This window comes from Acidovorax sp. GW821-FHT10A04, assembly GCF_059415825.1.
In genome coordinates this window covers 1-112767 of sequence record NZ_JBWKNZ010000006.1, presented here as the reverse complement: position 1 = coordinate 112767, position 112767 = coordinate 1, and the positions used below count along the sequence as shown (strand labels likewise).

The following is a 112767-nucleotide window of genomic DNA, read 5'->3' as shown; positions in this document are numbered from 1 at the left end:
GGGTGTTCCGTTCCCGCACCAGGTGGATGTGCGCCATCAGGTTCGGGTAGAACATGCGCGAGCCCGGGGCCTGCGGGTCGCTGCCCAGGGCCTCGAGCTCGTCGCACAGTTCTCGGATGCGCGGGTTGCCTGCTGCCTCCGCGGTGGACAGCACGAGGCGGTTGTACGGGTCGGTGTAGAGGATGGACTCCGACAGCGGGCGCGTGCAGCGCACGGCATCGAGGCCCTGCACCGTGGCCAGCTGGCTCAGCAAGGGGCCGAGCACGGTTTCGCAGCGCTGCGCCAGTTGGAGAGCGGTCTTCGCCAGGCCCTGGGGTCCGCGCAGCACGAGCGCGGTGTTGCCATCGCCATCGTTCTCCACGAGCAGGTCCGGGTCGCCGCGCAGCCAGTGTGGCAGGCGCAGGAGGGCGGTGTAGGGCAGGGGGCTCTCGGGCGTGTCGTTGAAATACTCGGGCAGGCCATGATCGCGGATGCGCTCGGCCACCGCGTCCAGGCGCGATGCCACCGTCAGCGCCAGCGTGAGGGTGTTCTGCGGCGTCGACCTGACCACGACGAGCAGCCAGTGCTTGCCGCCAGGGAAATCACTGCAGTACAGGTGTCCTACGCGCTCAGGTGAGGGCGCATCGGTCATCTCGGGCTCGTTGACCGGGTCGTGCACAAAGCCCTTGGCCTGCATGAAGGGCTGCAGGGCGCGCAGCACGGCCGAGTACACGCCGTCCAGGGCGGGCAGCACCGGCCATGCCACCTGGTCGCGCAGTGCGCGCCAGTCCTGCAGGCGTCGGTTCAGCACCAGGGCCAGGCGGTCGTAGTTGTGCCAGTTGCCGCGCACGCTGCACGAATCGTCGAGGTCATGCCCGGTGCGGCTGAATTCGCCTGCAAACACGGCGTCGAAGTCGTCGTTGAACTGCGCCGTGTAGTAGTGCTCGGTGAAGGCCAGGCCCTCGCCGTTCACGTCCTGCGTGCCGAACTTGCCGTCGCAGGCATCGAACAGAAAGTCCGCGCAGGACATGCGCCGTGCGCGCAGGTCGTCCAGGTAGCCGTTGACACCCTCGCCGCCGAGTCCGCGCAGGGTGAGCCAGGCGAGGTACATCCCGATGCGCGTGCCCGCGGCCTCCTTGGGCAGATCGGTCTGGAAGTCGATGAAGTAGTAATCCGCGGAGTCGAAGATCATGGATGGCCGCTGGTGCAGGAATTTTCCTGCCGCAGTGTAGCGATGCCGCAGATGCCTCACGTGCCTGCCGGCAGGCCCAGTGCGTGGTACACGCGCGCCGCCGCATAGGCATCGTTGGCGGCGTACACCAGCTGCGACTCGGTGAGCTTCGGGTTGGCCCAGTTGGAGGTGGCGGCCTTCTTGGACTTGATGAAGCGCTGGTTGAACAGCACGGCCACCGCGCCCTTGACGCCCATGTCCTTGCGGTAGCCTTGCTGGCGGAACACGTGGTTGAGCTCCAGCACGCCCTCGGGCACCACGCCCAGCTTGGCCTGTATGCGTTTCTTGTCGTCGCCCAGGCCGAATCCCGCCTTGGTCACGCCGGGGCGGGCCAGCAACTGGGCCACCAGGTGGCGGCAGTCGCGGTCGTGCAGCTGGAACACCCAGGCCTTGTGGAGCGTTGACAGCTGCACCACGTGCGGGCCGTCGGAGACCTCGCCCTGCACGAAGGTGGGCTTGGACTCGGTGTCGAAGCCCCAGGCCGTGCTGGCGGCCAGCTCCTCGCCGGCCTGGTGGGCCTGTTCGGCGGTGGTCACCAGGGCAATGCGGTCGGGCCCCAGTCGTTCGAAGGGGGCCAGCAGTGCGATCTCTTCCTTGCCGGGTGTGGCGCGTGCGGTGTGTGGGGGGCTCATGGGCTATTGTAGAAATGATTCCAAATGCAAGTGCGATTGCAGGAGGCTTCCCTGCCTGCCATCATGTTCCGGTTCCCGGTGGCTGCGGGTTGGTGGCCCCGGGCCGCCACGGTACAAAACCTCTGTTCTGGTGATGTAGGTCACGCCTGACGCGCAATTGAGCGCTGCACGCCATCAAGCCGACGGCCTGCGTGGCTAAGATCTTTCTTGCCAGCCGGGATCGTCGCTGTCTGTTTTTTTCTTGAAGACTGTTTTTATTGTTTTTGCGCCCTGACCTTTCCGGCTGGCCTCGTATGTTCTCCCTGGAGGGGAGGGGGAAAGCCGGTCTGCGTACCTTGCGCACGGCGTGGTTTGCGCTGGGTTTTGCGATTGCCTGCGGCATGATGCAACTGATTCCGGCCTTCCAGTCGCCCGATGAGATCGTGCACCTGCTGCGGGCCGACATGGTGGCCCACGGCCAACCGCTGCTCACGGGCCAGGAGCCCGGCGTGCAGGGCCGCACGGGGGGCTGGGTGGACATCCATTTCTTCCAGTTCTCGCAGTGGATGCAGAAGATCGTGGGACCGCACCGGGACACGAGCCTGTCGCCGGCATGGCTCATGAGCGAAGCGACGCGGTTCGACTGGATGGACGATGAGGTCTTCGTCAACGCGGCGGCCACAGGCTATTACGCCCCCTTCATCTACCTGCCGCATGCGCTGGGGCTCAAGCTGTCGCGGGAGCTCGATCTTTCCATGGGCCACAGCTACCAGCTCACCCGCATGCTGGTCACCCTGCTGGTGTTCGGCCTGGTCTTCTGGGCCTGGCAGATCGGGCGGCCCTCCTTGCTGGTACAGGCCCTGGTGCTGATGCCCATGGCGCTGTTCCAGATCATCTCGCCCACCATCGACGGGCTGTGCTTTGCGCTGGCGCTGCTGGTGCTGTCCCTGTTTCTGCTGCAGTGGCAAGAGGGCAAGGCCACGCGCTGGCAGGCTTTCGCGTTCTATGGCGCCATCTTCCTGTTGGTCACCTCGCGCACCAACCTCATTCCCATCGTGCTGCTGCCCCTGGTGCTGCTGCTTCGGCACAGGTCCTGGCAGCGGCTGGCGGCAACGGCCACCCTGCTGGCAGCCAGCGCCGGGTGGACCCTGTACGGAATGATCCACACCCAGGACGGCCGCGTGGTGCGTGCGCTCTCCACGGGGCAGATCATCGGCGCCTACCTGCGCGAGCCGGTGGAGTTCCTGCGCCTGGTGGGGCGGACCATCGCCGATCCGTTCCAGGGCCATCTGATCGCCTCATCGTTCGTGGGCAACCTGGGCTGGGCCGACGCGCCGATTCCCCGCTTTGCCCTGGCCACCATCGGCTGCGGCCTGCTGCTGGCGGCCCTCCTGACCGTGGCGGCAACCCGGTACCAGAAGGCCGATCTCGCCATCCGTGCCACGCTGGTGCTTGCCGCCCTGGGCAGCGCGATGCTGGCCTTCTTTGCGCTCGCCGTGACCTGGAACCCCTATCCCGTACGCGTCATCGAGGGCCTGCAGGGGCGGTACTTCATCATCCCCGCCATGCTGCTGGCGGCCGCCCTGGGGCCCGTGCGCCTGGCGCCGGTAGAGTCTCCACCGCTCCCCATTCACCGGGCATTCGTCCTGCTGTATGCCATTTTCTGTCTGGGGGTGCTGGCCACCACGCTGCAGGGGCGCTATGGCATGGGCGCGGCGGTGTTCGATTTCTAGGCCCCTGGTGCGGCCGGCCGCTCAATAGCCCGGGCTGTCCAGGTCGGCATCGGCCAGTGCAATCCGGTCGCGCCCCTCGCGCTTGGCCTGGTAGAGCGCCTGGTCAGCCCGGTCCAGCAGGTCGCGCAGGCTGCGGTCGCTGCCCCTGAGCGTGCCCAGGCCCATGCTGGCGGTGATGCGGTAGCGGTGGCTGGCGCCTGCATCCATGCCTGCCAGCTCCAGCGTGCGCACGCAGTTGAGCAGCCGCACGGCCACCTCATGGCCCTGGGCCAGCGTGGTGCCCTGCAACAGCACGCCGAATTCCTCGCCCCCCAGGCGGCCCACCGCATCGCCGGGGCGCAGCCCTTCCATCACGGCGCGGGCAAAGGCCACCAGGGCGCGGTCGCCTTCCAGGTGGCCGAAGCGGTCGTTGATGGACTTGAAGTGGTCCACGTCCAGCATCAGCAGGGTGAGCGGCGTGCCATGCTCGCGCGCCGCGTGGTAGGCGGCTTCGGCCGTTTCCAGGAAGGCGCGGCGGTTGGCCATGCCGGTCAGCATGTCGGTGGTGGCCAGGCGGTGCAGTTCGCGCTCGAGGTTCTTGCGCTGCGTCACGTCGCGGTAGATGCCCTCCACCCCGGCAAACTGGCCCTGGTGGTCGTAGAGGGCGTGGCTGCTGATGGAGATGTCGATCACCACGCCGTCGCGCCGCACCATCTGCCCCGGAAAGTCGGCGACCTCGCCCTTTTCCTGGATGGCGGCCTTGAAGGCGTCGCGGTCCTTGCTCTGCGGGTAGTACGACTCGGCCGTGCGGCCCTCGATCTCGTGCGGCTCGTAGCCCAGCACGCGGCGCACCCCGGGCCCCACGTGCTGCACCACCCCCAGGGCGTCGGTGCGGTAGTACACATCCTGCATGTTGTCGAACAGGCGCCGGAAGTTGTGCTCGCTTTCGCGCAGCTGGTCCTGGATCTCGCTCTGGTGCGTCATGTCCATGCCGCACATCAGCAGGGCCGGTGCGCCCTGCCATTCAATGGCCACGCTGGCCACCAGCACCATGCGCAGCTGGCCCTTGTCGGTGCGCACGCGGAACTCGGAGGACTTGTTGGGCCGCCCCGCGTGGTCGGGCTGTTTCACGCGCTCGATGCGCTGGCTGGAGCGCGCCTTGTCCATGGGGTGCACGAAGTGGCCCAGGATGCGGCCCAGCAGGGCCTGCTCGCTGTCGGCCTCCAGCAGGGCCACGCCAGCCGCATTGGCCCGCAGAATGGCCCCGGCCGGCGTCACCACCAGTGCCGCTGCGGGCAGCAGTTGCAGTAGTTCCTCGTCGTGGTGCATGCGTGTTTGTAACAATACGTGTTGTTGCATTGTGGCACCGGGTTCCCAAAACGCCAGCAACTGTTTGCAATGGTCGATGGCGGGTGCGGGTTTCCCGCACGCCTCTCGGGGGCGCAGGAAACCCGAGGGTCGCCGAAGACGCCCATCGGCTGCGTAGGCCGACGCCGCGTTTGCGCACCGGGGCCGCCGGTGGGCCTGCAGGGACGGTTGCGTCAGGTAAAGCGCGCGAACGGGTCCACCAGGGACGCGATGGTCGGTGCCCCCGGTACCACGCCAGTGGCCGCGCTGCCGCGCCGCGCGGACTCGGGCTCCACGGTCACGGGCGATACCGCCAGCGGCTGCATCGGCCGGCCATAGACACGCCGCACCCGGTCTTCGAGCGTGGGGTGGGTGTCGAGCCGGCGCTCCAGCCGGCTGCCGCCTTCCACGTCCACCAGCAGCATGTGCTGCACCGAAGGCAGGGCCAGACCGGTGTGGCGGTGGTCCTGGGCGTAGCCGGCGGGGGTGTCGCGGTGCTGGCCCATCACCTTGCGCAGCACGCCGCCCAGGCCCTCCTTGCTGCGCGTCCACTGCACGGCGCGGGCATCGGCCAGGTACTCGCGCTGGCGCGAGACGGCGGCCTTGAGCATGCGCCCCGTGAGCCAGCCGGCAAAGCCTGCCAGCATGATGGCCGAGCCGAACCACCAGGCCAGGCCGCGCCGCTCGCGCAGCGTGTCGCCAAAGTTGTAGACCAGCTCCAGCCCGAACACCATGCCGGCCAGCTGCATCTTCAGGCGCGTGTCGCCCTCGTGCAGGTGGCTCAGCTCGTGGGCCACCATGCCCTGCAGCTCGTCGCGGTCGAGGTAGTCGAGCGCGCCCTGCGTGACGGCGACCACCGCATCCTTCTCGTCCCAGCCGGCGGCAAAGGCGTTGATGGCGTCGACGCGCGGCACCACCATCACCTGCGGGCGGCGCATGTTGGCGGCAATGCACAGCTCATCGACGATGTTGGCCAGCCGCTGCTCGGCGTGCGAGATCGAGGGCCGCAGCTCGCGCGCGCCGGCGCGCGTGGCCAGCCTGACGCCGCCGGCCCGCAGGTTGGATGTTTCCACCCACCAGCCGCCCAGGATGAGCATCAGCGACACGCCCACGTTGACGGCCAGAAAGCCCGCAGGGTAGGGCAGGTTGCCGGGCAGCACAGCCGCCATCAGCAGCCAGGCCACCACCAGCGCCCCGTGCACGGCGGCCACCAGCAGCGCCACGGCGATGGCAAAGCCCAGCAGCAGACGGCGCGTTTCGCTGCGCGCGTTCTCTTGTTGGTTCCAGAATTTCATGGGTCAGCCCTCGCGGTTGCGCGGACTGCTCAGAACTGGACTTTGGGCGTGCTGCGCTCCTCGGCGCTTTGTGTCGATTCGAGCATGGGCGAGCTCACGAAACCCAACAGGCGCGCCACGACCAGGTCGGGGAACTGCTGGGCCTTGTCGTTGAACTCCAGCACCTGGTCGTTGTAGGCCTGGCGCGCAAACCCCAGGCGGTTCTCGGTGCTGGTGAGTTCTTCGCTCAGCGATTGCATGGAAGCATCGGCCTTGAGGTCAGGGTAGGCCTCGGCCAGGGCCATCAGCCGGCCCAGGCTGCCGCCGAGCACACCCTCGGCCGTGGCCAGCGCACCCAGCGCGCTGGCACTGGCCGGCGTTGCACGGGCCGCGGTGGCTGCGGTCTGCGCGTTGCCGCGCGCCTTGACCACGGCCTCGAGCGTGGAGGCCTCGTGCGCCATGTAGCCGCGCGCCACCTCCACCAGGTTGGGGATCAGGTCGTAGCGCCGCTTGAGCTGCACGTCGATCTGTGCGAACGCGTTGGCAATGCGGTTGCGCAATTGCACGAGGCGGTTGTAGATCACGATGGCCCATACGAACACGACCACCAACACCGCCGACAAAATCCAGCCTCCAGTAGACATGGTGCACCTCCGTTGTTATGAATTTGATTGCGGTCCATCTTATAGAGCGCGTTTGTGGAACTGGTCGATAGCTGAAATCTGCAAGGGAATTGCGTCCGGCCCCTCGGTGTGCCACGATACAAGGTTGCCCTGTGCTGGTGTTTTCATGGCGCTTGGGCGGCAGGAGGTAGGCAAGAGGTACCATCGCCCATGCGTAAAACTTATCCATTGCACGTTGAAGGCAAGAACCCGGACCGGGTTCTGGAGGCCATCAAGCACGACATCCGCAAGTACATCAAGCGCGAACGGCGCCGCGACATCCCCGCAGGCGCGGACTTCTGGGACTTCGATTGCCAGTTCGGCACCACCAAGGAAGCGGCCACCGTGGTGCACCTGTCGGCCCTTACCGGGCTGATCAACGGCGTGGCGGCCGAGGGCGGCCAGCAGTTCTACGTCGAGATCCTGGCCAAGCCGGGCAAGCGCACCGCGCGGCCTGCGGGCGAGCACGACGATGCCAACGATGGCATGGGCGCTGAAGACGACGACAGCGAAGATTGAGACACCACGTGGCTTGGGGCTGAAAGCTTCGCCCCCCGAACCGGCAGCCGGCTTGCCCCTTGCGGGGCGACCGGCTTTTTTTACGCCCGCAGGCGGTTCATTCGGGCTTGGGCGGCTTCTTGCCCAGGGGGCGCGCGGCTTCGGCAGCTGCCTTGGCTTCGGCCTCGGCTGCGGCGGCGCGCAGCTTGTCCTTCTTGCTCGGGCGGCGGCCCTTGATGCCACCGGTGCCGGGCTCGCCAGGGGCTGCCGGGGCAGGCGCTGGTGCCACTTCGGTCGGCTCGAAGCCGGCAATGGTTTCCAGCGGCAGGTTCAGGCCCTGGCGCTTTTCGATCAGCTTGAAATGCGCCGTGGCCTCGGGCGTGACGAAGCTCACGGCCACGCCGCTCTCGCCCGCGCGGCCGGTGCGGCCGATGCGGTGCACATAGTCGTCGGCCGAGCGCGGCAGGTCGTAGTTGACCACCGCAGGCAGCTGCGCAATGTCGATGCCGCGCGCGGCCAGGTCGGTGGTCACCACCACCTGCCAGCGGTCGTCCTTGAACTCCTGCAGCACCTGCTTGCGCGAACCCTGGCTCAGGCCGCCGTGGAAGGGGCTGGCGAAGATGCCGGCCTTGTAGAGCTTTTCGGCCACGTGCTCGGCCGCGTACTGCGTGGCCACGAAGACCAGCACGCGCGTCCATCCGTGCTCCTTGAGCAGGTGGCGCAGCAGCTGGGTACGGCGCTTGTCGTCCACCGCGATGGCGCGCTGCGCGATGTCGGGCGTGTGGTCTGGCGTGGCGGCAATCTCCACGCGCACGGGCTGGCGCAGCAGGTCGTCGGCCAGGGCCTGCACCGCCTCTGGAAAGGTGGCCGAGAAGAACAGGTTCTGCCGCCTGGCCGGCAGCAGCGCCAGCACGCGCTGCAGTTCCTCGGCAAAGCCCAGGTCCAGCAGGCGGTCGGCCTCGTCCAGCACCAGGTGGGCCACCTGGCCCAGCTTGACGGCGTTGTGCTCCACCAGGTCGAGCAGGCGGCCCGGTGTGGCCACGATGACGTCGGCTCCGCCGCGCAGGCCCATCATCTGCGGGTTGATGGAGACACCGCCGAACACCACGGCCACCTTGGGGGGCTGCTGCAGGTGGCCGGCCAGGTCGCGCAGCACCTCGCCCACCTGGGCCGCCAGCTCGCGCGTGGGCACCAGCACCAGGGCGGTGACGTGGCGTGATGCCTGGCCGGTGGTGCCCAGCTGCACCGCCTGCAGCAGCGGCAGCCCGAAGGCCGCCGTCTTGCCCGAGCCGGTCTGCGCGATGCCCAGCAGGTCCTTGCCATCCAGGATGGCCGGGATCGCCTCGGTCTGGATGGGCGTGGGCGCCGTGAAGCCCAGGGCCTGGGCGGCATGGGCAAGGGCAGGGGAGAGACCGAGGGCGGCAAAGGGCATGGGCAAGGCAGCCTGTGCACGGGGCACGGCCGCAAATGAAAGGGGTGGTCGCAGCCCGCGCGGGCTGTCTGGATGCCCCGATTGTCCTGCATCGGGGTTGTGGCGCGTGAAAAGGGGCGATTTGCCATGCCGCCATGCGAACCCCGTGCGCAGATAATCGGGCGGCCCGCATACACGCTACATCCCCCTATGGCCATCCCCACCGATCCCTCCGCCATCACCCACGGCATCCAGCTCGCGGTGGCGCCCGTGTTCCTGCTCACCGCCGTCTCCGGCATGATCGGTGCCGTGGCCGGCCGGCTGGCGCGCATCATCGACCGCGCCCGCGTGGTGGAGGACCGCGCCCGCGCCAACAACGACCCCGAGTACACCGCGCGTGCTTACGCCGAGCTGGGCGACCTGCGCCTGCGCGGCCGCCTGGCCAATGGCTGCATTGCGTTGCTGACCTTCTGCGCCTTTCTCATCGGCATCACCATCATCCTGCTGTTCCTTGGTGAAACCCTGGACTACCAGGCCAACCGCCTGGCCATCGGCGGTTTCCTGGCCGGCGTGGCCTCGTTCCTGCTGGCGCTGGTGTGCTTTCTGGCCGAGACGGTGATGGCCACGCGCCTGCTCAACTTCCACATGCTGCAGAACGAGCTGGGTGCAAACCCGGCCGACAAGCCCAAAGAGCCGCAATAGACAGACAACAAGCACATGGCACCCGCTCCCAAGAAATCCCTGTCCGACCTTGCCAGCCTGGGCGGCCTGGTCTACTCCACCGACGCGGGCCGCATGTGCCCCGAATGCCGCCAGCCGGTTGCCCAGTGCGTGTGCAAGGAACTGGCCAAGAATGCCGTGCCCGCGGGCGACGGCATCGTGCGCGTATCGCGCGAGACCAAGGGCCGTGGCGGTAAGGCCGTCACCCTGGTCAAGGGCGTGCAGGTGGATGCCGCCGCGCTCGACCAGCTGGGCAAGCAGCTCAAGGCTGCCTGCGGCAGCGGCGGCACGGTGAAGGACGGAGTGATCGAAGTCCAGGGCGACCATGTGGACCGCGTGATGGCCGCGCTGCAAAAGCTCGGCCACAAGGTCAAGCGCGCGGGCGGCTGAGGGAGCAAGCGCGATGGACGCCGAAAAGCTGCAGAAGCTGGTCACGATGGAGATGCCCTACGGCAAGCACAAGGGCACGCTGCTGGCCGACCTGCCGGGCAACTACCTCAACTGGTTTGCGCGCGAAGGGTTCCCGAAGGGGGAGTTGGGACAGTTGCTGGCGCTGATGCATGAGATCGACCATAACGGCTTGTCGGATCTGCTGAGGCCGCTGAGGGGGCGATAAGGGCCGGGCTGGCGTAGCGCAGGAAAAGGCGTCCTTGAACGCTGGCATCCGTCGGAGGGAGAGCTATGGGATTCATGATTGGGGTGTTGGTCTTCGTCTTTATCTGTACCGTCGTGCACCTGATGTACAGGCCCGAGCGGACCGAAGTCGTGCCTGGTCCGAACTTGGAGAGTGCCGACGGATTTGTTGCCACCCAGCAGGTCGATGGGTGTGACGGTGTGACCGGTATCGCCATCGATGAGGCGCACAAAAAACTGCGGCTGATCAGCTACCACCGCGCTGGAGCTGCCGGTATTGACCAAGGCGGGGCTTTTGGTGCCGAAGAGGGACACGGCTTTGGCCCGGACCAGGATTGGGTCCATAGCGTCGATGTCGGTTATGGCGACATCCTGTCGGCAGAGGTGCTCGACGACTTTGCCCTTGCAGGGGATCGCATCGGTCTTGCCATCATGCGCGTGCAATTGCGCAACAGCTTGAAGAACACGTCCATTCCAACCCATAGCCTTGTTTTCCTGGAGTCCACCTTCCATGCGAACAGGGCTTTGTACGAGGCAGCCTTGCACAAGGCACGCCACTGGCTTGGTGTTCTGGAGGCTGCGGCCCACGAGGGCGGGCGTCCTGACGCGCCAAGCCCGGCGGATGGGGCATCCGCACCTTCGTCAGTACCTTCTGTTTCCGATGAACTCCGAAAGCTCGCCCAGTTGCGCAACGAGGGCGTGCTGACCGAACAGGAATTCCAGCAGCAAAAAGCCAGGCTGCTGGCCTAGGGACTCAGCTCGCCTGCTGCCACAGCACCGGAAACAGCGGGTGTTCCATGGCCGCTCCCGCCGGCAACGCATCCACCAGCCCCGGAAAATCTGGCGAGGTCTTCCAGCGCCGCGGCGCATGGGTGATGTCGTCGCCGATCATGCGCACCGAGAACACGCGGCGCCGGCGCCCGGGCTCCAGGCCGGCAGAGGCGTGCAGCGTGAGCATGTTGAAGGCAATCGCGTCGCCCGGCTCCACCGCCCAACCGCGGATGTCGTAGGCCGCGCGGTCGGCCTCGATGTCGGGCAGGTCGGCCAGGGCGCCTTCGGGGAACCACTTGGCTTCGTTGGACATGAAGGTGCGCGGCATGAGCCAGGGGCCGCGGTGCGAGCCGGCCACCAGCTCCAGCGTGGAGGCACGCGAGACCGGGTCGACGGGGATCCAGAAGCTCACGTTCTGGCTGCCCTCGATGTTGTAGTAGGGCTGGTCCTGGTGCCAGGGCGTGCGCTGGCGCGTGCCCGACTCCTTGGTGAGCATGTGGTCGTGGTACAGGCGGATGGTGCTGCTGCCCGTGAGCCTGGCCGCGATCTCGGCCAGGGCGGATTGCGAGATCACGTCCCAGTAGGCGGGTATCTCCTGCCAGTTGCAGAAGTCCTCGATGAAGAAGCCCGGGTCGTCGGCGCGGCTGGCCACCTTGGCGCGCGGGCTGGGGGCGGCCAGGTTGGCATCGATGCCCTCGCGCAGCCGCTCGACCTCGGCAGGCCGCAGCACGCCGCGCAGGCAGACCACGCCATCGCGGGCGAACTTCTCGGCCATGGCGCTGGCGGGGGACTGTGCGTCGAATTCGGTGGGGTGGTTGGTCAGCATGGTTTCGTCTCCTGGGGCTGTACGGCAGAATCAGTCTAAATTGACGCGATTCAATCAAATACGCCTGTTCGGACAAGCAATCGATGAAGCCAGACAAGATGAAGCACCCGAAGGCCGCCTGCAAGCCGTCTGCCGCACCGGCGGCCATGGCACCACCGATGCTGTTCAAGGTGGTGCACCTGCAGCCGGGCGGTGCCGACCCGGCCGACAGCCATGCCGCGGGGCAGTTCGTGCACGCACTGTCCGGCGTGATCGAGGTGGGCATGGGCGGGCAGGTGTTCCTGGCGCCGCCGCAGTACGGCGTGTGGATACCGCCGCACCTCGAGCATGTGTCGAGCAACCGGCACGAGGCCAGCTACGCCACCGTCTATGTGGCCGAGGGCCTGTGTGCCACGCTGCCGCGCCAGCCCTGCACCATGGTCATCAGCCCCTTGATACAGGCGGTGCTGGACACCTTGCGCGCGCGCCAGATCGCTGCACCGCGGAGTGCGCCCGAGCAGCGCCTGTTCGAGGTGCTGCTGGACGAACTGCGCGTGGCGCCCAGCCACGACAGCTACCTGCCCCTATCCCAGGACCCCCTGCTCGGCCGCGTGCTGGAAGCGCTGCTGGCATGCCCCTGGGATGGCCGCTCGCTGGCCGAATGGGCGGCCACGGTGCACACCACCGAGCGCACCCTGGCGCGGCGCTGCGAGCGCGACCTGCACATGCCCTTTGGCGAGTGGCGCCAGCGCCTGAAGGTGGTGCGCGGCATCGCGCTGCTGGAGGCCGGCCGCGCGGTCAAGGACGTGGCGCTGGAGCTGGGCTACAGCGCGCCCTCGGCCTTCATCACCATGTTCCACAAGCAGCTGGGCATGACGCCGCAGGCCTATTTGCGGCAAAAGACCTGTTGACGGAGAGCGCTCAGGTCTTTGCGGCGCGCGTCTTCGGCGCGATGAAGCCGGTGGACAGCCCCACGCCGCAGACGATGACGGCCGCGCAGACCAGCATCCACTGCGTGATGCGCTCGTCGAGAAACACCACCCCGTAGAAGGTGGCGAACACCGGCAGCAGGAAGGTGACGGTGAGCGCGCGCGCAGGGCCGGCGCGCTCGATCAGCCGGAAGAACAGGAAGTAGGCCACGCCCGTGCACAGCACGCCCAGCGCCGCGATGGCCAGCCAGGCGCGCATCGAGGGCATGTGCTGGGGCCAGTACATGATGGCCGGCACGGCCAGCAGCAGGGCCGCGCCGATCTGACTGCCGGTGGCCGTGGCCAGGGGCGGCACCCCGGTGAGGTAGCGGCGCGTTGCGCTGGCGGCAATGCCATAGCACAGGCAGGCCAGCAGGCAGGCGCCGATGGCCCACAGGGCCGCGTTGTGGTTGCCCGCGCCGTCGCCATCGCGCAGCCCGGCACTGCCGCTGGCCAGCATGACCACGCCGATGAAACCGATGGCCAGGCCCACCAGGCGCCAGCCGCTGGGCCGCTCGCGGAACCAGACCCACGCCACCAGGGCCCCAAACATCGGCGCCGTGGCGTTGAGCACCGCCGCCAGGCTGCTGTTGATGGTGAGCAGCGCAAAGCTGAACAGCGCGAACGGCAGGCCCGAATTGAAGACACCCAGGGCCATGCTGGCCTTCCAGTGCTGGACCAGCGCGGCCCCCTGTCCGCGGAACATCATGAGGGGAAACAGGAAGACGGCACCGATGCTGACGCGGGCCGCCGCCGTGGGCAGCGCCCCGAACTCGGCGGCGCCCATGCGCATGAACAGAAACGACGCCCCCCACAGTGCCGCCAGCAGCACCAGGTCGACGACCCAGGCTTTGGCGCCGTGGGTCGGTTGCGGGGACTGCGTGTCCGCAGGGGAAGAGATGGCTGTCTTGTTGTTCATGGATGTCACTTGTTGCCCGGGTCTCAGCCTCTCATTGGGCGCCAGATCGATCGTGCCATTGATGCTATTTGTTCACCAATGGGCCCCGTCTCGCTCATCAATCGCGCGGCCGGGAGGCGGGCGCATTGTGCGAGGAACGCCGGGCCTTTGGCAAGGGCCGCAGGTGCGCCACGGGCCATGCACGCCACGGCGAAAGCGTGAACTACTTCACACCCGTTTTTGGGGGGCCAGGGCTATGATTTCCCCGTCGATCCACCCGTGGTCGGCGCCTCCCTTGTGCAAGCAAGTTGCCCGCCTCGTGCGGGCTTTTTTTGCGGGGTGCGGCCGAGGCTGCTCACTCAGGGGTCTTGAACGACTCCCAGTACTCCATGATCTTGAGCACCTGGCGCAGCTGGCTGGTCGGCATGGTCTGTGTGCCCCAGGTGGCATGGCGCCCGGCCGTCTCGCCCATGATCCAGAAATGCCGCACGTTCAGGAAGGCGGCAATCGCCTCGAAGTCTGCCTCTCCCAGTGCGCGCACGCTGCGGTAGCCCGCCAGGTAGCGGCGCCAGCGCGTGAGCCCGGCCTCGTCGAGCGCGCCGCCCACCTTGCGCGGCAAGGTGTTCCACAAGTACACGCACAGCTCATAGGCCAGCAGCCCCGGGCCCGCATCGTCGAAGTCGAAGAACGAGGCCAGGCGCGTGCCGTCGGGGCCGTCGGTCATGAAGTTGTTGGCGCCGTGGCAGTCGCCATGGCAGGCCACGCGGGTCAGCGAGGGCAGCAGGGCGCTGATGCGCGCGTCCAGGCGCCCGGCCAGGGCCGTGTACGCGGCGCGCAGGCCATCGTCCATGGCCGGCGCTGCGCACAGCTGTTGCAGCGGGGCGCGCAGCAGGTCGGGCAGGTCGAGCTGGTACCGGCTGGGCGGGCCCGCGTAGCCCTGCGCCAGTTCATGCAGCAGGGCTAGGCCGCGGCCCGTGGCCTCGGTGTCCGGCACGGACTCGCCCGGCCACTCGCCCGAAAGGTGCTCGAACAGCACCAGCGGGCGCGGCCCCTCGGGCAGCGGCAGGGCGATGCTGGCCGCACCGTCGCGCGCGGCCAGCGGCGCTGCCACGGGGCCCCCTGCGGCCTTCAGGTGCCAGAGCATCGCCGTCTCATAGGCGGTATTGGGTGCACCGCGCGGACGGTCGGCGCACAGCCGTGCCACGGCCTGCCGGCCGTCGGCAAAGCGCAGTTCGTACACCTGGTTGAAGCCGCGCCGCATCAGCACGCAATGGGTCACCTCGCCCAGGGCGTAGTGCTCCATCACCTCGCGAGCGATGGCGCCCCCCGTGGGGGTGGACTGGGCGATGTCGATTGAGGCAGCGGTGGTCATGGGCAGGGCGTGCGGCGTGGAGGGCCGGCGATTCTGCCTGAAGTCAGGGCGCCATGTGGGCGCTCAGAACACACTGCCCGCCACCGTGAAGTCTGCCTCGCGCACCGCAATGTCGCGCAGCGCCGCCACCAGCGGCCGCAGGTCATCGCGCCGGTGGTGCAGCGCGTAGTCCAGCAGGCCCAGCGGCACGCGGCTGGGCAGCTGTTGCAGCACGCCGCGCCCGCACAGCGCCTGCGCCCAGCCCAGGGGCAACAGGCCGATGCCGCCGCTGTGCGCCAGCAGGCCGGCAATGGCGCCCCAGTGGTTGCAATGCAGGCGGCGCACAGGCTGGGCGCCGGCCTGGCGCAGCCAGTCGTCGATGAGCTGGGTCACGCCCGAGCCCTGGGGCAGGCTGACCAAGGCGTGGGCCTTCATGGCGTTGGCATCCATGGCCGCCAGCCCCGCAGCCACCGCAGGGCTGGCGCACCAAGTGAATGTGGCCTGGGCGATGGGCACCGAGGTGAGTGCGCTGCGGCTTGCGGGCCCGGCGATCACCGCCACGTCGAGCTCGCCCTTGTCCAGCCGCTCGGTCAGGGCGGCGCCCACGTCCACATGCACGCTGACTTCCAGGTCGGGGTGGGCGCTGGCGATGGCGGCGACCAGGCGCGGCAGCCAGGTCAGGGCGGTGAGTTCGCCCACGCCCAGGCGGCAGGGGCCGCGCAGGCCGGTGGTGGTGCCCATGGCCTGGTGCAGGCGGTCGGCCTGTTGCAGCAGTGCGCCCGCCAGGGGTACGAGGCGCGTGCCCGCCTCGGTCAGCGCGGCGCGGTGGCCGGCGCGGTCGAACAGCACCTGGCCCAGCGAGGCCTCCAGCTCGGCGATGCGCTTGGACAGGGACGATACCGACAGGTGCACGCGGTCGGCCGCCATGGCAAAGCTGCTGCAGGTGGCAGCCCAGTAGAAGGCTTCGAGTTGCTTGAGCGTCATGGCCTGGGTGTTTCTATTTGGCGAACAAGGTGATGTTAATAAATTCGCTTTCTTGATGGGTTGGGATGCTGGACACTGGCTTTCGGCTTTCACTTCCATGAAACTTCCGCAATGCCCTCTCCCTCCGCTCCAGCCATCAGTCCCTGGCAAGCCTTCGACGGCACGCGCCGCAGCGGGCGCACGCGCAACCTGCTGTCGCTGGGCGACTTCGAGGCCGCGGCCCGCCGCGTGCTGCCGCGCCCGATCTTTGGCTACATCGCCGGCGCGGCCGAGGACAACCGCGCCCTGGCCGACAACCGGCAGGCCTTCGACGAGCTGGCGCTGGTGCCGAGGGTGCTGCGCAACGTGGCCCAGCGCGACCAGGGCGTCACGCTGTTCGGCACGCGCTATGCCAGCCCCTTCGGTATTGCGCCCATGGGCATCACGGCGCTGTCGGCCTACCGGGGCGATCTGGTGCTGGCGCGGGCCGCGGCTGCGGCGGGCATACCCGCAGTGCAAAGCGGCAGCTCGCTGATCCGGCTTGAGGAGGTGATGGCGGCCGCGCCCGGCACCTGGTTCCAGGCCTACCTGCCGGGCGCGCCCGAGCGCATCGAGGCGCTGCTGCAGCGCGTGGCCGCAGCCGGTGTGCAGACCCTGGTGGTCACGGTGGACATCCCGGTGGCCGGCAACCGCGAGAACAACCTGCGTGCGGGCTTTTCCACCCCCCTGCGGCCCAGCCTGCGCCTGGCGTGGGACGGGCTGGTGCGTCCGCGCTGGCTGGCGGGCACCTTGCTGCGCACGCTGGTGCGCCATGGCATGCCGCACTTCGAGAACTCGTTTGCCGAGCGCGGCGCGCCCATCCTGTCCTCGCGCGTGCAGCGCGACTTCTCCGGGCGCGACCACCTCGACTGGGGCCACATCGCGCAGATCCGGCGCCAGTGGCGCGGGGCCATGGTGGTCAAGGGCATCCTCAGCCCGCACGATGCCGCGCTGGCGCGCCAGAACGGGGTGGACGGCATCGTCGTCAGCAACCACGGCGGCCGCCAGCTCGATGGCGCCGTGGCCCCGCTGCGCGTGCTGCCGGCCATTGCCGAGCAGGCTGGTAGCGCCATGGTGGTGATGCTGGACGGCGGCATCCGCCGCGGCACCGACGTGGCCAAGGCCCTGGCGCTGGGCGCGCAGGCCGTGTTCGCGGGCCGGCCCTTCAACTACGCCGCCGCCGTGGATGGCGAGGCCGGCGTGGCCGCAGCCATCGGCCTGCTGCGTGCGGAGGTGGACCGCAACCTGGCCCTGTTGGGTGTCTGCTCCTGCGCCGAGCTGGGCCCGCAGCACCTGGTGGACCGGCGCACGCCCTGGCCGCTGGCGCTGCAGCCTGCCGGATCGAATCACCCCCTCTGACCGCCGACGGCTGCACACTCGCCATGGCCACCGTGTCCACCACGGCGCCGGCCATGGCCGAGCGCCTGTGCCATAGTGGTGGGCACAACCCCACTCCGCAGAGCCATCCCATGCACCTGCAGCAATGCCTCGTCAAAGCCACCCTGCTGGCCAGCCGGGGGGGGCTGGACGAGGCCATCGACACCGTGCGGCAGGGGTTGGGGCCTGTCCCCCCAGGCGGGTCGCAGGACGGGGTGCGTGACCGGCTCCAGCGCCTGGAGCTCGAGGTGCTGCTGGCGGACCTGCTGGGCGCCAGCGGCCGCACCGAAGAGTCCGCCGCGGTCGCCAGGCAGGCCCGGGACCAACTGCTGGCCAGCGGCCTGGATGCGGACCTCACGCACCCGCTGCTGGAGCTGGCCAATGGCATTCTCGACGGCCGCTCCTCCGCATAGAACTTCCAGGCGCAGATCACTGGCCGCGCCGATGCGCGCCACGCAGCAGTGAAAAAAAGGCGGGCTCGCGCCAGCCAGCTTCCCTGGCGCGGCTGGATGCCCGTGATCCCCGAGCAAAGCGGGGTCTGCAAGAGGTCGCTCACGATCTTCCAGCGCTTCGCGCCGGGGATGTCCATTAGCCACGGGGACGAGAGGTTCGTGTCCGTGCAGCACCGTTTCCTGCGCCACGGCAAGTGGGTCGCCAAGGGCGCAGTGGTGTCCAGGGCCGCTGTGGTGCATTGAGGCCCTGGCGGCAGCGCCGGGGCCGGGGTGCGAGGGCCGGGCCATGTCCCAGGACACAGCGGCCTTTTGGCACGCGTGCTGTAATGGCTGCCTCGTATCCCTTGCCCAGGCCCCGTGTGGACGACAGCCCCGCCTCCATAGCCCGCGACATTGCCGCCGTCTCCCGCATCAGCGCCGTGCCGTCGCTGCTGCGCATCGTCTGCGACAACACCGGCATGCGCTTTGCCGCCGTGGCGCGGGTGACCGACGGCACCTGGACCGCCTGCGCGGTGGAAGACCAGATCAACTTCGGCCTGCTGCCCGGCGGCCAGCTCGACGTGCACACCACCCTGTGCAAGGAGTCGCGCGCCGCGCGCCAGCCCGTGGTGTTCGACCACGCCAGCACCGACCCGACCTACGCCACGCACCACACACCGCGGCTGTACAACATCGAGAGCTACATCTCCGTGCCCATCGTGCGGCCCAATGGGGATTACTTCGGCAACCTGTGCGCCATCGACCCCAGCCCCAACCAGCTGTCCAACCCCAAGACGGTGTCCATGTTCCAGAGCTTTGCCGAGCTGATCGGGCGCCAGCTCGATGTGGAGCAGCGCCAGGAGGCCACCGAGACCGCGCTGCTCGATGCGCAGGCCACGGCCGAGCTGCGCGACCAGTTCATCGCCGTGCTGGGGCATGACCTGCGCAACCCGCTGGCCTCGGTGGGGGCCATCGGCGAGATCCTGGCGCGCCGCGAGGACGACGCCGCCGTGGCTCGCTATGGCCAGCGGCTGCGCGCCACCACGCGGCGCATGTCGCACCTGATCGACGACGTGCTCGACTTCGCACGCGTGCGGCTGGGCGCCGGCATGGGGGTGCGCATCGAGGCAGTGCCCGACCTGCAGGCCGCGTTGCGCCAGGTGGTGGGCGAGTTGCGCGACGCGCACCCCGATTCGCAGATCGTGGAGCAGTACCGGCTGTCCGGGGTGGTGGAATGCGATGTGGGCCGCGTGCAGCAGTTGCTGTCCAACCTGCTCGGCAATGCACTCGCCTACGGTGGCAACGAACAGCCCGTGGGCGTGGATGTCTCGCTCGACCAGGGCTGGCTCAGCATCGCCGTCGCCAATGGCGGCGAGCCCATCGCGGCCGCCAACCTCGACCGGATCTTCGAGCCCTTCTGGCGCCCGGTGGAGAGTGCGCCCGGGGGCGGCCTGGGCCTGGGCCTGCACATCTGCGCGCAGATTGTGCGTGCGCATGGCGGCACGCTGCAGGTGCGCTCTGCGCGCGCAAGCGGCACCTGCTTCACGGCACGCCTGCCGGCCACCCAGGGGCCTGCTGCAAGCACGGCGGCATAAGCCCGTGCCCCGGCGCGGGCGATGGTGCCATGCGCGGGCCGGGCGGGTACCATCGCGCAACCAACCTCCTCCCTGCACCCAAGGAAGCCATTCGTGCACCGATTCAGTTTCAAAGCCATCCTTGCCGGCGTCGTGTTGATGCTGCTGCTCCTGCCCGCCATTGCCTATGGCCTGTGGTACCTGGCCTCGTGGTGGTTCCAGGCCCAGGGGGCGGGCGATGCGCAGATGGCCCAGATGGTGACCGAGTTCCTGGACGGCAACCTGGGCACGCTGGCGCTGCTGCTGGTGGGCGGGGCCATGTGCATACCGGGCGGCTATGTCACGGCGCGGCTGGCACCGGCGCACCCCTATGCCAACAACCTGGTGGTGGCGCTTTTGCTCACCGCCATCTCCATCGGCCTGGCCATCGGCACGGGCTCGGGCTGGGACTGGTGGTTCGACCTGGCCAATGCCTTCTTCACCGTGGCGGGCTGCTGGTTCGGGGGCTGGCTGGTGGCGCGGCGCAGCCGCTGAACGCATGCCCCAGCGCGAAGCCCTGGTGATAGCCCCCGACGACGGGGCCTTGGTGCTGCAGCCCTCGGGCCGATCCTGGCACCAGGGGCTGGCCAAGGCGCAGGCCGAGGCGCGGATGGCGGAGTTCTTCAAGGGCACGCACGACCATGGCAATGGCTACGCGTGGTCATCGTTCAGCGGTTTCGATTTCGGCGGCATGCCGTGCTGGTTGTCGGTGGGCTTCCACGAGGGCCTGCTGAACATGGTGCTCATGGGCGTGGGCCTGCCCGGCGCCCAGGAGGAGGACGGCTGGCCCACGCAGAAGGCCATCGACAACGAAATCGCCTTCATGCGCCGCGCGCTGCACCAGCAACTGGGCCGCAATTTCGGCAACCATTCGGTGTCCTTTCCCTGGGGTGAGGCCTGGAGCCGTTTCGACCCCAAGGGCTTCATGGCCAGCGCGGGCCTGAGCTACGCTAGCGGCCCAGCAGCTTGAGCTGGGCCGCCTTGCCCTTGCCGCCCAGCTTCATGGCGGCCAGGGCGGCCGTGGTGCTGGCCGGCAGGGCCAGGCCCTGCGCCAGGTGCAGCTCGAGCAGCAGCTCCAGCAGGGGCGCCTGGTCCTTGCGCCAGGTGGTCATGGGCTCTTCCAGCATCGCGCAGAGCAGGGTGAATACGGCCACCGGCATGGCCGCATGCGCCTGGGCCGCGGCGGCCAGGCTCTTGGCATAGCGCGGGCCCTTGACCAGGGGTGTGGCCCACAGGCTTGCCAGCGTGCGCCCCAGGGCATGGACATCGAGCCGCCCGTCCTGCACGCCCTGCACCAGCGCATCCACGGCCAGAGCCGCCTGCCCGGGCTCCTTGCCGGCCAGGGCCACGGCCAGCAGCAGCACGGCCATGGGTGTGAGCGGGGTGGTGGGCTCCAGCAGCAGGTCGAGGTAGGCGCGGTTCTGCCACTGTGCCTCGTCCCAATCCACATTGTTGCCCATGGTGCGTGCGGCCTCGGCAAACAGCGGCTCCAGGCCCGAGGGCAGCAGGCTGGCGGCAAAGCGGATGTGGGCCGCCTCGTGCTCGGTGCTCCAGCGCGTATCGGCCAGGTGCTTGGCGCACAGGGCCAGGGCGGTGTGGTGGGGCTGCGCGTGCTCCTGCGGCTGCAGCGCGGGTTGGTGTCTGAGGTACAGGTGGTGGAAGGTGTACCCGTACTCGGTGCTGCGGCTCAGGACATGCCAGCCCAGGCGAGGGTGCAGTGGGCCGTCCGGGCCCAGGTCGCCATAGGCAGCGAGCGTGGGGGCATCGTCCGCGTGGGGTGAGCGCACGCGTGCGGCGGCGAGGAACAGAGGGCGTGCTGCAGCGTCCGCCGGCACCTTGACCGTGCCATCGCCCAGTGCGTAGCGCAGGGCCTGTACCAGCGGGGTGGAGGCTGTGATGCCCTGCGCCTCTGCGAGCGCGGTGCGCGCCGCCGCCTCGTCCATGGGGGCCGGCACCAGCCGCATCAGCGCCAGAACCTGTTCGGACAGGGGGGCCATGACCCCGGCGCGCAGTTGTGCCTGGATGCGCTGCACCAGTTGCCGCGGATCGATGAAGCCACCCCGGTGCGTGGGCGTGGACAGAGGCGTGAGGCCCTGGCCTGCGAGCGCCTGGGCGATGAGGCCCTGCACGCGCGGACCGATGAAGTGCTCCGCGCGGGTGGGTGCATCGCCAGGCACCCGCATCACGTCCTCGGCCGTGCCCTCGCCATCCACCGCAGCGGCCATCACGCGGGCCAGCGCGAAGGGCAGGGGTTTGGCAGGCCACTCCAGCTTGCGGGTGCGCTTTTGCAGCGCCAGGAAGGCCGCCTTGTCCGCGGCGGTGATGGGCGCCAGCCGCACCAGGGCCCCTGCAACGCGCTCCCATTCGTCCACGTCGGCCGGGTTCTCCAGCGCATAGGCCATGCGCTCGACCACGTCGGCGACCCACTCCAGCGGGGCCAGCGCGCGGCTGGCATCCAGTGGCGAGATCCTGCGTGGTGCCTGTGCGGGCCCGGGGGTGGCCGCAGCCATGGCCGTCGGCGCTGCATCGGCCTCGCCCACCAGCGCGGCCAGCGCCGGCCGGTTGACGGCCGAGACGAAGGACAGGTAGCCGCGTGCCAGCTCTCGGCCCGCATCGTCCAGGCCCCATTTCGCGAGGAAGGCGATGGCCTTCTTGTGCACATCGGCCGCGGTGTGGCCCAGGGCCAGCGCCGCAATGCCGCTGGCATGGCGGGCCAGGGCCGCATCGTTCTTTGCCACCTGGCCCAGCAACTCCAGCGCCGCCAGCACCTGGCCCTTGGCGGTGGCCGACACCAGCGGCGTGGCGGCCTCGCAAACGGCCTGAGCATCCACCCGCCCGGCCTGGTACAGCGCGGTCGCGGCCTGCAGCGCCATGCCCGCCGTGGGAGCGATGCGGCTGTGGCACAGGGCCAGGTAGCGGTCGGCCTCGGGTGCCATCTCGTCCACCGTGGGAGCCAGCTGTTCATGGAAGCGCGAGAACCAGCCCGACTTGAACTGCGGCCAGTCGCAGGCCAGCGCACCCAGGGTCCTGTCCAGCAGCTGGGCGCGGGTGTAGACGCCGCGCTCGCACAGCGCGAGGAAGGCATGGTTCCAGGTCAGCTCGGGGTCGTGGCAGTACTTCTCGCGCGCGGCAAAGCTGCCGTCGGAACTGCCTTCGCGCTCGAACAGCCGGAGCAGCCAGGGCGCCACACCGGGGTCGGCATCGACATGCTTGAGCACCACGTTGGATTCGCTGCGCAGGTCGCCGAAGAACAGGGCGTCGATGTAGTCGTCGGTCCCGGGGCGCTCCACCAGCCCGGCCACGATGGCGCGGTGGATGACGTGGGGGTAGTGCCATCGGTTGTCGCCGCGCAGCTGCCGGTCGATGGGTTCGCTCGACAGCGGCGGTGTAAACCGCGCCTTGTACGCCGCGATGTCCTGGATGCCGATGTGCTGCCAGTAGTCGCTGGGTGGCAGTTCGGCGTTGCACATGAAGCGGGCCAGCTCGGTGGCGCGGAACAGGCGGTTGGCGCGGGCCTTGCTGGTGTGGCCATCCACGGTGAGGGGGCTGTCGGGGGCGGCGCGCAGCAGTTGCCAGCGGCGCATGATCAGGCGCTCGGCCGTGCGGCGCATGACCTTGCGCTCGGCCTCGTCGGCCGCATCGATGCAGTCCATCACGGCGTCGAGATCGCCTGCGAGGATGTGGCGTTCGAGTGGGGAATCGCCGGTGGCCGTGGTGTCTTCGTGGTCGTGGTCGTGCATGGGAGCAGGTCAATTCGAGAGGGTCGCAGCCTGTGCGGTGCATGCCGCCAGCACATGCTTGCACGGGCCGCGTTCGCCCTGGTGCCTGGCGAACCAGGGGCAGGTGCAGCGCAGCTCGCCGTCCACCTCGCGCACGCGGTAGCTTGCGTCGCCGCTGTGCACCTCGGCATCGAGCGGGCTGACGCTGGCCAGACGCACTGCGCCGGCCTGCAGCAGCGCGCGGGCATCGGCCAGGCGCGGGTTCATGTCGTCGAGCTGGGCCAGGTCCAGCGGCAGCACGCGGTGGAAGTAGGCGCCGTGCACCAGGTCGTAGCCCACCAGGCCCGAGGCACCGAGCAGCTGCAGCGCCCGCTCCACATCGGCGCTGGGCCACTGCAGCGTGGCGGCGAGGGCATCGCCGCGCAGCGTGTCCTGCCAATGCAGCTGGGCGCGCACGGCGCTGGCGGGGCGGGCCTCGTCGGCCTGGACGAGGGCGTGCAGGGCCTGGCCCTCGCCCGAGAAGCCGCGCCACACCTCGGCGCTGAGCACCAGGGTCAGGCGCATGGCGCCGAAGTCCAGGCACCAGGCGCTGGCCTGCTGCTGGGCATCGGCAAACAGCGTGAGGCTGCGCGCCTTGGGTAGCAGGGTTTCGAGCACGCGCAGCCGGCTGCTGTCGGTAAAGCGCACGCCGCTGCCATCGTTTTGCGCCGTGGTGCGCAGGCCCTGGGGGCCGGCCACCACCCACAGCGGGGTCTTGCTGGTCGATGCGCGGGGCAGGCCGCGCACGAAGCGCAGGGCCGGGATGGCATCGACCTCGAAGACCTTGCGCATGGCCGCCTGGTAGCTCTGCACGGCCACCATGCTGCGCAGCCAGCGCAGGGGCAGCTCCACCTTCTTTTCCACCACATGCGTGCCGGCGGTGTGCAGGGTGAAGGCCGCGGCTCCTACCGACAGGGCCAGCCCGTCGGCATCGCGCACCTGGGCCAGCGCGGCGCGCATGCTTGCGTTGAAGTCGATGTTGGTCGTGCCCTTGCCGACGATGTCACCGGCATAGGCGGCCGGCTCCATGTCCACGCGGATGTAGGTGCTGCAGCAGGCCGAGAAGCCCTCGAGCCGCAGCATGCCGCTGCCGGCCGTGACCACCGGGTCGGCCAGCGCAATGGCCTTGGCCACGCTGTTGGCCGGCGTGAAGAAGCGCGAGCCCACCAGCAGGTGCACCGCACTCAGCAATTGCGCGGCCAGCTGCGGCTGGTGCAGCCGGCCCTCGAAGAAATGCGGGTGCGCCACTTCGCCGGGCGACGAGGTGGCCAGCCGCAGGTGCGGTGCGGCGCCGGCCCCCAGGTCCACGGACGAGGGTTCGGCATATCGGTAGGTGTGGGCGAACTGGAGCATGGGCGGCTGATTCTGGCTCACTTGCCCAGGCGGGCATCGAGGATGAGCTTCAGCAACTCCCCGAACTGTTCGTCGCTCACGTAGTTACTGGGGTCTTCGGTGTCCACGCGATGCACCACCACCAGGTCATAGGCCGGTACCCCGACCACCAGGTGCGCGCCAAAGCCCTGGGCCGAGAAGGTGCCGGCAGGCACGCGGATGGACGGCAGGTGGCGCCCGTCCACCTCCACCCACCACATGTAGCCATAGCCCCCGTCCACTCCTCTATCGGAGTAGGACTGCATGCTTTGCTGGATCCATGCTGCCGGAATCAGCTGCTTGCCGCCCCATTGCCCGCCGCGCAGGTACAGGAGTCCGAAGCGCGCCAGATCGCGGGCCGACATGTGCATGGGGTAGGCGGCGTTTACAGACTCCTTGCCCGTGAAGTACGCACCGTCCTGCGCGCGCCAGTCCTGCATCTGCAGCGGCTGGGCCAGGCGCGTGGCAAAGGCGGTGTAGAAGCTGGTTTTGGCCTGCGCTTCGTAGATGGTGTTCAGCGCATTGAAGTCCCAGTTGTTGTAGTACCAGAAGGTCCCTGGCGCATGGCTGCCGCGCGCCGGCCGGGCTGCCGCCATGGCGGCGGACTCGTACAGGGTGGGGTGGTAGATGCCCGAGCGCGACTTGAGCAGGTCGGCCACGGTGGCGCGCTTTTCGGCATCGGTGAGCGCGGGGGCGTTGTCGTCGATGCCCAGCTCGCCCAGGGTAGCGCCGAGCTTGATCTTGCCTTCCTCCACCGCCATGCCCACCAGGCCGTTCAGGATGCTTTTGCGTATCGAATGGATGTTGAAGCGGTACTGCGTAGGCCCCCATTCGTCGAGCACCTTGCCATTGACCACCAGCATGACCGCCGCCGTGTCGAGACCTTTCGAGTGCTCGCGCGCCAGCGCCAGCTTCGGGGTCGACCAGCCCACCGCCTCGGGCGAGGCAATGCGCTCCCACTCGGCGCCGGGCACCGGGGCCACATCCGGGGCGGCCATCGCCTGGCCCGCCACAAGCAGGGCGATGCCCGCAACCCACCGCCACGGTGCACGGATGATTCTTGCCATTGCCTGCATCGGATGCCTTCCTCCCGGTGGAACAGGGTGCCCCATCGGGTCCCTGGTGCTGCCGATACTATCCACTCCGAAGCCCTTTTCGGGCACGTTGTGTGCTTGCCATGCCTGCGGCGCCTGCGCGCAGTACATTACGCGGGCCAACAACCCTGAAAGCGTCTACGGTGAACCGAATCAACCCCAAGGCCCTCATCGTGGGCACCTCGCTCCTGCTGGCACTGTCCATCCTGGCCGGTGTGGTGCTGGTATCCCTGCAGGGCGTGCTGCTGGCCATGGAGGGGCAGAGCGAAGAGCAGATCATCCAGGCCCTGGCCGAGCTGGCCGAGGACGACGGCTACCTGGTCTGGAGCATGGTGCTCGGTGCCCTGGTGAGTGTGCTGGGGGGCCATATTGCGGCCCGCATCGCGGTCGCCTATCCCTATTTCAACGGCCTGGCCGTGGGTGTGCTGGGCACGCTGGTGGGCCTGGCTTTCTGGAGCGAGCTGCCGCTGTGGTTCAACCTCGCGGGCATCTTCGTCACGCCGGCCTGCTGTGTGCTGGGCGCACACTTGGCGGTGCTGCGTGCGGGCGCGTCTGCCGGGCGCATGGGCTGAGCCGCCCCCATAATCCATGACAGAGGCCGTCCGCATCGGTCCGCAACCATCTTGGAGGAAGTGCACATGAAGGGCAACGTCGCTGCCATCGTTCTGGTCGTACTGGGGGTGTTCTTTCTGCTCACCAACCTGGGGCTCATCAGCATCAGCCTCAAGGAATTGCTGGTGACCTGGTGGCCGCTGGCGCTGATCGCCATCGGCGTGGCACTGTTCTTCACGCCCAAGGAAAAATAGCAGGCAGGACAGCTTCCCGCAAGCCCGCCGCTTTGCCGGGCGGCGCCTTCCGCTACGATCGCCGCTCCAACAAGGGAGAGGTCATGGGCAAGAAGGTTGTGGCGCTGGCGATGGCATGGACGCTGGCTGTGGCCGCAGGTGGGGTGTTTGCTTCCGACAGGCAGGTCGAAGCGGTCAGTGGGCTGGTCAAGGGGGCCAGCAGCCGCACGGCTGCGGGCGTCGAGCAGTTGGCGCAATTCCAGGGCGTTGCCGATCAGGGGCTGTTCAAGGCGGCGGACGATGCCGCCCTGGTCCTGGATGACACCCGCGCCGCAGTGCAGCGCATCGACGCCTCGGCCAGGCCCGCAGTGGCAAGCGCTGCGCTGGCCTACCTGAAAGCCGCGCAGGGCCTGGTCAAGGGCCTGCAGGATGCCCGCCGCAAGGCCGCGCTGGCCGATGTCCTGGACCGCGAGGGCGCCCAGGCGGTCGTCGACCTGAAGGAGGCCAGGGAAAGCGACCGGCCGCCGATTCTGGAGCGCATGGAAAAGCTCTTCGGGCAGAGCGACGAGGCCGAGGCCGCGATGAAGGCCTCGGTGGGCCGCGCCAGCGAGGCCCTGGCCGAACTGGAGCTGCGCCGCTCCCTGCTGGCGGCCCAGCTGGGCTCTGCCGATGCACTGCTGCCGGAGAAGACCCTGGCCGCCGTCAAGCGCGGCCTGCAGGCGGTGCAGCCGCAACCCGAGTAGGCCACCGCCGCCAGCGCCCCGCCCAGGCGGTTCACCGCTGCGCCGCGGCCTCGCTCTCCCTCTCGGCGAAGGCCGGCTCGGCACCGAAATACCCGCGAAACAGATTGCGCGCAATGCCATGCGCCGCCACCTGCAGCTCCTGCGCAAAATCAGGCGCGAACAGGCGGTTGGTGTGCTGCTGCCACAGTCCCACCCAGGCCGCGAAGTGCGCGGGCGTGACGCCCGGCAGCGCCATGTGCTTGCCGAACACGTCGCCCCCCTTGAAGCGCCGCTGCCCCAGCGCCACCGTGCACCAGAAGTCCACCAGCCGCGCCAGGTGCGCGTCCCAGCGGCCGTGCAGCGCGGTCTCGAACACGGGGCCCAGCAAGGGGTGGGCGCGCACATCGGCGTAAAAGCTGTGCACCAGCTCGGCCATGCTTTCGGCGCTGGGTTCCAGATGGGTTGGCTCGGTCATGGCAGCGTTCTTCCCGTTCAATGGCAGCCGCAGCGCGGGCTGGCGCAGTCCGACGCGCCCGCGTCCAGGCCATGGGCGGCACCTGCAGGGGCCTCGAACGGCGGGAACAGCACGTTGTTCTCCAGGTGGATGTGGCTGATCAGGTCGTCGCAGAACTGCGCGATGCCCGCATAGAGCGCGCGCCAGGTGGTGCAGGCATCCTCTGGCGGGGCGGTGTCGTGGGTCAGCGCGTTCAGCCGCTCCAGGGCCGCGCCATGGTCGGCGTGCTCGGCGCGCATCACGCCGATGGGCATGCCCACGAAGGGGTTGCCGCCCTGGCGCAGCATGGGGAACAGCACGGCCTCCTCCTTGCCCATGTGGTCCAGCAGCTCTGCATGCGTTTCCTCCAGTGCATCGGCCAGGCCCGTGGGCACGGCCGGGTGGCTGCGGTGCACGGCCTCCACGCGCCGCGCCATGCGCACCAGCTCGGGCAATTGCGCGCGGTGCACCTCGTGGTAGCGCGCGACGATCAGGTCGATGAGCGCGCTTGCGCTGGCACCCACCTGGGGCAGGGCATCGCCGCGCTGCAACTGCGCCAGCTCGGCGACCACGGCCCCGGCATCCAGCCCCTTGTCGGCCGCGGCCTGGGCCAGGCTTACCTGGCCGCCGCAGCAGAAGTCGAGCTTGAGCCGCCGGAAGACCGCCGTGGCACCGGGCAGCTGCACCGCGATCTGCCCGATCTGCTGCTGCGCATGCAGGGCAAAGGGCGCGCCTGGGTGGATCGAGGCAGGAGAGGCGAGGTCACGGGCGTTCATGGCAGTCCTTTAAAGATGCATTTGATATGTTTATTTTAATGGGTATTTCACATGCATCTTTATTTTGACCCTGGCGCCGGTGGTCTCTTTGACCTGGAACAAGCGAACACCGGGCCACCAGGTCCGGTGCTCGCCAGGGTCTACTGGTGAGCTGGGGGCTCAGTCGGCAGGGGCCAGCCGCCGCAGGGCGCGGGCGGCCATGCCCGCCATGCACAGGCCCCAGGCCAGGCATGCCAGCAAGGGCAGCACCGGCCACGGTGCTCCGGGCGCCGGTGCGGAGAAGCGGGGCCTCTTGGCAAAGTCCTCGGGCCCGAAGGGGCGCTCGTTGAAGACATAGGGGTAGTAGAACTCGCGCACCTCCCGGTGGAAGGCCTCGATGCGCTCCTGGTAGCGCAACTGGGCCGGCAGGTCGGTCTGCGCCAGCGCATGCAGGGTGGTCTGGACGGCCACGCCCGGCAGCAGCCAGCCCAGGCGCCCGGTCCAGTCCTGGCGGCGCGCCAGGCCAGCGCGGTAGGCGTCGACGGCGGGGGCCACGCTCTCGTCGCCCAGCTGCTGGAAGGCGTAGTACCACTTCCAGTGGAACCGTTCGGGCAGGGGCGCCGTGTGCTTCCACTCGGGGTGGGTCTCGAAGAACCTCTGCAGGGTGGCATCGCGCGGCTGGTCCCAGGCGCCGTGCACGTTCTGGCGCTGTGCCAGCATGAGGTCCACGCCCTGGTCCACAGGGATGGCGCGCGCGATCGCCATCTGCGCCAGGGCGGGCAGCACCAGGGTGAGCACGACCCAGCAGCCCATCAGGGCCGTGGCATGGGCGGTGGAGCCCCAGGGCCGGGTGGCCACCAGCACGCATACCGCGCACCAGAAGGCGGCGTAGGCGACGACCGCGGCCAGCGCCCCGGCGAGCACCGGCACACCGACGGGCAGCACGGCGGCGGCCAGCAGCAGCGGCAGGGACATGCTGGCGATGGCCAGCGCCGTGCGCAGGCCGGCGCGGCGCAGCCACAGCCGCGTGCCCGCGCCCGGCATGGCCAGCAGCATGCGCAGCCGGCCCGCCTGGCGCTCGCCCGACACCAGGTCGTGCAGCAGGGCGATGATGAACAGCGGCGCCAGGTAGACCAGCACGAAGGCGAAGTCGAAGCGTCCGGCCAGGGCCAGTTCGGGGTTGAAGGTTTCGCCCTCGTAGAGCTGGGCCTGCAGCCCCAGGGCGCGCACGCGCAGCACATAGGGTGCCACGTCGCGCAGGCCCAGGGCCAGGAAGGCGGCGTCCGAAGGGGGGTCCTGCGTGTCGTAGAAGGTGTAGTAGGCCGCATAGCCGGCGTCGCCACCCCGGGCGAAGCGCCTGGCAACGGCCTGCACGTCCTGCTCGTGCACGGGCGCCAGCCGCGCGATATGGGCCTGCTGGCGAGCCACTTCGCGTGCCCCCGACCACAGGGACACGGCGGACAGCAGGCACAGCAGGACAAGGGCCGACAGGCACAGGCGCGAGCGGCCCACCAGGCGCCATTCATGGGCGATCCAGCGCATCATCGCGTGCTCCTCCCGAGGTGCTGTGCGCCCCAGGCCAGCAGCGCCGACAGCGCGGCCAGCCAGGCCAGCAGCACGGCGGCGGCCGGCAGCACGGAGCGCAGCAGCGCCAAGGGCGTGGCGGGCTCGTACTGGAAGTGCGCCACATCGTGCCAGTGCGATCGGTCCACGCGGTTCTGCCGGGTGGGGTTGCGGTCGTCGGCATAGGCGATCTTCTCGGCCTGCAGGCGGTTGAGCGACTGGATCAGCGTGTAGCGGTAGTGCTCCCCCTGCTCCAGAAAGCGGCGGTAGCTTGCCAGGTCGGTGCCGGCCAGGGCCATCGACAGGCGCCGCAGGGCCAGCAGCGGGCTGACCATGCCGATGCGGTCCATGAAACCGCTTTGCCGGCCCTGCTGGTCGAACGAGTCCGCGGCGTAGCGATTGAAGAGCTCGCTGGTCATGCGCTCGCCCTCGATGCCGAGCAGGCCCTTGTAGTTGACGGGCAGGTCCTCCACCCGGGAGACGCCGTACTGCGCCAGCACCTGCTTGCGGAAGTCCGCGAAGTACGGGTCGTCGGGGTTGTGGCTGTCGCCCAGGGCGGCCAGGTCGCGGGCCACGGCGATGTCGCTCTCCATGCGGGTGGGCAGCGCATGGGCCAAGGTGGCGCCGTCGGCGGCCAGGCGCGGCACCAGGATGATGGCCACCGTCCATACCGCCAGCAGGCACAGCAGCGCATCGCGCCGCCGCTTGAACAGGGCGGAGAGTCCGACCACCAGAATCGCCCAGAGCAGCAGCCACAGCGCATAGCCTGCCAGCATGGCAGTGGCCCGCACCGGTTGCGTGGCCGCGCCCATGAACGCCAGGGCCAGTGCCGCGGGCAGCAGCATCAGCAGGGCCGTGCCGGCCAGCGCCAGCACCTTGCCCCGCAGGACCTGGCCTGGCCGCACCCCTTGCGCCAGCAGCACCCGCAAGGTGCCCGATTCGCGCTCACGCGCCAGTGCCGCATGGCCCAGGAACACCAGCAGCAGCGGCGCCAGAACCTGCAGCACGAAAGCCGGGTGGAGCTGCCCGAAGCGCAGCAGCAGCGACGATTGCCGCACGTCCCCGAAATTGGCGCTGTTCTGCCGGTGCCCTTCCAGGAACAGGGTGTGCCCGGTATAGGCGTCGATCCCGGCATCGAAGGCCGCCAGCGGGTTCAGCGGCCGGAACACGAAGTGCCCGTAGTGCACCATGCGGTGCGGGTGGCGATCGGGCTGGGCCTCGAACTCCTGGTTGGCCTGGGCCTGGTAACGCGTGCGCTGCGCATCGGCCGCGCGCCGCGACTCCCATGCGGTGGCCGATGCCACCAGGGTCAGCAGCAGGAGCAGGGCCAGGCCCAGCAGGGCGGTGCGGTCGCGCAGCAGCAGGCGCCATTCTTCGCGCGCAATCCGCCAGGCGGGGCGCGTCATGCCGCAGCCCCCTGGGCGGCGTAGCGCCGGTGCAGCGCGCGCACGTCGAAGCGCTCGCCACCGCCGCTGTCGGCGGCCACTTCCTCCACCAGCCGCCCGGCGTCAATGAAGCCCATGCGGTCCGCCACGTCCGCAGCACCCAGCAGGTCGTGCGTCACCATCAGGATCGCCACGCCTTGCGCACGCAGCAGCGCCAGTAGCCGGTTGAACTCAGCCGTGGCCTGCGGGTCCAGGCCCGAGGTGGGCTCGTCCAGCAGCAGGGCTGGCACCCTGCGCGCCAACGCCAGGGCAATGGCCACCTTCTGGCGCATGCCCTTGGAGAAGCCGGCCACGCGCCGGCCGTGGGCCGCCGGGTCCAGGCCTGCGGCCTGCAGCGCCTGGCCGATGGCCTGCGCATCCTCGGGCTGGCCCGCCAGGTCCAGCGGGTAGGCCAGGTTCTCGCGTGCGCTCAAGTGTTCATAAAGGGCCACGTTCTCGGGGATGTAGGCCAGTTGCCTGCGCGCGCCGTCCGGGTCGGCCACGGGGTCGATGCCCTGCACGCGCACGCTGCCGGCGGTGGGCGCAAGAAAGCCCAGGAACAGGCTCAGCGTGGTCGTCTTGCCGGTGCCGTTGGAGCCGAGCAGGGCGTAGATCTGCCCGCGGTGCACCTGCAGGTCGAGGTGTTGCACGATGGTGCGGGCGCCATAGCCCGCGGTGACGCCGCTGGCGTGCAGTACGGCAGCCGGTGTTGCCGGCGCCTGTGGAGGGGTGGGGTGGGGTTGCATGGCTGGCATGGTCAGAAGCGGGCCTGCAGGCCCACGGTGAGGGTGCGCGCCGTACCGGGCGCCACCCAGACGCGGCTGTAGGAGCTGGTGTAGTAGGTCGTGTCGAACAGGTTGTCCACGTCCAGCGTCAGCCGCAGCGTGGGCGACAGGCGCCAGTACGCCACCAGCTTGGCCGTGGTGTAGGCCGGCAGGTCGAAGGCCGGCGTGGCGGCGTTGGCCTCGGCCTGGGTGCGCGCCTGGCCCAGGCGCTTGCCCACGTGGGTCACGCCGCCACCGATGCCGTAGCGCTGGCCGTTGCCCAGCATGTCCTCGTACACCGCCAGCACGCTGCCGTTGACCCTGGGCACGTTGAGCAGGCGCCCGCCGACCTCCAGGGTGTTGTCCTTGGTGACTTCCACATCGTTGAGCACCATGCTCGCGTTCAGGCGCCAGTGGGTGGTGACCTGGCCCGCGAAGTCGAACTCGACCCCGCGGCTGCGGATCTCGCCAGCCGCTGCGGAGAAACCGCTGTTGCCCGGGTCGGCCGTGAGCACGTTGCGCTTGCGGATGTCGAACAGGGCCGCCGTGGCCCCCATGCGCTGGTCCGCGCTCTCCCACTTGGTGCCCAGCTCCAGGGCACGGCCCGTCTCCGGATTGAAGCTGTTGGTGGCGAAGTCGGTGCCGACGTTCGGGCGGAAGGAGCGGCCCGCATTGGCATACACCGTCCACTGCGCCGATGGCAGCCAGCTCAGCCCCAGGCGCGGAGACGTGGAGGACGGATCCTGGCTGGCCGTGGTGCCCGCCCTGCGGTTCAGCAACGACTGGCGGTAGTTGTCCATGCGCAGGCCTGCGACCAGGCGCCAGTCGGGCGCGAGCTTGATCGCATCCTGCACGTAGAAGGCGGTGTTGCGCTGCTGCTCGCGCGTGTCGGTATTGGCCAGCGGCGTGGGCTGGGCCTGGCCGTAGACCGGGTTGTCAATGTGGATGGCATAGGGGGCGGCTGCCGTAGGGTTGGCGCGCAGCATCAACGAATCCATGCCGAAGCGAAAGCTCTCCACGCCCAGCAGCAGTTCGTGTTCCATGGCGCCAGCCCGGAGCTTGCCCTGCAGCTCGGCCTGCAGCGCCGTGTCGTCGGACGAGAAGTCCCGGTAGCGGCGCTGGCGCGTCAGGTTGCCATTGGCCTGCAGTGCCGTGGCTTCCGTAGAGAAGCCGGTGACCGAGGTTTCGCGGTACGACAGGCCCAGCCGGCTGCGCCAATCGCTGCTCCACTCGTGTGACAGGATGAACTGGTGCGTCTGGTTCTCCACCGTCACCTTGCCGTCGGCCGGCTCGCCCAGGAAGCGGCTGCGCGGGATGGTGCCCAGCCGGTTGTTGACTGCCACCACCCCGCGGTCCAGCGGCGTGGCGTGGCGCAGCACCTCGCCGGCATATTCGAGCACCGTGTCGCGCCCGAGTTTCCAGGTGAAGGCCGGCGCGACCACTTCGCGCCGCGCCGTTACGTGGTCGCGAAAGCTGTCGCGGCCCTCCACCGCCACGTTCAGCCGGTAGGCGATGTTATCGCCGATGGGCCCCGTGCTGTCGAAGGCGCCGCGCTGGAGTCCATGGCTGCCCACATAGCCTTCCACCGAATGCGCGGGCTTCCACAGTGGGCGTTTGGAGACGATGTTGAGCGTGCCGCCGGGTTCGCTGCTGCCATACAGTGCGGCCGCCGTGCCCTTGAGGAACTCGATGCGCTCCACCCCTGCCAGGTCGCGCGGTGCGTTGAAGCCCCGGTTGGACGAGAAGCCGTTGAGCAGCGTGGCCATGCCGGTGTTCTCGTTGCCCGGCAGGCCGCGCACGGCGATGTTGTCCCACAGCCCGCCGAAGTTGTTCTGGCGCGAGACACCGCCCACGTAGTCGAGCACCTCGTCGAGCCTGGTGGCGCCCAGGTCGTCGATGGCCTGGCGCGTGACGATGCGCACGGATTGCGGCAGCTCGCGCAGCGGCAGCTCGGTCTTGGCGCCGGCGGCCTCTTCCGACTGGTAGGCACCCGACTCGGTGCGGCCGACCACATCGATGGTGGACAGCTGGGGCGGGGCATCCTGGGCCATGGCGTGGCCGGTGCACAGCGCCGCGGCGGCCAGGGCCAGGGGAAGGCGCTGCCAGAAGTGCTCAGGCCTTGCCGGGGCGGGCGTAGGCAGGGGGTGGGATGGAAGGGACATGGTGGTGAACAGGGATCGGCAGGCAATGCGGGACGCGCACGCGCCAGCCAGCCGGGCGGCGCGCGCAAGGACGGGCCGGTGCCAAGGCACCAGCGGCAACAACGGGGGTGGAGGGGAGCGGGGGGCTCAGGCGTGGCGCGGCGGATCGCGCGCGGCGAACGGCCAGCGGTCCGGGGCGGCGATGAAGCACGACCGTGGCCCGGGGGGCTGCGTGGCGGCCGGTTCAGCGCACGGTGGCACCGGCGGTGCGGCCGAGGCCAGCGCATGTGCCTGCTGTGCCTGGGCCAGGCACCAGGCGCATGCGCCGTGGCCATGCTCCGCATGCTCGGGCGTAGGCGGCCCGGTGTCCGGCGCCTGCACGGCGCTGGCAGCCACCTGCAGGTGCTTGCCCGCGGCAAGGTGCAGGGGAACGCCAATGGCCGTGTTGAAGAACACGGCCAGCAGCAGGAGGCGCAGGAGTAACGGGTGCATGGGAGACGACTGGGGTGCCATCATACAGATGAGAACGAATTCTCAATTGGAAAAACCTTGCGGCATCCGGCCGTGCCGGCGGGGCGCCTGGTCTGCACCCGGGTGGGTGCCCTTTGCGCTGGCAGGGCTACGCGGGCGTTGCCAGCAGGTGCTCGCCCACGGTGCGCAGCTGGCTGCCCTGCAGCAGGCCTACAGTCAGCGAGCGCAGCTGGCCGGCGATATCGATACCGCCCTGGTTGAGCCGGTCGCAAAGGGCCTTGGCGGCCGCCATATCCCGGGTCGAAGCGACCGTGATATGGGGCACGTAAGGAATCTCCAGCCGCAGGTGGGGGGCCAGCACGCCGGTGTAGAGCCGGTCGTGCAGCCAGGCAATGGCGCTGTGGCCTTCGTCAGGTACCAGGAACACATGCGCTATTCCATCCGGGCCGCCGGCGTGCAGCATGGCGTGGCGGCAATGGAAGCGGATGGCCGGCGTGTGCCGGGCAATGGCTGCCACATGGGCCAGGTAGTCCGCCTGGGGCACGGCCGTGCAGCCGAACACCAGCGTGAAGTGCGGCGCCACCACGTCCACCTGCGGATCATGCTGGCGCCGAAGGCCGTCGATGAATGCCTGGGCAGATGCGTCCACCTGGGGGCAGGCGATGGTGTAGAGCGGGTGCGGAGCGTGCATGCGGAGGGGGGGCCGGTAGGAGGCACCATCCTACCGGCTTGGGTTGCCCCGGGGAGACCCTGCAGATCCAGCCCCAGCACCGCGCTCCTGGCGTGCAACACGCACGGCGGGATGGTCTTCTGCGCTGCTGCATCGGTCAAGAGGCCACGGGGCTGCGGAACGACGCCGTTTGATCCATCAGCCATTCGGCCAGTGCACGGGCCGCTGGGTTGCGTGCGCTGCGCTGGGTCTGGATCAGGTGGTAGCCAGCAGCCAGCGGCGCGTGCCGGGGCCAGGCCTCCACCAGGCGCCCTTCACGCAGGTCGTGCTCGATCAGGCAGGCATGGCCGATCGCAATGCCCAGGCCGGCCTGCGCGGCCGTCAATGTGGTCTCGGTGTCCTGCAGTTTCATGTGGCGGGCGCTGGCCAGGCCCTCCCCGTGGCAGGCGGCCAGCCACTGGGGCCATTTGCTGCTGCGCAGGGAGTCGTGCAGCCACGCAAAGCGCTCCAGGTCCGAGATCTGCCGCAGCGGGGTACCACCCAGAAGGCTGGGCGATGCCACGGGAACCAGACTGTCGTGCATCAGCAGCCGTGCGCCGGGCCAGGCGCCATCTCCGTAGTGGATTCCGAGGTCAAAGCGTTCCTTGCGGAAGTCGGCGTCCCAGATGGATGTGGCCAGCTCGATCTCGACGTCGATGCGGGCCAGGTGCAGCCGTGTCAATCGGGGCACCAGCCAGCGCGCCGCAAAGGAGGGCATGGCCAGTATCTTCACCGTGGGCGGCGCACCGGATGCCCTGGCCACCCGCAGCGCCCCCTGCTCGAGCTCGTCGAGCGCACGGGTCACGGTTTCCAGATAGAGTTCTCCCGCCGCCGTCAGCTGGATGTGGCGGTGGCCCCGCAGCACCAGGGTCTGCCGCAGGTGCTTCTCGAGTGAGGCGATATGCCGGCTGACGGCCGACTGGGCGCACCTCAGGTCATCGGCGGCAGCGGTGAAACTGCCGCAGCGCGCAACTGCGCGAAAAGCCTGCAAGGCGGCTATGGAAATATCACTCATGGACAAGGCCGCATGCGATGGACGGTGGACGCTGTGGAGGCGCCCCATGCTAGCCCAACGGGGCTCCGTGGTGTGCCTGTACGGGCGAATCCTCAGCGCTGTTCCAGAATCCATTGCGCAAGCGCCTTGGCCTCCTGGGCCTGGACCAGGGGCTGCGACGGCATGGGCACAGGGCCCCAGGCTCCGCTGCTGCCCTGGGTGATCCTGGTGGCCAGGAGCTCTGCGGCACCGGGCTGGCCCTGGTGGCGGCCTGCTATCTCGCGAAACGACGGGCCGACGAGTTTCCTGTCGACGCTGTGGCAGACCATGCAGTTCTTGCTGTTGGCCAGCGCCTGGTTGGCAAGCGCGGGGCCGTGCGCGACCAGTAGTGCGAGACCTGCTGTGGCGAGAAGTCGGGTAATGGCGCGCCGGCCGTTGCCGGAGTAGGGTGCGGACATGGATTTCCGGGTTCTGTTGGGTTTCAAGCGGGGCTGACACGCACAGGCAGGCTGCGTGCCCGCTGCCCCGTCGCCGCAAAGACGGCGTTGGCCACGGCGGCCATCACCACGGAGGTGCCGGGTTCACCGATACCGCCGGGCGCTTCCCGGCTTGGCAGGATGTGCACTTCGACCTTCGGGGCCTCGGACAGTCGCAGCAACCGGTAGTCGTGGAAATTGCTCTGCGCAACCCGGCCCGCCTCGATGGTGATCTCGCCCCACAACGCAGCGGTGACGCCGAACTGGATGCCGCCGTCCACCTGCGCCTGCACCGTGTCCGGGTTGACAACCATGCCGCAGTCCACGGCGCACACCACCCGGTCCACGCGGACCTCGCCGGCGGCGTTCACCGTCACCTCTGCCACCTGGGCCAGGTGGCTGCCGAACGCAGACAGCGCGGCGACGCCGCGGCCCCTGCGGGAACCATCGGTGGCGGCCGGCTTGATCGGCGATGTCCAGCCGGCCTTTTGTGCTGCCAGTTCCAGCACGGCCCGCGCACGCGAGCCCTGGGGCAGCAGGGCGAGCCGGTATTGCACAGGGTCCTGTTTCGCCAGGGCCGCCAGCTCATCGACGAAGCTCTCCACGACGAAACAGTTGTGCGTCGGGCCCACGCCGCGCCACCAGCCGGTGGTCAGGCCGGGCATCGGCTCGTGGCGCACGTAGTCGAGCCGTGCGGCAGGCCAGGCGTACGGGCCCAGGCCCGCCTCCACGGCATCGCTGTCCAGACCGTTGCGGACAGCGCCCGGTGCCACGCGGGCCAGGATGGACGAGCCGACCACCCGGTGCGTGATGGACGTGGGGTGGCCCTGGGCGTCCAGCGACGCGCTGAACCGGTCGGCATACATGGGGCGCAGGATGTCGTGCTGGATGTCTTCCTCCCGCGACCAGATGAACTGCACGGGTCCTTTGACGTTGCGGGCCAGGGCGACGGACTGCTCCACGTAGTCGGCCTCGAGCCGGCGGCCAAAGCCACCGCCGATCAGGTGGTTGTGGATGCGGATCTTTTCTGGCGGCAGGCCCGACCCGCGCGCTGCGGCATCCCGGGCCCGCGTTGGGGCCTGCGTGCCCACCCACACGTCGCAGCCGTCGGCCTTCAGGTCCACGGTGCAGTTGACGGGCTCCATGGCCGCGTGCGCCAGGAAGGGCGAATGGTAGACCGCCTCATGCTGCGCCACGGCGTTTTGGATGGCCGCCGCGATGTCGCCGTCTGAGCGCGCCACCGCGGCGTCCTGCCGGCTGAAGCCCCGCTCCAGGTCCTTCTGGAGTTGCGCGGTCGTTACCGCGGCCCCGCCCGCCTCGTTCCATTCGATCTTCAGGGCTGCAAGCCCCTGTTTGGCGGCCCACGAGTGGTCGGCCACCACCGCCACGGCGTTGCCGATGCTCACCACCTGGCGCACACCGGGCAGGGCCAGCGCGGGCTGCTCGTCCACCCTTGCCAGCGTGCCCCCGAACACCGGGCATGCCGCCACCGCCGCAAAGCGCATGCCTGGCAGGCGCACGTCGATGCCGTACACCACCGAGCCGTTGACCTTGCCGGCCACGTCCAGCCGCGGTACCGGTTGGCCGATGAGCCGGAAGGACGCTGGCGGCTTGAGCACCACCTGCTGCGGCAGCGGCAGGCCCGCCGCGCGCTGCGTGAGCTGGCCGTAGCGCAACTGGCGGCCGGTGGCCGGGTGGCGCACGGTGCCGGCATGTGCCATGCATTCTGCCGCTGGCACCCCCCACTCCTGCGCGGCGGCGCTGACGAGCATCATGCGTGCCGTTGCGCCGGCGGTGCGCATGGGTTCCCAGGCGCCCATGATGGAGTTCGAGCCACCGGTGATCTGTGCGCCACCCGCCCGGGGGTTGCCGTAGCGCGCCGCGTCGGGCGGGGCATGGGCCAGCTCGACGCTGGCCAGCGGGACTTCCAGCTCTTCGGCGATGAGCATGGCCAGTGCGGTGTAGATGCCCTGGCCCATCTCGACACGGGCCATGGTCAGGGTGATGGTGTCATCGGTGCCGATCCGGATGAAGGCGTTGGGCTCGAACGACGATGGCCCTGGTGCGGCATGCGCCAGCGGGCCCAGGCCCTCGCGCACGGCGACGCCGATCGCCAAGGCGCTGCCCGCTGCCAGGAACACCCGGCGCGATAGCTTGGGCGCGGGGGCATCGGTGTCTGCCTGGCCGTGGTCCACGGCAACGCCGTGCGATTGCCTGGTGGGAAACAGTGCGCTGATCATGCCTTGACCCCTGCCTTGGCGTCTGTACCCGCCGCGCGATGGATGGCCACGCGGATGCGCGAGTAGGTGCCGCAGCGGCAGATGTTGCCGGACATCGCTGCGTCGATCTCTTCGTCGTTGGGCTTTGGTGTCTGGTTCAGCAGTGCGCAGGCCGACATGATCTGCCCCGACTGGCAGTATCCGCACTGGACCACGGCCTCATCGAGCCACGCCTTCTGCACCTTGCGGCCCGTGGGCGTGTCGCCGATCGCCTCGATGGTGGTGACCCGCTTGCCCGCTGCTGCAGACACCGGCGTCTGGCAGGAGCGCACAGCCACGCCATCGAGGTGCACCGTGCAGGCGCCGCACAGCGCCAGGCCGCAACCAAACTTGGTGCCGGTGAGGCCCACCACGTCCCGCAGGGCCCACAGCAAGGGCATGTCCTGCGGCAGGTCCAGTTCCACGGGGCGGCCATTGAGTTCGAATGTCTGCATGGCTCACTCCACCGCGATGGCGTCGACTTCGATCAACCAGTCCGGGTGCACCAGGCCTACCTGAACCACCGACATCGCCACCTTGTGCACACCCAGGTACCTTTGGCGGATCTCGGCGCCCAGGCGCCAGTCGTCGTGGTTCGCCAGCCAGATGGTCAGCTTGGCCAGGTTCCTGCGACCCATGCCTGCCGCCGCCAGGGTGGCATCGATGTTGGCCCACACCCGGTTGGCCTGGGCTTCGAAGGTCTTGGCCAGGCTGCCGTCCGGCTCCAGGCCCATGGTGCCGCTGATGAACAGCAGGCGCTTGGCTGCGGTCGCCTCGATGGCCTGGGCATAGGGCCCGATGGGGGCGTAGATGTCCGGTGGTGTATGCGCTATCAACATGGCGTCATGGCTTTTCGCTTTGGGAATACGGCCTATTAGAGGAGGAAAAATCCCCGCCAGCGATGCCTGTTGCTTATCTCATGCCATCCACTTTTCGCATGGGTGGGTTGGTACGGGTCGGGTGGCTGCTATACCGCTCCAAACGCTTGCCGGTAGCGTGCCGGCGTCATGCCCACCTGGCGCGCGAACTCGCGCGTGAAGTGGGGCTGGTCGGCAAAGCCGCAGGCAAAACCGATCTCGGCGATGCCATGGGGCGTGTCCAGCAGCCACTGCGCGGCGGCCCGGGTGCGGGCCTCGGTGGCGATGCTGCGGCAGCTCAGGCCGTGCGCGGCCAGGTGGCGTTGCAGGGTGCGGCTGGCCTGGCCCTGCGACCGGGCCAGTGCGTGCACCGGGTGCTCGCCCGCCGGATCGTGCAGCACACGGCGCGCGATCTGGTGCGCCAGCGGCGGCCAGGGCAGGGCGTCGCACAGCGCGGCCTGCGGGTTCGCGCCTGCCGGGGTGGGTGGCACATGGCTCTCGGCGGCGGGTTGCCAGTGCAAGGTCCAGTGGCTGGCCTGGCCCCGGGCCATGGCGATGGCCAACAGGGCCGCCTGTTCGGGGCCGGCGGCCAGCGGCAGTGCGGGGCTGCCATCGCCCAGGCCCAGCTGGACGGCCAGGCCTGCGGTGCCCAATGCCTCGCAACTGCCCAGCAGCACACCCAGCACAGCCAGGCTCTCGGGCGGCAGCGGTGCACCCCCTTTGCCGGGGCGTGCATGGTGGTGCAGGCCGATGCGGCCCGGGTCCTGCGACAGAAGGCTCACCTGGTGGCCCGAATGCACGTAGCGCTCCAGCCGCTGCCAGCGGGCCAGCAGGCCGGGGATGTCGCCCGCGCCGAGCAGGGCCCGGTGCACGGGGTCGCCCTGCAGCCAGTGCACCTGGCGCGCCAGGTTCAGCAGCAGCGCCGGGCCGCCTTGCGCCAGCACGGCCTGCACCACGCTGCGCTTGCAGTCCAGCGGCACATGGCTGCCGGCCAGGGCGGCGGGCGCGGGCAGGCCGGCCGGCAGCGCCAGGCCCTGCGCGGCCATGGCGCGCACCAGCAGGCGGACCATGGCGGCGCTGGCGAAATCGTTGTGCTCGTCGTCCTGCATGCCGGGCATTGTGAAGGCCTCAGCCCTTCAACGCCTGCAAGACGTCGGTGCTGCGCACCGGAAAGCGCGTGAAGCGGTGGCCCGTGGCGTCGCGCAGCGCGTTGGCAATGGCGCCCGCGCCGGCCACCATGGCGGTCTCGCCCGCGCCGGTGGGCGGTGCGCCGCTCTCGACCAAATGCACATGCAGCGGCGGTACATCGCCCATGCGCGGCAGCGCATAGTCGGCAAAGGTGGCGGCGGCCACGCGCGATGCGGCCACCGGCATCTCCTCGTGCAGCACCATGCCCAGGCACCAGACCAGGTTGCCCTCGGTCTGGGCGCGCACGCCGTCGGGCTGCAGGACCAGGCCGCAGTCGTGGGCGCACCAGATCGCCGTCACGCGCACCTGGCCGCTGGCGCGGTCCACCGCCACGTCGGCCACGGCGGCGGCATAGCTCACGCCCTTGTAGATACCGCCCGCGATACCGCGCCCGCGCAAGGTGGTGGCGTCGCTGGTGGGGCGGTTTTTCCAATGCGCCTCGCGCGCCACGCGCTCGAAGGCGGCGGCCAGGCGCTTGTCTGTGGTGTGGGCCAGGCGCCAGGCCAGCGGGTCGGCGCGGGCCTGGCGCGCGCATTCGTCCATGGCGCTTTCCACCACCAGGGTGTTGGGGCCCGCGCCCAGGCCGCGCCAGGGGCCGGTGTGCACCGGCAGGCGCTGGGCCGTGAACTCGGTGCGCTGCTGCGGCACGGCATAGGCCAGCTGCGAGCCGCGTGCCACGCCGCTGTCGCCCGCGAAGTCGGCCAGGGCCTGCATCCACGGCGGCATGGCCGCGGGGGTGAAGAGGATGTGGCTGCTGGCGAACGCATGCCACCAGTGCGTGACACGGCCCTGGCGCACGCGCGCCCGCACCCGGTGGCTCGACGGCGGGCGCTGGAAGCCCTGGGCAAACTCCTGCGCGCGGCTCCAGTGCACCTTGACAGGCGCACCCACGGCCTGGGCGAGCACGGCCGCCTCGAGCTCCACCGTGCACAGCGTGCGCCCGCCAAAGCCGCCGCCCACGCGGCAGGCCTGCACCTCGATGCGCTCGGCATCGAGCGCCAGATGGCGCGCCAGCACGTCGCGCACATAGAACAGGTCCTGCGTGCCGGCCCAGACGCGCAGCACGGGTTCGTTCTTCTGTGCCTGGGGGCTCCAGGCCGCGGTGGCGCTGCGCGGCTCGATGGGCGCGTGCGCTGCCAGGGGGATGTCCATGCGCAGGTCGATGCTCCAGGCCTCGCCCTCGGGCATGGTGTCGCCGCGCGGCACCTGGCGCAGGGCGCCCCGCGCCAGGTGCCGGTCGATGTCGATGCGTGTGGCAATGGCTTCTGCCTCGAAGCCACCGCCTTCATCGACCTGCCACTGCACGGCCAGCGCGGCCTCGATGCGGTCCAGCGCCGACGGGCTGCGCGCCACGATGCCCACGCCCAGGCTGTTCATCTGCAGCAGCAGCGGGCTGCGCACCACGGCGATGCAGGCCGGGTCGGCGCGCGCTGCGGCCTCGTCCATCGCGCCGGGGCGTGCGTCCAGCTCGGCCGACACCGGCGCGCGCAGCACGCGGCCATAGAGCATGCCGGGCAGGCGCGTGTCGCCTGCGAACAGCGGCTGGCCGGTGACGATGGCGTGCAGTTGCCCGGGCGCTGCCTGCTGCTCCATGGGCCGTGCCGCCAGCGCCTGGAAGCTGCGCAGCGCGCTGGCCGGCAGCGGCTGGGCTGGCAGGGTGCTGTTGCCTGCCGCAGTGGCAACGCCGCTGGCCAGTGCCTCGCGCAGGGTGGCGCAGGCTTGGGCCAGGGGCAGGGCAAAGTCCTGCACGCTGGCGCTGCCCACGGTGGCGCGCACGCGCGCGATGTCGCCGGTGCCGGGCAGGCGCAGTTGCACGGCCTGGGGCGCCACGCCCAGCTCGGCCGCGGCCAGGGCCTGCAGCGCGGTGCTGATCTGCTGGCCCATCTCGGTGCAGGGCATCCACAGGGTGTAGCGGCCATCGGCATCGTGGCGTATCCAGCCCTGGGCGTTTTCGGTGGTCGGGGTGGGGCGCTTGGGGATCACGGGCACTAGCGAGCAGCCGGCGCTGAAGACCACGGTGATGCTGGCCAGCCCCGCGCCGGCCAGCAGGTGGCGGCGCTTCATCATCATGCTGGCGCTCCCCCGCTTTGGTGGGCTGCCTGGTGGATGGCGGCCCGTATGCGCCACTGTGTGCCGCAGCGGCACAGGTGGCCGGCCATGGCCGCGTCGATCTGCGCGTCATCGGGCCGGGGCGTGGCGCGCAGCAGCGCCACGGCACCCATGATCTGGCCGCTCTGGCAGTAGCCGCACTGGGGTACCTTGTGCGCCACCCAGGCCTGCTGCACGGGGTGCAGTTTGCCGTCTGCACTGGCCAGGCCTTCGATGGTGGTGATGGAGCGGCCTTGCAGGGCTTCTACCGTGAGCAGGCAGGCGCGCGCGGCCTCGCCATCCACGAGCACCGTGCAGGCGCCGCACAGGCCTACGCCGCAGCCGAAGCGGGTGCCGACGAGGCCGGCGGTTTCGCGCAGGATCCATAGGAGGGGTTCTTGTCCCCAGCCAGTGGGGACTGGGTGGGTTTGTCCGTTGATGGTGAGGTGCATGGTTTGGCTCCGGTGTTTGGCTGTGCGTGTGGGCGCAGTTTCTTGTGGGCGATGTGGTGGTGTCTTGAAGAAATGCGCCAGTTGTTGTTGTTGTTGTTGGTTGTGGTAGCTGCTGTTGTTGGATTGCGGGCGGGGGCCGGGATGTGCGCCCGGCGGCGCAGTAACTTTCTCTTGAGTCGCCAAGAGAAAGTCACCAAAGAGAAGGCGACCCCCAGTCTGCGTCCCCCGTACGCCCTGACGGGCGAACGGGGGCAGCCTGCGATGCTCGGATCTGGGGTGGTGCCGCAGAACTCGCTGCGTTCTGCGAACTCCGCTCAAACAGCTGCGGCAAGCTAGTTCACGAAGTGCGTGTGTCCTGCGGCACACGCACCCACCCCAGCTCCTGCGCTTCTCGGCGCAGCCAGCAGGGGTGGGGAGCGGGGACAAAGACGGCTGCTGCTTCGCAGCTGCGCCTTGGGTCGGTTCGCGCTGTGCGCTGCCGACATGGGGGGCGCGGTGGCTCTGCCCAGGCCGAGCGCAGCGACGGCACAACGGGCCGAGCGAAGCAATGGCCCGTGTTGGTCTCCACCCCCTTCTGACCGTGCCGAGAAGCGCAGAAGCTGGGGTGGCGCGTGTGCCGAAGGACACACGCGCTTCGTCATCTGACTCGCCGCAGATGTCTGAGCGGAGTTCGAAGAACGCAGCGAGTTCCGAGGCGCACCCCAGCTTCGAGCATCGCAGGCTGCCCCCTCGTACGCAGTGCGAGGGGGACACGGGCAGCGGGGTCGCCTTTTCTTTGCCTTCTTTCTTTTGGCGACGCAAAAGAAAGAAGGTGCGCCGCCGGGCGCATATCCCGGCCTCCGCCCTCAATCAAAGCACACCACCAAAACAGCAACCCCGCCGATGGATAGAGGCAGCAATCCCTGGGCGCGGTAAGGGGCTGCACCCGCTCCGCGCCACATTGCGTTGCACTTGGCACGGGCCGTTAAGGGATTCTGGCGGGGTGGACTGTCACACGGGCTTATCATTCTGGTGGCAGGTGGTCCGCAAACCGCCGCCGCCCATGCGCCTTCCCGACCGCCGCCCTTGTTGATGACCAACGCCACACCCTCTTCCTCTTCTTCGTCTTCCACCGCCTCTGCATCCCCTGCGCTGCAAAAGCCCAACCTCTTCGTTCGCATCCTGCGGGTCATGATGTCCCGGGTGGCCCGGGTCACGGTGACGGGCGCTGAGCACCTGGATACCCCGGGCGGCAAGATCGTGGTCTGCAACCATGTGGGCTGGTCGGACCCGTTGTGGGTGGGCTATGCCGCGCTGCCGCGCAAGCTGCACCAGATGGCCAAGAAGGAGCTGTTCGAGACCAGGCTGGGCGCCTGGTTCGTGGGCTCGGGCGGTGGCTTTCCGGTGGACCGGGGCAGCCCCTCGACGGCCACCATCCGCCACGTGGTCTCGCTGGTCAACCAAGGCCAGCTGGTGCTGATCTTCCCGGGCGGCACGCGCAATGCCGAGAACCCCGAGGCCAAGCGCGGAGCGGCCACCATTGCGCTGCGCGCCAAGGGGCAGATCGTGCCCGCGCACTACGACGGGCCGGGTGAGATCCGTGCCAGCCACTTCTTCACCCGCCCGCGCATCCGCATCACCTTCGGGCCGCCCATCGTGCTGCCGCCCGACGCCACGGCGAACAAGGAGTCGGCGCTGGCGCTGACGGTGGCCATGGACGAGGCCATGAAACGCGTGGCGGAGCAGGGCCTCGCCTGAGGCGCGGCGCTGCTGGTTCAGGCCAGAAAGCGTTCGGCCAGCCGGCTCCAGAAGGCGGCCCCCACCGGCAGGTTGCCGTCGTGGAAGTCGTACCTGGGGTTGTGCAGCCCGCGCCCGCCCTCCGATGGCCCGTTGCCGATGCGCACCAACGCGCCGGGGCAGGCCTGCAGCATGTAGGCGAAATCTTCGCTGCCCATCATGCGCGTGAAGTCGCGCTCCACCCGCTCGCTGCCCACCAGTTCGGTGGCCACTTCGCCGGCCAGGGCCACGGCGGCGGCATCGTTCTCCAGCACGGGGTAGCCTTCGATATAGCGGATCTCGGCCTTCGCGCCATAGCCTTCGGCCGTAGCGTGCACCAGGGCGGTGATGCGTTCCTTGAGCAGGGCGCGCACGGCGGCGCTGAAGGAGCGCACGCTGACGCCGATCTCGGCCTCGCCCGGGATCACGTTGAGGGCATCGCCCGAGCGCAGGCGGCCCACGGTGACCACGGCCGATTCATTCGGGTCCACGTTGCGCGAGACCACGGTCTGCAGCGCCATCACCGTGGCGGCGGCCGCCACCAGCGGGTCCACCGCCAGGTGCGGCCGCGCGGCATGGCCGCCCACGCCGGTGATGGTGATGAACACCCGGTCCCCGGCCGCCAGAAAGGCGCCGGGCCGCATGAGGAAGTGGCCCTGCGGTGCGCCCGGGTGGTTGTGCATGGCGAACACCATGTCGCAGGGAAAACGCTCGAACAGCCCATCGGCCACCATGGCCTTGGCGCCGCTGTCGAAGCCGCGCTCCTCCGCTGGCTGGAAGACCAGGTTCAAGGTGCCGGAAAAGCGCCGCGTGGCCGCCAGGTGCCGCGCTGCGCCCAGCAGCATGGCGGTGTGGCCGTCGTGCCCGCAGGCGTGCATGCAGCCGGGCACGCTGCTGGCATAGGGCAGGCCGGTCTCCTCCTGGATCGGCAGGGCGTCCATGTCGGCGCGCAGGCCCAGGCGCCGGCGGCCGCTGCCCACGCGCAGCTGTGCCACCAGGCCTGTCTGGCCGATGCCGCGCGTGACCTCGTAGCCCCATTGCTGCAGCTTGCCGGCCACGAAATCGGCCGTGCCGTGCTCGGCAAAGGCCAGTTCCGGGTACTGGTGGATGTGGCGGCGCCAGCCGGCCAGCTCGTCGTGCTGGGGGGCCAGGTCGTCGATGCGGGTGAGTGCGGGCAGCAGGTTCGTCGTCGTCATCATCATCAATTGGAGTCCAGCTCGATCTTGTTGTCCCGGGCGATGCGCTGGTAGAAGGCGATGCGCTCCACGATCTCCTTGCGGTAGGCGCCCGGGGTGATGTCCTGGGGCACCATCATGCCCTTGTCCACCCACACGGCCTGGTTGGCCGGGTCGGTCACGATCTTGCGCGTGGCCGCGTAGAGCTTCTGCACGATGGCATCGGGCGTGCCCGCAGGCGCGGCCAGGCCGTTCCACGAGGTGAGGTTCAGGTCGGGCAGCTTGAGCTCGGCAAAGGTCGGCACGTCGGGCAGTTGCGGCACGCGCGCGGGTGCGGCCACCGCCAGGGCGCGCAGCTTGCCGTTCAGGATGTTGGACAGGTTGGACGAGAGGTTGTTCCACGTCAGCTGGATCTGGCCGCTGAGCAGGTCGTTGAGCGCCACGCCCGCGCCGCGGTAGGGGATGTGGGTCATGGGGAATTTGGCCTGGTTCTTGAGCAGCTCCATGCTCAGGTGCGACACCGAGCCCGTGCCCGCGCTGGCGTAGTTGAGCGCCGTGGGGTTGGCGCGCGCGTACTTCACCAGCTCGTCGAAGCTCCTGATCGGCAGGCCCGCATGGATCACCAGCACATTGGCCAGGCGGCTGATGAGGGTGATGGGCGCGAAGTCCTTGACCGCGTCGTAGGGCAGCTTGGGGTTCATCGCAGGGTTGACCACGTGGGTGCTCTGCGAGGTCACGATCAGCGTGTAGCCGTCGGGTGCGGCCTTGGCCACATAGGCCGAGCCGATGGCGCCGCCCGCGCCGCCGCGGTTGTCGACCACCACCGGCTGGCCCAGGCTGCGCGCCAGCCGGTCGGCGATGAGCCGGCCCGAGACATCGACCGAGCCGCCGGGCGTGAAGGGCACCACCAGGCTGATGGGCCGTGTGGGGTAGGGCGCATCGGCCGCGAAGGATGGCAGTGCCAGGCCGGCGGCGGTGGAGGTGAGGAACTGGCGGCGGTCGATGGTCATGGTGGTGGCGGATGGTGAAAGGTGGTGGGGGGTGGGGTAGGAATGGGCGAATGCTAGGCATTGCCTGCCCGCGCATCAAACGACAAAATCGTGGTTCGTGATGACACAATGTCATCACCCTCCCGTTCTTCATCCATGAAACTGCGCTCCCCCTCGCTGGTCGAACTCCATGCCTTCCTGGCCGTGTGCCGGCTGGGCAGTTTTCGCCAGGCGGCCGAGGACCTGTGCGTCACGCAGGCCGCGGTGAGCCGCGCCGTGCAGCGGCTGGAGCAGCACCTGGGCGACTGCCGGTTGTTCGAGCGCTCGCCACAGGGCGTGCTGCTCAGCGAGCGCGGGCGCCAGCTGCGCCAGTTGACCGAGCGGCACGTGATGGCGCTCGAATCGGCCACGGCGCTGTTCGTGGCGCCGCGCGCGCCGGGCACGCTGCGGCTGTCGGTCATCCCCACGCTGGGCACCAAGTGGCTGCTGCCGCGCCTGCCGCGCTTCCAGGCGCGCCACCCGGGCCTCGATATCGAGATGCGGCAGTTTCGGCATGACGAGGATTTCAGCCGCGACGACGTGGATGTGTGGATCGACGTGAAGCGCCCACGCCGCCGCTGGCCTGTGCGCCTGCAGGCCACCTACCTCTTGGGGCGCGACATCATTCCCGTGTGCGCGCCGCAGGTCGCAACGCGCCTCAAACGCCCGGCCGACCTGGCGCGCGAGGTGCTGCTGCACCACACCAATTTTCCCGACAACTGGGCGCGCTGGGCCAACGCTGCCGGCCTGCAGCGCGAGCTGAAGCTGGGGCCCGGCTATGACCTGAGCATGAACCTGATCTTCGCGGCCAAGGAGGGGGTGGGCATCGCCATCACCCAGCCCTGCCTGATCGAGCGCGAGCTGCACAGCGGTGAGCTGGTGATCCCCTTCGACCTGCCGGTCTCGACCGCGCGCGGCTATTTCCTGTGCACCGACAAGGACCGCCCGGCCACGCCGGGGCAACTGGCCTTCATGGAATGGGTGCAGGAGGAGGCCCGGCAGATGGCCGACCCGGTGTGAAGTGAAGCACCCCCTGAGTCGCTTCGCGCCTCGGTGCCCCCGCCAGAGGCGGCGGCTCTTCGGGCACGTCCAAGCCTGCGCAGGCAGGCTTGGAGCCGCGGCCCTCAGCCCCTCTCTCGACTCGCTGCGCGAGTCGGGAGGGGGACGCCCCCAGTGCGGCGGGGCGGCCCTTGTACGGCGGCACTGGCCTGGTTCGCGCCAGTTTCATGCGTCGTGGGTGGCGCGCAGCGCAATGAATTTCTGATACGGATTGCCTTCACCGTAAGCGATAGTTGGTTCGCTTTGCCGTGCTACGGCACTGTCTGCGGCTCCTGCCTGGCTATGCGATCCAAGGCAAATCCGTACGAGTGCCGGTCAGCCCACCAAAGTACGCAGGCTCGGCACCGCCTGCGCCCACCACAGCCGCCAGCGCATGCCCCAGGCCGGGGTGTAGCCGCTGGTCGCAAAGCGCACATCGCCGCGCGCATCCACCACCACCAGGGCCGGCACGCTGCGCACGCCCCAGGCGCGCGACAACTCGGCCTGCGGGTCCACGGCCGTGGGCCAGGGCATGCCGCGCTGGCGCTGCACCTGGGCCACGCGCGCGGCGGGGCCGGATTGCATGGCAATGCCCAGCACCGGCCAATCGGCCGAGAGGCTGGCCACCGTGGGTTCTTCGAGCTTGCAGATGGCGCACCACTCGGCCCAGAAATGCAGGGCCACGGCCCGACCGGGGTGCCGGGCGCGCCATTCGGAGAGTGTGGTGCTGCTGCCATCGGCCAGGGTGATGGCGGCATCGGGCGCCGGACCCGAAGGGAGGTCGCGCGTGCGCCAGGCATCGACGCCGGCCACCACCAGCAGGGCCAGCAGCAGCGTGCCCAGGTGCTGGCGCCAGTCCCGGCGCAGGGACTGCCAGGCGCGGCGGGGCAGGGCGGAGGGGTTCAGCGCAATACTTCCAGCAGCCTGTCGAGGCCGCCTTCATTGATCGCCACCTTGGCCTGGGCGCGCACCGTGGGCTTGGCGTGGTAGGCCACCGAGAGGCCGGCCGCGCCCATCATGGGCAGGTCGTTGGCACCGTCGCCCACGGCAATCGCCTGCGACGGCGCAATGCCCATGAGCGAGGCCACTTCGAGCAGCGTGCGGCGCTTTTCGGCACCGTCGCAGATATCGCCCCATGCCTGGTCCACCATGCGGCCGGTGAGCAGGCCGTTCTCCACTTCGAGCATGTTGGAGCGGGCGAAGTCGATCCCGAGGCCGGCCTTCACGCGGTCGGCAAAGAAGGTGAAGCCGCCCGAGACCAGCAGCGTGGTCAGGCCTGCGGCCTTGGCCGCGCTGACCAGCTCCTTGGCGCCGGGGTTGAAGCGCAGGCGCTCGCTGAACACCTGCTCCATGTGGGCCACGGTCACGCCCTTGAGCAGGGCCACGCGCTGGCGCAGGCTTTCCTTGTAGTCGGTGATGATGCCCTGCATGGCCGCTTCGGTGATGGCGGCCACCTCGGCCTTGCGGCCGGCGGCGTCGGCGATTTCGTCCACGCACTCGATGTTGATCAGGGTGGAGTCCATGTCGAAGGCGATGAGCTTGTAGCTCGACAGGGACAGCGGGGCGTCTATGCCCTGGACGACGAGGCCGGGGGCGAATTCGGTGGCGTTTTTCATGGAAAGAGGCAGGTTCGGAGATCGGAACACCCCAATGGTATCGCCCACCAGGGTGTCCCCCCTACGGCCCGGGTACCTATGCCGATGGGGCATAGCTCTCAGTGCCTGGGCCTTGTGGCAGCACAATCCCGTTTTTGTCATAGTACAAAGCATGACTTTTCCTTTGAACCCTGGGCGCCGGGCCCTGTTGCTGCTGTTGGTCACCGCCGCCTGCACGGGCGTATCGGCACAGCCCGCCGACAAGCGCCCCATCCGCCTGGTCGTGCCCTTCGGCCCCGGCGGCGTGGCCGATCTCACGGCGCGCACCGTGGCCCAGAAGATGACCGAGGCCACGGGCCAGAGCATCGTGGTGGACAACAAACCCGGCGCGGGTGGCATCGTCGCGGCCGACACGGTGGCCAAGGCGGCGCCCGATGGCCGCACGCTGCTGCTCATGTCCAACGGCAACGCGGTGAGCGCGGGCCTGTTCAAGAGCCTGCCGTTCGACCCGGTCAAGAGCTTCACGCCGGTGTCCATGCTGGGCACCTTCGACATCGCCCTCATCACCGGCGCCAAGTCGCGCTTCAAGGACATCGCCTCGCTGCTGGCCTATGCCAAGGCCAACCCCGGCAAGCTTAACATCGGCACCATCAACATCGGCAGCACGCAGCACCTGGCGGCCGAGCTGTTCAAGCGCAGCCTGGGCCTCGACGTGACCATCGTCCCGTTCAACAGCACCTCGGCCGTGGTCAGCGCCCTGCATGGTGAGCAGGTGGACGCGGGCGTGGAGATCCTGGCGCCGGTGCTGGCGCAGATCTCGGGCAACACGCTGCATGCCCTGGCCGTGATGGGCGAGAAGCGCTCGCCCGCGCTGCCCCAGGTGCCCACCGTGGCCGAGAGCGGTGCGCCGCAGTTCAACGTGGCCTCGTGGAACGCCTTTGCCGCGCCGGCGGGCACGCCGCCCGACATCATTGCGCGGCTGAACAGAGACACCAATGCCGCGCTCAACGCGCCCGATGTCAAGGCGCGGCTGTTGCAGCTCGGTGTGCAGGCCAGCGGCGGCACGCCCCAGGCGCAGGCCGACTTTTTTGCACGCGAGATCAAGCGCTGGTCCGATGTGATCCAGCAGGCCGGGATCCAGAAGCAATAGCAGCAGGCAGCAGGGCGGTGTCCGCCCAGGCCCGCAGCGCATCGGCAATGCGCACGGGCTGGTCCTCGGGTGCCAGGTGGCCGGCGTCGCCGCAGGCCTGCACCGTGAGGCGGGCGATGTTCTCGCGGCACCAGGCCTCCATGGCCGGGCCGATCATCAGCGTGGGCGAGCCCGTGAAGGTGAGCAGCAGCTTCGGTACGGCATGCGAGCTTGCCAGCCAATCGCCATATGCCTCGACCCGTGCCACCACGTCGGCGGGCGAGCCTTCGATGGGCATGGCGCGCGGCCAGGCCAGCAGCGGGCGCCGGCTGGCGGGTGTGGGGTAGGGCGCCTCGTACACCGCGCGGTCGGCGGCAGACAGCGGCGTGAGCACCGTGGCCGTGAGCGAGCCGGCGAGGAACTGGTTCTGCGCGAGGGCCAACTGCTCGCCCAGGCCCGGCGTGCGAAACGCCTCGAAGCGCGGCCGCGCCGCCGCAGGAAAGTCGGCCCAGCCTATGGGCTTGACGATGGTCTCCATGAAGGTGATGCCGCGCACCCGGTGCGCATGCCGGCGTGCCCAGTCGAAGGCGAGCGACGCACCCCAGTCGATGCCCACCAGCACCACGTCCTGCAGGTCCATCGCATCGAACCAGGCAGCGAGGTAGCGCGCATGGTCGTCGTAGCCATAGGCCATGTCCGGCTTGCCCGACTGGCCCATGCCGATCAGGTCCGGCGCCAGGCAGCGGCCCAGCCTTTGGACACCTGGCAGCACTTTGCGCCACAGGTGCGAGGACACGGGGTTGCCGTGCAGGAACACCCAGGTGGGGCCGGTGCCTGGGGCTCCAGTGTCCTCATAGTGCAGGTGCGAATCGAGAACGGAAATGGTGGGCATGGGGCATTTCTCAAAAATGGTAAGGTACCTGTCTAGTTTATTGAAATAGACAGGCGCCTGTCAAATTCCGCCATGAACCCATCGACGCCCTCCACCACGGTCACCCCTGACACACCCGGCTCCCTGGGCGTGCTGCTGCGCCTGCTGCACCAGCAGTTCGCGGGCGCGGTGGACGAAGCCCTGGCCGAGGCCGGCTTTGGCGATGTGCGCGCGGCGCATGCCAGCGTGTTCACCTTCGTCCCGCCCGAGGGCATGCCCGTGAGCGAGCTCACGCTGCTGGCGCGCGTGCGCAAGCAGTCCATGGCGCAGACGGTGGACGAGCTCGAAAAACTCGGCTACGTGGAACGCCGCCCCAGCCCCAGCGACAAGCGCTCGCGCCTGGTGTTTCTCACCGCGCGGGGCCGGCAGATCCGCCCGCTGGCCATGGCGGCCGGCAGCCGCATCGAGGGGCAGTGGGCGGGGTTGATCGGCGCGGGCGAACTCGGTGCCGTCAAGCGCGCATTGGGTGACCTGCTGGCCAGTGTCGGGCGGCAAGGCGTCGATTGAAACCCACCGTTTCCGCTACAGGGCTGAAGCCAGGGGGTCAGTGCGCAGCGGCCTCCTGTGCGGGAGACTGCCACGGCATGGCACTCACGCCAGCCAACCACGCCCCGTCGCGAACAACACCCCCGCAACCACGAGCAAGGCCCACAGGGGCGAGGCAGGGAAGGCCGCGATACCCACCAACGCGGCAACCAGCAGGTACAGGCCGATCAGTCCCAGGGTGTGCACGTCCCCGTTGGCGGCGGCCCGCAGCGCGAGGTGGCCGCACAGTATCAGCACCGGCCCAAGCAGGGTGAACCAGAACGCGAGGCGACGGCTGTCGTCGGTCTTGAATGCGTCCAGCAGGCCGTCGGACAGGGCGGCCAGAAACGGCTGCTTGAACCTTACCAAGCCCATCGCGATATGCAGGACGCCCAAGGCGAGCAAGGAACCGGCGGCGACGGTCTTCCAGTTGAGGGTCATGGGGGCTGCCTTTTAAATGCTGAATTTAAATAATTACTATTGATTAAAATCAAATAAATTCAATTTTTTAAATGGTAATTTCCTATTGTAGTGCGAACTGCGCTGATTGCGCCATGGGTGTCCTGCGACGTCCCCGGGCCGGCGGGAGAGACCCCGATGCTGCGGGGGCTGCCTCAGGCCTGCGCCAGTGCACCCTGCAGCACGGTCTGGATGGCGCACAGTTGCCCTGCCAGCCCGTGCGGTACCACGCCCGTGACTTCAAAGGCGCCGTCGAGCGCTGCGGTGCCCACGGTAAAGCCTGCCGCCTGGCCCGCCACCACGGCCGCGATGCGTTCGGCCCGGTCGATGGAGCCCGCAATCACCACCGGCTTGTCCACCGCCGAGCACACGGCGGCCATGAGGGCTGGCACGTCGGCTGCATCGCCTGCAAAGCGGTAGGCCAGCAGGTCCAGTCCGTGCACGCCGTCCAGGGCGGCGATGCGGCGCGCGCTGGCCACCACGTCTTCCACCGTGCCCTGCAACACGCTGGGGTGGCCCACCACTTGGCCGGCAAACGGGTAGTAGCGGATGGAGGTGTTGGCGAGCAGCGGCAGCACCGCCTCGGGCCGGGTGCCGCCCATGAGCACGTCCACCCCCAGCGCCACGGCGGCGCGGGCCGATGCGACTTCGCTGGCCTCGTCCTGGCTGACCACCTCCAGGTAGCTCACGGCGCCGCCCGCGTGGATGGCATCGGCCAGGCGCTGCAGCGCGGCCCAGGGCAGGCCGATGTCCTTGAAGCCGATGTGCCGCACGCCGGCGGCCAGCACGGCGGGCAACTGCTCCAGGGCGTCGGTGATGGTCTGGTCGTGCCGGGTGAGCATGAAGATGAATTCCGGCAACGGCTGCCCGGGTGGCGGCGTTGCCTGCGTGGCCGTGACCATGGCCACCGCCTGGTCCACCGCATGCCCCAGGCTCGATGCATCGGCCCGCCCCGTGCCCGCGATGTCGAAGGCCGTGCCGTGGTCCACCGAGGTGCGCACAAAGGGCAGGCCCACGGTGATGTTCACGCCCTGGTCCACGCCCAGGTACTTCACGGGGATCAGGCCCTGGTCGTGGTACTGCGCCACCACGATGTCGAATGCACCCTGGCGCGCCCGCATGAACACCGTGTCCCCCGGCCAGGGGCCCGTGGCGTCTAAGCCCTCGGCCCGCGCCGCAGCAATGGCCGGGGCGACGATGTCCCGGTCTTCGTGGCCGAACAGCCCGCCTTCGCCCGCATGCGGGTTGAGCCCGGCCACCGCCACACGCGGCTGCGCAATGCCATAGGCGCGGCAGGCGCGGTGCGCCAGGCGGATGGCGCGCAGCTCGCTCTCGGGCGTCACGGCGGCAATCGCATCGCGCAGCGCCAGGTGGATGGACACCAGCAGCACGCGCAGCTCGCCATTGGCCAGCATCATCGCGAAGTCGGTGGTGCCTGCCCGCTCGGCCAGCATCTCGGTGTGGCCGGGGTGCAGCACGCCGGCGGCGCGCAGCGCCTCCTTGTGCAGCGGCGCGGTCACGATGCCGGCCACGCTGCCCGCCAGTGCCAGGTCGATGGCGCGCTGCACACAGGCGTGCGCTGCGGCCCCGGCACGGGCGTCCACCCGGCCCATGGGCAGGTCGGCGGGCAGCGGCGCGCAGGCCTGCAGCACGGGCAGGGCGCCTTGGCGCAAGGCCTCGTGCAAACCCTCCAATTGGTCGCCCACGGGGCGCACCTGCAGCGGCGCGCCCACGGTGGCCGCTGCGCGCTGCAGGGCACCCACATCGCCGACCACCACATACGGCGCAGCCCCCGTGCCGCGTGCCGTGGCCCATTGGGCAATGATCTCGGGGCCTATACCGGCCGGGTCGCCCATGGTGATGGCCAGGGGCAGGGCAGGGGGGCGGGTGCTTGCATTCGCATTCATGGTGTCGGTCGTTGCTGTGGGGAAAGGGTGGGCAGGGACTGCAGGCGTTGCACGCAGCGCAGCAAGGTGTGCGCGCTGCCAAAGCCCCCTGCCTTGGTCGAAAAAGGAATCTGGCGCGTGGGCAGGCGCAGCATGCCGAAGGGCACGCCGGGCTCGACCTCGCCCAGCAGGTCGAGCGAGCGGGCGCGCAGCGCATCCACGGTGCGCCGCGCAGTGTCGCCACCCGTGGCCACCAGCGCGTCGAAGTGCGGCGCGCAGCGCGCCACCACCTGCGCCAGCTGAAGGGCCGGCGCAGCGCACGCTGGCGTGCCGGTGGCCGCATCGGCCATGCGGGGCGATGCCAGGCACACCACCGGGTGCCGGGCCAGTGCCTGGGCCACCGTGGCGGCCAGCGGTGCGGGGTCGAAGGGGCTGCCTGTGCCCGGCGGCAGCCCGATGACGGGCACGCCGGCGTGCGCCAGGCCATCCACCTGCACCTGGTTGGCAGGGTGCAGGCTGCCCACCACTACCAGCACGCGCCTGCAAGGCCGGGGTGCTGGGGCGGCTGGCAGGGGCCCTGCCTCGGTTGCGGGCCTGCCCTGGGTGTCTTGCACGGGCATGGCGGGCAGTGCGCGGGCCAGCGCTGCCGCCAGGCCGGGCGAGCCCACCCACAGCACGCCGGGCCGTTGCCAACCCACTGCGGCGACGATGGCGTCCAGGTCGTGGTCGTGCGTGGCGTCGTGCACCCGCATGCAATCCGGCGGCAGGCCGTGCATGCGCTCGGCCACATTGCTGGTGGTGACGGGGGTGCGCGGGTCGCTCGCAAACACCGTGTGCTCCACCGGCATGCCCTGCACGCGCTGCAGGCCCTGCACGGTGGTGCGGCCTGCGGCCGGAAAGGCTGGCGCCACCTCGGCCCGCTGGCGGCCGGCCCCGGCGAGTGCGCCCTGCGCCTCTGCGCCCAGGTTGCCGCGCAGCGTGGAGTCCACTGTCTTGTAGACCAGGGCCGCGCTGCGCAGCCGCTGCGCCGCGCCATGGAAACGGCGCTGTGCCACGCCGGGGCGCAGAAAGCGCGAGTCCAGGTCCACCGCAAGCACATCGGCGCTGCCCGGGGTGATGGCGCTGGCGCGCAGCACCACCCGCACCGACAGCCCGCGTGCCGCAAACGGTGCCGCGCCATCGAGTGCGCTGGTAAGGTCGTCGGCCAGAACGGCGATGAAGGTCATTCGGTTGCGTATCCATCAAACAATGGACGCTACTGTGCCGCTGCGCAAAGGATAAGAAAACCGATTTGATCTCAGGCATGATTGAGCAGAATTCAATCAATGACTCATGCCATGCCCCCAGACACCCGACTGCCCCCGATGTCCGCCCTGCGCGCCTTCGAGGCCACGGTGCGCCATGGCAGCGTCTCGCGCGCTGCGCGCGAGCTGCACCTGACCGATGGGGCAGTGAGCCGTGCCGTGCGCGAGCTGGAGGGCGAGCTCGGCTTTGCCCTGTTCCAGCGCAGCAGCCGCGCGGTGCTGCCCACGCCCACGGCACAGGTGCTGGCCGAGGATGTGGCCGGTGCGCTCGACCGCCTGCGCGCGGCGCTGGCCCGTGCGCGCCGCACGGGCGGGCCGGGCCGGCCGCTGGTGCTGTCGTGCGAGCCCACCTTGCTGATCCGCTGGCTCATCCCGCGCCTGGCGCAGTTGCAGGCCGCCGTGGGCAGCGAGCGCGAGCTGCGCCTGGTATCTGCCGGGGGCGTGGTGCACTTCGAGCGCGACGGCATCGACCTGGCCATCCGCCGCAACGACTTCGCCCTGGCCGACGATGTGCTGGCCGAGCCCTTTCTGCACGAGCACATCGGCCCCGTGTGCCGCGCCGACATGGCGGCCACCCTCGGCCCGCAGCCAGGCGAGCCGCTGCAGGGCGTGCTGCTGCACACCGCCACGCGGCCGGACGCCTGGGGTAGCTGGGCCGCGCTGGCTGGCACGCGGCTGCAGCCCACGCGCGCGATCCGCTTCGAGCATTTCTACCAAAGCCTGCAAGCCGCTGTGGCCGGTGCCGGCGTGGCCATCGGCCCGCTGGCCCTGGTGGCCGACGACCTGGCCAGCGGCGTGCTGTGCGCGCCGTGTGGCTTCGTGGCCGATGGCAGCAGCTACCAGCTCATGGCTCCGCGCGCGGGCGTGCAGGAGGGGCCGGGCGATGCCTTCTACGCGGTGCTGGCCTGGCTGCGTGCGGCCTGCCAGGAGCTGCCCGCCACCTCGCCACCCACCGTGGGTAAACGACCACAATCCCCCAAAAGAAGTACCAAGGCGCGTGCTCCCGGGCGCATATGATTTCTGCACAACATGCACCGAGGGAGGCTGAGGATGGCAAGGCACACGCAAGCTGGGGTGGCAGGGACTGGCGTCCCCGCCCCCATCACCCGCAGGCAGGCCACGGCCGTGCTGCTGGCCGGCGCCGCCGCACCTTTCACGGCAGGGGCGCAGCAGGACGCCGCGGCGCCCGCGTCGTCCGCTGCATCGGCCGTAACCACCCCGCCCACCACGCTCTGGCCGGGTGACGACTGGGCCGAGAGCACGCCCGAGGCCCAGGGCATGGACTCTGCCGCGCTGGCCAAGCTCTTCGACTATGGCGCCGCGCAGGGCATGGACAGCCTGCTCGTCACCCGCCACGGCAGCCTGGTGGCCGAGGCCTTCTACGCACCCTACCGCGAGGGGCTCAAGCACGCCGTCAACTCCACCACCAAGGGCGTCGTCGCCACGCTCACCGGCATGGCCATCCAGGACGGGCTGATCCCCTCACGCGATGCACCCGTGCTCGACTTCTTTGAGGGCCGCAAGGTTGCCAACGCCGACGCCTCCAAGAAGGCCATGACCCTGGGCCACCTGCTCGACATGACCTCGGGCCTGCACTGGATAGAGCCACTCAGCGACGCCGTGCCCGAGACCATGCTGCAGCTGGGGCGTTCGCGCGACTGGCAGGGCTTTGTGCTCGACCGCCCCATGGCCCAGGCGCCCGGCGCAGGCTTCAACTACAACAGCGGCAACACCCACCTGCTCTCGGCCATCCTGGCGCATAAGACCGGCGGCAGTACCCTGGCCTATGCGCAAAAGCGCTTGTTCGGCCCCCTGGGCATCAGCGACGTGCGCTGGCGCAAGGACCCGCAGGGCCTCGAAGTCGGCGGCTGGGGCCTGTACCTGCACCCGCGCGACATGGCGCGCATCGGTTATCTCTACCTGCGAAAGGGCCAGTGGAACGGCCGCCAGCTGCTGCCCGCCGCCTGGGTGGAGCAGGTGTTCAATCCCACCGTGGATATGGGCTTTGGCAGTGCTGCACCCGCCTTCAAATACGCCAACGGCTGGTGGAGCATTCCGTCCAAACGCGCCTACTTCACCGCCGGCTTCAACCGCCAGCTCATCGTGGTGCTGCCCGACATCGACGTGGTGGTCGCCGTCACCGGCCGGCGCCACTACGCGCTGCCCACTTTCATCGACCACATCACCGCAGCAGTGCGCTCGCGCGAGCCCCTGCCCGCCGATGCGGGCGCGCAAGACCTGCTGGCCACCCGCATCCGCGACGCCGGGGTGGAAAAGCCCGGCCCCCAGCCCTTGGGAGCCACGCCCGAGCTGGCCGCCACCGTCTCGCGCAAGGCCTGGCTGCTGGAGCGCAACGCCCTGGGCCTGCAGCGCCTGGTGCTGGACCTGACGCCGGCCAACCCGCGCTACGAAGCCAGCTTCGACCCCGGCCGCCCCGATGTCCCGCGCGAGCCGGTCGCTGGCCCGCTGGGGCTGGACGGCAAGTACCGCACCGCGCCGCAGGGCCCCAACGCGGTCGTCGCCGTCAAGGGCCACTGGCTCGATGCGCAGACCTTCCAGTTGATCTCGCGCTCCGTGGCGGATGGGGAGGTCACCGTGGCCACGCTGAAGTTCGAGGACAGCGGCAAGGCGGTGAATGTAGGGTTGGAGAACAACTGGGGGTTCAGGGGGCAGGTGCGGGGGCGGGCTGCCGAGTAAGAACTCTATATGGATCTTCGCAGTTTGAGGCAAGTGATGCGACCAGTCATCTCCAACTTAAAAGATGACTGCTCAAATACAAACATGCCGGAGTTTTGCGAGCGCTTGGGGTTGGCTTTTCCTGTCGAGATGCCGAGCAAGCGCCAGCGTATGGAACAGGCTCTGGAATTGCTGGGTGACGATGGGTTGGCGGAGGCAGCCAGGCGGTTGCTTGACTACGGTGTTCGCGATCAGCAGGCTCGCAATGCCATTCAAGAAATTCTTTGGTCGGAAACGCCCTACCCAGAAATTCCTAAGAAGTACCGGAAGGCAGTTGCTCGTTCTATAGACTGCTTCGATCACTACGGTAGCGCGAAGCACTTTGATGCTCTGCTCGACGAACTGTGGGTCCTCGATACCGATCCCCTTGCTGGAATCTTTGGGAGCGATGACTCTCTGAGGGAGGCGGTTGAACAGCACATTCATCGAAATTCGATGGATTGGCGACCGGATGATTTATTTGAGCGTTTGGGTGCATACGAGGCTGCGGACTCACGTTTTGCAAAATTTCTTGAAGGACTCTCCTCAGGTGATGTGAGGGGGGACGAGTCATTGCAGTGGGCATTTGTAGATGCTGTGAACTCAGTGCTTCGTGAATGCGGCGCAGAACTTCGCCAGACAGCGCTTATTGGGGGCTATCCATCGTTTAGCTTATTGTCACTGCACGATGGAAAACGAGGTGGCCCGAAGAATCTGATCTTTGCATCTCAACGCAAGCCAGACATCCGCATCAGAGATGCTATTGACAACGATATCGAGATTGTCGACAGCCGTGATGACGTGTTGGTGTACGACAGACCAATCGGACATCAAGGGCTTTGCTGGCGAGACCTGCAAAATTGGTGGGCCGAGTTTATGCAATTGCAGGACGCTACGAAGGCTAAAGAAAGCCTCTACAAACGGCTACGAGGCAGCTTACCTAGCAGTTCGCCCCCTCAAATGCTGCTCTATGACACCTTTCATCGGTGCTTCGGGCGTGCAGTTCCGGAGCTTCCTGCATTGCTTCCGGAAGTATGGTTGCACTGGGACCACAAGACGGTCAGAGAACGCGGAGTGGGTGCCCTCTTGAGGTTCAGGATGGACTTTCTGATGTTGTTGCCCGGCGGTGTTCGCGTAGTTATCGAAGTGGATGGAAAGCAGCACTACGCCAATGAGAAAGGTATAGCAGATGTGGAACGGTATGCCCAAATGATGGCTGCGGATCGAGAGTTGAAGCTCTCGGGATACGAGGTATATCGGTATGGTGCGGTGGAACTACAGGGCACTGCTTCAACCGCTATGCTGCATCAATTCTTCGTTGATCTATTCAGGCGCTATGGTGTTGTTGTACCCGTTTAGAAGTCAGCCGAGACGATGCCCTCGGCTGCTATTTCAGGCGTTGATCAGTTGCATCATGTGAGTTTTGTACTTCCATCCCCTATCAATCTCCAGCAGCTAGGGCCTACCCGTTTTCGGCGGCGCTCCGGTTTCACTCTAATCCTGTAAGGTAAGCAAGTAGGCTCGTTCAGGTTGCAGGTCTGAAAAGGCATCTGCCTTTCCGGTGCGTGTCTAAAAATAGCTGGGGTGGTTTCCGCTATTTCCTGCGGCGTGCTAGACGTCCTGAAGATCACGTTGGCAAGAATCGGAAGCGTATGACGCCTCTCTACGATGCCTGCTACGGATTGCAAGACGGCAAGCACCTTGTCCTGTACTGCCTTCAAAACGATCATTTTCCAAATACTCCGAAGTAGGCCGTTCCTAGTGACACCACCGCCAGCATTAGGCAGCGAAACATGGACGGCATTGCGAAGTTCAACAACCCGTACAGAATCATGTGTACCGGGGTTGCGCCTGCATCCTTCAACTCACGTAGACAGTCCTCTTGCTTGCTTGAAGACAAGCTGGGTAAGGACTTTTTTTTGGGTGCGCTCATTACAGTGCTCCAGTTCGTGTCGTGCATCAGACACGGCACAGGCACGATTGTCCGTGAAGAAAAGAGTTATCCACAATATAGAAGGCAAGCGAGGTAAGTTCATGGCGCGCTTTCCACTGAGTCATGCGCAGAAAATTTAGGCTTCAGGAATCGCTTTGCTTAGGTCATGATGAAAGATGCATGCGAACCTAGAACGTGCCACCAAGATCAGATCGACTAGAAGCCCATGAATTTCGCCATTCAGCCTGAACCTCCAGCCGTATCAACCCCTGCCACCCGCCTGCGCGGCCTCCAATCCACCGCCCGCGAACTCCCCGACACCCCGGTCGAAATCCGCGGCCAGGTTCCTTCCTGGCTGCTGGGCGGCAGCCTGCTGCTCAACGGCCCGGCGCTGTGGGACCTGCCCCACGGCAGCTACGGGCACTGGTTCGATGGCCTGGCCATGCTGCACCGGGTGCGGCTGGCGCCGGGGGATGTGGGCGGGGCCAGTGCCACCTACCGCAGCCGCTACCTGCAGACCGATGACCTGCGCGAGAGCCTGGCGGCGCGCAAGCCGGCGCGGGCGGCCTTTGGCACGGCAGACCCGGCGGGCTTCTTCACGCGCATGCGCCACCTGCGCCACCCCAAGGTGACGGACAACGGCGCGGTGGTGATGGCGCGCATCGGCTCGCAGTGGGTGGCGCAGACCGAAACGCCGCTGCTCACCAGCTTCGACCCCGACACGCTGGCCACCACAGGGCGCATCGTGTACGACGATGCCGAGGTGATCCACGTGATGTCGGCCCACGGCATGACGGATGCGCAGGGCACCTACTGGAACGTGGGCCTGGAGGTGGGGCCCAAGTGCACCTACAAGCTGTTCAAGATCGTCCAGGGCAGCCGGCGGCGCGAGGTGCTGGCGCGCTGGTCCGTGCGCCAGGCCGGCTACCTGCATGCGTTTGCGATGACGCCCACGCACGCCATCGTGTGGCAGCCTGCCATGCGGCTCAACGCGATCAAGCTGGCGCTGTCGGGCAAGGGCTTCATCGACAGCTTTGCGTGGAACCAGGCCCTGGGCTCGCGCATCGACGCCATCTCGCTCATCGACGGCAGCGTGCGCAGCTGGGCCGTGCCGGCGATGACCGGCTTCCATGCGGTGCAGGCCTGGGACGAGCCCAGCCCCGATGGCCGCAGCAACGCCACGCTGGTGCTGGACCTGTGTACCAACGATGGTCCCGAGATCTTTGCGGCACTGCAGATGGAGCGCCTGCGCGCCGGCCAGCCGGTGGGCGTGCAGCACCGCGTGCAGCGCTACCGGCTGGACCCCGGCCGCAGCGATGCGCAGCCCCGGACGCTGGTCGAGGGCGCCAGCGTGGAGCTGCCCTCGGTGCATGGCGCCTATTGGGGCAGGAAGCAGTCGCGCCATGCCTGGTTTGCGGGCTTCGACCCCGAGGGCAAGGCGCCCATGTTCGACCGCACCGTGAAGCTGGACCTCGATGGCGGCCGCATCGCCGGCACCTGGCAGCGCGAGGCCGCGGTGCAGATGGAGCCGCTGTTCGTGGACCGCCCCGGCTCCACTGCCGAGGACGATGGCGTGCTGCTGGTGCCCACGCTGGCCGAAGGCGACACAGGCACGGTGGTCGGCGTGGTCGACCCGGCCAGCATGCAATGCCTGGCCACGCTGCACCTGCCGCAGGTGGTGCCGTTCGGGTTCCATGCGGCGTTCAAGCCTGCCTGGATGCCGGGCTGAGCCGGCAGCCAGGCTGGCAGGCGTGGGGCGCGTGGGCAAGCCCCTGCTCCGGGTCGGCAGCTGCGGCGAATGCTGCATCCGGTGCCGGCAGTCGCCGTGCGCTTGAGGGGGCGGTTGGCTGAGTGAGCGGGCAGGCGAATCCGTTCGGCGCTAGACCATGCACTGTTCCAGTTGCGGCGACTCGCCAAGGAACTTGGCGCCGCGCAAGTCGCATTGGTCGAAGACACAGCCATCGAAGGTGCACTGCTCGAAGGTGCTGGCACGAAACTCCTGCCGCCGAAAGCTGGCGCCGGAGAAGTCGCACTGGGCGAACAGTACCCGGCGCCCACCCCACTCCGTGAGCGAAGCCGACGCAATGAATTTGGCACCACGGAAACTGCAGGATTCGAAGCGCGCGTCATCCGCCTTCAGGCGGAGCGTCGAACCATCGAACGTGCATGAACGAAAGCGGGTCTTCGCCGCCGACACATGGCTCAACCTGGATTGGTCGAAATGGACCTGGTCAAAAACGGCCTCGGCCATCGACCCCTCGATCTGGGCACACGACAGATCAAGCTTGGACAGGTGGGTACGAAACAGGTTGAATACCGGCAGGCCAGCGATGGGTGTGGCGGCCCCAATGGCAATACCTCTCAGGTCGAGCGGGCCTTGCAGTTCTCGGGACGAGATCAGTTTCGCCATGGCTTCGACAGCGCTGCTGGAAAAATCCGGGTCGTGCCAGCGCTGCCGGAGTTTGGCGGGTTGCATGTGCGAGAGCTTCGGCGTGAGTTCGGTGGACGGCGACAAGGAGTGCGTTGGCGCCACATGCTACCCCGGCCTCTCGTTTCTTCCCCTGCAACTGCAGAGCGCCACCTTCATCTTGCTGTCACAGGCCCGCGCCATGGTGGATGGATCGACGGCCGGGATCGAGACGCGTGGCGAGCGTTGCGTTCTTCACCCTAAGTCTGGGCCGAGTCGGTCCTCAGGGCGCGCCCCATGTTTCTCTGTGCGGCGCCAGCAGCCAAGGCCCTGTCGCCGCTAAAATTCAAAGGATTGGAGCTGGCACGAGCGTTCTGGGACGACACGAAACAGGCACGGCTCGCACCGCGTGCCAGCGTGAAGACCCATTCAGCACGGCATGGAACGCCTGCATCCGGCCCGGACTACAACCCCGCGATGGCGCCGGCTTCCGCCATCTGCCGGCGGACAGCCTCGCGCGACGTGGTGGGAACCCGCCAGGACATGAGCGAGGTGCCGGCGGTTGGCTGGATGTCGCCCGCCCCCATGGACGTGATCAGCGAACGCAGCGGCCCGCCGTCGCGGGTCGCCTCGCCCAGTTGTCCTGCACCCAGCAAATTGAGCGCATACACGTCCCTGAGCTTGCGTACACGAACCTCTGGCGCAACGGCATACCAGGTGAGCAGGCGGGTGCGTTCATCGGGAGGCAGGTCGCCGGGGTCCAGCGACAGGATATGGAAGCCAGGCTGCCTGTTGGACGCATCGGCGAAGCCGAATCCAAAGCTCCAGGGCGCCAGCGTGATGTAAGCCCCCATGGTCTCAGCGTAGGCCTCTCCATCGAACGGCAGCCATGCCTCGTTCACCTCCAGCGACAGCAGCAATTCGCCCACCGATGGCGTGTATGAGAGCGAAGCCAGTGCGAAGCTGTCGAACGTGGGTTCATCGCTGCCAACGGGATTGGCGGCCACGCTCACGCTCACGACACCATCGAATTCCCGCGCCAACGCCTTCTTGTGCGCACGACCGCCATAGCGGACAAAGCCTTCCGGGTAGCCATCGCCACCCAGCCCCAGGTATGTGGGGGCAATGCCAAGGCGGGCGAACAGGGATTCCGTCAAACGGGCAAAACGGGCAAAAAGGTCTGCACCCGGCTCTGCGCCCCCGTAGAGATACAGCCCGAGGGCGCTGGCCGTCGCGATGGGAGATGTCATCTGGCCATTTTGCACGCGGAGATGCGACAAGCGCATTGTCGGGAACACCGAAGAGCCGCCCGAAATCTGGGGGGCACTTTCCTGTTGCGCCAGGCGCCTGACCATCCATTTCTCGGGGGCGAAGTGGATGATGTCGGCCTTGTGCCCTCGACCGTGCGCCCATCGCCCGGGCCCGCCTGTCGACGGCCTAGACCCAGCGGACCGCCCCCGCTCCAGCGGCGAGGCAGGCATGCATGGGGCCGCGGATGGACATGGCGTACGCAGCTAGCTGGCCCGGTGACGTGAAGCCCCTGCGTGGCATGGGCCCGCGTGGCCCCGTGGGGGATGCGGCTGGGAACCCGGTACCCTGTCGGTCCTGGAGGTGCCTGAAAATGCAAGGTCGATGGTTGTCGTTGCGTGCGGCAGGGTGGAAGGCTGCTTTGGCTGCTGCCGTGGCAGCGGTGGGTTGGCTCGCGGGCGTGGCCCACGCGCAGACTGCCTTGCCCGCCGGCACGGCGCAGATGCGCCCGGTGCCCGCCGAGACCAGCGCCAGCGCAGAGTTGCCGCCCGATGTGGCCGTGGTGGCGCCCGACGCCACGCTGGAGGGCGGCCGCAGGCTGCTGCCCTGGAGCGGTATCTGGCGCGGCAGTGCCTGCCGCTTTGCGCAGTGCGATGTGAAGGTGGCGGTGGAGAAGCTGTCGGCCGATGCGGCCACCGTGGTCTATGCCGGTGCCAGCGCCACGCAGCGCGTCACCGAGCGGGGCGAAGCGAAGTTCATCGACAACGAATTGCACATGCCCCTGCGCACCGGGGCCACGCTGGTGCTGCGCCTGCGCGAAGACGGCGACATGGAGATGTCGCTGTGGAAAAACGTGACGCAACTGCTCAGCTACGGTGTGCTGACCCAGAAACCCTTTGCCTATGCGCGCAGCGTCGAGCGCGTGCCCACGCCGTGGTCCGAAAACGGGCGCGCACAGACGCTGGAAATGGTGGTCTACCGGCCGCCCGGTGCGGGGCCGTTTCCCACCCTGGTGTTCAACCACGGCTCCACGGGCAACGGGGACAAGCCCGAATGGTTCACCTACACCTGGGCCAGCCCCGAGGTGGGAGCCTACTTTGCGGACAAGGGCTGGCAGGTGGTGTTTCCGCAGCGGCGCGGGCGCGGCAAATCCGACGGGCTGTATGACGAAGGCTTCGAGCCCGACCGCTCACGCTACGCCTGCCGGCCGGAGCGCTCGCTGCCCGGCATGGAGCGCGCCATGGCCGACCTCGATGCCGTGCTGGCGCACCTGCGCACGCGCAGCGACGTCGACATGCGGCGACTGTTGATCGGTGGCGTCTCGCGCGGGGGCGTTCTCTCGGTCGCCTATGCGGGCACGCGCCCTGCCGCACCCTTCCTGGGCGTGCTGAACTTCGTGGGGGGCTGGGTGGGGGACCGCTGCACGCATGCCGACGCCATCAACCCGGTCGCGTTCCGCCGTGGCGCGGCGTTCCCTCATCCCGTGCTCTGGCTGTATGGGGACCAGGATCCGTTCTATGCGCTGCGCCACAGCCGCAAGAACTTCGACGCCTTCATGGCTGAAGGCGGCAAGGGCAGCTTCGTGGCCTTCGATCCCTTGTACGGAGCCAGCGGGCACGGCATCCATGCCCAGCCCGCCCTGTGGCGCAGCGCGGTGGACGGCTACCTGCAGGCGGTGGTGCCAAAGTAGCGCCAGCTAAAACAGGTCCTGCTGGGCCGAGGTCAGATTGGCGAAGCTCTCGCCCAGCGGCTGCAGGATGGCGTCTGCGATCGGCTGGACCTGCTTGTCCAGGTAGTGCCCGTAGTCGATGGGGGAATGGCGCGCTTCCAGCGGCTCCGGCCCGTTGCGGGTCATGACGTAGCGGATCCAGCCGCCGCTCTGGTACTGCTGGGGGCGGCCCATGCGGGCGTTGTATTCGTCGGCCATGCGCGCCGCGCGCACCTGCGGGGGCACGTTGGCGACGTAGGCGTCCAGGCGGTGGCGCAGGCGCTTGCGGTAGACGAGCAGGTCGTCCTTGTCGCCGGCCAGGGTGGCCTGCGCGTAGTCGGCCACGAACTCGCGGTAGGGCGCGCCCTGGAACACGCGCGAGAGCAGTCCTTCCTGGAACTGCCGGGCCAGGGGCGTCCAGTCGCTGCGGGCCATCTCCAGGCCGCGGTAGACCATCTCCTCCTTGCCCTCCACGTCCACGCTCAGGCCGGCGTAGCGCTTCTTGCTGCCCACGTCCGAGCCGCGGATGGTGGGCATGAAGAACTTCTTGTAGTGCGTGTCGAACTCGATCTCGAGGTGGTTCTCAAGATTCTGGTCTTCGCGCAGGGTGCGCGTCCACCAGGCGTTGATGTCCTTGACCAGTTCGGCCGCCACGGCGTGTGCCTCGGCATTGGTGTGGGTGCGCTTGAGCCAGATGAAGATGGAGTCGGTATCGCCGTAGATGGCCTCGTAGCCGCGCTGCTCCACGAAGTCGCGGGTGGCTTTCACCATCGCATGGCCGCGCAGGGTGATCGCCGAGATCACCTGCGGGTTGAAGAAGCGGCATTCCGACGCCCCCAGCACCCCGGCAAAAGAGTTCATCACCAGCTTCAGCGCCTGCGACAGGGGCTCGTTCTTCGCGCGCTTGGCCTCGTCGCGCGCGCGCCAGAGGGTGGTGACGATCTCCGGCAGGCAGTGCCTGTCGCGCGAGAAGCGCGTGCCCAGCGGGCCCTGGATCAGCGGCGCCGCGTCGCTGGCATGCAGGCCTTCCACATACCCCACCGGGTCGACCAGGAAGGTGCGGATGATCGAGGGGTACAGGCTCTTGTAGTCCAGCACCACCACCGAGTCGTAGAAACCGGGCTTCGAATTCATCACGTAGCCGCCGGGCGAGGACTGGCCCTGTATCTCGCCCACATTGGGCGCCACATAGCCCAGGCGGTGCATGCGCGGCAGGTAGTGGTGGCTGAAGGCGGCGATGGAGCCGCCGAAGTGGTCCATCTGCAGGCCGGTGGTGTGGGCCCGCTCCATCGCGAACTGCAGCAGCCGGGCCTTGTCGAAGATGCGCAGCACCAGCTCGCAGTCGCGGATGTTGTAGGTGGCCAGCGCGGGCTTGTCGTGCTGGTAGCGCCGCTCGATCTCGGCCATCTTGTCGTACTCGTCGCCGATCTCCTTGCCCTCGCCGAGCAACTGCTGCGAGACGTTTTCGAGGCTGAACGACGCAAAGCTCCACACCGCGGCCCGCAGCGCCTCGATGCCGTCGATGACCACCCGCCCGGGCATGGGCGCGAAGAGGTAGCCCTGCTTGCCCGGGTGCGTGCGCCAGGCGATGGGCCGGCGCTCGCGGCCCAGCTGCAGGGGCGTGGCGCATTCATCGGCGGTCTTTTGCAGCACGTTCAGGTCGAACTGGATCACGTTCCAGCCGATGAGCACGTCCGGGTCATTGCGCGCAAACCAGTCGTTGAGTTGCTCGATCATGGCCTGGCGGGTGGGGCAGTAGATGAGCGCAAAGCCCGAGGGTTCGGCGGCAGGCCCCGGCGGCGGCTCGCCCAGCATGTACACCACGCGTTCGGCCATGCCGTCGAGCGCGATCGAATACAGCGCCTGGTGCTGGCTGGTCTCGATGTCCAGCGACACCACCTTCAGCGCCGGCCGGTAGTCGGGCGCGGGCAGCAGCCTGCAGTCCACGCGGGCGCCGTTCTCGGTGCGCCCGCCCTCCACCAGCACGCCTGCGGTGATGAAGCGCTCCATCAGGTAGCGCTCGTGCGGGCGCACATCGGCTTCGAGCAGGGAGATGCCCAATTGCTGTAGCGAGCGCGCCAGCCGCCCCAGCTGCCGAAAATGCCTGGCGTAGACCCCGATCACGGGCTCCTGCTGAAAGCTCTTGAGTTCGAGCGCGCGCAGCTCCACGTCCGGCAGGGCCATGAGCTGTGGGTCCACCGTGCCCTTGTGCCGCGCCTCGACGAAGGCCACCGAGGTCTGGCCGGTGAGCAGCACCTTGAGCGGGCCGGTGTCGGTCGCCAGCCAGTATTCGATTTCGGTGCCCGCGGGAGTATCCCGCCAGTGGCGCGTGAGGATGAATCCCTTCATTTGGATGGACGCAGGGGGCGTGGGACGCAATCGGAGAATGGGAGAGGGCGGGAGGCCTGGAGGTCAGGCAACGGGGCTACCGATTCTCGCCGAAGGCGGGGCAGCCCGCAGGCGCGGCGCCCCTGTCGGCGGCTGCGGCAGAATGCGCCGAAGCCCACCGAACTTCTGCCCTGCACGCCAGGGGCGGCAACCGGACGAATCCCATGCTGAACACATTGCGCTCCACCGCCATCGCTGCCTTGGCCGCCACCGCCATCATGGTGGGTGGTGCGCCCGCGCTCGCCGATACCGAGGTTCCGCCCGCTGCGGTGGCGGCGCCCCGGCAGGCCAGTGCGCAGGGCGTATATCCCGGTGTGGCCTGGAGCACACCGGCCACCAGCGGGCAGCCGAGCGGATGGTCGGAAGACAAGCTCCAACTGGCCGACAGCTATGCCGACTCGCTGCGCTCGGACGCCTACCTCGTGGTGCACCGCGGCGTGCTGGTGCATGCCTATGGGGACATCCGCCGGCCGATGAACCTCGCGTCGGTGCGCAAGAGCGTGCTCAGCGTTCTGTACGGCATGCACGTGGGCCGGGGCGCCATCGACCTGGACCAGAGCCTGGCCTCGCTCGGCATCACGGACAAGGGCGGGTTGTCGGACGTGGAGCAGACCGCCACCGTGCGGCAGCTGCTGCAGTCGCGCTCCGGGGTCTACCACGAGGCAGCCTACGAGACGCCTGCGGCCAAGAAGCGGCGGCCGGAACGCGGCAGCCACGCACCCGGCACCTTCTGGTACTACAACAACTGGGACTTCAACGCGCTGGCCACCATCTTCCAGCGCCGCACGGGCAAGGACGTGTTCGAGGCGCTCAAGACCGAGCTGACAGAGCCTCTGCAGTTCGAGGACTTCCGCTACCCGCAGGACACGAAGTTCGAGTACGAGCGCAGCTCGGAGCACCCCGCCTACCTGATGTTCCTGTCTGCGCGCGACCTGGCGCGCATCGGCTTGCTGGTGAGCCGCGACGGCCAGTGGCAAGGGCGCCAGATGGTGCCGTCGGCCTGGCTGCGCGAGAGCACCACCTCGTACAGCGCCGCCTCGGGCGGCAGCGGCTATGGCTACATGTGGTGGCTGCCGTTCGCGGCATTTCCGTCGTGGCGCCTTCCCGGCAACCAGCTGGTGCTGGCAGACGGGAGCGGCGGCCAGTTCATGCTGATCGACCGGGCGCGGGACATCGTGCTCGTGCACCGGGTCGACAACAGCCGGCTCTGGTTCAAGCGCAACGCGGTGGACCTGGGGCAATTCGCGGAGCTTGCGGCGCGCGTCATCGCTGCGGCACCGGCGAGGCAGGCGGTGGGCAGCACGGCACCTTGATTCACCGGCAGGGTGTGGGGCCTTTTGCGGCAGCGAAGGGCTGAGCGCCCGGCGTTAGGATGGCGCCACAGGAGGAGTGCGCGGCGCCTGCCGCGTGGTGCCCCTGCCCATGGAGCATTGCGATGTTCAGTTTTCTGGTCGATATCGTCGTTGGCTTTTTCGAATTCGTGCTCGACGTGCTGCTGTTCCGGTCCCAGCGCGAAAGGCGCGGCAGCCGTGGGCGCAGCGTGGCGGAGGACTCGCTGGCGGTGGCCCACTTCGACTTCGTGACCTTGGTGCTGATCTCCCTGGTCAGCGCCGGGCTGATGCTGCTGCTGGCCTTTGCGTTCGGTGTCCCGGTGGGCTGGAGCATTGCCATCGGTCTGGCCGTGGGCGTGGTCTGGGGGTTGTGGCGGTACGCGCGGCTGCTTCGGGCGGAATGATCGCCAGCGGCTGCCTGCCTCGTGGCGCTCGTGACCTTCACGCGGTGAATCCATCACCTCTCGTTCCCTTCGCCTTTTGGGTCATGCTGTGCGGCTGGTGCGCCGCGATCGTAGGCTGGGTTCGCATGGAAGCGCTGGACAAGATGGCCCGTCCGATGTCCCAATGGGGTGGTCCACAGCGCGCGTTTGGCGCTCCCGGAGGAGTTCATGGACCTGATGAAGTTGATGCGGAGCCTGGAGGAATTCGTCTTCGAGGCCATCGCACTGCTGTTCTTCTACCCCCGAACGCTGCTGCGCATCATCTTCAAGCCGCTGCAGGCCATGGAGTACGCAGAGCAGGAGGAAGCGTCGGACAAGACCGATGCCTATGACGATGCGGTGAGCCCGCCCCTGCTGCTGCTGATCACGCTGCTGCTCACCAGTGGAGTCGGGGTGGCGTTGCACGTCGCACAGGCTTCGGACGCGGCCCCCCTGGCCAAGGAACTCCTGAACTCGCCGCAGAACCTGCTGCTTTTTCGCAGCCTGCTGTTCAGCCTGATCCCGCTGACGGCTGCGGTGCTGCTGTTGCGCAAGCGCAGGCAGGCGGCATCGCGCACCGCCTTGCGGCAGCCCTTCTTCGCCCAGTGCTACCTGACATCGCCCTTTGCGCTGGTTGTTTCGCTGGGCCTTATTGCGACCCAGATGCCTGGGCGGGGCCTTGCCATGGCCGGAGCGATTGCGTGCGCGATGGCATTCGCGTGGATGGTGGGCGTGCAGGCCGCGTGGTTCCGGGCCAAGCTGGGCATTGGACGCCTGGCCGCGCTGGGCATGGGCCTGGGCCTGCTCGTGCGGGCGTGCGCATGGGTGCTTGTCGCCGTGGCACTGGTCGCGATTTTCTGAGCCCCGGAGGTTGGAGAAAACATGCACATTCAACCGCGCTGGTGGGTCGGTCTGGGCGTGTACCTTGCCTACCTGGGCTGGGTCTTCGCTGCATGGACTTACCTGGGCATCGACTACGCATCGCTGGGTGCGCAGGCCAACCTGCTGCGCGGCGTCATCGTGCCGCTGGGCATTGCTGCCATGGCGCTGTGTGCCTTCAATGCGCTGGCAGGGTGGTGGCCGCAGGCGACCCGCGAGCCACCGCTGCGCCGGCCCCTGTACCTGGCCGCAGTGCTGCTGCCCATGCTCGGGTTCATCGGCATGAACCTGTACAGCACGGTCTGGGCGGCCATCGGCATGGAGCACGTGCTGGTGCTGGCCGCCGCCATGCTGCTGGTGGGGTTCTGCGAAGAAATGGTGCACCGTGGCATCCTGCTGGTGGGCCTGCGCCATTCGCTGCGCTCCGAGGCCTGGGTGTGGTTCTGGTCGAGCACCCTGTTCGGCCTGCTGCACGCCACCAACGCCTTCTTCGGCCTGGGCGCGGCGGCCCTGGTGCAGGTGGCTCTGGCCTTTTGCGCGGGCACGGGGCTGTACCTCGTGCGCAGGCTCACCGGCAACCTGTGGGTGGCGATGGCGTTGCACGCCCTGTGGGATTTTTCGAGCATCGCGCACGGGCTGGCGAAGGGCCCCCAGAGCCTTGGCGCGCTCGTCTTTCTGGGCGGCACCTATGTGGCTTCCATCGCCGTGGTGGTGCTGGTCTTGCGCCGCGGGCCGGCGGCGGCACCGGCGGGGACCACCTGACGAGGAGCGGCTGACAGAATCGAGCCAAGCGCCCCTGGCGCCAGCAATGACCGACGCGCCGCGATGACGGGCTTGCCGAAGCCCGGCAGGCATTCATGCAGAATGCCCAATCCATTGTCGTCGGGGGGTCTTCATGGTGCTGCGTTTGCGAGTGGCCGCGCTGCTACTGGGTCTGGCCGTGGTAGGGCCCGCGGCCGCCGGGGAGGAGAGCGAAAGCCACATCAGCCGCCCAGGCCTGTTCTTTGCCTGGCTGTCGCCCGACCTGGGTGCCGTCGTGGTCCGTGCGGACGATGCTGCCCATTTGCGCGCTCTGGCGCGGCACTGCCGTGCGGGTCGGCCGGTGTTTGCCCTGCAGACCGGCGAGAAGCACCTGTGCCAGATCGAGGTGCCCAAGGGCCCGTCGGGTGGCGAACAGTGGGAGGAAGTCAGGGCCACGGTGCAGGGCGGACCGGCCCGGTTCAAAACCCGGCAGTACCGGCTGTTCTCCATCCAGCCCCCGCAAACGACGCAGTGGGTTACCCGTCGGGTCACTGCGCCTGAGGTGCAGGCCCTCGAGGGCCTGCTGCAGTCGGACGCACGCAAGTGGGCGGCGGTGAGGAAACAGTCGAAGCTGGCCGCCGCAACGGTGGTACACAAGCCCGGCGGCCAGGGCCTGGCCATTGTGGTGCCCGGCGAGTGGGTGAAGGACAGCGCCGCCGAATACAGCGCGCGCAGACACCATGTGTTCACGAAAGACCGCAACGGCTACGCCTACCAGGGCGAGGTGCCGGCCAAGGTGGCCAGCTTCGTCGACCTGGACGGCGCAGACCTTCCGGGGCTGGTGGTCAGCGAGGGCTGCGACGGCTGGTGCATCACGCTCTGGAGCCTGGCCGGCGGGCTGCGGCAGGTGGGCCGGTTCGGCGGGCATTGAGCAGTGTCGGTGGAACCTTCAGCAAGCCGATTAGATGGTACAAAAGTACGGAGATTTTTACAGTGACTCAACCCTCCCGTCGCCAATTTGCCCTCGGCGCAATGGCTGCGAGCGCCGCTCTGTATACGGTTAGCCTGTTTCTACCCGTGTTCCTTTACCTTACCCCGCAGCAAGATCCCCCATCCACATCGGGCTTCTACGCGTTGGTCTTTGGAGTCGCGGGTCACATCTCCTGGCTAGCAAATCCACTGCTTGTCTTTGCCTGGATCAGCGTGGGGAAGAAGCGTGGGATTCTCGCTGCGAGCTTGGCAATGGCTGCGCTGCTCTTCGCCTGTTTGTTCATGCGCAGCGGTCAGCAATTGGCCGGCGGAAGCGCAGGGATGTATTCCTACGAGATTCTTCCGGGCTACTATGTCTGGATCACATCCATTGCGGTTTGTCTGCTTGCCGGGCTGATTCAGGGGCGTGAGACCTCCTCAGCTGTATGAGCCTGGAGCGGCCACGCGCCCATGGCAGACGCCCAGCTATAGTTGCCTTGCGTGTCCAGAGCTGCCACTGTCAAGGCGCTACTGCGGCACCAGCCCGGCCGCCTTCACCAGCTCCGCATGGACCTTGATTTCCTGCGTGATCGCGTCCTTGAGCTGCTGGCTGGTGCCGGGCGCCACTTCCATGCCGCTGGCGGCCAGCTTGGCCTTGGTGTCGGCATCGGCCAGGGCGGCGTGCGCGGCGCGCTGCAGCCGGTCGATGATGGGCTGGGGTGTCTTGGCCGGGGCGAGCAGGCCGACCCAGGCCGACAGGTTCATCTCGGGTGCGCCGGCTTCGGCCATGGTGGGGGTCTGGGGCAGGGTGCCTGTGCGCTGCGCCGCCATCAGCCCAAGCGCATGCAGCTTGCCCGACTGGATGTGCGGCAGCGCCTCGGGCAGCACGGCGAACAGCATGTCCACCGTGCCGGCCAGGGCGTCGTTGATGGCCGGGGCGCCGCCCTTGTAGGGCACGTGCAGCAGGTCGGTCTTGGTGCGGGTGGTGAACATCAGCCCCGCCAGGTGCTGCGGGCTGCCGTCGCCCGATGAGGCGTAGGTGAGCTTGCCGGGTGCGGCCTTGGCGGCGGCCAGCACGGCGGCGACGGTGGGGAATTTCTGCTTGTCCTTGACCACCAGCACCATAGGCTGGTTGACGAACTTGGTGACGGGCACGAAGTCGGCTTCAGGATCGTAGGGCAGGGTCTTGAAAATGCTCTTGTTGGTGGTGAGGAACGAGGCCGGCGAGACCATCAGCGTGTAGCCGTCGGGCGCGGCGCGCGACACCAGCGGTGTGCCGATCTGCCCGGATGCCCCCGCCTTGTTGTCCACCACGAAAGGCTGGCCCAGCTCGGCCGCCATCTTCTGCGTGACCACGCGCGCGATCATGTCGGCGCTGCCGCCCGCGGGCAGGGCCACGATGACCTTGACGGGGCGGTCGGGGTAGGGCGCCTGTGCGAAGGCGCTGGCTGTGCTGCCCATGGCGAGCGTGGCCAGGGTGAGTGTGAAGACAGAGCGCCGAAGTTGCATGACAAAAACTCCCCAAAGGAATGGAACAGGGCAGGCGCGCTTTCTTGCAAGCCTGCGTCAATCGGTTTGCGTACCCACGATCCTCACCTGAATGAGGTATAGCGCAGGTCGATGGGTTCAAGCAAGTCCTGTACCAAAGGGGTGTGGGGAACCGGCGCCGCGGCCCTCAGGCTGGGTCCACCACCGCATCGACCTCCAGCTCGATCCACACCCCATCGGGCAGGCTGGCCACGCCGATGGCGCTGCGGGCCGGCAGTGCCTGCTGCGGGAAGGCAATGGCCAGCACGTCGGACGCGGCGTCGAGCACCTGGGGATGTGCGCCGAAGCCCGGCGCGGAGCGCACGAAGCCGCGCAGGCGCACCACGTGCTGCACGCGGGCCAGCTCGCCGCCGCAGGCGGTGCGCAGCGCGGCCAGGGTGTTGAGCATGGCCACGGTGGCCGCATGGCGCGCGGGCTGCAGGTCGCCGCCTGCCTCGCAGATGCCGGCCAGGGCCTGGCCGGCGATGCGGCTGGTCTGGCCGCTCACGGCCACCCAGCGCTGGCCCGCCACCGCGTGCACATGGCAGGGTGCGTAGCTGCCGCGCGGCTGGGGCGCGGGTGGCAGTGCCAGGCCCGCGGCGGCCAGGCGATCTTCGGGCGTGGTGGGCACGTGCTTGTTCATGCCGCACCCTCCACCACTTCGCCGCTGAGCCAGCAGCCGGCCACGTTGCCCTGGGCGTCGAAGCGCGGCCGCACGGCGATGGCCGAGGGGCTGCCCATGGCATCGCCCTGGCGCACGGTGCACACCACGGGCTGGGCGGGGCTGCCCACGGGGATGGTGCCGGCGGCGGCCAGGTGGCCCCACAGGGCGGCAGCGGCGATGCCGGTGGCGGCATCTTCGGGGTAGCCGGACTTGCGCGGGAACTGGCGCGCGAACACGGTGGGTTCTGCCACCGGCCCGCCGGCCTGCAGCGCATAGGGGTACAGGCCGGTGGAGGCGATGGCGTCGCAGGTGGACTCCATGGCCGCGAAGTCCGGCGCCAGTGCCTGCAGCGCGGCCACTTCGGGCAGGGGCACCAGGGTCTTCACGCGGCTGGTGGCGGCGTTGGTGGTGGGCCGGGGTGTGGCGTCGTGAAGGCGCAGGGTGCGGGCCACCAGGGCGGCAGCGCTGGCGTCCAGCACCTCTTCGCGCACGGCGGGCTGCGATATCCACACGCGCTGGCCTGCAGCGTCCCACTCCACGTCCACCAGGCCGCTCATCGTCTGCACACGGGCCGTGGGCGTGGTCCACAGGCCCCAGCGGCGCAATGCCCACAGCGTGCCCACGGTGGCGTGGCCGCACATCTCCATCTCGTGGTGCGGCACGAAAAAGCGCAGGCGCCAGTCGGCGCCGGGCACATCGGCCGGCAGCACGAAGGCCGACTCGTGCCCATGGGCACGGGCCACCTCCTGCATCTGCGCGGCATCCATGCCGCGCGCATCGGCCACCAGCGGCACGGGGTTGCCGCCGCCCGGGCCGTTGACGAACACGCGGATCAGAACGACCTGGCTGGCGGCAGGCAGCGAGGCGGGAAAGGGGAGGGTGTGCTCAGTCAACGCGGGCTCCTACGGTCTTGGCGATGCGGCCCCAGTAGGCGGTGTCGCGCACCACGGCGGCCTGCAGTGCGTCGGGCGTGCCCGGTGCGGCGTTCACGCCCAGTGCGGCCAGTTCGGCGGCCACGGCGCGGTCGGACAGCACGGCGTTGAGTGCCTGGTTGAAGCGCTCCACCACGGCCTTGGGTGTCTGCGCGGGAAAGACGATGCCGTACCACAGCGACTGATCGAACCCCGGCAGGCCCTGCTGCTGGAAGGTGGGCACGCCAGTGAGCAGTGCATTGGGCGCGGTGGTGGCCACGGCGTGGATGCGGCCCGCGCGGATGTAGGGCACCAGGCCGGCAGGGTTGTCGAACATCAGCTGCACCTGGCCCGAGATCAGGTCGGTGTAGGCCGGTGCCGCGCCGCGGTAGGGGATGTGCACCAGCGGCACCTTGGCCACGGCTTTGAACTGATCGCCCAGCAGGTGCGAGACCGTGCCCGCGCCCACCGAGGCAAAGCTGAAGCCCTCGGGCCTGGCCTTGAGCGCCGCCAGCAGGGCCTTGGTGTCGGGCTTGCCCAGCGCGCCCGTGGTGGCCAGCACATAGGGCGATGTGCCGATGAAGCCGGCATAGGCAAAGTCCTTGGCCGGGTCGAACGGCAGCTTGGGGTACACGCTCACGCTGACCGCGTGGGTGCTGGTGGTGGCCACGCCGGCGGTGTAGCCATCGGCCGGGGCGCGGGCCACCAGGGCCGAGCCCAGGGTGCCGCCGGCGCCTGCGCGGTTGTCGATCACCAGGGGCTGGCCCAGCTCCTTTTGCAGCCGGGGCTGCAGCGCGCGCACCACCAAGTCGGTGCCGCCACCGGCCGGGAAGGGCACGACCAGGGTGATGGGCTTGGCGGGCCAGGCGGGTGTCTGCGCGAGCAAGGGCGCGCAGGTGCCGGCCAGGGCAATGGTCAGCAGGGCGGCCCTGCAGAGGCGGACAATGGGGGGCGAGGCAGGCATGGGGAACTCCATCACGAAGGAGGTCCCATGCTAGGAACCGGCGGGCGATCTGGACAACCAGGATGCGACAGGCCGCGATCCGATTTGCGACAGGCGCCGCAAGCGCGTCAGTGCGCTACGGCTTTCAGCAGGCGCGTGAGGTGGCCGCTGGTCGCAAACCCGAGCTGCACGCTCACCTGCGCCAGCGGCAGGCCCATGGCCAGCAAGCGGCGCGCATGCGCGGCCAGCATCTGCCGGCGCAGCGCCACGGGGCTCTGGCCGAATTCGTCCTGGCAGGCGCGCTGCAGCTGGCGTGTGGAGGTGCCCAGCTCGCAGGCGATGGCATCGATGCCGGGCAGGGGCTCGTTCCAGTCCAGCGCCTGGGCAAAGCGCGCCGCCATCTGCCGTGCGGGGGAGCGGGGCCGCGCCAGTTCCAGCGGGCGGGCGCGGGTGATCTGCCGCACCACGGCCTGTACCAGCGGCTCGGCGGCGCGCGGGTCGAGGGCGGGGGCCAGCAGCGCGTCCAGCATGGCCAGCGCTGCGGCATCGAGCCGCAGGGCACCCCGGCCGGTGAGCGCACGCGCGATCTCGGGCGCCAGGTAGAGCTCGCCGTGCTCCTGCTGCTGTGTGGTGGACTGTGTGCGGTGGGCCGTTGAGACGGGCAGCAGGATGGCTTGGCTGCGCGTGAGCAGCATCTGCTCGAAGCCACCCGCGCCACCCGGTTCGCCTTCCGGCTGCCAGGCGCTGTGCAGCGCGCCCTTGCGCGGCCACAGCAGCATGGCGCAGTCGTGCACATGCCAGTCGAACTCGTAGTGCGCATGGCGGCTGTGGCGCAGCGCAAAGCCCTGGGCCGCCAACTGGGGCAGCTTGGGCGAGAGCTGGGGTGGGCGCGGGGCGGCGGGGCTGGTCATGTCAACAATGCCTTTGCAGGGATCGTGCCAGATGCGCCCGCCGCCTGCAATCTCAGGCGGTGGCCGGCTGCGGCTGCCCCAGCGAGCGCAGGATGTCGCGCACCATCTGGGCGCGGTCCTTGGGGTCCTTGAGCTCGCGTTCGATGCGCAGCTTCTCGTTGCCCGCCAGCTTGATGTGCTTGTTCTTCTGGATCAGCTCGATGATGCGCATCGGGTCGATGGGCGGCTGCGGCTTGAAGGTGATGTTGATGACGCCCGGGGCGGCATCCACTTTGACCACGCCATAGGGCTGGCTTAGCACACGCAGGCGGTGCACGTCGATGAGGGTCTGGGCCTGCGGCGGCAGCTTGCCGAAGCGGTCCACGATCTCTTCGAGCAGGCCGTCGATCTGGTCGGGGTTCTTGGCCGTGGCCAACTTCTTGTAGAACGACAGGCGCAGGTGCACGTCGCCGCAGTAGTCGTCGGGCAGCAGGGCGGGGGCGTGCAGGTTGATGTCGGTGGTGACCGACAGGGGCGAGAGCAGGTCCGGCTCCTTGCCGGCCTTGAGCGCCTTGACGGCTTCGTTGAGCATCTCGTTGTACAGCTGAAAGCCCACCTCCAGCATGTTGCCGCTCTGGTTCTCGCCCAGCACCTCGCCGGCGCCGCGGATCTCCAGGTCGTGCATGGCCAGGTAGAAGCCGCTGCCCAGTTCCTCCATCTGCTGGATGGCGTCCAGGCGCTGGGCGGCGTGCTTGGTCAGGCCCTCGGTGTCGGGCACCATGAGGTAGGCATACGCCTGGTGGTGGCTGCGGCCCACGCGGCCGCGCAGCTGGTGCAGCTGCGCCAGGCCGAACTTGTCGGCGCGGCTCATGATGATGGTGTTGGCCGTGGGCACGTCGATCCCGGTCTCGATGATGGTCGAGCACAAGAGGATGTTGTAGCGCTGGGCCACGAAGTCGCGCATCACGCGTTCGAGCTCGCGCTCGGGCATCTGGCCGTGGGCCACGGCGATGCGGGCTTCGGGCAGGATTTCTTCGAGCTTCTGGCGGCGGTTCTCGATGGTCTCCACCTCGTTGTGCAGGAAGTAGACCTGCCCGCCGCGCTTCAGTTCGCGCAGCACCGCCTCGCGGATCACGCCCGTGCCCTCGTTGCGCACGAAGGTCTTGATCGCCAGGCGCCTCTGCGGGGCGGTGGCGATGACCGACAGGTCGCGCAGGCCTTCGAGCGCCATGCCCAGGGTGCGCGGGATGGGCGTGGCCGTGAGGGTGAGCACGTCCACCTCGGCGCGCAGGGCCTTCATCTGCTCCTTGTGGCGCACGCCGAAGCGGTGCTCCTCGTCGATGATGAGCAGGCCCAGGTTGTGGAACTTGGTGGATTCGGAAAGCAGCTTGTGCGTGCCGACCACGATGTCCACCGTGCCGTCGCCGATGCCCTTGATGGCCGAGGTGATCTCCTTGCCCGAGCGAAAGCGCGACACCTCGGCCACCTTCACCGGCCACTTGCCAAAGCGGTCCACCAGGGTCTGGTAGTGCTGCTCGGCCAGCAGGGTCGTGGGCGCGAGGAAGGCCACCTGCTTGCCGCCCGTGACGGCGACGAAGGCCGCGCGCAGCGCCACCTCGGTCTTGCCGAAGCCCACGTCGCCGCAGACCAGGCGGTCCATGGGGCGGGGGCTGATCATGTCCTGGATCACCGCATGGATGGCGGCGTTCTGGTCGGCGGTTTCCTCAAAGCCGAAGTCGTTGGCAAAGGTCTCGTAGTCCTGCGGGCTGTAGCGGAAGGCATGGCCCTCGCGCGCCGCGCGGCGTGCGTAGATGTTGAGCAGCTCGGCCGCGCTGTCGCGCACCTGCTCGGCGGCCTTGCGCTTGGCCTTTTCCCACTGGCCACTCCCGAGCTTGTGCAGCGGCGCCTCGTCGGCGCTCACGCCGGTGTAGCGGCTGATCAGCTGCAGCTGGCTCACGGGCACGTAGAGCACGGCCTTGTCGGCGTACTCCAGGTGCAGAAACTCCTGCATGGCGGGCGTTCCGTCGGGGTTCTTGTTGCCCACGTCCATGTTGACCAGGCCGCGGTAGCGGCCGATGCCGTGCGCGCTGTGTACCACGGGGTCGCCCACGTTGAGCTCGGCCAGGTCCTTGATCAGCGCCTCGACGTCGCTCACCTGCTCCTGCTTCTTGCGCCGGCGCGTGGTGGGGCCGGCGGCAAACAGCTCGGTCTCGGTGACGAAGTCGATGCCGTCCTCGACCCAGCTGAAGCCCACGGTGAGGCCGGCGGTGGCGATGCCCACCTTTTCGTCGGCCGTGCCCTGGAACTCGGCCAGCGAGTCGAAGGCCGGCGGGTTCACGCCGCTGGCGCGCAGAAAGTCGAGCAGGCTCTCGCGCCGGCCGGCGCTTTCGGCCAGCAGCAGCACGCGGTGTTGCGTGTTGCGGATGTGGGCGTGCAGGCGGGCCAGCGGGTCCTCGGCCCCGCGCACCACCGACAGGTCGCCGAGCTTGTGGAAGTGCGGGTTGTCATCCACGTCCTCCACGCCGGGGCGGATGGACAGCTGCGCATGCTCCTTGGCGCGCGTGTAGAACTGGTCGGCCGAGAGGAACAGCGCCTCGGGCGGCAAGGTCGGGCGCTCGGGGTCGCCCTGCACCAGGCGAAAGCGGTCTTTCGTGTCCTGCCAGAAGCGCTGGAAGGCGGGCTCCAGGTCGCCGTGCAGTACCACGGTGGCTTCGCCGCCCAGGTAGTCGAACACGGTGGCCGTCTCGTCGAAGAACAGCGGCAGGTAGTACTCGATGCCGGCGGTGGCCACGCCAGCGCCCATGTCCTTGTAGATGCGGCTCTTGGTCGGGTCGCCTTCGAGCATTTCGCGCCAGCGGCTGCGGAACTTGGCGCGCGCCTCGTCGTCCATGGGGAACTCGCGGCCGGGCAAGAGGCGCACCTCGGGCACGGGGTACAGGCTGCGCTGGCTGTCGGGGTCGAAGGTGCGGATGCTGTCGATCTCGTTGTCGAACAGGTCCACCCGGAAGGGCACCAGCGAGCCCATGGGGAACAGGTCGATCAGCCCGCCGCGCACCGCGTACTCGCCCGGGCTCACGACCTGGGAGACATGGCTGTAGCCGGCCAGCGTGAGCTGGGCCTTGAACTTCGCCTCGTCGAGCTTTTGCTTGACCTTGAAATGGAAGGTGTAGCCGGCCAGGAAGGACGGCGGGGCGAGGCGGTACAGCGCCGTGGTGGCGGGCACCAGCACTACGTCGGCGCCGGTGTCCTTGTCCTTCTGGCTGATGCGCCACAGCGTGGCCAGGCGCTCGCTGATCAGGTCCTGGTGCGGCGAGAAGGTGTCGTAGGGCAGCGTCTCCCAGTCCGGGAACAGCGCGCAGCGCAGGGTGGGCGCGAAGAACGCCATTTCCTCGATGAGGCGCTGCGCATCGGTGGCATCGGCCGTGACGATGGCGGTGGTGCGGCCCGCTGCCTTGTCACGTTCGGCCAGGCGGGCCAGCAGCAGCGAATCGGCACTGCCCACGGGGCGGGGCAGGGTGAAGCGTTTTCCGGGGGAGAGTTTGGGCAGTTCCATGCGGACGGAGTCGGTCGTCTGGGCCACCGCATCCCCAGGGGCGCGAGACGCGCACGGGCTGGATGGGGGGCAACGGGGCATTTTAGGTGGTGCAGGGCATCTTTGCTCCAGGGTGTGTCAGCATGGATTTCGGCCCCTGCGTACAAGTTGTGACAAGTGCCGCACCGTTGGTCGCCCCTGGCCTTTCACTCGTCGGCCGGCGCTCCTGGCCGCAGGTGGGCGTCTTACACTCCCGCGCCAGGAGGAGGAAGCCCCTTGAGCACACTGAGCACGCAGCACCTGCACGACCGGCATCTGGACAGCGCCCTGGACGAACTGCTGGCCAATGCCCGACTGGCCGCCGTGGCCGGCCACGCGGGCGAGGCCCTGGCCGCGCTCTACCTGCTGCTGCAGCGCGAAGGCGCATGGCGTCTGCCGGCGCATGGCGCGCTGGTGACGCAGGTGCAGCGGCTGCTGCCCCTGGTGGCCCTGCTGGCCGGCAAGGCTTGCCCTGCGGTGGGCGAGCAGGAGGCGATGGACACCGCGCAACTGGCCGACTGGGCCAGCGAGCAGTCCGGGCAACTGCTGCAGTCCCTGGCCCTGCCGGGCCGCCTGCAGCTGGCGCCCGCAGGCGAGGGCTGGTCGCCCGACTTCCTCGCCACCCTGGTGCAGCGCCAGGGTGCGGCGGGCGAGCCGCAGCCGCACCGGGCTTTTGGCGTTTTTTGCATGGATGCAGAGCTGGTGCTCAAGACGCGCATCGCCCGGCAGTGGGGTACGGCATCGCAGGCCATGGGCGACGAGGTGCCCACAGCCGACGACCTGATCGCCCTGGGCCTGCCCGAAGACGAGGTGGCCGCCATGCTGGCGCAGCTGCAGTCGGCCGGCCAGATCGACGTTGCGCCCGTGGCCGAGGCCACGGACACCTTGGACATCGCGCGTGCCATGGCCGGCTACCTGCGTGCCACGGGCTTTGCCGGTGGCTACCTGGTGCACAGCATCTGGCAGGCCAGCTGGCTGTTGCTGGCAGGGCAGGGGCGTGAGGGCGACGCCACCGAGGTGGCAGCCGCCTGGCTGGCCCACGACGCACCGGCCGCTGCCAGCGGGCTGCTCGACCTGGCCGTGGTGCCTGCCACTGGCCAGCTGCTGCGCGCGGGCCGCCTGGCGCAGGCCGTGGGCGTGGATGCGCAGGCCGTGGCCGCATGGCGTGCGGCCCTGGCTACCCGAGCGGCCCCTGCACCTGGGGCCGTGCCTGCACCGCCCGTGGTGGTGGCGGGCACGCCCACGGAGTCGCGCGACGCCTGGCGGGCCCGCCTGCAGGGCACGCCGCTGGCGGTACTCGACTGGCTGGCGCTGCCGGTACCTGGCCATGCGGGCGCGGCCAGTGGCGAAATTGCCTGGGCGGCCCAGGCGCCCGTGCTGGAACGCGAGGCGCTGTGGCAGGCGGCGCGCACGCTGGTGGAGCTGGGCAGCGGCCGCTGGCCCGTGGTGACGACCCTCTGGACCGGGAGCACCGAGGCACCGGACGCCGAGGCACTGGCTGAAGACCTGTTCATGCGCTTCCCCTATGAGCAGGGTGCGGCGCGCGACGATGTGTCGCCCCGTTCCTTTGTCTCGACCGCGCGCGGCTTCGACCCCGAAGACCTGCTGGCCGAGCTGGTGGAGGGCTCGTACCCCCTGGAGGAAGAGGACCAGTTGCAGGCCTGGCGCGGCGAACTCGCGGCGGCAGGTGTCTCGCCCGACGCAGCAGGGTTCGACGCCGCCTGGGCCGACTGTGCGGGCGACCGCCTGCGCTTCGAGCACTGGCTGGCCGCGCTCGAAGCATCCCATGGCGCCGCCGACCCTGAGCGCGGCCGCCAGGAGCGCTTCGACCCCGACAACGCCTGGCTGGTGCTGCTGCCCACGCCCCACAGCGAAGAAGCGCTGGCCTACCTGCACTGGTACGGCATGGAGCGCGGCCCCGCCGACGGCTTCATCGCGCTGCTGCGCCGCTGGCGCGAGCAGCACGGCGCCGAGCTGTGGGCCCACTACGGCACCATGCTCGAATTCGCGGTGCGCCGGCCGCCCGAAGACTTCGACACCGCCCTGGCGCTGGCACGCGAGCACGACCTGGCCGCGCCCTGCACCCTGGCCCTGCCCGGCATCGCGCTGCGCCACCATGCGCTGGGGCTGGTCGGGCATGGCACCTGGTTCCTGCACGAGCGGCCTTGAGGCACCGGGCGTGGAACGGGGTCAACGCTCTTAAAATGGCCCCCTCATGACCATCGACCCGCTGCTGCAACCCTCGCTCGCCACCCCGCACGCCCCCACGTCGGGGCCGGGGCGCTTCTGGGCCCTGGTGCCCTGTGCGGGTACGGGCTCGCGCGCGGTGGCGGCGCCCCCTGCGGCACCGGCGGGCTCCACCATCTCGGCCTTCGGCGCGCTGGCCGGGGCCGCGGGCGAGCCCCTTGCGCCAGCCCCGCAGCAGTTGCCCAAGCAGTACCACCTGGTGGCGGGCCACCCCATGGTCATGCACACGCTGGCCGCCTTTGCGGGCGTGGGCCGCCTGGCCGGCACGCTGGTGGCCGTGGCACCGGGCGATCGCTACCTGGATGCGCACGAGCACCCCTCGTACTTCGTGGTGGATTGCGGGGGCCCCACGCGCGCAGCCACCGTGCAGGGCGGCCTCAGGGCATTGCAGGAGCGGGGCGCCCAGCGCGATGACTGGGTGCTGGTGCACGATGCGGCGCGATGCCTGGTCACGGCCGAGCAGATCGACCGGCTCATCGATGCCTGCGCGCACGATTCCGTGGGCGGCCTGCTGGCCCATCAACTGGCCGACACGCTCAAGACCTCCATCGACGGGCCCGGCGGCGTGCGCGTGGCCTCTACGGTGGACCGCAGCAACAAGTGGCTGGCGCAGACACCGCAGATGTTCCGCATCGGCCCCCTGCTCGACGCACTGGCCAAGGTGGGTACCAACGTGACCGACGAGGCCAGCGCCATGGAAGCCATGGGCCTGCACCCGCGCCTGGTGCCCGGCGGCGCGCAGAACTTCAAGGTCACCTACCCCGACGACTTCGCGCTGGCCGAGGCCGTGCTGGCCCAGCGCGGCTACGGCACCACGCTGTCGCGCTTTGGCGGCGAGCGCGGGCTGGGTGCCAGCGAGACCGGTCGCAAGACGATTTTTTAAGCCGCCCCGTGTGGGTGCGGGACAAAGGAACACATGAATTTCAGGATTGGCGAGGGTTGGGATACGCACGCTTTGGTGCCCGGGCGCGCTCTGGTGATCGGCGGCGTGACCATTCCCCACACCATGGGACTGCTCGGCCATTCCGATGCCGACGTGCTGCTGCACGCCATCACCGACGCCATCCTGGGTGCGGCAGGCTTGGGCGACATCGGGCGGCATTTCCCGGACACCGACGCCCAGTTCCGCGGGGTCGACTCGGCCGTGCTGCTGGCCGAGGCCGCGCGCCGCGTGCGTGCCGCGGGCTACACCATCGGCAATGTCGACAGCACCGTGGTGGCCCAGGCCCCGCGCCTGGCTGCGCACATCCCGGGCATGCGCGAGTGCATTGCCAAGGCGCTGGGGGTGGAGCCCGACCAGGTCAACGTGAAGGCCAAGACAGCCGAGCGACTGGGCCCCGTGGGGCAGGGCCTGGCGATGGAAGCGCGGGCGGCTGCGCTGATCTACAAGGCCTGAGCTTCGGCAGCCCAGGCGGCCACATAGCCTGGCGTGGCCACCGTGTTCAGCGGGTCGGCCACGGGCGCGCCGCGCACCTGCACCAGCGGCAGCACGCCGGCCCACACCGGGTGCTGCATGTCTTCTTCATCGTCCACCGGCGGGCCGCTGCGCACCTTGCAGGCGGCTTCATCGAGGGCGATGCGCATCACGGTGGTGGCGGCAAACTCCTTGTCGTTGCCTGGGCGGATCTCGGCTTGGCGGCCCAGGGCCAGGTGGTCCATCAGCGCCGCCAGCGATGCGTGCTTGTCGGCCACGGGCTCGAAGCGGCCATACACCATGGCCGAGCGGTAGTTCATCGAGTGGTTGAAGGCCGAGCGCGCCAGCACCAGCCCGTCGAGGTGGGTAATGGTCACGCAGGCGTCGATGCCTTTGCCCAGCCACTTGATCAGGCGCCCGCCGTTGGAGCCATGGATGTAAAGGTGCTCCCCTTCGCGCCAGCAGGCCGTGGGGAGGCAGTGCGTGCCCTTGTCGTCGGCAAAGGCTACATGGCACAGGTAGGCCGCGTCGATGATGGCGTGCAGCGTGGCGCGGTCGTAGCGGGCGTTCTCGGCCACGCGGCGCACGCGGGTGCGGTCGGTCGGGGGCAGGGCGGTGGCAGGTGTGTCGTTCACGGGGCGTTTTTCCGATCAGGAGTAGGTCAACAAGGGAGCGGAATTTAGGGCCTTCGTGGTGCCAGAATAAGACCCACGACACCACTATTTTTTAGGGCCACAGAAACGCCATGGAATTCCAGCTGCTGTTCACCGCCTTCCAGGCGCAACCGGCGCACGCCCGCTGGCCGCAGCAGCGCCAGCTGCACGAGTGCCTGCGCCAGGGCATCCGCAGCGGCACCCTGGCCAGCGGCGCACGCCTGCCCGCCAGCCGCGCGCTGGCCGCCGAGCTGGGCGTGGCGCGCAACAGCGTGCTCTACGCCTACGAGCAATTGGCGAGCGAGGGCTTCATCCTCGCCAGCCGGCGCGGCAGCGTGGTGGCACCCCTGGCCGGGCGGCTGGCGGCCGCCGAGCCGCGGCAGGATGCACCCGCACCGCGTGCCAGCCTGTCGCGGCGCGCGCAGAACATGCCGGCGCTGCCGGGCTCCGAAACCTCGGCCGCGTTCGCCCCGGGCGTGCCGGCGCTGGGCGATTTCCCGGTGCTGCGCTGGCGGCGCACGCTGGACAAGGCCTGGGCCTCGCTCAAGCCCGCAGAGCTCAACTATGCCGACCCGGCGGGCGAGCCCGCGCTGCGCGAGGCGATTGCCGGTCACCTGCGCGTGGCGCGCGGCGCGCTGGTGGAGGCCACGCAAGTCTTCATCACCGACGGCACGCAAAGCAGCCTGGACCTCGCCGCCCGCGCATTTGCCGATGCGGGCGACAAGGTGTGGATGGAGAACCCCGGCTACCAGGGCGCGGTGGCGGCCTTCCGCGCGGCGCAGCTCAAGACGGTGGGCATCGTGGTCGACGGCGAGGGCATGGCACCCACCGCCAGCGACTGGCTGCGCCAGCGTCCACGGCTCATCTACACCACGCCCTCGCACCAGTACCCGGTGGGCAGCGTGCTGAGCCTGGCGCGGCGCCTGGCGCTGATCGACGGCGCACGCCAGGCCGGCGCCCTGGTGGTCGAGGACGACTACGACAGCGAGTTCCGCCACGACGGCCCGCCCATGGCCTGCATGCAGGGCCTGGCCCCCGATGCACCCGTGGTCTACCTGGGCACCTTCAGCAAAACGTTTTTCCCGGGCCTGCGCATCGGCTTCATGGTGGTGCCCACGGCCCTGGCGCCCGCGCTGGCCCTGCTGCTGGACCGCGCGGCACCGCGCGGGCGCACGGCCGAGCAGCGCGCGCTGGCCGAGTTCATCGTGAGCGGCCAGTTCGCCCTGCACCTGCGGCGCATGCGCCGCCTGTACCGCCAGCGCCGCGACGCGCTGGTGGCCGCGCTGGCGCAGCACCTGGGCGACGTGGCCAGCGTGCACGGCGGCACGGCCGGCATGCACCTGGCCCTGCGCCTGCACGATGGCGCGGCCGACGACGTGGCGCTGAGCGCGCGCCTCATGGCGCAGCAGGGCATCATGGCCCCGGCCCTGAGCCTGCACGCCGTGGGCCTGCGCGCCCAGCCCTGGCGCGGCTTTCTGCTGGGCTATGCGCAGGTGCCGGTGGAGGTCATTGAGCCGCTGGTGAAAAAGCTGGCGGGCGTGGTGCGGGGCTGAACCGCTGAACGCTCACGCTGCGAGGATAGGGTGGCAGACCCTTCCTCCCGGATTTCTCGGTCTGCTGGGCAATGCGCTGAAGGACATACTCGTTGTTTGGGCTCGTTATGAAGGTGCTGGGTCCCCGGGGGGAGTGAGAGTTCGGGCGTGGTGTTTGAGCTCTGCGTAAGACGCGGGGGGGATAGCCGAAAACCTCGGCCCTTGCGGCCCAGCAGCGTCGTTTTCAGCGTTGGGGAACCGTGCCATCCAGTGGTGACCAAACAAGCTCTTGCTCAATGACATCGATGAGTCGTGAAGCTGAGAAGCCGTCCTTATAGAGCGACCAGTTTGAGTATTCTGGCAGTGACTGTCCACTGTCTACACGCGCCTCTCGCTTGCTGCTGAACAAACCTTCAGGATCGTTGAGCCACTGTCGGTCGTCTCTCAAGGCAACGATCATTTCTTCCAGGGATACCTTGAGGTATCCGTTGAAGCGCACGTGATCGAATTCGATAGAGGTATCGACAATCCAGCCGGTGACACCGGCCGTAGCTGATGAATCAGGAAACCCCAAGGCTGCAGAGAACTCGGTGTCGAGGGCAAGCGCGCGTTCCACAGCGCGTACTTTTCTTTCAATTTGCAAGCCGGCCTTGCGCAGCGTCGATGTCCTGTGCATCCATGCTTCTCTGGTCGAGCGGCGCATGAATGTCGACTTGACCTCCAGCACAAGCACTTGCCCGTCTCTGGCGCACACCAAGTCGATTTCACCCGGGTCTTCATCGTCCAGCTTGGCTGGCTGATAGTTGGGTACCACGCGAAATCCTCGTTGTTCCAGTTGCTGACCCAGCCGACTCTCAATGCGTTGCGTTTCCTCGCGGGCCTCCCGTCGGTGTGCTCCAATGCGCCTTAGATTGTTGATGGCAGCGGTCGCGTTGTTTTGCAATGCCATCATCCAAGGTAGCTGGAACAGGCAGGAGCCAATCTTCAAAATGGGACGCTCAAGCAGGTCCGGGATGTGCCCCGGCGTCTTGTTCCTTGAGCGATCTGCCATGACGTTCCAGTCGCTCGTCCAGAAATCCAGAATGGCTTCCGCTGCCAGTGAACTTCCTCGAGGCTCCCGCTCTGTCGCTGTCCATGCCTTGATGCGAGAGATTTTGGTCTGCCTGTCTGACCAAGTGATGGGAAAGCGATTCTGCGATTCCTTGCTGCGCAGACCGTCAAAAGCCAGTTGGCCCAGCGCCAGCTTCGGATCACCAACCGATGTGAGTGCTTTGACAAACGGCTGCAAGAAGTCAACGATGTAGAACACTGTCATGAGCTCTAGAGCAAGAATGGCACGGAATCCGTCCACCGTTAGACCCGTGTCAGTCGTGATGGACTCAGCGACCCCGTAGACTTCCTGCAGATGCAACCAAGTGCCCTTTGCCTTTGCAAACGCCTGAAGGTTGGCGTCAAGATTGCTCGGGCCAATCCGGGCAAGTAGTTCTGGTGAAGCCATCAGTGCGTTCATGCCCCGAAAGAGCCAGTACTGGTGCAGCCGATTGAGCTTCTCACTCTCCTTCGCGCGAACCGCGCCGCGGTTTGGGTCGCGTTCCTCTATCTCCAGGCGATCACCGTGCCGCACGAACTGGATGCCGTCGTCGTAGCTAAAGGCATCGGCGGACTGGCCGATGAAGCTCTTCAGTTCGACTCTGCCTACAACAGTGCGGATGAACGAGGCATATAGATCAATTTTGGGCGCATTCTCCGAAGGCAAAAGGAATGGAGTGAGGTGCTCTCGCAGCGAAAAGGCGAGCGTCTTTTCATCAAGCTGAAGTTGGTCTGGGCTGCAGGTCTGCAATTTCCAAACCAGAACTTCATTGATGGCATCCCAGTGGGCTTGTATGTCAGTGTCTGCGTGATCGTTGGTCAAGCCTAGGGCAGGAGGAACCAAGTACTCAAAGGCATACAGACTTGCGTAAGCAAGCAGCTCAACAGGCGCCAGATCGGAAAGTGGTGCTTGGCTTCGGCTCACCTCACTGAGCCTCAACTTGTGTGCCCTTTCGAAGATTCGGAAGGTCTCAACGAAGTCCGCGAAGGAGTCGGGATGGGTAAGTGCAAGGTCTTCAAACTCCTGCCAGCGACGGGAGGACTGTTTGAGCACCAGCCCGGAATACCTTGCTGCACGATGGAGCGCAGCAGGCGATTTGGACGCTACATGTGGCAGAAGTTCCTTCGCTGGAGCCCCGCCGTCAAGTGCCAGGTATCTGGCCAAGCAAAGGACCAACGGCTCCTGCTCCCAACAGGACGGAGGTAGTGCTCGGATAAAGCTGCAGGTCCAGAAGGCGGCGTGACGCTCGGCTGCGGTTGCTTTGGAGTTTCGCGTAGGCTTTCCATCCAACAGCGCATCGGCAACTGTTTGAGCTGCCTTTTCTACGCTTGATGTTTGGTGAAGCGCTTTGGCGAAGAGGTTTTCAAAGTACTCGTTCAAAACCCCACCCTCACTGGTTTGTGTTGATCGGCATAGCGCGCTATGCGAAGAAGGCAGAGAAGCTCAGCGACGATGGATCAGAGGAGACATCGGCAGGAGCCGGAAGGCCAGCGAAGCCAGCGCCAGCCAGGCCGCAATGGCCAGGCACACCGTCTGGTAGGGCTCGACGCCCCATCGCCCGGCCCAGGCGGCCACCACGCCGGTCACCGATTGCATCAGGGCCACGCCCAGGAACATGGACATGGTGTACAGCGACAGTGCGCGCCCGGTCATCTCGGCCGGATAGGAGGCGCGTGCGTCGCTGTACTGCAGCACGCCATAGCCGGACAACAGCCCCATGAGTAAGATGAGCGCCACGGTGGCAGCACCATGGTGCAGGAAGGCCAGCACCGCGAACAGGCTGGCCATCAGCAGCGAGGCGTTGCCGATCCAGGCGCGGCGCCGGTGGATGCCCGGGTCCATGCGCCCGAACGCAGCCGGGGTGAAGACCGCAATCAACGAAAGGACCAGCGCCACGTTGCCGCTGTCCAGCAGTGAGAAGCCAAAACGTTCGGTCAACAAGGGCCCCAGCCACAGGCCGCGCAGCGTGAGGAACGCGGCATAGCACGACATGCCGAGCACCACGATGCCCCAGGTGTGCGGTACGGTGAGCAACTCGGCAAAGCGCGCGAGCGACTGGCCCCAGCTTTCCTGGGGAGTGGGCGGTGCATCAGGGACCACTGGCTCATGCACCAGCGCGAAAATCAGCAGCCACGACAGCGCGCTCAGCACGGCGAGCACGCCGAAGCCCGTGCGCCATCCCCAGTGCTGCACCACCCAGGCCAGCGGTGTGCCCGTGAAGATCAGGCCCAGGCTGCCCACGCCCATGCTTACGCCCGAGTAGAAGGCAAAGCGCTCGACCGAAAAATACCGTGCAATGAACAGCGTGCACGCCACGAACGCCGGTGAGTAGCCGACCCCGATCAGCACCTGCCCCGCCATCAGCCAGCCATGGCTGGGCGCCAGCGCCGACAGGGCGGCCCCGGCAATGCCCAGCGGCGCGGCCGCGAGCACCGTGCGGCGCAGGCCATAGCGGTCCAGGCCAATGCCCATGAGCAGTTGCGCCACGCCGAACGACAGGCCGAACAGCCCGGCAAACGCGCCCAGCGACGAGGCCCCCAGGCCAAAGTCTGCCTGCAGCCCCTGGGCCACGATGGAGGCGGTGGTGCGGTAGGCCTGGCTGAGTGCGAAGCCTGACAGCAGTGCCAGGAGCATCAGCCAGAGGGGTTGTGTACGTGGTGAGGGGTGGGACTTGGGAGAAGAAGGCTGCGGTGGCATGCAGGGATTGTGCAGTGCGCGGGCTTGGGGCGCAGGGAACTGGTTGGTGATCCCCTGGGCGGCTTCGCTGATTCATTCTGCGCTTCCCGCTCTGGCAGGTGGTACCACCATGAACCTCCTTGAATCCCATTCAGATCGGGTCATTTGGCAAATTAAAGTCGAAGGCCGCTTCGCGCGTGTGAAAGCAAAGCGATAGGGTTGCCTGAGCGGCCAGCCTGTCCTGCAAGATCGCGTCTGCCTCATCTTCGGATCGCTGCGAGAGAGACAGCAAAGAACAGCCGGGTCGCTCGGCAACACGCTGCTGTGGGCACACAGGACATCGCGGTCGAATGGCGCTGCGCTTTTGCTAGCGCCTGCTAGTCGTCTTCGCGCACCCGGTACTGCCCCATCAGCGTCTGCTGGACGGCCGGCGGCACGGCCTCGTAGTGCGACAACGCGATGGTGTAGCGGCCCTGGCCGCTGGTCATCGCATTGAGCCGCGACTGGTAGTTGGCCATCTCAGCCTCGGGCACCTGCCCGCCGATGGCCACCGTGCCGGCACCCAAGCCCGACGATGTGCCGGTGACCATGCCGCGCCGCAACGACAGATCACTCGTGACGTCGCCAACGGAAAGCTCGGGCACGGCGATCTCGATCTGGACGATAGGCTCGAGCACGGCCGGCCGGGCCTCGCGAATCGCCGCCATGAAGGCCTTGCGGCCGGCGGTCGCAAAGGCGATGTCCTTGCTGTCCACGCTGTGGTGCTTTCCGTCGTACACCACGACGCGCACATCGACCACGGGGTAGCCGGCGATCGCGCCGCACGCCAGCACCTCGCGCACGCCTTTCTCGACGGCGGGGATGAACTGGCCCGGGATCGTGCCGCCCCTGACTTCATCGGCGAACTCGAAGCCCGCGCCGCGCGCGAGCGGCTCGATGCGCAGGAAGACTTCGGCGAACTGGCCGGCGCCGCCGCTCTGCTTCTTGTGGCGGTGGTGGCCTTCGGCCGGCGCGGTCACGGTCTCGCGGTAGGCGATGCGCGGTGGCCGCGTCTGGACCTCGAAGCGGTACACCTCGCGCAGTCGTTCGAGCACGATGCGCAGGTGCAGCTCGCCCAGCCCGTAGAGCACCGTCTCGTTGGTCGCGGCCACGTGCTCGATGCGCAGGCATGGGTCTTCGGCTGCGAGCTTGCCCAAGATCTCCCAGGCGCGCTGCTCGTCGCCATGGCGCTTGGGCTCCACGGCCAGGCCGTACACCGGTACCGGAAACGCCAGCGGCGCAAGATGCACATGGCTGTCTTCCTCCGCATCGTGCAGCACGGCATCGAAATGGATCTCGTCGACCTTGGCCACCGCCACGATGTCGCCCGGCGCCGCGTGCGACACCTCGACATGGTCCTTGCCCTGGAGCATGAACAAATGCCCCACCTTGAAGGGCTTGCGGCCGTCGCCGATGTAGAGCTGGCTGTCGCGCGTGACCGTGCCCTGGTGCACGCGGAAGATGCCCATCTTGCCGAAAAAGGGGTCGATCGTGACCTTGAACACATGCGCCAGCACGTGCAGCGTCGGGTCAGGCTTGGCCTCCATGGGCATGGCCTCTGCGCCCTCGCCAACGATGAAGCTCGGCGGGTTGGCTTCGGTCGGATCGGGCAAGAGCTTGACGATCACGTCCAGCAACTCGGCCACGCCGGCGCCGCTGCGCGACGAGACGAAGCACACCGGGATCAGGTGACCTTCGCGCAGCGCCTGCTCGAGCGGCGCGTGCAACTCGGACGGGTCCACGTCGCCTTCCTCAAGGTAGCGGTCGACAAAGGCCGCATCGACCTCGACCACCTGCTCGACCAGCGCGCGGTGCGACGCCTCGACGGGGCCGAAGTCGGAGCGCCCGAAGCGGTTGAAGAAGCAGTCGATCACCTGTCGGTTGACCCCGTCGGGCAGGTTCAGCGGCAGGCACTCGCGGCCGAAGGTCGCCTGAATGTCGGCCAAGAGGCCCGCCAGCGAGACGCCCTGCGCGTCGATCTTGTTGACGATGATCATGCGGGTGAGGTGGCGCGAGGCCGCGTACGCCATCATGCGCACCGCCATCGGCTCGATGCCGGTGGCGGCATTGATGACCACCGCCACCGTCTCGACCGCCTCCAGCGCCGGCAGGCTCTGGCCGAGGAAGTCGGGGCCGCCGGGCGTGTCGATGAAGTGGATGCGCGTGCCGCCATGCGTGAGGTGCATCACCGATGCATTGAGCGAGTGCTGCATGCGGCGCTCCAGCGGGTCGTGGTCGCTGACGGTGCTGCCGCGCTCGATGCTGCCGCAAGCGCCGATGGCGCCCGCTTTGTACAGCAAGGCCTCGGCCAGCGAAGTCTTGCCGGCGGCCGCGGCGCCCACGAGCGCCAACGTTCGCACGGCTTTCATTTCGGCCGCGAGGCCGTTCGATCGGCTTGGCATGGTTGGACTCCTTTGCACGTCCGGAAGGCCGGCCCGGCGGCCCGAAAGGGCTCAAGCGTTGCGTGTGGACGTCGGGGCAGCGTACGGGATTGGCCGCGCTGATGCAAGTGGATTGCGCCGCCGACTTCCACTACCTGACCGGCATGCATGCCGCGTTGACCGCCCCCTTGTTGCCAGCGTGCACAGACCAAAGCCCGGCTGCTATGGCCAGCCGCTGGGAAAAAAACTGGCGGGCATGATGGAAGGGCCCCATCGGAACCTGACACAGCCCGCCACAGCGACCAAGGCACCACCAAAGCCACCAGGAGAGTGCAGTGCCTTGCGCAAACGAAACGGTCCGCGGCCTGGCCGCGCCGCGGTCGTCACTCCATCGTGATCTTGGAGCTGGTCACGATGTCCCGGTACAGCGCGGCCTGCGGCTTGATGAAGGCCTTGAACTCGGGCCCGGCCATCGGCGCCACGGTGATGCCTGCGTCCAGCAGCTTTTGGCGCAGCTCGGGCTGGGCCAGCGTCTCCTTCAGGGCCTTGTCGTAGGCAGACACGGTGGCGGTGGGTGTGCCGGCCTTGAGGAACAGGCCTTGCCACAGTGGCAGGGCCATGCCGGTGAAGCCGTCTTCCTCGCCGATGCGCTTCACGTCGGGCAACTGGGGCACGCGCACGGTGTCGGACACCGACAGGGCCTTGATCTTGCCGTCCTTGAGGAAAGGCATGGCCGTGGACAGCACCAGCATGGCGCTGTTCACCTGGCCACCCACCAGGTCGTTGGTGATGTGCGTGCCACCGCGGTAGGGCACGTGCAGCATGGACACCTGGGCCTGCTTGTTGATCAGTGCGCCGTACAGGTGCTGCATGGTGCCGATGCCCGGCGTGGCGAAGTTGATGCTGTCCTTGCCGCCCTTGCGCAGCGCGGTGACCAGGTCGGTCAGGCTGGTGTAGGGCGCGGCCTTGGGCACGGCGAAGACCATGGGCACGGTGCTCATGCGGCCCACGGGCACCAGGTCGTTCTCCCAGTCGAGCTTGACCTTGGCGTTGACCATGGGCACCACCACCGTGTCGGTGCCGCCCATGTAGAGCAGGCTGCCGTCGGTGGGGCCGCCCAGCACGCGCTGCGCGGCCAGCATGCCGCTGGCGCCGGCCACGTTCTCGATGATGACGGTGCGCGCCAGGCGCTTGCCCAGCTCCGCACCCACGATGCGCGCCACCAGGTCGGCGCTGCCGCCGGCCGAGTAGCCCACGATGAGCGAGATGGGCTTGCTGTTGTTGCTGCTGTCGCCCTGGGCGCGTGCCACCAGTGCGGGTGCGAGTGCGCCGGCGGTGATGGCGCCCGCCTGGCTCAGGAGTTGTCTGCGTTGCATGGCATGCCTCCTGGTCAGAACGTGTGCTTCACGCCGAAATCGATCGCCGTGGTGCGGGTGAGCCCGTCGCGTTGGGCCGTGCCCAGATTGGTGTAGAGCAAAGTGCGCTTGCTCAGGTCGTACTGCAGGCCCAGGCCGATCATCTGCGAATCGAGGTGGGTGGCGGGCTTGAGGCTGCCGTACATGATGTAGGTGCGGCCAAAGCTCAGCGGCACCAGGGCCGAGACGCTGTAGGCCGTGGCATCGCCGTTGAGCCCGCCCTTGGCGCGTGTGTAGCTGGCCTTGGCCTGCACCACGCCGAAATCGTAGCCGCCGGCCACCAGCGCCATGTGGGTGCTGGAGTCGAGCCGGTCGAAGGCCGCGCCCAGCCACACCGGGCCATTCTTGTACTGCAGGTTGCCCGAGGTGGCGTTGCTGCGCGTGCCCTCGCCCAGGGCGGCGGCGATCTCGGCGCTCACGCCCGCGATGGTGGGCGACTTGTAGCCGACCGTGTTGGCCCAGCGGATGTTGGAAGCCTCCACCGTGGCGGCCACCGGCGTGTAGTTGGCGTAGGTGTAGGCCGAGCCGAGTTGGCTCACATAGCTCCAGTAGGTCGGGTCGGCGTTCAGCGCCACGGTGTAGGCGGCCGAGTATTCGCGGCCGGCATACACCTCGCCCCAGTCCTTGCTGCCCACGGCCACCACCGAGCGGCCCAGCCAGTACACGCTGGCGTTGCTGGGTGCGCCGGTGTCGGCGGCGAAGCGGTGCTCCAGCTGAAAGCGCGCGTACAGGCCGCCACCCATGTCCTCGCGCGCCGCAAAGCCCAGGCGCGAGGTGTTGCCAGCCTTGAGCGTCCACACCAGCGGCGTCACGCCGCGGCCGGGCAGCAGTGCACCCGGCGTGGTGCCGCCGTTGGCGCGCGCCAGGCCCTGGTCGACGATGCCGTAGATGGTGAGCGAGGACTGCGCCTGCGCTGCACTGCAGGCGCCAAGGCCGGCCAGGGCCAGCAGCAGGGCGAGAGGGGTGGAGCAGGCGAGGGTGCCTGCCGGGGAATGTCGTGTCATGGATCTGTCTCCGATTGGATGGGGTTTGTGGCTGACGGGCAAATTGTATGTATTGAATTTGAATTGTGCAATACAATGCAATTCAATCGATGCAGCGCCCATAGCGACAAGCGACTTAAGGCGGGCCGGTTTTCATAGATAAATCAATACAATACAAGTGCAATCCAGGGACATACCCTAGGTTGTATGAACGGAGCACACATGGCGGTCGGAATGTTCGAATCCTTCATCACGGGCCACTGGTTCAGCGCACAGGCCAAGGCCCTGTGGAGCGATGGAGCCACCCTGCAGGCCTGGCTGGACGTGGAGGCCGCGCTGGCCCGCGCGCAGGCCGAGCTGGGCGTGATCCCGCCCGAGGCGGCGCCGGTGATTGCCGCGAACGCGCGTGCCGAGCTGTTCGACCTGCCGCAGCTGGCCGAGGCGATCGCCTTTGCCCAGCACCCGCTGGTGCCGGTGCTGCACCGCTTCGAGGCGCTGTGCGGCGAGCCGGCGGCCGGCTACATCCACTGGGGGGCGACCACGCAGAACATCTTCGACACGGCCAGCGCGCTGCAGATGCAGCGCACGCACGCATTGCTGGCGGGCCACCTGGATGGCGCCATCGACGCGCTGGCCGCGCTGGCCCTGGCGCACCGGGCCACGCCCATGGCCGGGCGCACGCATGGCCAGCATGCGCTGCCGATGACGCTGGGCTTCAAGCTCGCGGGCTGGGTGGACGAGCTCGGCCGCAGCCGCCAGCGCCTGGCGGAGCGGCTGGCCACCTCCTTCCCGGCCAGCATGGGCGGCGCCATCGGCACCTTTGCGGCCACGGGGCCGCTGGGGCCAGCGGTGCAGGCACGGCTGGCCGCGCAACTGGGCCTGCAGCCGGCGGATATGCCGCTGCGCTCGTCCTACGACCGGGTGGGCGACTACGTGGCGGCGCTGGGGCTGCTGGCCGGCACGGCGCAGAAGATCGCACAGGACCTGGTCTTTTTGCAGCGCACCGAGATCGGCGAGGTGGCCGAGGCCTTCCACCTGGGCAAGGTGGGCAGCTCCACCATGGCGCAAAAGCGCAACCCCTCCACCGCCTTGCAACTGGTGAGCCTGGCGCGCATGCTGCGCACGCGCACCCAGGCCGCGCAGGACACCATGGTGCGCATGGACGAGGGCGACTCATCGGCCACCAACGTGGCCGACACCCTGTTGCCCGAGATCGCGATCATCGCCACCTCGGTGGCCGAGACGCTGGCGCGCCTGGCCCGCGGCCTGGTGGTGGACGGGCAGGCCATGGCGCGCAACCTGGGGCTGACGCAGGGGCTGATCGCGTCCGAAGCCGTGATGATGCGGCTGACCCAGCGCATGGGCCGGCACGAGGCGCACCGTTTGCTCTACGCCGCAGCGCAGCGCGCGCAGTCCGAGGGCCTGCCTTTTGTGGACGCGATCCGCGCGCTGCCGCCATTCGAGGGGGGCGCGCTGCCGGCCGACCTGCTGCAGGCGCTGGATGCGGCGGCCTATGTGGGCGAATCGGTCGCGCTCACGGTGCAGACCGTGGCGCGCGTGGCGCGCGTGGCGCGCGTGGCGCCCGGCAGCTCAGGCTAGAGCCGTCACCGATGTGCCCACGCGCCGCACCACCGGCGTGAGGTGCACGCCATAGGGCCGGTGGGCATCGGTCCAGCGCGCGGCAATGGCGCTGTGCAGCGCCTCTACCTGGTCGGCCACGCTGCAGCCCACCACGTCGAAGAAGTCGGCATGCTCGTTGGCCAGGTCGGTGCGGCCCAGCAGCACCACGCTCAGCCGCGCGGGCACGGCGATGCCGGCCTGGGCCAGCAGGCGCTGGAAGAGGGCCCCGTCCTCGATGCCCCAGGCCACCAGGGCGCTGAAGGGCAGGGCGCCGGCGGCATCGGCACGGGATTGCAGCTGCTGCACCAGGCGCGCGGTGTAGTCCTCGTGCGGCAGCGTGTCCTGCGTGATCTCGGTCAGCTCCAACCCGGGCAGGGTGTGCTGCAGATGGGCAAAGCGCCGCCGACCGAGTTGGGTGGCCAGAAAAGGATGCGCCGTGGTGGCATAGGCGATGCGACGGTGCCCTTGCTGCACCAGCTGTTCGATGGCTGCGGCCAGCGGTTCGCCCCATTCGGTACCCACGGCCTCCACGTCAGCACCCACCAGCGCTGCGCCATCGACGGCCAGCACCTCGCACTTGTCGCGCAGCGCGGCCAGCAGGGCGATGGGGATGGCCTTGAAGGTGGACTGCACCACGCAGGCATCGAAGCGCGGCAGGCCCTTGAGCACCGTGAGCGCATGGTCGGGGTCGGTGTACGACAGCTCCAGCACCCGGTGGCCCTCGGCCGCCAGGCGGCGCTGCAGCCCCTCCACCAGAACCCGCCCGCGGGCGATGCTGATGGAGCGGCGCAGCAGGAGCACGGATTTCACGGTGGGCTGCACCGTGCTGGCGGGAGTGGCCCTGGCCCGTTGTGGTTCCCCGTCGGCCAGTACGGCCGCGGGCGGGCGCGCGCCCGCGCCGCGGAAGTAGGTGCCCCTGCCCACCTGCGAATCGATCAGGCCCCGGTCCTTGAGGCCCTGGAAGGCGCGCTGCACCAGCATCTGCGAGGCGCCAAAGCGCTTCATCAGCTCGCGGATGGTGGGTAGCCGGTCGCCGGGGTGGGCCTCGTGGGCCAATTGGTCCAGGAACTGTTCAAGATCGGGCGGGGAGCTGCTGCGCATGGTGTCCATACAATACACCACAAATTGCATGGAATCGCCGCCAGCGTGGCCCAGGGCGGGCGTTCTGGGAAGGGGCGGCCGCCGCCTTCAGCGCCGCTTCCAGTCGAACGCCGTGATGTGGATGCGCTGGTTGAACGTGCCGTCCCACTGCACCTGCAGCCCGGCGCGCTGCAGCTCTTCGGCGACCAGCCTGCCGATGCGCGGACCCTCTGTGTCCTCCGTGCGCGCATCCATCGGGCCAAAGGCCAGGAACAGCCCCCCGCCGTCCACGGCGCGTGCCAGGTCCTGCCCGTGGTAGAAGCAATAGCCCACGACGCGCGACCGGTCCGGCGCATCGGCATGGGCCTCCCGCACATCGCTGTAGCCATCGCTTTGCGTGTACCCGGCGTTGTGCAGCGCGATCACGCCGCGCTGTGCCAGCGCCTTGAACGCAGCATCGAGCCGGTTGCAGTCGGTGGTGGCGGGCCAGCTGTTCTTGGCCTGCTCGTGCTCATGTACGGCCGCATCCACAGCCTGCTCGACAGCGTCGGCATCGAGCTCACCGGGTGCGTACATCTCCTCGGTGAGGATTTCGACGATGCGCTCGCGGTCTTCGAAGCCGCCACGCACAAGGCCCTGGATTTCTCGGAGCACGTCGGGATCAAGGGCCATGGCGGGTCTTGGCAAGGGGACAGTGGAGGGGGGAGCGCCGCTCAGTACAGCAGGCGCAGGCCGCCGGGCATGCGTATCTCCGCCCGGTAGCGGAATGTAGCGCCCTTTTCCACCTGGGGCGCGTGCGCGATGCCCAGCGCCGCGTACAGGTCCCGGACCATGTCAGGGTCGGGGTGCTCGACGGTGAAACTGCCAAGCTGCGCCCCCAGATCCGGCATGGCTGCGATCGGTGGCGGGCGCTGGCCCCGGTCGATCACCGAGGGGGCCACACCTGCGAGCGGCAGCGCGCCCCCGGGCGGAATGGCAAAGAAGTAGGGCGGCGCGGCCCCGGCAGACAGCTGGGTCTTGCGGCCCAGCAGGTGCCCGTGCTGCGCCAGCACCGCGTCCATCTGCTGCGTGCGCGCCACCCAGCCGCGCAGGCGGTGGCCGCGGTTCCATGCCTCCCGCACGGCATCCTGGTCGTCCAGCCCGAACCAGCGCGCCTGCGCCGGGGCGGGGACGGTGGGGTCGATGGCGATGACTTCGAGGTACACATCTTCGCCCAGGCGCAGCAGCCGGTTGTGGGTACCCATGTCGGGGTGTTGGCGGCCCGCGGGCATGTCGATGCCCAGGCACTCGCGCACATGGGCCACGCCTTCTTCGAGCGTGGGGGCGATGAGGGTCAGGTGGTCGAGGGTGAGCATGGGGGCTCCGGCGCTGATGGGTCGGGCCAGTTTCTAGGTATCTGAACGGGCCCGATCGAAGGGCAAGCCCAGGTTGAACATTTTCCGGGCCTTGTCCACATAGCGATGGCATTGCTCTCGTGTCAGTGCATCGATGGCGCTGTTGAAGGCCAACTGCCGTTCTCGTGGAGACAGCCGAGGGTCTCCCGTGAGATCGTCCACCGGATGCGCAAGCGCAACCGCCGCAAACGTGTGGATGGCGTCGTGCCGGCCAACACCTTGGTCCTGCAGTCGTTGCAGGGCGCGTGACATCGGGCTGCGCGCGGGCAGGAGCATGTTCTCGACGTTTACGTGCATCAGCGCGTGCCACTTGAGGTTTGGCACCGCGATGCCGTGCTGCACGTGAAAATGCACCACGGCGCGTATGCGTTCGGCGCCGTCCAGTGCGCGCCACTGCAGCGCATGGGGCTGGCTGTCGGCGTCGTAGATCGTGGGGCTGTTCACTGCAAACGTTGGATGTTCGTCGTGCCCGTCAGGGTGCGCAAAACCATTCGTCCTTCAACCCATGCGCCAAGCGCAGGTCGGTGTCCCGCTGCGAATCGAACGGAACCGACCCCGTCTGCCGCAGCCTGGCTCCGTGCTCCGTTGCATAGCGGTGCGCATAGTCCTCCTTCTGCGGCGAAGGGCGGCTGTCCCATTCGTCGGCTGAAAAGCGCCTGTAGTCCACATGGTGGCCCAGCTCGTGCAGCAGGGTTCGGTACAGCACGGTATTGCGCAGACTGGCCGCCGTGGGTGCGATGATGATGGTGCGCCGGGTCTTGCGGATCTGGTGGCCATCGGCCTGCAGCCTGTCCAGCTCGCGCCGGTCTTCGGGCCCCAATGAATTGCGCCAGACGGTGGGCTCCAGGTGCTGCGCTTCGAGAACAATGGCCGTCCCGGCATGGGGTGGCATCTCGAAAGAGAACACTGCCCGCCCCCAGACTGGCCGCAGGATGCGCTGCTTGCGCGTGGGTTGGCGCATCACGATGAAATCGAGAACTGCGAGATCCTCTGGCGGCACGTGCTCAAGAAGCGCCAGTGCATCTTCGACGGAGCAGGGGTGGAACCAGCCGGCCAGGGTGGGCTGCACGAAGAATCGCAGGTAGTGACCGCTGACCCGCTGCGTGAAAGTCGCATGGGTGCCCAGGCGCTCGTAGAAGAAGCTGCGGTCGTGCCGGGATTCCGGGATGGCCAGCCGGTTGTCCTCCCCATGGCCCTGGGCCGGGGTGCCGATGTGGCGGTTTCTTCGGACGGGATTCCAGCCTGGGCGCATGCCCCATTATTGCGCGCCATGCCATCGCATGGCGGGTGCCTACCCCAGCTCCCGAAAATCCACCACATGCACCGCGCAGGCATTGCGCCCGCCGTGCTTGGCCGCGTACAGGGCGCGGTCGGCCGCCAGGAGCAGATCGGTAGGGCGCACGGGCTGCTCGCCGGGGGCGAGGTAGGCCACGCCCACGCTGGTGGTCATCTGCCGGGGCATGTGGTGGTGCTGCATCGGCATGGGTTCACGGATGGCGTGCAGCACCTTGTCGGCCACGGTCTGGGCCTCGTCGCACGATGACAGGTGGGGCAGCACCACGGCGAATTCGTCGCCGGCGATGCGCGCCGGGAAGTCCGTGCTGCGCACGGCTTCCCGCAGCCGCTCGGCCATGGTGACCAGGGCCGCGTCCCCGGCGGCGTGGCCCCAGGTGTCGTTGATGGCCTTGAAGTGGTCGATGTCCAGGAACATCAGCGCCATGCCGGTGCCCGAGACCTGGCTGGCCTGCAGGGCCGCGGCCAGGTGGATGTCGAACTGGCGCCGGTTGGCCAGGCCGGTGAGCGTGTCGGTCATGGCCAGCTCCTTCATGCGGCGCTCGGACTGGCGGATGGCGGTCACGTCGGTGGTCAGCGTGTAGATGCCCAGCACCTCGCCCACGGCCAGCATGTCGGGGATGTAGTCGGTCTGCAGGATGCGCCGGATGCCCAGGGCCTCGGACTCCACCTCGAACTGCACACGTTGGCCCGAAAGGGCGCGGCGCAATGGGTCTGCGCGCTGGGCATACAGGGCCGGGCCGATCACCTCGGGCAGCGGCTTGCCCAGGGCATGCTCGATGGGAAGCCCCGTCCACTCCTCGAAGGTGTGGTTCAGGAACTGCAGCCGGTGGGCGCGGTCGATGTAGGTGATCATCACCGGCAGATTGTCGGCAATGGCGCGCAGCCGCCGCTCGGTGCGTTCATGGCGCAGCTGCAGCTCCTTGAGGGCGGTGACGTCGAAGGACATCAGGTAGAAGCCCACCACCGCCGGCGGGTCGCCACCCTCGCCAGCACCGGCATCGAACTCGGGGATCAGGTGGCTCTGCAGGTGCCGGGGCGTGCCCTCGTGGTCCACGCAGCCCTCGAACTGTGCGCGCCGACCGGCCAGCGCCTCCAGCAGGTAGGGCAGGTGCAGCGCATACTGCACGTCGCCGAGCAGCTCCTGGGCGTACAGGCCGACCTGCGGGCGCTCGATCAGCCCGCGCGACTGCAGCGCGTAGTCGTTGGCGAACAGGCAGCGCTGGCGGACATCGAAATGGCAGACCACGGCGGGCAGGTTGCACAGCACGTCGCGCAGCCGCTGCTCGGTGCGCGCCAGGCGCTGCTCGGCCTCGCGGCGCGCGCGGATGTCACGCAAGAAGGCATTCGCCACGGGGCCGCTCGCGGTGGACTGCACCGCCATCATCATCTCCACCGGTACCTCGCTGCCATTGCGGTGGCGGCCCAGCAGCTCGGCGGGGCGGCCCGCGGCCAGGCTGCGTCCCAGGTCCAGCAGCTGGGCGTGGGCCGTGAGCGGCGCATGCGGGGGAATGCGCGGCCCTATCAGCGCCACCATGTCCCGGCCGATGGCCTCGGCCGCGCTCCAGCCGAACATGCGCGCCGCCTCGGGGTTCCAGTCGGTCACGCGGCCATCGGCCCCGACGGCGATGAAGGCGTCGCCCGCGGTGCTCAGGATGTCGGCGGTGCGCTGCTGCTCCTGCACCAGCGTGGCCAGCAGCGGCTGCACACGGCCGCGCAACGCCCAGGTGCCGGCGGCCACCAGGACCAGCACCGACAGCGCGATCAGGTGCAGTTGCCCGCGCAGGGGCGCGTACAGCGTGGTGACATCGGTCTTGAGCACCAGGCCCAGGCCGTAGCTGCCGATGGGGCTGTAGCCGGCCGCCACCGGCACGCCGCGCAGGTCACGGGCATAGCTCACCCCGCTCTGGCCCAGCAGCGCCAGGCTGATGGGCAGGCTGGGCTTGCCCGCGGCCGTCCACAGCGGCACGGTGAAGGGCGCGGTGTAGAGCCGGCTCGGGGCGCAGGCGGCAACGTCGGCGCGGCGGCTGCAGATCACGGCGTCGGCCGATTCGGTGGAGCGGCGCATCTGGTCCATCAGGCGGTCGAACAGTCGAAGCTTCTGCTCCATGACCACCTGGCCCACCACCGCCCCGCCCTGGCGCACCGGCACCAGCGTGCGCAGCACATAGCCGGCGTTCCAGCGCAGCTCGGCCTGCTGCGACCCGTCCATGTCCAGCGGCTCGATGGAGCGCGCGCTGTCGCCCAGGAACAGGCCGGCCGAACGCAGCAGGTGCCCGCGCGCATCGAGAAAACGCACCCCGTCCACACCACCCACTAGGAAGTCGGCCGTCTGCGCGTCCAGCTGCTCGCTGGCCTGGGTGTCGCGGGGCGAGGCGTTCAGCCGCGCCATGGCCTCGGCCAGCGCGGGGCGGTCGCCGGCGGCGGCCGACAGCGCCAGGCTGCTGCGCAGTGCGTCGTCCAGCGCCAGCGCATAGGTGCGGGCCGACTGCTCCATGGCCTGCAGCACCGATTTTTCGAAGGTCTCGCGCATGGCGACAAAACCCGCGATGCCCCCGCCCACGGCGACCAGCGTGAGCGCAGTGATGGCGCGGTAGGTGATGCGCCGCTCCAGCCACTGCGGGTCGCGTGTCCGGTCGACGGGGACCCTGTCGCGCAACTGCCAGATGCCCGCGCCCAGCACCAGCAGCGCCACGGCCGTGCTCATCGGTATCTGGTTGTGCGAGGCCACGCGGTACAGCAGCTCCAGCCCCATCAGGTGGCCGGCCAGGCCCAGGGTGGCCACGGTGGCCAGCAGCGCCAGCGCCATCCGCCCGGCGCGCCGGTGGCGGGGGCGGCGCATGGGGGCGGCGCACCACAGGGCGGCCGCGCACGCCATGAAGGCCACGCCGCCATTGGGCGAGATGCTGTGGGTCCTCGCGGCCTGCAGGCTGCCGCCGCTGAGGAAGCCGGGCAGGGTGGCCGCCGCATCGGGCCCTGCCAGCGCGCGCCACAGGGCCAGCACGCTGTACAGGCCGGCCGCCAGCGCCAGCAGCGAGGCCGCTGCCTGGGCAGGTCGGTGTGTATCGGGGAAGGCGCGCAGGCACAGAGCGGCGCCCAGCAGCAGCAGGATCATCGCGGCGTGGATGCCGGGCTCCACCGCATCGGCGAAACCCCTGCCCAAGGCCAGCTGCGGGAAGACCGCGCGCAGGACCAGAACGAAGGCAAAAGCACTACCCAGGGCCCCCAGTGCCATGGAGGTCATTGCATACCGGTCGCGCAGCGTGTGGGCCATCGCATTGCCCCCGTGTTTGTGACAACAGGTTACGCTTCGGGCGCTGGTTGCGCTAGGCGGGATAAACCCCCGAAAACGCAACGGTCCAGGGCCCACCGCGGGGCAGGCGCCGGGTGCGCGGCCTGGATTGCGGGTGGAGAGGGTGGTAAAATGGCAGCGCTTGCGCACCCTGCGCCAGCCAGGCCGTGGACGACTTCGGCCGTGTACCGACACCGGGGGACGGCCCTTGTTTTCCCCCTGGTGGACGACATGGACAGGCCGAACCCTCTCACCCCCCGCACTCCCCGTACCCCCGGTACCTCCCGTACTTCGCGTCGCAGCGCTGTGGCGCCTTCCCATCCGTCGGTCCCTCCAGCCCCTGAGGCCCGGGCGGCAGCTCCGGGTCCTGCGCGCCTGGTGGCGCCCGCCACCTGGGCCCTGCTGGCCGGCGCGTGGCTGGTGGCCGGTCTCTTCATCGCCTTCGGCAGCACCTGGCTGGCGGCGCCGCTGGGCCCGGGTGTCGCGGCCGTCGCTTTCGGCGTGCTGTTCGCCACCATCCTCGCGGCCTCGTTCGGGGTGGTGCACGAGGCGGACCACCTCGCGCAGCAGCTCGGGGAGCCCTATGGCACGCTGGTGCTCACGCTGTCCATCGTCTCCATCGAGGTGATCCTGATCGCCTCGGTGCTGCTCGGCCCGGGCGACTCCTCGGCCATCGGCCGCGACTCCATCTTCGCGGTGATGATGATCATCATGAACCTGGTGATCGGCATCTGCCTGGTGGCCGGCGCGGCGCGCCACGGCGACCAGGAGTACAACGCCCAGGGCGCCTCGGCCTACCTCGCCATGATCGTGCTGCTCACCGGCACGGCGCTGGTGCTGCCCAACCACCTGGGCGGGGCGGGCGCGTTCTCCACGCCCCAGGCGCTGGGCATGGCCGCCCTCACGGCCTGCCTGTACGCGGCCTTCCTGTGGCTGCAGATGCGCAGCCACCGGCGCTACTTCCTGCAGCCTGCGGCCGGCAGCATGGCGGTGCCGGCATCGGCATCGCCGCCGGCGCTGGCACTGGCACTGGCACCGCAGCAGCCGGGCGCCGGCCGGCGCGCTGCGCTCGTGCATTCGCTGGTGCTGCTGGCACTTGTGCTGCCCATCGTGCTGCTGGCGCACTACCTGGCCATCGTCACCGACTACGGCATTGCGGCGGCCGGCGCACCTGCTGCCGTGGGCGGGGTGCTCATCGCCATCATCGTCTTCACGCCCGAATCCATCACCGCCGTGCGCGCCGCGATGGCCAACGAGATGCAGCGCGCCCTCAACCTGTGCCTGGGGGCCTTTGTCTCCACCGTGGGCCTCACGGTGCCGGCCGTGCTGCTCATCGGCGTGGCCACGGGCCAGCGCATGGCCATGGGCCTGTCGGGCACCGAGGTGGTGCTGCTGGTGCTGACGGTCGCGCTCTCCATGCTGGGCTTCAACGGGCAGCGCAGCTCGCCGATCCAGGGGCTGATGCACCTCACGCTCTTCGCCGTGTTCGGGCTGGTGCTCTTTCTCCCCTGAGGCGGCGCCAGAGACACCGGGGCCCCGGGATTTCCCGAAATGTCATCGCATCGACAGTCATGCACGGCGGCCATGCCTAGCATGCCGCCATGACCTGTTCACCCCTGCCCACGGCCGCGCCCGGCCCCGCCATCGCACACCCCGACCGCTTGCCCGGTGCGGCCCCCATCGCGGCCCGGCCGCTGCGCCAGGCGGTGGACTGGGCCATCGTCTCGCGGCGCAGCATCCGCGCCTTTTTGCCCACGCCGGTGGGGCCGGATGAGGTGCATTCCATCCTCGACGTGGCGCGCCATGCGGCCTCGGGCATGAACACCCAGCCCTGGCGCGTGCATGTGCTCACGGGTGCCGCCAAGGAGCGGTTGAGCGCCGCCATCGTCGCCGTCGACAACGACGGCGATGCGGCGGCGGCCCTCACCGAGCCCTACCACTACTACCCCATCGACTGGGTTTCGCCCTATGTGGACCGGCGCCGCAAGGTGGGCTGGGACCTGTATGGCCTGCTCGGCATCGCCAAGGGCGACAAGGCGCGCATGCATGCCCAGCACGGCCGCAACTACCGCTTCTTCGATGCGCCCGTGGGGCTGATCTTCACGGTGAGCCGTGCCCTGCAGGCCGGCAGCCTGCTCGACTACGGCATGTTCCTGCAGAGCGTGATGGTGGCGGCCCGCGCGCGCGGGCTCGATACCTGCCCGCAGGTGGCGTTCACCAGGTTTCACCAGGTCATCCATGCCGAGCTGCGCATCCCCGACACCGAGATGGTGGTCTGCGGCATGGGCCTGGGCCATGCCGACCCGGCCTGCATCGAGAACACGCTGGTGACCGAACGCGAGAGCGTCGAGTCGTTCACCACCTTTCACCCCTGACCGTGCCCCAAAAAAATGGAGACCCGCATGAGCCACAGCCCCCACCGCAGCCCCTACCAGCATGGCCTGGAGCGCACCCCCGCCAACCACCTGCCGCTCACGCCGCTGGGCTTTCTGGACCGCAGCGCGCAGGTGCATCCCGATGGCATTGCCGTGGTGCACGCGGGCAGCACGCAGACCTGGGCACAGACACGCGAGCGCGCCTACCGCCTGGCCAGCGCCCTGGCACGGCGCGGTGTGCTGCGCGGCGACACCGTGGCCATCCTCGCGCCCAACACCCCGGCGATGCTGGAGGCGCACCTGGGCATCCCCCTCAGCGGTGCGGTCATCAATGCCATCAACTGCCGGCTCGACGCCGAGGCCATCGGCTTCATTCTGCGCCATGGCGAGGCGCGCGTGCTGCTGGTGGACAGCGAATTCGCGGCGCTTGCGGCCCAGGCCGTCGCCGGCCTGGCGCAGCCGCTGCTGGTGGTCGCCATCCACGATGCGGGCCTGCCCGCTCAGCCGGCCTTTGGCGTGCTCGACTACGAAACCCTGCTGGCCGAGGGCGACCCGGTTTTTGAAGGCCTGTGGCCCGAGGACGAGTGGGACCCGATCGCGCTGAACTACACCTCGGGCACCACCGGCGACCCCAAGGGCGTGGTGCCCAGCCACCGCGGCGCCTACCTCATGAGCCTGCTGCAGATGACCGACTGGGCGATGCCGCGCCGACCCGTCTACCTGTGGACGCTGCCCATGTTCCACGCCAACGGCTGGTGCTTCACCTGGGCCGTCACGGCAGCCGCAGGCACGCACGTGTGCCTGCGCAAGGTCACGGCCCGGGCCATCTTCGAGGCCATTGCCGCGCATGGCGTGGACCACTTCTGCGCCGCGCCCACGGTGCTGGCCATGCTGGCGAATGCACCGGCGCACGAGCGCATCGTGCTGCCGCGCCCGGTGCGCGTGCTCACGGCGGGCTCGCCGCCGCCCGCCGCCATCTTGCAGGCGATCGCCGCGATGGGCTTCGACGTGGACCATGTGTACGGCATCACCGAAGTCTCGGGCACGCCGGTGAGCTGCGTCCAGCAACCGGGCTGGGCCACGGCGCCCGCTGCAGAACGCGCCCGCCTGCAGGCGCGCCAGGGCGTGCGCGCCGCCGCGCTGGAGCAACTGCGTGTGCTGCACCCCGATACGCTGCAACCTGTGCCGGCCGATGGCGTGACGGCCGGCGAGATCATGGTCCGCGGCAACACGGTGATGAAGGGCTACCTCAAGAACCCCGGCGCCACGGCCAAGGCCTTTGCCGGCGGCTGGTTCCACACCGGCGACATCGCGGTGCTGCACCCCGATGGCTATGTGCAGATCACCGACCGCTCCAAGGACGTGATCATCTCGGGCGGCGAGAACATCTCCTCGGTGGAGGTGGAAGACGTGCTGCACCGCCACCCCGCCGTGCTGCTGGCCGCCGTGGTGGCCCAGCCCGACGAGCGCTGGGGCGAGGTGCCCTGCGCCTTCGTGGAGCTCAAGCCCGAGGCCGTGGGCAGCGTCAGCGCCGAGGAACTGATCGACTTCTGCCGCACCCACCTGGCGCGCTTCAAGTGCCCGCGCCAGGTCGTCTTCGACTTGCTGCCGCGCACGGCCACGGGCAAGATCCAGAAGTTCCGCCTGCGCGAGATCGCGGGCAGCCGCGAGGCCATCACCAGGCTGGCGCAGGTTCAGGCAGAGCCCGCAGGCTGAGCGCTCAGCCTTCTCGTGCGATGGCCTGCAGCACCTGCAGGTCGATCACCTCGATGGAACCATAGCCCAGGCGGATCGCGCCGCGGTCCTGCAGCTCCTGCAGCGCCCGGTTGGCCACCTGGCGTGACACGCCCGACAGGCGCCCCAGCTCCTCCTGCGACAGCGTGATGCGCCGCGCGGTGTTGGGGAACAGCGCATCGTTGAACAGGCCCGACAGGCTGTAGGCCACCTGCGCCGTGGTGTCGCCCAGCCGGTCGGTCTGCACCTGCGCCACGTAGTGCGCCAGGCGCGCGTTGAGCTGGCCGATCAGCCACAGCGCGAACGGATGGCTCTCGTGCAGCAGCCGCAGGAACTCGCTGCGCGGCAGCAGGGCCACCACGCTGTCGGTCAGCGCCGTCACGGCATAGGGCCGCGGCTCGTCCTTGAGCACCGAGCCCTCGCCGAACCAAGCCCCCGAGGGCACGCCCGCAAAGGTGCTGGTGCGGCCTTCGGCGGTGATGTTGTCCAGCTTGAGCATGCCCTGCATCACCCCGGCCCAGTGCGCCGTGGGCGTGCCCTTCGAAAACACCGCGCCACCCGCGGGGTAGCTGCGCACCGTGGTCGCCTTGCGCACGCGCGCGGCCTCCTCGGCGGTGAGGCTGGGCATCCAGGGCGATTGGGCGAGGAAGAGGTCGATGGGGTCTGCGGTCATGGTGGCCGTGGCGTCAAAGGTGGGCGCTCGGATTGTGGCGGCGATCACAGTGGACTCCAATAGGGCAAAGCCTGTGAGCCGCCTCCCAGTCATGCGGCTGCGGTTGCTGCGATCAGCTCCGGGCCGGCCGCTCCAGGTTCACGGTGCCGCGCGGGCCGCTGCGCACGTGGTTCAAGCCGGTGGTGCAGGAGGGGGCACCGCCCTGGGTGCCAGTGTCGGCAAAGGCGCGGGCGAAGGGATTGGTGAGGGCGCCGGCGGTGGCGCCATGGACTGCAGCATGGCCAGCGCCAGGGTTTCGTACAGCGGCCGCGCCAGCATGCGCGAGACCAGGCTGGCGAGCATGGCGGCGGCCATGAGGCTGAGCACCATGGCGTGCCCGTCGACCATTTCCATGACGATGATGAAGGCCGTGAGCGGCGCCTGCGTGACGGCGGCCAGGAAGGCGGCCATGCCCATGGCGATAAGTGCGGGCGCGATGTCGGGGCCCAGCAACAGCGACACGTTCTGCCCCACGCCCGCGCCGATGGACAGCGAGGGCGCGAAGATGCCGCCTGGCACGCCCAGCCAGGCCGACAGCCAGGTGGCAACGAACTTGAGCGTGACGTAGAACGCCGGCATGTCCGCCTCGCCGGCCAGCATGTGCTTGACCGCTTCGGAGCCGGCGCCGAAGGTCGCGCCGCCGGTGGCCAGGCCGATCACCGCCACCACCAGTGCGCCGATGGCCGCGAAGCGGACCGGAAAGCGCGCGCGCAGCCGGCAGGCGCGCTCCGAGGTGCCGGTGAGCGAGGCCGTCAGCAGTTTGGCGAACAGCCCGCCCAGTACGCCGCAGGCCAGCGCCACGCACAGGCCGGGCAGCAGTGCGTCCCAGCCCAGGTGGGGCACCTGGATGCGGCCGAAGTAGCTCAGGTTGCCGAACACCGAGACGCCCATCAGCCCGGCCAGCACGATGGCGGCGATGATGACGCCGCTGCTGCGCGATTCCATCTTGCGCGAGAGTTCTTCGATGGCGAACACCACGCCGGCCAGCGGCGCATTGAAGGCTGCCGCAATGCCCGCTGCCCCGCCGGCCACCAGCAAGGCATGGGCCGTGATGCCCGAGCGGTGGTCGAACCAGCGGCGCGCATGGTGCATGACGCCGGCCGCCACCTGCACTGAGGGGCCTTCGCGCCCGATGGACAGCCCCGCGAGGAAGCCCGCGCTGGCCAGCACGATCTTGGCGAACGACAGCCACAGCGAGACGAAGCGCCCACGCCGCGCCGTCTCCAGTGTGGAATCCAGCGCCGAAATCACCTGCGGTATGCCCGAGCCCGCCGCACCCGGTGCCCAGCGTCGCGTGGCCCACACCACGGCCGCGGTGACGGCCGGCATCCACAGCAGCACCGCCCAGCCACCTTGCCAGTGGTAGATGTGCAGGAACACTTCGAACGCGGCATCGGCCAGCAGCGTGAAGGCCACCACGCACAGCCCGGCGGCGCAGGCGTAGGCGAGCACGATGGAGCGCTCCAGCCAGCGCCAGCCGTCCCTCAGCTCCTGGCGCAGGTTGTGAAAGAAATTGGGCTCATGGTTCATGCGGGGTGGGTGGCTTGAGGAGCGGCAGGGGGAGCATGGCCACGGCTGCATGCAAGAAGCCTACCAAGCCGAGCGGTCCGTATTTCGGAAACAAGGTACAACCCATGCGTTTCGTGCCGCTCGCAGTGCCAGAATGGGCCCATCACCAGAATATGGACGGAACCCCATGCACAGCCAGCGCAGTTTGCCGATCACCCTCCAGGCCGCGCTCTGCATTGCCGCCTTCGGGCTGGTGCAGGGATGCGCCACCCAGGCAGACGGCAGCGCCCGCGTGCAGGTCGTGTGCGCGGTGGACACCACGCCCAGCGAGGCGGTAATGGATCTGCGCCAGCAGGGCGTGGTGCAGCAGAAGGTGGCCTTCAAGGACGACAGCGGGCCGCAGGCGCGCAGTTACACCGGTGCGGCGCTGTGGCCGCTGCTGCAGGCCTGCGCGCTGCAGTCGGCCACGGCCGCGGATGCCCATGGGCAGCGGGCGGTGGCCCTGGGCCGCTATGTGCTGGCCAGCGGGGCCGAGGGCTACAACGCCGTGTTCTCGGTGGGTGAGTTGCACCCGGACTTTGGCAACAAGGGCAGCATCCTCGCCTATGCCGAGAGCGGGGCAGGGGGCGGCGAGCAAGCCGGGCCTGCCTCGCTGCGCATCACCGCGCCGGGGGACGTGCAGGGCAGCCGCTACGTGGCCGGCCTCACGCGGCTGGAGGTGCGCTCGTCCGGCTCGGTCGGCGCGGGCAGCGGTGCCGCCGTGTCGCAGGCCGTGCAGGTGCTGGGCGCGGTGGGCAACACCCTGCGCCTGGACGAGGCGGCGCTGCATGCGCTGCCGGCCGTCACGCACGAGGTGGGCGGGCGCCGCTACACCGGGGTGGACCTGTGGAGCCTGCTGCACACCTCGGCGGCGCTGCAGGCCGATGGCGACAGCGGCGCCAACCTGCAGGCCATGTACCTGGTGGCCACCGGGGCGGACGGCTACCAGGCCCTGGTGTCCCTGGCCGAGATGAGCCCCGATCTCGGTGGCAAGCGCGTGCTGATCGCCTACCGCATGGACGGGCAGCCGCTGGCACGCGGCCTGGCACGGCTGGTGGTGGTGGGTGATGGCAAGGCCGGCCGGTCGGTGTCGGCGCTCGAAGCCATCGAGGTGTTCGCGGCAGCCCCAGCGGTGCCGTAGGCAGGTAGGGCTGGGGGCCACCCGTGCGGGTGGCGCGGCGCTGCGCCTGGCCGGGATGTTCCTTGGCGTCAGGCAGGCACCGCTCGAATGAGACTCCGCAAAAAACAGGGGTGTTGTCGCATGACAAAGGGTTTTCCCTATGGTTTGCGAGAATGTTAACGTTAACATTCATCCATTGCAGCCTTTTGGCGCGGTTTGAAGCGAGATCCTGCTTGGCTTCGATGCTGCCCAAGCCGGCCTGCAAGTTCGTTGGGCCTTGCATGAATCCCGTGAAACAGGGCGCTGCAGGCCACTTGTACGACCTGTGTACGACCTGTTGAAACCCTGACCACCCACCAGCCCCGCTACCACCATGAACCCGCAAGACCTCAAATCCATCATGGGCTCCGGCCTGCTGTCCTTCCCCGTCACGGACTTCG

Annotated in this window: 99 protein-coding genes and 1 pseudogene (1 of these 100 only partly in view); 39 read left to right on the top strand and 61 right to left on the bottom strand. The window is 68.7% G+C overall.

The window, feature by feature from the left end:
* A protein-coding gene (locus AC07PF_RS14605) for a DUF7832 domain-containing protein (protein WP_494612362.1) crosses the window boundary here: on the bottom strand, window positions 1–1171 show its 5' portion. The gene continues 8 nt to the left of window position 1, outside the view; 1171 of the gene's 1179 nt are visible here — the first part of the coding sequence; it begins with the start codon at window positions 1169–1171; its stop codon lies beyond the left edge, outside the window.
* 56 nt (window positions 1172–1227) lie between these two features.
* The gene (locus AC07PF_RS14600) at window positions 1228–1842 is read right to left on the bottom strand and encodes a 3'-5' exonuclease (RefSeq protein ID WP_494612361.1); all 615 of its coding nucleotides are present in this window, start codon (window positions 1840–1842) and stop codon (window positions 1228–1230) included.
* 380 nt (window positions 1843–2222) lie between these two features.
* Here AC07PF_RS14600 and AC07PF_RS14595 point away from each other — a divergent pair, with 380 nt between their 5' ends.
* On the top strand, window positions 2223–3554 hold the full coding sequence (locus tag AC07PF_RS14595; RefSeq protein WP_494612360.1) for a DUF2142 domain-containing protein: 1332 nt from the start codon (window positions 2223–2225) through the stop codon (window positions 3552–3554).
* Between the two features lie 21 nt (window positions 3555–3575).
* Here AC07PF_RS14595 and AC07PF_RS14590 read toward each other — a convergent pair whose 3' ends face one another.
* The 3 genes from AC07PF_RS14590 to AC07PF_RS14580 form a co-directional block, all read right to left on the bottom strand.
* A complete protein-coding gene (locus AC07PF_RS14590) occupies window positions 3576–4862 on the bottom strand; it encodes a sensor domain-containing diguanylate cyclase (protein ID WP_007861606.1) in 1287 nt (428 codons plus the stop codon).
* Between the two features lie 212 nt (window positions 4863–5074).
* Window positions 5075–6175, bottom strand: a complete 1101-nt coding sequence (locus tag AC07PF_RS14585; protein WP_007861604.1) for a M48 family metalloprotease — start codon at window positions 6173–6175, stop codon at window positions 5075–5077.
* 29 nt (window positions 6176–6204) lie between these two features.
* Entirely contained in the window at window positions 6205–6798 is a 594-nt protein-coding gene (locus AC07PF_RS14580; protein ID WP_007861603.1) for a LemA family protein, read from the bottom strand.
* A gap of 189 nt (window positions 6799–6987) precedes the next feature.
* Between AC07PF_RS14580 and AC07PF_RS14575 the strand changes: the two genes are divergently transcribed.
* Entirely contained in the window at window positions 6988–7335 is a 348-nt protein-coding gene (locus tag AC07PF_RS14575) for a DUF6172 family protein (protein ID WP_494612359.1), read from the top strand.
* Window positions 7336–7432: 97 nt separating this feature from the next.
* Here the strand turns inward: AC07PF_RS14575 and AC07PF_RS14570 are convergent, their stop codons facing one another.
* Complete coding sequence (locus AC07PF_RS14570; protein WP_494612358.1) at window positions 7433–8746, bottom strand: DEAD/DEAH box helicase; 1314 nt, start codon at window positions 8744–8746, stop codon at window positions 7433–7435.
* Between the two features lie 189 nt (window positions 8747–8935).
* Between AC07PF_RS14570 and AC07PF_RS14565 the strand changes: the two genes are divergently transcribed.
* From AC07PF_RS14565 to AC07PF_RS14550, 4 genes are all read left to right on the top strand, one after another.
* Window positions 8936–9427 (top strand): DUF2721 domain-containing protein, encoded by a 492-nt coding sequence (locus tag AC07PF_RS14565; RefSeq protein WP_494609966.1) that lies wholly within the window; start codon window positions 8936–8938, stop codon window positions 9425–9427.
* Window positions 9428–9442: 15 nt separating this feature from the next.
* Complete coding sequence (locus tag AC07PF_RS14560; protein ID WP_494612357.1) at window positions 9443–9835, top strand: translation initiation factor Sui1; 393 nt, start codon at window positions 9443–9445, stop codon at window positions 9833–9835.
* 13 nt (window positions 9836–9848) lie between these two features.
* Window positions 9849–10061 carry a DUF3820 family protein gene (locus AC07PF_RS14555; RefSeq protein WP_007861594.1) on the top strand — a complete coding sequence of 71 codons (213 nt, stop codon included), beginning with the start codon at window positions 9849–9851 and terminating at the stop codon, window positions 10059–10061.
* Between the two features lie 65 nt (window positions 10062–10126).
* Window positions 10127–10828, top strand: a complete 702-nt coding sequence (locus AC07PF_RS14550) for an SHOCT domain-containing protein (RefSeq protein WP_494612356.1) — start codon at window positions 10127–10129, stop codon at window positions 10826–10828.
* A gap of 4 nt (window positions 10829–10832) precedes the next feature.
* Here the strand turns inward: AC07PF_RS14550 and AC07PF_RS14545 are convergent, their stop codons facing one another.
* On the bottom strand, window positions 10833–11675 hold the full coding sequence (locus tag AC07PF_RS14545; protein ID WP_494612355.1) for a phytanoyl-CoA dioxygenase family protein: 843 nt from the start codon (window positions 11673–11675) through the stop codon (window positions 10833–10835).
* A gap of 83 nt (window positions 11676–11758) precedes the next feature.
* On the opposite strand from AC07PF_RS14545, the gene AC07PF_RS14540 reads away from it, so the two are divergent.
* On the top strand, window positions 11759–12565 hold the full coding sequence (locus AC07PF_RS14540; RefSeq protein ID WP_007861588.1) for an AraC family transcriptional regulator: 807 nt from the start codon (window positions 11759–11761) through the stop codon (window positions 12563–12565).
* Window positions 12566–12575: 10 nt separating this feature from the next.
* On the opposite strand, the gene AC07PF_RS14535 is transcribed toward AC07PF_RS14540, so the two are convergent.
* From AC07PF_RS14535 to AC07PF_RS14525, 3 genes are all read right to left on the bottom strand, one after another.
* Window positions 12576–13541, bottom strand: a complete 966-nt coding sequence (locus tag AC07PF_RS14535) for a DMT family transporter (protein ID WP_145696255.1) — start codon at window positions 13539–13541, stop codon at window positions 12576–12578.
* 334 nt (window positions 13542–13875) lie between these two features.
* Entirely contained in the window at window positions 13876–14892 is a 1017-nt protein-coding gene (locus AC07PF_RS14530; RefSeq protein ID WP_494612354.1) for a phosphotransferase enzyme family protein, read from the bottom strand.
* Window positions 14893–14955: 63 nt separating this feature from the next.
* Entirely contained in the window at window positions 14956–15855 is a 900-nt protein-coding gene (locus AC07PF_RS14525) for a LysR family transcriptional regulator (RefSeq protein ID WP_494612353.1), read from the bottom strand.
* Between the two features lie 111 nt (window positions 15856–15966).
* Here AC07PF_RS14525 and AC07PF_RS14520 point away from each other — a divergent pair, with 111 nt between their 5' ends.
* The 5 genes from AC07PF_RS14520 (at window position 15967) to AC07PF_RS14500 (ending at window position 20264) form a co-directional block, all read left to right on the top strand.
* A complete protein-coding gene (locus AC07PF_RS14520) occupies window positions 15967–17232 on the top strand; it encodes an alpha-hydroxy acid oxidase (protein ID WP_494612352.1) in 1266 nt (421 codons plus the stop codon).
* Window positions 17233–17255: 23 nt separating this feature from the next.
* Window positions 17256–17663 carry a hypothetical protein gene (locus AC07PF_RS14515; protein ID WP_494612351.1) on the top strand — a complete coding sequence of 136 codons (408 nt, stop codon included), beginning with the start codon at window positions 17256–17258 and terminating at the stop codon, window positions 17661–17663.
* Window positions 17664–18061: 398 nt separating this feature from the next.
* Entirely contained in the window at window positions 18062–19276 is a 1215-nt protein-coding gene (locus AC07PF_RS14510) for a GAF domain-containing sensor histidine kinase (protein WP_494612350.1), read from the top strand.
* A gap of 93 nt (window positions 19277–19369) precedes the next feature.
* Entirely contained in the window at window positions 19370–19789 is a 420-nt protein-coding gene (locus tag AC07PF_RS14505) for a hypothetical protein (RefSeq protein WP_007861571.1), read from the top strand.
* A 4-nt stretch (window positions 19790–19793) separates the two neighbouring features.
* Window positions 19794–20264, top strand: a complete 471-nt coding sequence (locus AC07PF_RS14500) for a hypothetical protein (RefSeq protein WP_145696262.1) — start codon at window positions 19794–19796, stop codon at window positions 20262–20264.
* Here AC07PF_RS14500 and AC07PF_RS14495 read toward each other — a convergent pair.
* The 3 genes from AC07PF_RS14495 to AC07PF_RS14485 are packed head-to-tail and all read right to left on the bottom strand — an operon-like array spanning window position 20245 to window position 25421.
* Window positions 20245–23034: a DUF6493 family protein gene (locus AC07PF_RS14495; RefSeq protein ID WP_494612349.1), complete on the bottom strand. Its 2790-nt coding sequence runs from the start codon at window positions 23032–23034 to the stop codon at window positions 20245–20247. The two genes, AC07PF_RS14500 and AC07PF_RS14495, sit on opposite strands and share 20 nt — an antisense overlap.
* A 9-nt stretch (window positions 23035–23043) precedes the next feature.
* Complete coding sequence (locus tag AC07PF_RS14490; protein WP_494612348.1) at window positions 23044–24405, bottom strand: SWIM zinc finger family protein; 1362 nt, start codon at window positions 24403–24405, stop codon at window positions 23044–23046.
* A 17-nt stretch (window positions 24406–24422) separates the two neighbouring features.
* A complete protein-coding gene (locus AC07PF_RS14485; RefSeq protein WP_494612347.1) occupies window positions 24423–25421 on the bottom strand; it encodes a serine hydrolase domain-containing protein in 999 nt (332 codons plus the stop codon).
* Between the two features lie 239 nt (window positions 25422–25660).
* Between AC07PF_RS14485 and AC07PF_RS14480 the strand changes: the two genes are divergently transcribed.
* From AC07PF_RS14480 to AC07PF_RS14470, 3 genes are all read left to right on the top strand, one after another.
* Entirely contained in the window at window positions 25661–26089 is a 429-nt protein-coding gene (locus tag AC07PF_RS14480; protein ID WP_007861566.1) for a hypothetical protein, read from the top strand.
* A 66-nt stretch (window positions 26090–26155) separates the two neighbouring features.
* Window positions 26156–26323 (top strand): LiaI-LiaF-like domain-containing protein, encoded by a 168-nt coding sequence (locus tag AC07PF_RS14475; protein WP_007861565.1) that lies wholly within the window; start codon window positions 26156–26158, stop codon window positions 26321–26323.
* A gap of 83 nt (window positions 26324–26406) precedes the next feature.
* Window positions 26407–27045: a hypothetical protein gene (locus tag AC07PF_RS14470; RefSeq protein ID WP_494612346.1), complete on the top strand. Its 639-nt coding sequence runs from the start codon at window positions 26407–26409 to the stop codon at window positions 27043–27045.
* A 31-nt stretch (window positions 27046–27076) separates the two neighbouring features.
* Here AC07PF_RS14470 and AC07PF_RS14465 read toward each other — a convergent pair whose 3' ends face one another.
* The 16 genes from AC07PF_RS14465 to AC07PF_RS14390 all read right to left on the bottom strand — a co-directional run bounded on the left by AC07PF_RS14465 (window position 27077) and on the right by AC07PF_RS14390 (window position 43657).
* Window positions 27077–27499, bottom strand: coding sequence for a group III truncated hemoglobin (locus AC07PF_RS14465; RefSeq protein ID WP_145696267.1), 423 nt, complete (start codon window positions 27497–27499; stop codon window positions 27077–27079).
* A 17-nt stretch (window positions 27500–27516) separates the two neighbouring features.
* Window positions 27517–28293 (bottom strand): iron-sulfur cluster repair protein YtfE, encoded by a 777-nt coding sequence (ytfE, locus tag AC07PF_RS14460; RefSeq protein ID WP_494612345.1) that lies wholly within the window; start codon window positions 28291–28293, stop codon window positions 27517–27519.
* Window positions 28294–28452: 159 nt separating this feature from the next.
* Window positions 28453–29817, bottom strand: coding sequence for a DUF3526 domain-containing protein (locus AC07PF_RS14455; RefSeq protein ID WP_494612344.1), 1365 nt, complete (start codon window positions 29815–29817; stop codon window positions 28453–28455).
* A complete protein-coding gene (locus AC07PF_RS14450) occupies window positions 29814–31241 on the bottom strand; it encodes an ABC transporter permease (RefSeq protein WP_494612343.1) in 1428 nt (475 codons plus the stop codon). The genes AC07PF_RS14455 and AC07PF_RS14450 overlap by 4 nt, the downstream gene beginning before the upstream one ends.
* Window positions 31238–32005, bottom strand: coding sequence for an ABC transporter ATP-binding protein (locus tag AC07PF_RS14445; RefSeq protein ID WP_494612342.1), 768 nt, complete (start codon window positions 32003–32005; stop codon window positions 31238–31240). Before AC07PF_RS14445 ends, AC07PF_RS14450 begins: the two co-directional genes overlap by 4 nt.
* 11 nt (window positions 32006–32016) lie before the next feature.
* On the bottom strand, window positions 32017–34185 hold the full coding sequence (locus tag AC07PF_RS14440) for a TonB-dependent siderophore receptor (protein WP_494612341.1): 2169 nt from the start codon (window positions 34183–34185) through the stop codon (window positions 32017–32019).
* Between the two features lie 126 nt (window positions 34186–34311).
* Window positions 34312–34656, bottom strand: a complete 345-nt coding sequence (locus AC07PF_RS14435; RefSeq protein WP_494612340.1) for a hypothetical protein — start codon at window positions 34654–34656, stop codon at window positions 34312–34314.
* Between the two features lie 127 nt (window positions 34657–34783).
* Window positions 34784–35326: a 2'-5' RNA ligase family protein gene (locus AC07PF_RS14430; RefSeq protein ID WP_494612339.1), complete on the bottom strand. Its 543-nt coding sequence runs from the start codon at window positions 35324–35326 to the stop codon at window positions 34784–34786.
* A 136-nt stretch (window positions 35327–35462) separates the two neighbouring features.
* A complete protein-coding gene (locus tag AC07PF_RS14425) occupies window positions 35463–36359 on the bottom strand; it encodes a LysR substrate-binding domain-containing protein (protein ID WP_494612338.1) in 897 nt (298 codons plus the stop codon).
* Window positions 36360–36451: 92 nt separating this feature from the next.
* On the bottom strand, window positions 36452–36796 hold the full coding sequence (locus tag AC07PF_RS14420) for a c-type cytochrome (RefSeq protein ID WP_494612337.1): 345 nt from the start codon (window positions 36794–36796) through the stop codon (window positions 36452–36454).
* A gap of 23 nt (window positions 36797–36819) precedes the next feature.
* Window positions 36820–39054, bottom strand: coding sequence for a xanthine dehydrogenase family protein molybdopterin-binding subunit (locus AC07PF_RS14415; RefSeq protein ID WP_494612336.1), 2235 nt, complete (start codon window positions 39052–39054; stop codon window positions 36820–36822).
* Window positions 39051–39527: a (2Fe-2S)-binding protein gene (locus AC07PF_RS14410; protein WP_494609989.1), complete on the bottom strand. Its 477-nt coding sequence runs from the start codon at window positions 39525–39527 to the stop codon at window positions 39051–39053. The genes AC07PF_RS14415 and AC07PF_RS14410 overlap by 4 nt, the downstream gene beginning before the upstream one ends.
* A gap of 3 nt (window positions 39528–39530) precedes the next feature.
* Window positions 39531–39911: a RidA family protein gene (locus tag AC07PF_RS14405; RefSeq protein WP_007860153.1), complete on the bottom strand. Its 381-nt coding sequence runs from the start codon at window positions 39909–39911 to the stop codon at window positions 39531–39533.
* A gap of 128 nt (window positions 39912–40039) precedes the next feature.
* Window positions 40040–41047 carry a helix-turn-helix transcriptional regulator gene (locus AC07PF_RS14400; RefSeq protein ID WP_007860155.1) on the bottom strand — a complete coding sequence of 336 codons (1008 nt, stop codon included), beginning with the start codon at window positions 41045–41047 and terminating at the stop codon, window positions 40040–40042.
* Window positions 41048–41057: 10 nt separating this feature from the next.
* On the bottom strand, window positions 41058–43187 hold the full coding sequence (locus AC07PF_RS14395; protein WP_494612335.1) for a xanthine dehydrogenase family protein molybdopterin-binding subunit: 2130 nt from the start codon (window positions 43185–43187) through the stop codon (window positions 41058–41060).
* Window positions 43184–43657, bottom strand: a complete 474-nt coding sequence (locus tag AC07PF_RS14390; RefSeq protein ID WP_494612334.1) for a (2Fe-2S)-binding protein — start codon at window positions 43655–43657, stop codon at window positions 43184–43186. The genes AC07PF_RS14395 and AC07PF_RS14390 overlap by 4 nt, the downstream gene beginning before the upstream one ends.
* A 1071-nt stretch (window positions 43658–44728) precedes the next feature.
* Between AC07PF_RS14390 and AC07PF_RS14385 the strand changes: the two genes are divergently transcribed.
* Entirely contained in the window at window positions 44729–45394 is a 666-nt protein-coding gene (locus tag AC07PF_RS14385) for a lysophospholipid acyltransferase family protein (RefSeq protein WP_494612333.1), read from the top strand.
* 17 nt (window positions 45395–45411) lie between these two features.
* Here AC07PF_RS14385 and AC07PF_RS14380 read toward each other — a convergent pair whose 3' ends face one another.
* Together AC07PF_RS14380 and AC07PF_RS14375 are read right to left on the bottom strand one after the other, a co-directional pair.
* A complete protein-coding gene (locus tag AC07PF_RS14380; protein ID WP_494612332.1) occupies window positions 45412–46608 on the bottom strand; it encodes a M20 aminoacylase family protein in 1197 nt (398 codons plus the stop codon).
* A 5-nt stretch (window positions 46609–46613) separates the two neighbouring features.
* Window positions 46614–47597 (bottom strand): Bug family tripartite tricarboxylate transporter substrate binding protein, encoded by a 984-nt coding sequence (locus tag AC07PF_RS14375; RefSeq protein ID WP_494612331.1) that lies wholly within the window; start codon window positions 47595–47597, stop codon window positions 46614–46616.
* 135 nt (window positions 47598–47732) lie between these two features.
* Between AC07PF_RS14375 and AC07PF_RS14370 the strand changes: the two genes are divergently transcribed.
* Entirely contained in the window at window positions 47733–48635 is a 903-nt protein-coding gene (locus AC07PF_RS14370) for a LysR substrate-binding domain-containing protein (RefSeq protein ID WP_494612330.1), read from the top strand.
* 354 nt (window positions 48636–48989) lie between these two features.
* Here AC07PF_RS14370 and AC07PF_RS14365 read toward each other — a convergent pair whose 3' ends face one another.
* Window positions 48990–49466, bottom strand: a complete 477-nt coding sequence (locus tag AC07PF_RS14365) for a redoxin domain-containing protein (protein WP_494612329.1) — start codon at window positions 49464–49466, stop codon at window positions 48990–48992.
* A gap of 89 nt (window positions 49467–49555) precedes the next feature.
* Window positions 49556–50269: a phosphoserine phosphatase SerB gene (serB, locus tag AC07PF_RS14360; RefSeq protein WP_145696282.1), complete on the bottom strand. Its 714-nt coding sequence runs from the start codon at window positions 50267–50269 to the stop codon at window positions 49556–49558.
* 151 nt (window positions 50270–50420) lie between these two features.
* Here serB and AC07PF_RS14355 point away from each other — a divergent pair, with 151 nt between their 5' ends.
* On the top strand, window positions 50421–51398 hold the full coding sequence (locus AC07PF_RS14355) for a tripartite tricarboxylate transporter substrate binding protein (protein WP_494612328.1): 978 nt from the start codon (window positions 50421–50423) through the stop codon (window positions 51396–51398).
* Here the strand turns inward: AC07PF_RS14355 and AC07PF_RS14350 are convergent.
* Window positions 51349–52269: a haloalkane dehalogenase gene (locus AC07PF_RS14350; RefSeq protein WP_494612327.1), complete on the bottom strand. Its 921-nt coding sequence runs from the start codon at window positions 52267–52269 to the stop codon at window positions 51349–51351. The two genes, AC07PF_RS14355 and AC07PF_RS14350, sit on opposite strands and share 50 nt — an antisense overlap.
* Before the next feature lie 72 nt (window positions 52270–52341).
* Between AC07PF_RS14350 and AC07PF_RS14345 the strand changes: the two genes are divergently transcribed.
* The gene (locus AC07PF_RS14345) at window positions 52342–52815 is read left to right on the top strand and encodes a MarR family winged helix-turn-helix transcriptional regulator (RefSeq protein ID WP_494612326.1); all 474 of its coding nucleotides are present in this window, start codon (window positions 52342–52344) and stop codon (window positions 52813–52815) included.
* 84 nt (window positions 52816–52899) lie between these two features.
* Here AC07PF_RS14345 and AC07PF_RS14340 read toward each other — a convergent pair whose 3' ends face one another.
* The 3 genes from AC07PF_RS14340 to AC07PF_RS14330 all read right to left on the bottom strand — a co-directional run bounded on the left by AC07PF_RS14340 (window position 52900) and on the right by AC07PF_RS14330 (window position 56404).
* Window positions 52900–53274 (bottom strand): DUF6463 family protein, encoded by a 375-nt coding sequence (locus tag AC07PF_RS14340; protein WP_494612325.1) that lies wholly within the window; start codon window positions 53272–53274, stop codon window positions 52900–52902.
* Window positions 53275–53447: 173 nt separating this feature from the next.
* A complete protein-coding gene (pdxA, locus tag AC07PF_RS14335) occupies window positions 53448–55199 on the bottom strand; it encodes a 4-hydroxythreonine-4-phosphate dehydrogenase PdxA (protein ID WP_494612324.1) in 1752 nt (583 codons plus the stop codon).
* Window positions 55196–56404, bottom strand: coding sequence for a four-carbon acid sugar kinase family protein (locus tag AC07PF_RS14330; RefSeq protein ID WP_494612323.1), 1209 nt, complete (start codon window positions 56402–56404; stop codon window positions 55196–55198). Before AC07PF_RS14330 ends, pdxA begins: the two co-directional genes overlap by 4 nt.
* Window positions 56405–56515: 111 nt before the next feature.
* Between AC07PF_RS14330 and AC07PF_RS14325 the strand changes: the two genes are divergently transcribed.
* Genes AC07PF_RS14325 through AC07PF_RS14315 form a run of 3 tightly spaced genes read left to right on the top strand, consistent with a single transcriptional unit; the run spans window position 56516 to window position 60556 of the window.
* Window positions 56516–57499 (top strand): LysR family transcriptional regulator, encoded by a 984-nt coding sequence (locus tag AC07PF_RS14325; RefSeq protein WP_494612322.1) that lies wholly within the window; start codon window positions 56516–56518, stop codon window positions 57497–57499.
* Window positions 57500–57532: 33 nt separating this feature from the next.
* The gene (locus AC07PF_RS14320; RefSeq protein ID WP_494612321.1) at window positions 57533–59179 is read left to right on the top strand and encodes a serine hydrolase domain-containing protein; all 1647 of its coding nucleotides are present in this window, start codon (window positions 57533–57535) and stop codon (window positions 59177–59179) included.
* A 36-nt stretch (window positions 59180–59215) separates the two neighbouring features.
* Complete coding sequence (locus AC07PF_RS14315) at window positions 59216–60556, top strand: AbiJ-related protein (protein ID WP_494612320.1); 1341 nt, start codon at window positions 59216–59218, stop codon at window positions 60554–60556.
* Window positions 60557–60792: 236 nt separating this feature from the next.
* Here the strand turns inward: AC07PF_RS14315 and AC07PF_RS14310 are convergent.
* Window positions 60793–60927: pseudogene (locus AC07PF_RS14310) on the bottom strand (DNA polymerase III subunit beta); the annotation flags it as partial.
* A gap of 429 nt (window positions 60928–61356) precedes the next feature.
* Here AC07PF_RS14310 and AC07PF_RS14305 point away from each other — a divergent pair.
* A complete protein-coding gene (locus tag AC07PF_RS14305; protein WP_494612319.1) occupies window positions 61357–62859 on the top strand; it encodes a carotenoid oxygenase family protein in 1503 nt (500 codons plus the stop codon).
* Window positions 62860–63009: 150 nt separating this feature from the next.
* Here AC07PF_RS14305 and AC07PF_RS14300 read toward each other — a convergent pair whose 3' ends face one another.
* The gene (locus AC07PF_RS14300; protein WP_145696291.1) at window positions 63010–63606 is read right to left on the bottom strand and encodes a pentapeptide repeat-containing protein; all 597 of its coding nucleotides are present in this window, start codon (window positions 63604–63606) and stop codon (window positions 63010–63012) included.
* 395 nt (window positions 63607–64001) lie between these two features.
* Window positions 64002–64787, bottom strand: a complete 786-nt coding sequence (locus tag AC07PF_RS14295) for a hypothetical protein (protein WP_494612318.1) — start codon at window positions 64785–64787, stop codon at window positions 64002–64004.
* Window positions 64788–65206: 419 nt separating this feature from the next.
* Here AC07PF_RS14295 and AC07PF_RS14290 point away from each other — a divergent pair, with 419 nt between their 5' ends.
* The gene (locus AC07PF_RS14290; RefSeq protein ID WP_494612317.1) at window positions 65207–66475 is read left to right on the top strand and encodes an alpha/beta hydrolase family protein; all 1269 of its coding nucleotides are present in this window, start codon (window positions 65207–65209) and stop codon (window positions 66473–66475) included.
* A gap of 6 nt (window positions 66476–66481) precedes the next feature.
* Here the strand turns inward: AC07PF_RS14290 and AC07PF_RS14285 are convergent, their stop codons facing one another.
* A complete protein-coding gene (locus AC07PF_RS14285) occupies window positions 66482–68842 on the bottom strand; it encodes a DNA polymerase II (protein ID WP_494612316.1) in 2361 nt (786 codons plus the stop codon).
* 203 nt (window positions 68843–69045) lie between these two features.
* Between AC07PF_RS14285 and AC07PF_RS14280 the strand changes: the two genes are divergently transcribed.
* From AC07PF_RS14280 to AC07PF_RS14255, 6 genes are all read left to right on the top strand, one after another.
* Window positions 69046–70194 (top strand): serine hydrolase domain-containing protein, encoded by a 1149-nt coding sequence (locus tag AC07PF_RS14280; RefSeq protein ID WP_494612315.1) that lies wholly within the window; start codon window positions 69046–69048, stop codon window positions 70192–70194.
* Between the two features lie 122 nt (window positions 70195–70316).
* The gene (locus AC07PF_RS14275) at window positions 70317–70616 is read left to right on the top strand and encodes a hypothetical protein (protein ID WP_007861848.1); all 300 of its coding nucleotides are present in this window, start codon (window positions 70317–70319) and stop codon (window positions 70614–70616) included.
* 168 nt (window positions 70617–70784) lie between these two features.
* Entirely contained in the window at window positions 70785–71495 is a 711-nt protein-coding gene (locus AC07PF_RS14270; protein ID WP_108016526.1) for a permease, read from the top strand.
* Between the two features lie 21 nt (window positions 71496–71516).
* On the top strand, window positions 71517–72275 hold the full coding sequence (locus AC07PF_RS14265; RefSeq protein WP_007861846.1) for a CPBP family intramembrane glutamic endopeptidase: 759 nt from the start codon (window positions 71517–71519) through the stop codon (window positions 72273–72275).
* Between the two features lie 133 nt (window positions 72276–72408).
* Complete coding sequence (locus tag AC07PF_RS14260; RefSeq protein WP_494612314.1) at window positions 72409–73185, top strand: hypothetical protein; 777 nt, start codon at window positions 72409–72411, stop codon at window positions 73183–73185.
* A gap of 101 nt (window positions 73186–73286) precedes the next feature.
* On the top strand, window positions 73287–73673 hold the full coding sequence (locus AC07PF_RS14255; protein WP_494612313.1) for a hypothetical protein: 387 nt from the start codon (window positions 73287–73289) through the stop codon (window positions 73671–73673).
* Window positions 73674–73751: 78 nt separating this feature from the next.
* Here the strand turns inward: AC07PF_RS14255 and AC07PF_RS14250 are convergent, their stop codons facing one another.
* The 6 genes from AC07PF_RS14250 to mfd all read right to left on the bottom strand — a co-directional run bounded on the left by AC07PF_RS14250 (window position 73752) and on the right by mfd (window position 81711).
* On the bottom strand, window positions 73752–74732 hold the full coding sequence (locus tag AC07PF_RS14250) for a Bug family tripartite tricarboxylate transporter substrate binding protein (protein WP_494612312.1): 981 nt from the start codon (window positions 74730–74732) through the stop codon (window positions 73752–73754).
* A 166-nt stretch (window positions 74733–74898) separates the two neighbouring features.
* Window positions 74899–75393 carry a RidA family protein gene (locus AC07PF_RS14245; protein WP_494612311.1) on the bottom strand — a complete coding sequence of 165 codons (495 nt, stop codon included), beginning with the start codon at window positions 75391–75393 and terminating at the stop codon, window positions 74899–74901.
* A complete protein-coding gene (locus AC07PF_RS14240; RefSeq protein ID WP_494612310.1) occupies window positions 75390–76307 on the bottom strand; it encodes a PhzF family phenazine biosynthesis protein in 918 nt (305 codons plus the stop codon). Before AC07PF_RS14240 ends, AC07PF_RS14245 begins: the two co-directional genes overlap by 4 nt.
* Window positions 76300–77289: a Bug family tripartite tricarboxylate transporter substrate binding protein gene (locus tag AC07PF_RS14235; RefSeq protein WP_494612309.1), complete on the bottom strand. Its 990-nt coding sequence runs from the start codon at window positions 77287–77289 to the stop codon at window positions 76300–76302. The genes AC07PF_RS14240 and AC07PF_RS14235 overlap by 8 nt, the downstream gene beginning before the upstream one ends.
* Before the next feature lie 107 nt (window positions 77290–77396).
* Entirely contained in the window at window positions 77397–78179 is a 783-nt protein-coding gene (locus tag AC07PF_RS14230) for a helix-turn-helix transcriptional regulator (RefSeq protein ID WP_494612308.1), read from the bottom strand.
* 52 nt (window positions 78180–78231) lie between these two features.
* The gene (gene mfd / locus AC07PF_RS14225) at window positions 78232–81711 is read right to left on the bottom strand and encodes a transcription-repair coupling factor (protein ID WP_007851506.1); all 3480 of its coding nucleotides are present in this window, start codon (window positions 81709–81711) and stop codon (window positions 78232–78234) included.
* Window positions 81712–81966: 255 nt separating this feature from the next.
* On the opposite strand from mfd, the gene AC07PF_RS14220 reads away from it, so the two are divergent.
* The 3 genes from AC07PF_RS14220 to ispF are packed head-to-tail and all read left to right on the top strand — an operon-like array spanning window position 81967 to window position 85372.
* Window positions 81967–83898: a DUF4253 domain-containing protein gene (locus AC07PF_RS14220; protein WP_494612307.1), complete on the top strand. Its 1932-nt coding sequence runs from the start codon at window positions 81967–81969 to the stop codon at window positions 83896–83898.
* Between the two features lie 46 nt (window positions 83899–83944).
* Complete coding sequence (locus AC07PF_RS14215) at window positions 83945–84859, top strand: IspD/TarI family cytidylyltransferase (RefSeq protein ID WP_494612306.1); 915 nt, start codon at window positions 83945–83947, stop codon at window positions 84857–84859.
* 33 nt (window positions 84860–84892) lie between these two features.
* A complete protein-coding gene (ispF, locus tag AC07PF_RS14210) occupies window positions 84893–85372 on the top strand; it encodes a 2-C-methyl-D-erythritol 2,4-cyclodiphosphate synthase (RefSeq protein WP_494612305.1) in 480 nt (159 codons plus the stop codon).
* Here ispF and AC07PF_RS14205 read toward each other — a convergent pair.
* Entirely contained in the window at window positions 85360–86025 is a 666-nt protein-coding gene (locus tag AC07PF_RS14205) for a pyridoxamine 5'-phosphate oxidase family protein (protein ID WP_494612304.1), read from the bottom strand. The genes ispF and AC07PF_RS14205 overlap by 13 nt on opposite strands.
* 110 nt (window positions 86026–86135) lie before the next feature.
* On the opposite strand from AC07PF_RS14205, the gene pdxR reads away from it, so the two are divergent.
* Window positions 86136–87596, top strand: a complete 1461-nt coding sequence (gene pdxR / locus AC07PF_RS14200) for a MocR-like pyridoxine biosynthesis transcription factor PdxR (RefSeq protein WP_494612303.1) — start codon at window positions 86136–86138, stop codon at window positions 87594–87596.
* Window positions 87597–87819: 223 nt separating this feature from the next.
* Here the strand turns inward: pdxR and AC07PF_RS14195 are convergent, their stop codons facing one another.
* The 5 genes from AC07PF_RS14195 to AC07PF_RS14175 all read right to left on the bottom strand — a co-directional run bounded on the left by AC07PF_RS14195 (window position 87820) and on the right by AC07PF_RS14175 (window position 96180).
* Entirely contained in the window at window positions 87820–90045 is a 2226-nt protein-coding gene (locus tag AC07PF_RS14195; protein WP_494612302.1) for a hypothetical protein, read from the bottom strand.
* A 63-nt stretch (window positions 90046–90108) separates the two neighbouring features.
* Window positions 90109–91299 (bottom strand): MFS transporter, encoded by a 1191-nt coding sequence (locus AC07PF_RS14190; RefSeq protein ID WP_494612301.1) that lies wholly within the window; start codon window positions 91297–91299, stop codon window positions 90109–90111.
* A gap of 419 nt (window positions 91300–91718) precedes the next feature.
* A complete protein-coding gene (gene fusA, locus AC07PF_RS14185; protein ID WP_007850791.1) occupies window positions 91719–93782 on the bottom strand; it encodes an elongation factor G in 2064 nt (687 codons plus the stop codon).
* A gap of 362 nt (window positions 93783–94144) precedes the next feature.
* A complete protein-coding gene (locus tag AC07PF_RS14180) occupies window positions 94145–95137 on the bottom strand; it encodes a Bug family tripartite tricarboxylate transporter substrate binding protein (protein WP_007850787.1) in 993 nt (330 codons plus the stop codon).
* A 14-nt stretch (window positions 95138–95151) separates the two neighbouring features.
* Window positions 95152–96180: a porin gene (locus AC07PF_RS14175; protein ID WP_494612300.1), complete on the bottom strand. Its 1029-nt coding sequence runs from the start codon at window positions 96178–96180 to the stop codon at window positions 95152–95154.
* A gap of 201 nt (window positions 96181–96381) precedes the next feature.
* Here AC07PF_RS14175 and AC07PF_RS14170 point away from each other — a divergent pair, with 201 nt between their 5' ends.
* On the top strand, window positions 96382–97758 hold the full coding sequence (locus AC07PF_RS14170) for a class-II fumarase/aspartase family protein (RefSeq protein WP_494612299.1): 1377 nt from the start codon (window positions 96382–96384) through the stop codon (window positions 97756–97758).
* Here AC07PF_RS14170 and AC07PF_RS14165 read toward each other — a convergent pair.
* The 6 genes from AC07PF_RS14165 to AC07PF_RS14140 all read right to left on the bottom strand — a co-directional run bounded on the left by AC07PF_RS14165 (window position 97750) and on the right by AC07PF_RS14140 (window position 104820).
* A complete protein-coding gene (locus AC07PF_RS14165) occupies window positions 97750–98880 on the bottom strand; it encodes a GntR family transcriptional regulator (protein ID WP_494612298.1) in 1131 nt (376 codons plus the stop codon). The genes AC07PF_RS14170 and AC07PF_RS14165 overlap by 9 nt on opposite strands.
* A gap of 87 nt (window positions 98881–98967) precedes the next feature.
* Entirely contained in the window at window positions 98968–99531 is a 564-nt protein-coding gene (locus AC07PF_RS14160; RefSeq protein WP_494612297.1) for a DUF6891 domain-containing protein, read from the bottom strand.
* A gap of 41 nt (window positions 99532–99572) precedes the next feature.
* Window positions 99573–100214 carry a VOC family protein gene (locus tag AC07PF_RS14155; RefSeq protein WP_494612296.1) on the bottom strand — a complete coding sequence of 214 codons (642 nt, stop codon included), beginning with the start codon at window positions 100212–100214 and terminating at the stop codon, window positions 99573–99575.
* A 33-nt stretch (window positions 100215–100247) separates the two neighbouring features.
* On the bottom strand, window positions 100248–100697 hold the full coding sequence (locus AC07PF_RS14150; RefSeq protein ID WP_494612295.1) for a hypothetical protein: 450 nt from the start codon (window positions 100695–100697) through the stop codon (window positions 100248–100250).
* 28 nt (window positions 100698–100725) lie between these two features.
* Entirely contained in the window at window positions 100726–101505 is a 780-nt protein-coding gene (locus AC07PF_RS14145; protein ID WP_494612294.1) for a hypothetical protein, read from the bottom strand.
* 39 nt (window positions 101506–101544) lie between these two features.
* Window positions 101545–104820 (bottom strand): sensor domain-containing protein, encoded by a 3276-nt coding sequence (locus AC07PF_RS14140; protein WP_494612293.1) that lies wholly within the window; start codon window positions 104818–104820, stop codon window positions 101545–101547.
* Window positions 104821–105216: 396 nt separating this feature from the next.
* Between AC07PF_RS14140 and AC07PF_RS14135 the strand changes: the two genes are divergently transcribed.
* From AC07PF_RS14135 to AC07PF_RS14125, 3 genes are all read left to right on the top strand, one after another.
* Complete coding sequence (locus AC07PF_RS14135; protein ID WP_494612292.1) at window positions 105217–106350, top strand: calcium:cation antiporter; 1134 nt, start codon at window positions 105217–105219, stop codon at window positions 106348–106350.
* Between the two features lie 89 nt (window positions 106351–106439).
* Window positions 106440–107213 (top strand): nitroreductase, encoded by a 774-nt coding sequence (locus AC07PF_RS14130; protein ID WP_494612291.1) that lies wholly within the window; start codon window positions 106440–106442, stop codon window positions 107211–107213.
* A 27-nt stretch (window positions 107214–107240) separates the two neighbouring features.
* The gene (locus AC07PF_RS14125) at window positions 107241–108929 is read left to right on the top strand and encodes an AMP-binding protein (RefSeq protein WP_494612290.1); all 1689 of its coding nucleotides are present in this window, start codon (window positions 107241–107243) and stop codon (window positions 108927–108929) included.
* Window positions 108930–108933: 4 nt separating this feature from the next.
* Here the strand turns inward: AC07PF_RS14125 and AC07PF_RS14120 are convergent, their stop codons facing one another.
* Together AC07PF_RS14120 and AC07PF_RS14115 are read right to left on the bottom strand one after the other, a co-directional pair.
* A complete protein-coding gene (locus tag AC07PF_RS14120; protein ID WP_494612289.1) occupies window positions 108934–109620 on the bottom strand; it encodes a Crp/Fnr family transcriptional regulator in 687 nt (228 codons plus the stop codon).
* A 171-nt stretch (window positions 109621–109791) separates the two neighbouring features.
* Complete coding sequence (locus AC07PF_RS14115; protein WP_494612288.1) at window positions 109792–111189, bottom strand: chloride channel protein; 1398 nt, start codon at window positions 111187–111189, stop codon at window positions 109792–109794.
* 166 nt (window positions 111190–111355) lie between these two features.
* Here AC07PF_RS14115 and AC07PF_RS14110 point away from each other — a divergent pair, with 166 nt between their 5' ends.
* Entirely contained in the window at window positions 111356–112348 is a 993-nt protein-coding gene (locus AC07PF_RS14110) for a molybdopterin-dependent oxidoreductase (RefSeq protein WP_494612287.1), read from the top strand.
* Window positions 112349–112767 lie beyond the last annotated feature (419 nt).

Excerpts from the sequence above, each read along its gene's own strand:
- AC07PF_RS14600 (WP_494612361.1), bottom strand. The coding sequence starts at position 1,842 with ATGAGCCCCCCACACACCGCACGCGCCACACCCGGCAAGGAAGAGATC.
- AC07PF_RS14595 (WP_494612360.1), top strand. The coding sequence starts at position 2,223 with ATGATGCAACTGATTCCGGCCTTCCAGTCGCCCGATGAGATCGTGCAC.
- AC07PF_RS14590 (WP_007861606.1), bottom strand. The coding sequence starts at position 4,862 with ATGCACCACGACGAGGAACTACTGCAACTGCTGCCCGCAGCGGCACTG.
- AC07PF_RS14585 (WP_007861604.1), bottom strand. The coding sequence starts at position 6,175 with ATGAAATTCTGGAACCAACAAGAGAACGCGCGCAGCGAAACGCGCCGT.
- AC07PF_RS14580 (WP_007861603.1), bottom strand. The coding sequence starts at position 6,798 with ATGTCTACTGGAGGCTGGATTTTGTCGGCGGTGTTGGTGGTCGTGTTC.
- AC07PF_RS14575 (WP_494612359.1), top strand. The coding sequence starts at position 6,988 with ATGCGTAAAACTTATCCATTGCACGTTGAAGGCAAGAACCCGGACCGG.
- AC07PF_RS14570 (WP_494612358.1), bottom strand. The coding sequence starts at position 8,746 with ATGCCCTTTGCCGCCCTCGGTCTCTCCCCTGCCCTTGCCCATGCCGCC.
- AC07PF_RS14565 (WP_494609966.1), top strand. The coding sequence starts at position 8,936 with ATGGCCATCCCCACCGATCCCTCCGCCATCACCCACGGCATCCAGCTC.
- AC07PF_RS14560 (WP_494612357.1), top strand. The coding sequence starts at position 9,443 with ATGGCACCCGCTCCCAAGAAATCCCTGTCCGACCTTGCCAGCCTGGGC.
- AC07PF_RS14555 (WP_007861594.1), top strand. The coding sequence starts at position 9,849 with ATGGACGCCGAAAAGCTGCAGAAGCTGGTCACGATGGAGATGCCCTAC.
- AC07PF_RS14550 (WP_494612356.1), top strand. The coding sequence starts at position 10,127 with ATGGGATTCATGATTGGGGTGTTGGTCTTCGTCTTTATCTGTACCGTC.
- AC07PF_RS14545 (WP_494612355.1), bottom strand. The coding sequence starts at position 11,675 with ATGCTGACCAACCACCCCACCGAATTCGACGCACAGTCCCCCGCCAGC.
- AC07PF_RS14540 (WP_007861588.1), top strand. The coding sequence starts at position 11,759 with ATGAAGCCAGACAAGATGAAGCACCCGAAGGCCGCCTGCAAGCCGTCT.
- AC07PF_RS14535 (WP_145696255.1), bottom strand. The coding sequence starts at position 13,541 with ATGAACAACAAGACAGCCATCTCTTCCCCTGCGGACACGCAGTCCCCG.
- AC07PF_RS14530 (WP_494612354.1), bottom strand. The coding sequence starts at position 14,892 with ATGACCACCGCTGCCTCAATCGACATCGCCCAGTCCACCCCCACGGGG.
- AC07PF_RS14525 (WP_494612353.1), bottom strand. The coding sequence starts at position 15,855 with ATGACGCTCAAGCAACTCGAAGCCTTCTACTGGGCTGCCACCTGCAGC.
- AC07PF_RS14520 (WP_494612352.1), top strand. The coding sequence starts at position 15,967 with ATGCCCTCTCCCTCCGCTCCAGCCATCAGTCCCTGGCAAGCCTTCGAC.
- AC07PF_RS14515 (WP_494612351.1), top strand. The coding sequence starts at position 17,256 with ATGGCCACCGTGTCCACCACGGCGCCGGCCATGGCCGAGCGCCTGTGC.
- AC07PF_RS14500 (WP_145696262.1), top strand. The coding sequence starts at position 19,794 with ATGCCCCAGCGCGAAGCCCTGGTGATAGCCCCCGACGACGGGGCCTTG.
- AC07PF_RS14495 (WP_494612349.1), bottom strand. The coding sequence starts at position 23,034 with ATGCACGACCACGACCACGAAGACACCACGGCCACCGGCGATTCCCCA.
- AC07PF_RS14490 (WP_494612348.1), bottom strand. The coding sequence starts at position 24,405 with ATGCTCCAGTTCGCCCACACCTACCGATATGCCGAACCCTCGTCCGTG.
- AC07PF_RS14485 (WP_494612347.1), bottom strand. The coding sequence starts at position 25,421 with ATGGCCGCCCCGGATGTGGCCCCGGTGCCCGGCGCCGAGTGGGAGCGC.
- AC07PF_RS14475 (WP_007861565.1), top strand. The coding sequence starts at position 26,156 with ATGAAGGGCAACGTCGCTGCCATCGTTCTGGTCGTACTGGGGGTGTTC.
- AC07PF_RS14470 (WP_494612346.1), top strand. The coding sequence starts at position 26,407 with ATGGGCAAGAAGGTTGTGGCGCTGGCGATGGCATGGACGCTGGCTGTG.
- AC07PF_RS14465 (WP_145696267.1), bottom strand. The coding sequence starts at position 27,499 with ATGACCGAGCCAACCCATCTGGAACCCAGCGCCGAAAGCATGGCCGAG.
- ytfE (WP_494612345.1), bottom strand. The coding sequence starts at position 28,293 with ATGAACGCCCGTGACCTCGCCTCTCCTGCCTCGATCCACCCAGGCGCG.
- AC07PF_RS14455 (WP_494612344.1), bottom strand. The coding sequence starts at position 29,817 with ATGATGCGCTGGATCGCCCATGAATGGCGCCTGGTGGGCCGCTCGCGC.
- AC07PF_RS14450 (WP_494612343.1), bottom strand. The coding sequence starts at position 31,241 with ATGACGCGCCCCGCCTGGCGGATTGCGCGCGAAGAATGGCGCCTGCTG.
- AC07PF_RS14445 (WP_494612342.1), bottom strand. The coding sequence starts at position 32,005 with ATGCAACCCCACCCCACCCCTCCACAGGCGCCGGCAACACCGGCTGCC.
- AC07PF_RS14440 (WP_494612341.1), bottom strand. The coding sequence starts at position 34,185 with ATGTCCCTTCCATCCCACCCCCTGCCTACGCCCGCCCCGGCAAGGCCT.
- AC07PF_RS14435 (WP_494612340.1), bottom strand. The coding sequence starts at position 34,656 with ATGCACCCGTTACTCCTGCGCCTCCTGCTGCTGGCCGTGTTCTTCAAC.
- AC07PF_RS14430 (WP_494612339.1), bottom strand. The coding sequence starts at position 35,326 with ATGCACGCTCCGCACCCGCTCTACACCATCGCCTGCCCCCAGGTGGAC.
- AC07PF_RS14425 (WP_494612338.1), bottom strand. The coding sequence starts at position 36,359 with ATGAGTGATATTTCCATAGCCGCCTTGCAGGCTTTTCGCGCAGTTGCG.
- AC07PF_RS14420 (WP_494612337.1), bottom strand. The coding sequence starts at position 36,796 with ATGTCCGCACCCTACTCCGGCAACGGCCGGCGCGCCATTACCCGACTT.
- AC07PF_RS14415 (WP_494612336.1), bottom strand. The coding sequence starts at position 39,054 with ATGATCAGCGCACTGTTTCCCACCAGGCAATCGCACGGCGTTGCCGTG.
- AC07PF_RS14410 (WP_494609989.1), bottom strand. The coding sequence starts at position 39,527 with ATGCAGACATTCGAACTCAATGGCCGCCCCGTGGAACTGGACCTGCCG.
- AC07PF_RS14405 (WP_007860153.1), bottom strand. The coding sequence starts at position 39,911 with ATGTTGATAGCGCATACACCACCGGACATCTACGCCCCCATCGGGCCC.
- AC07PF_RS14400 (WP_007860155.1), bottom strand. The coding sequence starts at position 41,047 with ATGCCCGGCATGCAGGACGACGAGCACAACGATTTCGCCAGCGCCGCC.
- AC07PF_RS14395 (WP_494612335.1), bottom strand. The coding sequence starts at position 43,187 with ATGATGATGAAGCGCCGCCACCTGCTGGCCGGCGCGGGGCTGGCCAGC.
- AC07PF_RS14390 (WP_494612334.1), bottom strand. The coding sequence starts at position 43,657 with ATGCACCTCACCATCAACGGACAAACCCACCCAGTCCCCACTGGCTGG.
- AC07PF_RS14385 (WP_494612333.1), top strand. The coding sequence starts at position 44,729 with ATGACCAACGCCACACCCTCTTCCTCTTCTTCGTCTTCCACCGCCTCT.
- AC07PF_RS14380 (WP_494612332.1), bottom strand. The coding sequence starts at position 46,608 with ATGACGACGACGAACCTGCTGCCCGCACTCACCCGCATCGACGACCTG.
- AC07PF_RS14375 (WP_494612331.1), bottom strand. The coding sequence starts at position 47,597 with ATGACCATCGACCGCCGCCAGTTCCTCACCTCCACCGCCGCCGGCCTG.
- AC07PF_RS14370 (WP_494612330.1), top strand. The coding sequence starts at position 47,733 with ATGAAACTGCGCTCCCCCTCGCTGGTCGAACTCCATGCCTTCCTGGCC.
- serB (WP_145696282.1), bottom strand. The coding sequence starts at position 50,269 with ATGAAAAACGCCACCGAATTCGCCCCCGGCCTCGTCGTCCAGGGCATA.
- AC07PF_RS14355 (WP_494612328.1), top strand. The coding sequence starts at position 50,421 with ATGACTTTTCCTTTGAACCCTGGGCGCCGGGCCCTGTTGCTGCTGTTG.
- AC07PF_RS14350 (WP_494612327.1), bottom strand. The coding sequence starts at position 52,269 with ATGCCCACCATTTCCGTTCTCGATTCGCACCTGCACTATGAGGACACT.
- AC07PF_RS14345 (WP_494612326.1), top strand. The coding sequence starts at position 52,342 with ATGAACCCATCGACGCCCTCCACCACGGTCACCCCTGACACACCCGGC.
- AC07PF_RS14340 (WP_494612325.1), bottom strand. The coding sequence starts at position 53,274 with ATGACCCTCAACTGGAAGACCGTCGCCGCCGGTTCCTTGCTCGCCTTG.
- pdxA (WP_494612324.1), bottom strand. The coding sequence starts at position 55,199 with ATGAATGCGAATGCAAGCACCCGCCCCCCTGCCCTGCCCCTGGCCATC.
- AC07PF_RS14330 (WP_494612323.1), bottom strand. The coding sequence starts at position 56,404 with ATGACCTTCATCGCCGTTCTGGCCGACGACCTTACCAGCGCACTCGAT.
- AC07PF_RS14325 (WP_494612322.1), top strand. The coding sequence starts at position 56,516 with ATGCCCCCAGACACCCGACTGCCCCCGATGTCCGCCCTGCGCGCCTTC.
- AC07PF_RS14320 (WP_494612321.1), top strand. The coding sequence starts at position 57,533 with ATGGCAAGGCACACGCAAGCTGGGGTGGCAGGGACTGGCGTCCCCGCC.
- AC07PF_RS14315 (WP_494612320.1), top strand. The coding sequence starts at position 59,216 with ATGCGACCAGTCATCTCCAACTTAAAAGATGACTGCTCAAATACAAAC.
- AC07PF_RS14305 (WP_494612319.1), top strand. The coding sequence starts at position 61,357 with ATGAATTTCGCCATTCAGCCTGAACCTCCAGCCGTATCAACCCCTGCC.
- AC07PF_RS14300 (WP_145696291.1), bottom strand. The coding sequence starts at position 63,606 with ATGCAACCCGCCAAACTCCGGCAGCGCTGGCACGACCCGGATTTTTCC.
- AC07PF_RS14295 (WP_494612318.1), bottom strand. The coding sequence starts at position 64,787 with ATGACATCTCCCATCGCGACGGCCAGCGCCCTCGGGCTGTATCTCTAC.
- AC07PF_RS14285 (WP_494612316.1), bottom strand. The coding sequence starts at position 68,842 with ATGAAGGGATTCATCCTCACGCGCCACTGGCGGGATACTCCCGCGGGC.
- AC07PF_RS14280 (WP_494612315.1), top strand. The coding sequence starts at position 69,046 with ATGCTGAACACATTGCGCTCCACCGCCATCGCTGCCTTGGCCGCCACC.
- AC07PF_RS14275 (WP_007861848.1), top strand. The coding sequence starts at position 70,317 with ATGTTCAGTTTTCTGGTCGATATCGTCGTTGGCTTTTTCGAATTCGTG.
- AC07PF_RS14265 (WP_007861846.1), top strand. The coding sequence starts at position 71,517 with ATGCACATTCAACCGCGCTGGTGGGTCGGTCTGGGCGTGTACCTTGCC.
- AC07PF_RS14260 (WP_494612314.1), top strand. The coding sequence starts at position 72,409 with ATGGTGCTGCGTTTGCGAGTGGCCGCGCTGCTACTGGGTCTGGCCGTG.
- AC07PF_RS14255 (WP_494612313.1), top strand. The coding sequence starts at position 73,287 with ATGGCTGCGAGCGCCGCTCTGTATACGGTTAGCCTGTTTCTACCCGTG.
- AC07PF_RS14250 (WP_494612312.1), bottom strand. The coding sequence starts at position 74,732 with ATGCAACTTCGGCGCTCTGTCTTCACACTCACCCTGGCCACGCTCGCC.
- AC07PF_RS14245 (WP_494612311.1), bottom strand. The coding sequence starts at position 75,393 with ATGAACAAGCACGTGCCCACCACGCCCGAAGATCGCCTGGCCGCCGCG.
- AC07PF_RS14235 (WP_494612309.1), bottom strand. The coding sequence starts at position 77,289 with ATGCCTGCCTCGCCCCCCATTGTCCGCCTCTGCAGGGCCGCCCTGCTG.
- AC07PF_RS14230 (WP_494612308.1), bottom strand. The coding sequence starts at position 78,179 with ATGACCAGCCCCGCCGCCCCGCGCCCACCCCAGCTCTCGCCCAAGCTG.
- mfd (WP_007851506.1), bottom strand. The coding sequence starts at position 81,711 with ATGGAACTGCCCAAACTCTCCCCCGGAAAACGCTTCACCCTGCCCCGC.
- AC07PF_RS14215 (WP_494612306.1), top strand. The coding sequence starts at position 83,945 with ATGACCATCGACCCGCTGCTGCAACCCTCGCTCGCCACCCCGCACGCC.
- ispF (WP_494612305.1), top strand. The coding sequence starts at position 84,893 with ATGAATTTCAGGATTGGCGAGGGTTGGGATACGCACGCTTTGGTGCCC.
- pdxR (WP_494612303.1), top strand. The coding sequence starts at position 86,136 with ATGGAATTCCAGCTGCTGTTCACCGCCTTCCAGGCGCAACCGGCGCAC.
- AC07PF_RS14190 (WP_494612301.1), bottom strand. The coding sequence starts at position 91,299 with ATGCTCCTGGCACTGCTGTCAGGCTTCGCACTCAGCCAGGCCTACCGC.
- fusA (WP_007850791.1), bottom strand. The coding sequence starts at position 93,782 with ATGCCAAGCCGATCGAACGGCCTCGCGGCCGAAATGAAAGCCGTGCGA.
- AC07PF_RS14180 (WP_007850787.1), bottom strand. The coding sequence starts at position 95,137 with ATGCAACGCAGACAACTCCTGAGCCAGGCGGGCGCCATCACCGCCGGC.
- AC07PF_RS14175 (WP_494612300.1), bottom strand. The coding sequence starts at position 96,180 with ATGACACGACATTCCCCGGCAGGCACCCTCGCCTGCTCCACCCCTCTC.
- AC07PF_RS14170 (WP_494612299.1), top strand. The coding sequence starts at position 96,382 with ATGGCGGTCGGAATGTTCGAATCCTTCATCACGGGCCACTGGTTCAGC.
- AC07PF_RS14165 (WP_494612298.1), bottom strand. The coding sequence starts at position 98,880 with ATGCGCAGCAGCTCCCCGCCCGATCTTGAACAGTTCCTGGACCAATTG.
- AC07PF_RS14160 (WP_494612297.1), bottom strand. The coding sequence starts at position 99,531 with ATGGCCCTTGATCCCGACGTGCTCCGAGAAATCCAGGGCCTTGTGCGT.
- AC07PF_RS14155 (WP_494612296.1), bottom strand. The coding sequence starts at position 100,214 with ATGCTCACCCTCGACCACCTGACCCTCATCGCCCCCACGCTCGAAGAA.
- AC07PF_RS14145 (WP_494612294.1), bottom strand. The coding sequence starts at position 101,505 with ATGCGCCCAGGCTGGAATCCCGTCCGAAGAAACCGCCACATCGGCACC.
- AC07PF_RS14140 (WP_494612293.1), bottom strand. The coding sequence starts at position 104,820 with ATGGCCCACACGCTGCGCGACCGGTATGCAATGACCTCCATGGCACTG.
- AC07PF_RS14130 (WP_494612291.1), top strand. The coding sequence starts at position 106,440 with ATGACCTGTTCACCCCTGCCCACGGCCGCGCCCGGCCCCGCCATCGCA.
- AC07PF_RS14125 (WP_494612290.1), top strand. The coding sequence starts at position 107,241 with ATGAGCCACAGCCCCCACCGCAGCCCCTACCAGCATGGCCTGGAGCGC.
- AC07PF_RS14120 (WP_494612289.1), bottom strand. The coding sequence starts at position 109,620 with ATGACCGCAGACCCCATCGACCTCTTCCTCGCCCAATCGCCCTGGATG.
- AC07PF_RS14115 (WP_494612288.1), bottom strand. The coding sequence starts at position 111,189 with ATGAACCATGAGCCCAATTTCTTTCACAACCTGCGCCAGGAGCTGAGG.
- AC07PF_RS14110 (WP_494612287.1), top strand. The coding sequence starts at position 111,356 with ATGCACAGCCAGCGCAGTTTGCCGATCACCCTCCAGGCCGCGCTCTGC.